We start from the raw sequence: 113,781 nt of genomic DNA on the forward strand, positions 1-113,781 counted from the left end.
GTGCGCGGTAGCGGCCGTTGCCGCGTTCGGTCAAGGGTTGCCAGGCCTTCTGGCCGGGCAGCCGCGCCTCCACACGCGCACCGGGCGTGGCGCGCACGGCCACTTCCACGCCCTCGCCGGGGGCCAGCACCACGGGCTCGGCCGGGCGCAGGCTGCTGCCGTCCAGCCACAGCGCGGCCGTGGGCCAGGCCACGGGCGTGGGCGGCGCGCTGCGCTCCACCTGCAGCGGCAGGCGCTGCCACTGGCTGCTGCCCGGCGCGCGGGCTTCGATCTCGATGGTGTTCGCGCCCGGCTGCAGCGGCACGCGGTCGCGCGCGAAGACGCCGGTGCTGAAGACCGTGACCGTTTCGCCGCCCACGCGCACCGTGCTGCCCGGCGTGGTGCGGCCGAGCACGTTGACGAACTCGCGCGTGGTGCTGGCAGGCTCGCCCGGCCGGGGCGACAGCACTTCCAGGGCCGGCGCCTGCGCCCCCGCCAGCACGGGCCACAGCAGCGCAGCGGCGCCGAACCAGAACCGCAGCGCCCTCATGCCCGCATCAGCGTGCTCTTGCCGAACAGGCTCTCGATGAGGTCTACCGCCAGCTCGGCCGTCTTGTTGCGGATGTCCAGCGCCGGGTTCAGCTCCATCACGTCCAGGCTGGCCAGGCGGCCGGTGTCGGCGATCATCTCCATGCACAGCTGCGCCTCGCGGTAGGTGGGGCCGCCGGGCACCGTGGTGCCCACGCCGGGCGCGATGTCGGGGTCGAGGAAGTCGACGTCGAAGCTCACGTGCAGGTGGGTCTTCTCGTCCAGCGTGGCCAGCGCCAGTTCCATGGTGTGGCGCATGCCCATCTCGTCGATGTAGCGCATGTCGAAGACCTCCAGGCCCATCTCGTGCACGAAGCGCTTCTCGCCGGGGTCGACGCTGCGGATGCCGATCTGGCGCACCACCTTCGGGCTGATGGCGGGCACCGTGCCGCCGATCTCGATGAGCTCCTGCGGCCCGTGCCCGCACAGGCAGGCCACCGGCATGCCGTGGATGTTGCCGCTGGGGGTGAGCACGCTGGTGTTGAAGTCGGCGTGGGCGTCGAGCCAGAGCACGCGCAGCTTCTTGCCCGCTTCGCGGCAATGGCGCGCCACGGCGCTGATGCTGCCCAGGCCCAGGCAGTGGTCGCCGCCCAGCAGGATGGGCAGGCGGCCCAAGGCCAGCTCGGCGTACATGGCTTCGTGCACGGCGCGGTTCCAGGCCACCACTTCCTTGAGATGGCGGTAGCCGTCCACCGGCGGCAGCCAGGGGTTGGCCGGGCCGCTGAGGTTGCCACGGTCGGCCACTTCCAGGCCGTGCGCTTCCAGCATGCTTTGGATGTTGGCCACGCGCAGCGCCTCGGGGCCCATGCTCGCGCCGCGCGCGCCGGCGCCGATGTCGGTGGGGGCGCCGATGAGGCTGACTTTTCGGTTCATCGCGGTTCCTTCAGATGTCTTCGGCGAAGCGGCCGGTTTCAGTCTCGGGCAGGTCGAAGCCGTAGTGCTCGGCCAGCACGGCCCAGGCCTCTTCGGCGGTCTCGACGAAGTTGAAGAGGCCGATGTCGCCCGGGCTGATCATCCCGGTGTCGACCAGGTGCTCGAGGTTCAGCAGCTTTTCCCAGAACGCGCGCCCGAACAGCAGGATGGGCCGGCGGCGGCTCTTGCCGGTCTGCACCAGCGTGACGGTCTCGAAGAGCTCGTCCAGCGTGCCGAAGCCGCCCGGGAAGCACACCAGCGCGATGCTGCGCATCAGGAAGTGCATCTTGCGCAGCGCGAAGTAGTGGAACTGGAAACACAGCTCCGGCGTGATGTAGGCGTTGGGCGCCTGCTCGTGCGGCAGCACGATGTTCAGGCCGATGCTCTTGCCGCCCACGTCATGGGCGCCGCGGTTGCCGGCTTCCATGATGCCGGGGCCGCCGCCAGTGACGACGTAGATCGGTGTCTCCAGCGCCTTGGAGCGCTCGGTGACGATCGCGGCGAAGCGCCGGGCCTCTTCGTAGAAGTGGCTCATGCCCAGCGCGGTTTCGGCGCGCTTGAGCGCCTGGCGGTCGTCGCCAGCCTGAGCCTGTTCGAGCAGCTGCTGCGCCACCTCGGGCGGCTTGATGCGGGCGCTGCCGAAGATGACGATGGTGGCGGTGATGCCCTGTTCCTGCTGCACCAGTTCGGGCTTGAGCAGTTCCAGCTGCATGCGCACCGGGCGCAGCTCTTCGCGCAGCAGGAAGTCGGTGTCGGTGAAGGCCAGGCGGTAGGCGCTCTCGGGCCCGGCGTAGCGTTCGATGCGGGCCAGCGTGCTGGCTTCTTCTTCGGCGCTGGGAAAGTTGCGGCCGCTGAACGCGGCGTGGGGGGCGTGCTTGTCGGTCATCTGCCGAGCTTAGCCTGCCTGCGCGGCACTGCCGTGGCGGCTGCTGTCCTGCAACCGACGCCGTCGCGCGGTTTCAGACAGGGCCGTGGCCGTGCCCGGGCTGGCCGCACACGCGGCAGTGCGCCTGGCGCTGCAGCGTGATGCTGTCGAAGGCCATGCGGCGCGCGTCCAGCATCAGCAGCCTGCCAGCCAAGGGCTCGCCGCCGTGCGCCAGCAGCTTGATCGCCTCGGCGGCCTGCAGGCTGCCGATCAGGCCCACCAGCGGCGCCAGCACGCCCATGGTGTTGCAGGCCACGTCTTCGTGCGCCGCCTCGGGCGGGAAGAGGCAGGCGTAGCAGGGCCCGGCCGGCGTGCCGTCGGCGCGCGGGCGGGTGTCGTAGACGCTGACCTGCGCGTCCCAGCCCACGGCGGCACCCGAAACCAGTGGCCGGCCCGCGGCCACGCAGGCCGCGTTCACGGCCTGGCGGGTGCGGAAGTTGTCGCTGCAATCGAGCACCACGTCGGCCAGCGGCACCCGTTCGGCCAGCAGCGCGGCATCCGCGCGCTGCGTGATCGCGTGGATCTGCACGCCGGGGTTCAGCGCCCGCGCGCTGTGGCGCAGCGAATCGGCCTTGGGCTGGCCCAGGCGTGCGGTACCGTGGCCGATCTGACGCTGCAGGTTGCTGAGTTCCACCGTGTCGTGGTCGACCACGGTGATGCGGCCCACGCCCGAGGCCGCCAGGTACAGCACCGCCGGGCAACCCAGGCCGCCCGCGCCGATGACGAGGGCATGGGCGTCCAGCAGGCGCTGCTGGCCTTCGATGCCCAGGCCGTCGAGCAGGATGTGGCGTGCGTAGCGCAGCAGTTGGGCGTCGTCCATGGCGGCGTCGGGAAACGGGGCGGCGGTGGAAATGAAGAAGCCCGCCGGCGGCGGGCTTCTCGCGGTGCGCGTCGGCTTACTTCTTCTCGGCCGGCGCTTCGGCGCGCTGCTCGGCCGGGGCCGTCTTGCTGGCCAGCACCGGCAGGCCGCGCAACTGGTTCAGCGCCTGCTGCAGCGGGAAGTCTTCCGGCGTGCCGAACTCGGGCAGCGGCTTGGGCGGCTCCTTCGTCTTGGCCTGCTGTTCCTCGAGCTTCTTGCGGGCTTCTTCGCGGGCCTTCTCGCGTTCGGCGTCCTTCTTCTCGTCGGCGCCCGTCAGGTGGCGTTCGAGATCGGCTTCGCGCATGCGCAACGCGGCGTAGACATTGCCCTCGGCGGTTTCGTCGAGCCAGATGTCGGGCACGATGCCCTTGGCCTGGATGCTCTTGCCGGCCGGCGTGTAGTAGCGCGCGGTGGTGATCTTCAGCGCCGTGTCCGACGGCAGCGGGCGGATGGTCTGCACCGAACCCTTGCCGAAGGTCTGCGCGCCCATGATGGTGGCGCGCTTGTGGTCTTGCAGCGCGCCGGCCACGATTTCGCTGGCCGAGGCCGAGCCTTCGTTCACCAGCACCACCAGCGGCACGCTCTTCATGGCTGCCGGCAGCTTGCGCAGCGGGTCGGCGGCGCCGCGGCGGACGTAGTACTCGGGGCTGGCGCGGAAGGTGGCGCGGCTTTCAGGCAGCTGGCCGTTGGTGGTGACGACCACCACGTCATCCGGCAGGAAGGCGGCCGAGAGCGCCACCGCGCCGTCGAGCAGGCCGCCCGGGTCGTTGCGCAGGTCGAGCACCAGACCCTTGAGCTTGGGGTCTTGCTTGTAGAGCTCTTCGGCCTTGCGCACGAAGTCCTCCACCGTGCGCTCCTGGAACTGGCTCACGCGGATCCATCCGTAGCCGGGCTCGACCATCTTCGCGCGCACGCTCTGCATGCGGATCTCTTCGCGGATGATGGTGACCGGGAAGCTGCGGCTCTCGGCCTTGCGGAAGACCGTGAGCACGACCTTGGTGTTGGGCTCGCCGCGCATCTTCTTCACGGCCTGGTCGACCGTGAGGCCCTTGACCGGGCTGTCGTCGATGCGGGTGATCAGGTCACCGGGCTTCAGACCGACGCGGAAGGCCGGGCTGCCTTCGATGGGCGAGACCACCTTCACGAGGCCTTCTTCCATCGCCATCTCGATGCCGATGCCGACGAACTTGCCGCCGGTGTTCTCGCGGAAATCCTTGAAGCTTTTCTTGTCGAAGTACTGGCTGTGCGGGTCGAGGCCGGCCACCATGCCGGCGATGGCGTCGGAGATGAGCTTCTTCTCGTCCACCGGCTCGACGTACTCGGCCTTGACGCGGTCGAAGACGGCGGCGAGCTGCTGCACCTCTTCCAGCGGCAGCGGCGCCAGCGCGTTGCGGGCCACGGCCTGCAACTGCATGGTGGTGAGAGCCCCTGCCACCGCGCCAACGGCCAGGATGCCTACCAGCTTCATCTTCGAACCCATGGAACGCACCTTTCATGGAGCGCACGCGAGGCGTGCGGTCACCAACCCAGTATAGGACCGGCCCCTGTTCTGAGCATGCCACCCCCGGGAAAGTTGCACCCCGCGTGGGCCCGGGTGTGTGCAGCTGTGCGCGCTGCTTCGGCCCGCCGCGGGCTCAGCGCACCGCGGCCACGCGCGGGAAGGTGACCACGTGGTCCACCTCGGCGCGGATGCCGATCCACTCGCCCACGTGGTGGTCGTGGTGCGAGGGCACGTGGGCCAGCACCTGCTCGCCGCTCTCCAGGCGCAGCGTGTAAAGAAACTCGCTGCCGCGGAAAGCCTTGCGCTCGATGCGCGCCCGCACGGTGCTGGCGTCGTCGTGGACGATGTCGTCGGCGCGCAGCAACACGTCGCATTCGCCCAGCGGGAAGGCCTCGGGCAGCGGGCAGTTCTCCATGTCGTGCAGCTCGCCCAGCGGCGTCTGCACGCAGGGGCCGGCGGCGCAGGCCACGATCTGTGCGGGGGCGAACACGCCGTGCCCGATGAAGCCGGCCACGAAGCGGCTGGCCGGGCGGTGGTAGAGCGTGTAGGCGTCGTCCCACTGTTCCAGGTGACCCTGGTTCATCACGCCGATGACGTCGCCCACGGCGAAGGCTTCCAGCTGGTCGTGCGTGACCAGCAGCGCCGTGGTGCCGCTTTCCTTGAGGATGCTGCGCACCTCCTGCGCCAGGCGCTCGCGCAGGTCGACGTCCAGGCTGCTGAAGGGCTCGTCCAGCAGCAGCAGGCGCGGCTGGGGCGCCAGCGCACGGGCCAGCGCCACGCGCTGCTGCTGCCCGCCCGAGAGCTGGTGCGGCGCGCGCTTGGCGGCGTGGCCCAGGCCCACCAGGTCGAGCATCTGCTGCACGCGCGCCTGGCGCTCGGCGCGTGGCAGGGCGCCGATGCCGAAGGCGATGTTGTCGGCCACGCTCAGGTGCGGGAACAGCGCATAGTCTTGGAAGACCATGCCGATGCGGCGCTGCTCGGGCGCCAGGTGCACGCCGCTGGCGGCGTCTGACAGCACGTCGCCATCGATCAGCACCCGCCCGGCGGCGCAGCGCTCCAGCCCGGCCACGGCGCGCAGCAGCGAGGTCTTGCCGCAGCCCGAAGGGCCGATCAGCACCCCCACCTGGCCCGCGGCCAGGCCCAGCGTGATGCCGTCCACCGCGGCGCGGCCACCGCTGGCGCGCGTGTAGCGCACCCCCACCGATTCCAGGCTCAGGAACATGGCCGGATGATAATCGCGGCCCCTGAATGAGCATTGTTCGCATTCCAATCGCCCCATGCGCGGTGCCCTGAACCTCCTGTTGACACCGCTGTGCCTGTTGCTCGCGCTGCCTGTGCTGGGCGTGCTGGGCGCCTGGGCGACGCTGGACGAAGCCGCGCTGGCGGTGCTGGCGCACCAGTGGCAGACCGTGCTGCCCGAGTACGCGCTGCAGTCCGCGGGCCTGGCGCTGTGCGTGGGCGTGGGGGTGATGGCGCTGGGCTCGGCGACGGCGGCGCTGGTGACGCTGTTCGAGTTCCGCGGCCGGCGTGTCTTCGAATGGGCGCTGCTGCTGCCGCTGGCCATGCCGGCCTACGTGCTGGCCTACGCCTGGACCGACGCGCTGCAGTTCAGCGGCCCGCTGCAGACGGTGCTGCGCGAGGCCTTCGGCTGGCGCGGCGCGCTGTGGCCCGACGTGCGCAGCTTCTGGGGCGCGGTGCTGCTCTTCGTGCTGTGCCTCTACCCCTACGTCTACCTGCTGGTGCGCGCGGCCCTGGGCGAACGCGCCGTGCGCTTGATGGAGGCCGCGCGGCTGCTGGGCGCGCCGATGCGCCGCCGCGTGCTGCAGGTGGCACTGCCGATGGCACGCCCGGCGCTGGCCGCCGGCGTGGCGCTGGCGCTGATGGAGACGCTGGCCGACTACGGCGTGGGGGCCTACTTCGGCCTGTCCACCTTCAGCACCGGCATCTACAAGGCCTGGCTGGTGATGAACGACCGCATCGCGGCGGCGCAGCTCGCAGCCGTGCTGCTGCTGGTGGTGGGCGGATTGCTGCTGGCTGAACGCGCGGCGCAGCGCCAGCTGCGTTTTGCCACCAGCCGTGCCGGCATCACCAGCGCCGAGGCGCGGCCCACGGTGCTGCGCGGCGGCGGTGCGGTGGCGGCCTGGGCGGTGTGCGGCCTGCCGGTGCTGCTGGGCTTCGTGCTGCCGGTGCTGTGGCTGGGCCGCATGCTCTGGCAAGAAGCGCACTACAGCGACTTCGGCCTGCCGCTGGCGCGTTTTGCCGAGTGGGCCTGGGCCAGCTTTCGCCTGGCCGGCACGGCGGCGCTGGCCGCCACGCTGCTGGCGCTGGCGCTGGGTTTTGCGCTGCGCCAGCGCGGCGGCGTGGGCGCGGCCGTGCTGCAGCCGGCGGCGCGTGTGCTCTCGCTGGGCTACGCGGTGCCCGGCGCCGTCATCGCCGTGGGCATCCTCATCCCTGCCGGCTGGGTGCAGGCGCGCTGGCCCGAGGCGGGCGTGGCGGCGCTGGTCACCGGCACGGCCTTCGGCCTGCTCTACGCCTATCTCGTGCGTTTCTCGGCGGTGGCGCTGCAGTCGGTGGAAGCCGGCTACGCGCGGGTGCCGGCAGCGATCGACGAGACCGCGCGCATGCTCGGCAGCGGGCCGCTGCGCCTCTTTACGCGCCTGCACCTGCCGCTGCTGCAGCGCTCGGCGCTGGCGGCAGCACTTCTGGTGTTCGTCGACGTGATGAAGGAGCTGCCGGCCACGCTGGTGTTGCGCCCCTTTGGCAGCGATACGCTGGCCGTGGTGGCCTACAACTTCGCGCGTGACGAGCGCTTGGCCGAAGCCGCGCTGCCCTCGCTGGCCATCGTGGCGGTGGGGCTGATTCCGGTGGTGATGCTGAGCCGGGCGTTGCGGGCGCCGGCAGAGGGCTAGAGGCCACGGCGGGGCCCGCGCTTGCAGCTCCGTGCTGGCCTGCATCCGCTTCGCGCTTGCAGGCCGCAAGGCGTCTAGGGCCCACGGCTGGGTTCGCGCTTGCAAGCGCGAACCTCCATTCGCCGCCCCAAGGTCCGCAGGGACCTTGGGGGCCCTCGGCGAATGGTCCCTCCGACAGGAATCGAACCTGTATCTGGCGCTTAGGAGGCGCCCGTTCTATCCATTGAACTACGGCGGGGTGACCGTCGATTTTCTCATGCCGGCATCGGCCGGCGTTTCCTGCATGCGCCAGGTCCAGATGATGTCCAGCGCGCTCTCTTCGCCGCTCTGCGCGCGCAGGGTGAAGCGCTGCGCGATGCGGTAGATCAGCTGCCAGGTGCCGGTGGTGGCGTTCACGCCGCGTTCGTAGCCGAGGTACCAGCGCCGGCTGAGCTGCTTGCCCACGGTGATGACGGTCTCGCGCACGTCGCCGTCGCTCTGGCGCAGGCTCACCTCGTCGATGCCCAGGCTGCGCATCAGCGCATCGGTGGGCGCCTCGCCCTCGCCCGACAGCAGCGCCACCGCCGCGCGCTGCAGCAGCGCGGTGTCGTTGCGGGCCAGGCCGTCGGGCGCACGGCCCAGCACCAGCCACGAGAGCTTCTCCGAATCGCTCAGCTCCGGCTCTGCGTAGAGGCGAACGCGGGGCGTGAGCACGTTGCCGGTGATGGCCACGCCCACGCGCTGGTCGATGTTCGGGCGCAAGGCCAGCACGTCCAGGCGTGGGTTGTCGTAGCCGCCACTGAAGGCCAGGATGCCGCGCTCGATGTCGAGTTTCTGGCCGTAGGCGGCGTAGGTGCCGCCTTCGGTGGTGATGGTGCCGTTGACGGCCAGGCGCCCGCCCGGCGTGGTCAGGCGCAGCTGGCCGCGCAGGCCGGCGTCCAGGCCGCGGCCGCGCACCCGCAGCTTCTCGCCCAGGTCGACATCGACGCCCAGCGCGAAGTTGCGGCGCACCTTGGTTTCTTCTGTGGCGGTGCGCGTCTCTTCGGGCGCGTCGGCGCGGCGGACGGTGACGTCCTCGTCGAGCGAGGGCGCGTCGCTGCGGCTCAGGTCGAACAGGCCCTCGTCGATGCGGAACTTGCCGTCGAGCTGGAGGCGCTCGCCTTCCATGGTGGCCGCGGCCTCGCCACTGGCGATGAGCTGGCGGTCCACCCGGCCCAGCACGCGCAGGCGCTCGGCCTTGAGCTTCAGCCCCGCGCGCAGCACCTTGAAGCTGCTGCCCAGCGTGGCGCCGCCCGTGATCGTGGCGGTGCCGTCACCCGCCTTGAGTGTGAAGCGCTCGATGGTGGCAGCGTCGCCCGCCAGCTTCACGCGCACCTGGCCTTCGCTGACGTTCACGCCCGCCAGCAGGTTGCGCACCGCCAGGCCCTGGGCCGTGAGTTCGCCGTCATAGCTGGGCTGGCCCACGGTGCCGCCCAGCTTCGCGGTGGTCTCGATCTGACCGGCCAGGCGCCAACCCGGCGGCACCCACGCGCCCCAGATGCCGACATCGGCCACGCGCGCACGCAACTCGCCGCCCAACTGGGCCTGCGGCCCCGGCCAGCGCGCCTGGGGCGTGGTCTGCGCCGTGACGCGGCCCGAGAGTTCGCCCAGGCTGCGGCCCTTGAACACCGGCACCAGCTGCCACTGCCCCTCGTGCGCGGTGAGCGAGACGCGGAAGTCGGTGAGCCCGAGCAGTTGCGTGCCTTCGCTGCCGGCCAGGTGCAGATCGCCCTCGCTGCGCTCGAACACGAGGTCGGCGTCCATCTTCTCGGCGGCACGGATGTTCACGCGGGCGCCGAGCTTGAGGTCGCCCTGCCACCCCATCGCCGGTTGCAACCGCGCCAGCAAGGGTGCCAGCGTGAAGGGCTCGATGTCGGCGCTGAGCTGCACTTGCGGCAGGTCGCCGCGCAGGTCGGCACGCACCTCGTCCCAGCGCAGCGCCACGCTGTCGCCCAGGCGCACGCGGCCCGGGCTCAGCTTCACCGCCACCAGGCTGCCGCCCGGTGCAAAGCCGAGTTCGGCGCGCAGGTTGCTGGTGTCGAGCCACGCCGCCGCGGGCGCGGCCGGTGCGGCTTCGTTCGCCTGGCCGTCCCAGGCGCCCAGCGTCAAGCGGTCGAGCCGGCCGCGCCAGGTGCCGCCGCCTTCGGCCGCCGGTGCCCACTGGCCGCTGCCTTGAAGCTGCGCCTGGGTGCCCTGGCGCTGGGGCAGGGCCAGCATCTGCTCGGCCCAGCGCGGCGGCATCAGCGGCACGGCGCCCAGCACCTGCAACTTGTGGTCGGCCAGCGTGCCGCTGAGCTTGGCGCGCAGCAGGTCGGCGCGCTGCGTGCCGCGTCGGATGTCGGCCAGCTCGGCCTGCAGCGACAAGGCCTGAGAGCCCTCCGAGGCCAGCTGCCAGGTGGCCGCGCCCCGGGCCACCGAAAGTGCGCCCAGCTGCAGGCGCTGCAGGCTCGCCTGCCCCTCGGTGCGCATGGCCGGCCAGCGCCCGTCGGCCGAGGCCTTGGCCGCGATGCTGCCGCCCGTGGGCGCCCAGGCGGCCAGCGCCGGCACCAGGCGCGCCAGGGGCCCCAGCGTGCCCAGCGACGCGGCATCGATCTCGGCGCTCCAGCGGTCGCTGGCGCCTTCGCCCAGCGGGTCGCCGCGGGCTTCCAGGCGCAGGGCGTTGCCGCCCAGCTGCAGCTCGGCACGCAAAACCGCGGGCACGGGCGCCGCAGCCTGGGTGTAGCCCAGGCTCACGTCGGCCGACATCGCCACGCCGGCAATCATCGATTCACGCACGCGCAGCGCGCCGTTGCCGGCCAGGCGCTGCGCCAGCACCAGTGGCTTGAGCGTCTCCGCCTTGCGCGGCAGGCGCACGTCGAACTGCCAGCCGCCCGAGAGGCGGTGCGGCCCTTGCCGCCAGGCGCTGCCGGCCTCGCCGGGCCACCAGGGCACGGGGTCGAAGTCGGTGACGCTGCCGCTGGTGGCGAGCTGCCAGTCGCCCGCCGGCAGGCGCTGCAGCGTGGCGGTGAGCGAGGCTTCGGCGCGGCCGGCTTGCGCTGTGGCGCGCCGCAGCACCAGGCGCTGGTCGTCGGCACTGCCTTCCAGCTGCACTTGCACCGGCAGCGGCGAGGCCTCCAGCCGGCCCTGCAGGTCGAGCTTCCAGGTGATGCCGGGGCCGGCAGTCTTGTCGCCCGCGGCTGGGGGTGCTGCGCGCGGATCGGGCGAGGGCAGCCCGCGCAGCGTCAGCGCCAGCGGGCCGGTGAGTGTCATGGCCGCGGCGCGGCTGTCGATGCGCTGCGGCGCCAGGTCCTGCAGCTGCGATTCAAGCGTCAGCGTGGTGCCTTGCCACACGGCACTGCCGCTGTACCGGCCGGCGCTGGCCGTGGCGTCGGCCAGCAGCAGCTCGAAGCGGGGCAGTGCCACGCGCCCGGGCTGCTGCAACGAACCGGCGGCTTCCAACTGCACACGCCGCAGTGGCAGGCGGCCTTCATTCCAGCGGCCGGGCAGGCCGTTGTCGAGGTTCACGCGCGCCAGCAGCGGCTGGCCTGCGGCGCCGCCCTGCAGCGTGGCGCTGCCGCTCAGGCGCGTGGCCGGGGCCTGCGGGGTGATGGCGGCGAGGTCCAGGGCTTCGGTGCGCAGGTCCAGCCCGGCCAGCAGCCAGGCCTGCAGCGGCTTCAGCTGCGCCTGCAGGTCCAGGGCCGGAGCCTCGCCGCGCGGCGGCGCACGGCCGCGCAGCGTGGCGCGCATGGCCAGGGTCTCCAGCGGGCCCTCGGCCTGCGCCACGGCGGCCCAGGCCGGGCTGTCTTCACCGAACACCGGCCGGGCGGTGGCGCGCGCCTTCAGCGTGTAAGGCTGCGCGTTGGCCAGGCTGGCGCTGCCCTGCAGTGCCACGCCGTGGCTTTGCAACTGAAGCTGCTCGATGGCATGCAGCGCGCCCGGTTCGGGGCGGAAGTGCAGGCCGCTGGCCAGCAGGTCTTGCAGCAGCGGCGGCATCTCGGCGTTGGCGGCCGCCGCTGCTGGGGTGGTGGGGCCGAGCACGAAACGTTGCAGCGCGAGCCGGTCCACCTGCAGGCGCAGGGGCTGCTGCAGTGCGGCGGGCAGCTTCGGCGGTGGGCTGTCAGCTTTCTTGGGGCCGGTGTCCAGCGTCACGCTGCGCGCAGCCAACGAACCCACGCGCAGGCCCACCCAGGCCTGCGGCTGTGGCCGCCATTGCCACTGCAGCCCCTCGGCCTTCAGGTCTTCGATCAGCACCGATTGACGGCCACCGTCCCACTGCACCCGCAGCCGCTCGGCCTGCCAGCCACTGCCCAGCAGCGCGCCGCGCCAGCCCTGCGCCTGCACGGTGCCGCCCAGTTGCTGCAGCAGCCAGGTGGTGCCGGTTTCGGTGGCCAGCATCCAGCGCAGGCCGCCGGCCACGGCCCCCACCAGCAGCAGCAGCAGGAGCGCTACCGCGAAGACCGGCACGCACAGCGAGAGGCCCGTGCGCACCGGCCGGGCCGGTGCGTGCGGCTCTGCCCCAGTCAGGGCCGCAGCAGGGCTGCGCGGGGCTTCGTCGGCGGCCATCAGAACGCGATGCCCACGCTGAAGTGCAGGCGCGCCTGGCGCACCTCGCGGCCATAGGCCCAGTCGATGCGCAAGGGCCCCACCGGACTGCGCCAACGCACACCCACGCCCAGCCCCAATGCGGGCTTGAGCGCACTGAAGCTGTCGGCAGCATTGCCGGCATCGACGAAGACCGCGCCCCACAGCGCCGGCATGCTGGCCAGGAAGGGCCGCGCCAGCTCCACGCTGGCCGTGTACATCACATTGCCGCTGCCCACGGCGCCGTTGACCTGCGGCCCCAGGCTGCGGAAGCTGTAGCCGCGCACGGAGTCGTCGCCACCGGCGCGGAACTTCAGCGAATCGGGCACCACGGCGTTGTCACCCAGGAAGACCTGCCCGGCCTCGACGCGGGCCTGCCCGTACCAGGCCCGCCCCAGCGGCAGATAGCCCGTCAAGCGCAGGTAGGCGCGGCCGAAGTTGCCGTCTTCCGCATTGGTGCCGCGCGAGCGCCCCACGCCGCCCTGGCCGGCAAAGGTGAAGCCCTGCGTGGGCAGCACCACGCTGTCGAGGTCGCGCCAGACGCCGTGGTAGTTCAGCGAAAGCGCCAGCGCGCTGCTGCGCACGCCCAGGTTGGTGGTGCGGCGCGAGCGTTCCCCTTCGACGAAGTACAGGCGCTCGATGCGCTGCGTGTCTTGCGTGCGGCCCAGGCGCAGGCGCTGCGAGAGCACGGTGTCGGAGTCGGACTCGAGGTTCTCCACCGTGCCGCCGATGAGGTTGCGGTACTGCTTCTCGGCCGGGTGGGTGCTGATCTCGCCTTCCCAGAACTGGCGCTTCTGGCCCCACTCGACCTTGTTGCGCGACGATGCGGCGAAGCCGAACACGCGCCGCCAGGTGTGTTCCACCGAAGCGCGCGGGCCGGTGTTGGCACTGACACCCAGGCCGGTGGTGTAGACCTGCAGCGGCGCTTCGCGCAGGCGCACCAGCACGCGGGCGCGCTCGGCCTGCGTGGCGTCGGGGTCGAGCGTGACGCTGACGTTCTCGAAGAGGCCGGCCTTCTGGATGCGCTCCTGGTAGTCGAGCAGGAAGGCTTCGGACACCGGGGTGCCGCGCGGCACCCCCGAGAGGTTCAGCAGCGTTTCGCTGTCGTGCCGCACCAGGCCTTCGATCTCCACCGAGCCCAGCCTGAAGAGCGGCCCGCTGTCGGCCACCAGGAACAGGCGCACGGTGTTGGTCTCGGGGTCGACCTGCGCGCCCGTGCCCACCCAGGTGGCGGTGGCGTAGCCGGCGGCGCGCAGGCGCGCCAGCGCGCTGGCCTTGGCATCGCTCCACGCCGCGTTGCGGAACTCGCTGCCCTGGGCCAGCGGCCAGGCCGCCAGCCAGGCGGCCAGGGTCTCGCGCGCGTAGGCCTCGCCGGCGGCATGGCCGCGTTCCAGTGCGCCCTCGGCTTCCAGCGTGACGCGGCCGATGCGCGCGCGTTCGCCGGGCTCGACCTTCAGGCGCACGCGGTCGGGCTGCCCCTGCGCGCGGCCGGCGCTGCGTTCGATGCTGACCTGCGGCGCGAAGTAGCCCTCGGTCTGCAGCAGCTCGCGCACCTGCGCGGGCGAGGCGTCGATCAGGCGCGCCCACTCGCTGTCTTCCACCTCGTCGCGGTTGATGCGGCCCAGGCGCACCAAGTCGAGGTGCTTCTCCAGCAGCGCCTTCAGCGCGCTGGGGGCGTCGATCTCGATCACCACGCCCAGGGTCGGCGACTGCTGTTCGTACTCTTGCGGGGTGACGAGCAGGAATCCTTCTGCCGCACCCGAGGCCGCCGCGGCCGGCGGCGTGGCGGCCTCACCGCCGCGACCGGCGCCCAGGCTGGCGCAGCCCGCACCCAGCCCGCCCAACGCGGCCAGGGCCAGCGCGGTGGCGGCGCGGCGCCAGGTCATCGGCTCAGCAGGCGCATCGCACCTTCCAGCCCCGCCAGGCTCAGCGGGAACATGCGCTGGTTCATCAGCTGCTGGACGATGGAGATGCTCTGCCGGTACTGCCACACGCCCTGCGGTTCGGGGTTGATCCACGCGAACTTCGGGAAGGCGTTCGTCAGCCGCTGCAGCCACACGGCGCCGGGTTCTTCGTTGTTGTATTCGACGCTGCCGCCGGGCTGCAGGATCTCGTAGGGGCTCATGGTGGCGTCGCCCACGAAGATCAGCTTGTAGTCCTGGTTGTACTTGCGGATGAGGTCGAAAGTGGCGTGCTTCTCGCTGAAGCGGCGCCGGTTGTTCTTCCACATGAAGTCGTAGACGCAGTTGTGGAAGTAATAGAACTCGAGGTGCTTGAATTCGGTCTTCGCCGCCGAAAAGAGTTCCTCGACGCGGTGGATGTGCTCGTCCATCGTGCCGCCCACGTCCATCAGCAGCAGCACCTTCACCTTGTTGTGGCGCTCGGGGACCATCTTGATGTCCAGCATGCCGGCGTTGGCCGCGGTGCTGTGGATGGTGTCGTCCAGGTCGAGTTCGTCGGCCGCGCCCTCGCGCGCGAAGCGCCGCAGCCGGCGCAGCGCGACCTTGATGTTGCGCGTGCCGAGTTCCTTGGTGTCGTCGTAGTCTTTGTAGGCGCGCTGGTCCCACACCTTCACGGCGCTCTTGTTGCGGCCCTTGTCCTGCCCGATGCGGATGCCCTGCGGGTTGTAGCCGTAGGCGCCGAAGGGGCTGGTGCCGCCGGTGCCGATCATGCGGTTGCCGCCCTCGTGGCGCTCTTTCTGCTCTTCGAAACGCTTCTTCAGCGTCTCCATCAGTTCGTCCCAGCCCATCTTCTCGATGGCGGCCTTCTGCTCGGGCGTGAGCTCCAGCTCCAGCGTCTTGCGCAGCCAGTCCAGCGGCACGTCCTGCGTGAAGTCGGTGAGCAGTTCCACGCCCTTGAAGTAGGCGGCGAAGGCGCGGTCGAACTTGTCGTACTGCGCCTCGTCCTTCACCAGCGCGGTGCGGGCGAGGTAGTAGAACTTGTCGACCGTGGGGCCGCCTTCGTCGTCGATCACGCCGGCCTGCAGGGCTTCCAGCAGCGTCAGGTACTCCTTGACGCTGACCTTCAGCTTGGCGGCGCGCAGCGTGTAGAAGAAGTCGATCAGCATGGGCGGCCCGACGGCGGCTTGGGGGACAGGAGCGAGGGTTGCCCCGTATTGTCGCCTTGGCTCAGCCGCCCGACCCGCGGCGGGGTGAGCCTGCCTTGCCCTGGGTTTGGGACTGGGCCTTGCCTGCACCCTTCTTCACGGCCGGGTCGTGCCGCTGCAGCCAAGCGAAGAACTCGCTGAACCACAGCCGGCTGTTGCGAGGCTTGAGGATCCAGTGGTTCTCGTCGGGGTACCACAGCAGCCGCGCATCCACGCCGCGCGCCTTCAGCGTGTTGTAGTAAGCCAGGCCTTGCGCATCGGGCACGCGGTAGTCGAGCGCGCCATGCACCACCAGCGTGGGTGTGCTCATGGTGCCGGCGTAGGCGTGCGGGCTCTGGCTGTGCACGCGGGCCATGTCGTCCCAGTACCAGCTGCCCAGTTCCTTGGCATGCCAGGTGTAGGCGTCGTCGGCGAACATGCCCACCCAGTCGTAGCAGCCGGCATGGCACACATAGGCCTGGTAGCGCCCGGCTTCCACGTGCGCGTTCATCCAGGCCACCATGTAGCCGCCATAGCTGCCGCCCGTGGCGAAGACGCGTTTCGGGTCGGCCCACTTGTGCTTCAGGAGCCAGTCGGTGCCGGCTTCCACGTCCTGCAGTTCCAGTTCGCCCCAGCGGTGCGTGATGCTGTCGAGGAAGGCGTAGCCGAAGCCGCTGCTGCCGTGGTAGTTCACGCTGGCCACCACATAGCCCTGCGCCGCGAAGACCTGCAGGTTCCAGCGGTAGTGCCAGTTGTCGCCCGGGCCGGTGTGCGGGCCGCCGTGGATGCTGTGCATCACCGGGTACTTCTTCTTCGCGTCGAAGCCCGGCGGGTAGACCACCCACATCTGCACCGGGTCGCCGTTCGGGGACGCCGCATCGGACTTGGCGCCTTCGATCCAGACCTCTTCCACCTTGCCGAACTGCAGCGTGTCCATCAGCGCGTCGTTGAAACGCTCGATGCGCCGCGCCGGCTGGCCCGGCAGGTGGGCCAGGGCGCGCGCCGGGTGCAGTGCGCAGTCGGCCACGGTCACCAGCGTGCCGGCGGCCTTGTCGTAGCCGTTCAGCCAGCCGCCCTCGAACACGATCTCGGCGCGGCGGTCTGGCAAGTCAAAGCGCCACAGGTGCGTGCGGCCCTTCTGCTCGGCCAGGAAAAGCACGGCCTGGCCGTCTTCTTCCCACAGCAGCGGGGCGTGCACGTCGTGGTCCCACTCGTGGCTGACCACGTCCCAGCTGTTCTCGTGCCGTTCCCACACCGCCAGCTGCGAAGGCATGGTGTGCTTGATGGCCTGGTGGCTGGCCGTGAAGGCGATGCGGTTGCCGTCGGGGCTGTAGCGCGGCGTGCCGAGGTCGAACTCGGCGTCCTGCACGATGACCTTGATCTGGCCGCTCTTGAGGTCCATCTCGGCCAGCGCGCAGCGGCCGTCGGGGCGTTTCTCAGCCGCGGGGTCGAAGGCGAAGACCAGGCGCTTGCCGTCGGGCGAGATGTCGAAGTGCTCGGCGCTGGGGTCGGCGCGGCTCAGCTCGTAGGGCGTGCCTTCGAAGAGGTCTTGCACCTTGCCGGGCGCACCGTCCTTGCCCAGCGTCAGCAGGTGCAGGTGGGCCACGCGGCCCATGGGCAGGTTGCGGTCCCAGTAGCGGTACTGCGCCTCGCTGGTGACGTAGCCGCTTTCCTTGCGGTCCTTGAACTCCTTGAGCTTCGCGGCCTGCGCCTTGGGGCCCTTCAATTCGGGCCACACCCAGCTGATGAAGACCAGGCGCTTGCCGTCCGGGCTCCAGCGGAAGCCTTCCACACCGGTGGCCACCTCGGCCGCGCGGCGCGCTTCGCCGCCATCGGGCGCGATGACGTAGAGCTGGGCCTCGGCGTCTTTGCTGCCTTCCTGTTCACGCTTGGCGGTGAAGGCGATGAGATCACCGCGCGGGCTCCAGCGCGGCGTGCCGTCCTTGTCGCCGGCGCTCGTCAGGCGCCGCGGCTCGCCGCCCAGCGTGGACAGCAGCCACAGCGAGCTGCTGCCCTTGTTCTCTTCCATCGAGTAGCGTGTGAGCGAGGCCACGGCCTGCGCGCCGTCGGGGGCGAGGCTGGGCGCGCCCAGCCGTTCGATCTGCCACAGTGCTTCGACGCTGATGTTCTGTTTGCGTGCCACGGGCTTGCCTCCTTGGTGTGTGCCGTGCGCCTCAGGCGCTGCGCGGCTTGTTCAGTTGCCAGTCGAGATGGTTGCGCACCGCCGGCCATTCGGCGGCGGTGATGCTGTAAACGGCGGTGTCGCGCAGGCTGCCATCGGCCAGGCGCTGGTGCGCGCGCAGCACGCCATCGAGCTGCGCGCCCAGGCGTTCGATGGCGCGGCGGCTCTGCGTGTTCAGCCGGTGGGTGCGGAACTCCACTGCGATGCACTGCAGCTGCTCGAAGGCATGGCCCAGCAGCAGGCGCTTGGCGTTGGTGTTCAGCGGCGTGCGCTGCGCCGAGCGCGCGTACCAGGTGCTGCCGATTTCCACCCGGCGGTGCACGGCGTCGAGGTGCATGTAGGTCGTCATGCCGGCGATGCGGCCTTCGGCATCGAGCACCGTGAAGGGCAGCATGCTGCCTGAGGCTTGCAGCGCCAGCCGGCGCTGGATCTCTGCGGCCATGCCCTCGGGCGAGGGCACGGCGGTGTACCAGAGCTTCCACAACTCGCCATCGCGCGCCGCCTCGCACAGGCCGTCTTGGTGGCTTTCGTGCAGCGGCAGCAGCCGCACGTGCGGGCCAGCCAGTTCAACAGGCTCAGGCCATCGCTGCACGATCAGAGGCCAAGACCAAGTTTCCCGCCGCGGAACCGGCTCTGCCGGGCCGCTGGCGGACGGCCCCCTCGGGGGGTAGCGAGCGTGAGCGAGCTTGGGGGCACCATCTCTAGCGGTTGTGGCGCTGCATGAAGACGAGCTTTTCGAACAGCGTGACGTCCTGCTCGTTCTTCAGCAAGGCGCCCACCAGCGGCGGCACGGCCACCTTGTCGTCCTGGCTCTGCAGGGCTTCGAGCGGGATGTCTTCGGCCACCAGCAGTTTCAGCCAGTCGAGCAGTTCGCTGGTGGAGGGCTTCTTCTTGATGCCCGGCAGGTTGCGCACGTCGTAGAAGGTCTTCAGCGCGGCGGCCAGCAGTTCCTTCTTGAGCTGCGGGAAGTGCACGTCCACGATCTGCCGCATGGTGTCGGCATCGGGGAACTTGATGTAGTGGAAGAAACAGCGGCGCAGGAAGGCGTCGGGCAGCTCCTTCTCGTTGTTGCTGGTGATGAAGACCAGCGGCCGGTGCTTGGCCTTGACGAGTTCACGCGTCTCGTAGACGTAGAACTCCATGCGGTCGATCTCGCGCAGCAGGTCGTTCGGGAACTCGATGTCGGCCTTGTCGATCTCGTCGATCAGCAGCGCCACCGGCTGCTCGGCCGTGAAGGCCTGCCACAGCACACCCTTGACGATGTAGTTGTGGATGTCCTTGACCTTCTCGTCACCCAGCTGGCTGTCGCGCAGGCGGCTCACAGCGTCGTATTCGTACAGGCCCTGCTGCGCCTTGGTGGTGCTCTTGATGTGCCACTGCAGCAGCGGCAGGCCCAGGGCGCTGGCCACTTCCTCGGCCAGCATGGTCTTGCCGGTGCCGGGTTCGCCCTTGACGAGCAGCGGGCGCTTGAGCGTGGCGGCGGCGTTCACCGCCAGCATCAGGTCTTGCGTGGCGACGTACTGGCGGGAGCCTTGGAATTTCATCGTCGGGGGTGGCTCCGGTGTTCGACGCGGGGCGCTGCAGAGGGGGCGGTTTCAGTATAAGGGGCCCCCTATAATCAGCGGCTGCTGCGCGGCGGGGCTTTGCCTCGAGCCGATGCTGTTCCGATGTACTCACCCCTCCAGACGATGAGCAAAGCGATCACCTTCCTCGCGGCCCTGGCCGGCGCCCTGTCCTTCATGACCGCAGCCCAGGCCCAAGACGCCGCCGCTGGCGAGAAGAAGGCTGCGATGTGCATCGGCTGCCACGGCATCAAGGGCTACCAGGCCAGTTTCCCCGAGGTGCACAAGGTGCCGATGATCTCGGGCCAGAACGCCAAGTACATCGTCGCTTCGCTGCAGGCCTACAAGAAGGGCGAGCGCAAGCACCCCACCATGCGTGGCATCGCGATCACCCTGACCGACGCCGACATGGCCGATCTGGGCGCCTTCTACGAGAAGCACGGCGCCTCGATGATCAAGCCGGTGGCCGACACCCCGGCGGTGGCACCCTCCGCCGAAGTGGCGGCCCTGCTGGCCAAGGGCGCCTGCGCCTCCTGCCATGGCGCGAACTTCAGCAAGCCCATCGACCCGGGCTACCCCAAGATCGCCGGCCAGCACGCCGACTACCTGAACGTGGCGCTGCGCGCCTACACCGTCACCGGCAACCCTCAGGTGGGCCGCAGCAACGCCATCATGGCCGGCCAGGTCAAGCAGTTCAAGCCGGCCGAGCTGAAGGCCATGGCGCAGTACATCGGCTCGCTGCCGGGCGAACTGCGCACCGTGCCGCAGCCCAAGTTCCGCTGAAGCACAGCGTCCCGAACGAAGCCGCCCGGCCCGCGCCCGGCGGCTTTTTTCATGGCGCTGCCGCGGGCGCGCGGGCCGGCAGCTTCAGCAGCCCAGTGGCCAGGGCCGTGCCCAGCAGGATGACGCCGCAGCCCAGCAGCATCGCGGGCGTGGGCCGCTCGCCCATGAAGAGCCAGCCCCAGAGCATGGCGAAACCCGGCACGAGGAAGGTCACCGAGATCGCATTCGTCGCCCCGGCATTGGCGATGAGCCGGAAGTACAGCACGTAGGCCAGCCCGGTGCACAGCAGCGAGAGCAGGGCCGCCGCACCCCAGGCCGTGGCCGAAGGCGACACCGCGGGCCAGGCCCACAGTGCCGGCAGCAGCAGCACGGCCGCCGCGCTCAGCTGGCTGCCGGCGGCCAGGGCCATCGGTGCCACGCCAGCCAGGCGCCGACGCGTGTAGTTCGCCGCCAGGCCATACAGCACCGCGGCCGCCACGCAGGCCGCCATGCCCAGCGCCGGGCTCATGCCGCTGGCGCCCACCTGCAGCCCCGCCTTGCCCCAGGCCAGGCCCACCACGCCCGCCACGCCGATGGCCAGGCCCAGCAGGCGTGCGCGGTCGAGCTTCTCGCCCAGCCACACCCACGCGAAAAACGCGCCCCAGAGCGGCGCCGTGGCGTTGAACACCGCCATCAGGCCCGCGCCCAGCACCAGCGCCGCCAGGCTGAACATCACGAAGGGCAAGGCCGAATTGATCAGCCCCACCACCGCAATCGCACGCCAGTGCCGGCGCAGCGCCGGCAGTTCACCGCGCCAAGCCAGCAGCGGCAGCAGCAGCAGGCCGGCCCCCGCCACGCGCAGCAGCGACAGCGCCAGCGCGCCGAAGTCGGCCGCGCCCAGGCGCATGAAGAGGAAGGAGCCGCCCCAGATGGCCCCCAGCAGCAGCAGTTCCAGCCGGTCGCGGCCCTTCATCGGGCGCCTTTCATGCGAGCAGCGCCCCTTCCAGCACCAGCAGCGCCTGCTTGCGGTGCAGCCCGCCGGCATAACCCGTCAAGCCGCCATCGGCGCCCACCACGCGGTGGCAGGGCACCACGATGCCCAGCGGGTTGCGCCCGATGGCCGCGCCCACCGCCCGCACCGCGGTCGGCTTGCCGAGGGCCTGCGCGACCGCCCCGTAGCTCAGCAGCGCGCCGGGCTTGATGCCGCGCAGCACCTGCCACACGGCCTGCTGGAAGGGCGTGCCGGCCGGGTCCAGCGGCACGGTGAAGGGCTGGCGGGGCGCCTGCCAGTAGGCCTTCAGTTCGCGCGCGGCCTGCTGCAGGTGCGGGTGCCGCGGGTCTTCGGGCGCGTCCACCGCGTCGGAGCGGTGGGCCTGGCCGTCGAACCACACCAGCGCCAGGCCGCGCGCGGTGGCGGCCAGGGTCAGTGGGCCCAGGGGGCTGGGCAGGCGCATCTGCGCCTCGAGCGGGTGTTTCATCGGGGGGCTTCCAGGGTTTCGACGTGGTGCCACAGGCGCATCACGGCGTAGGCGCGCCAGGGCCGCCAGGGCTCGGCCAGCGCGGTGATGTGTTTCGGGTCGCGCGAGCCCAGCGCGTTCATCAGGCCGATGTCGCTGGCCGGCCAGGCGTCGGGCCAGGCCAGCGCGCGCAGCGCGATGAGCTGCGCGGTCCAGTCGCCGATGCCGGGCAGGGCACGCAGGGCGTCCAGCGTGGCCTGCAGCGGCGCGCCGCGGTGCAGTTCGATGGCGCCGCTGGCCACCGCCGTGGCCAGGGCCTGCAGGGCCTTCACGCGCTGGCGCACGATGCCGAGCTGGCCCAGCACCTCGGGGTCGGCAGCGGCCAGCGTGGGGGCGTCGGGGAAGAGGCGGTGCAGCGCCGGAAACGGTGTTTCCAGCGGCGTGCCCAGGCGGTCGACGAGGCGCTGCGTCAGCGTCCGCGCGGCCTTCACGGTGACCTGCTGGCCCAGCACGATGCGCACGGCGGCCTCGAAGCCGTCCATCGCCCCGGGCAGGCGCGCGCCGGGGCGCAGCGGCAGCGGCAGCAGCGCCATCACGGGGTCGATGCGCGCGGGGTCGGCGTCGAGGTCGAAGGTCTGGCGCACGCGCTGCATCAGCGCGCCCAGCACCGGCACCAGGCTGGGCGAGGTGCTGAGCACCAACTCGTGCCGCTCGGGCACGAAGCGCACGCTCAGCCAGCCCTGCAGGCGCCGGCCCTGGTGCGGCCAGCTCAGCGTGCGCCGCAGCACCAGGCCGTCGACCTCTTCCACGCCCTGCAGCTGGCGCCGCGCGAAGTGGCCGAGCAGGGCCTCCACGTCGCAGGGCGGCCGCCACGCCAGGCGCAGGCCTTCGCTGCGCGTGGCGGGCGCGTGGTTGCTGCCTTCATGGCGCAGCCGGCTCGGGCTGAAGCGGTAGTGCTCGGCAAAGGCGGCGTTGAAGCGACGCAGGCTGGCAAAACCGCTGGCCAGCGCCACCTGCGTGACGGGCAGCTCGGTGTCGGTGAGCAGTTGCTTGGCCAGCAGCAGGCGCTGCGTGCCCAGGTAGGCCAGCGGGCCCACGCCGTGCGCGGCCTGGAAGATGCGCCGCAGGTGGCGGTCGGTCACGCCCAGGCGCGCGGCCAGCCGCGGCAGCGGCAGGGCCTGGCCGCTGTGCACGGCGTCTTCGATGAGGCGGGCCGCGCTGTCGGCCAGGCTGCGCGACGAGTCCATCAGCGACAGCCCGGGCGCGATCTCGGGCCGGCACTTCATGCAGGGCCGAAAGGCCGCGGCCTCGGCCTGCGCGCGGCTGCCGAAGAAGCGGCAGTTCTCGCGCCGCGGCGTGCGCACGCGGCAGACCGGGCGGCAGTAGATGCCCGTGCTGGTGACGCCGACGAACAGACGCCCGTCGAAACGGGCGTCGCGCGCTTTCAGGGCGAGGTAGGCGGCGTCGGTGTCCAGGACCATGCGGCCATCATAGGCAGCGCATGGGCCCTGGCTGGCCGTTTTCGGACCTGTCGATCAGAACCTGCCTGAGGCCTTCGCCGGCCTCAGCGCAGGGCGCGGGCCCGCGCGATGGCGCCGGCGGCGGCCTGCTCGGCGGCCAGTGCGGTGTCCAGCGGGTGCAGGCACAGGCCGGCGAGCTCGTAGCGCAGGTTCTCGTAGACCTCGGCCGTGTGCGGCGCGGCCTGCAGCAGGCGATGCAGGTGTTCGTCGGGGCTCACGTCCACCAGCAGCTCACGCACGCGCTGCGCCACGCTGCGGTACTGCTCGGCGCTGGCCGAGCTGGGCGCGGCTTCCAGGCGTTCCAGCAGGCCGGCCATCGCGGCCAGGGTGTGCAGGCGGGCGGGCAGGGGGTGGCGGGTGTCGGTGCTCATGCCTGGATACATCGGGATGCGGCGGGCGGATTCAAGGGCTGGCCCCGTGAAGTCCAGCCGGCTTGGCACGGCCGGCGGCTATGCTGCCCGGATGACCGAGACCTCCAGCACCACCCCCGCGCCTGCCACTGCCGGCTTTGCCGCCCTGGGCCTGCCCGCCCCGCTGGTGCGCGCCGCCGCCGCGGCGGGCTGGCGCCAGCCCAGCCGTGTCCAGGCCGCGGCCCTGCCCGCCGTGCTGGCCGGGCGCGACCTGCAGGTGCAGGCCCCCACGGGCGCCGGCAAGACCGGCGCCTTCCTGTTGCCGCTGCTGGCCCAGCTGATGGCCGACCCCGCCACCGCCGAGGCCCGCCCGCGCCGCCTGCACGCGCTGGTGCTGGCGCCCACGCGCGACCTCGCGGTGCAGACCGCCGCCGCGGCGATGGCGCTGGCGCCGGCCTTCAAGACCGTGGCCGCGGTGGGCGGCCTGTCGATCAACCCGCAGATGATGGCGCTGCGCGGCGGCGCCCACCTGCTCGTGGCCACGCCGGGCCGCCTGCTGGACCTGAGCCGCCAGAACGCCGTGCGCCTGAACGAGCTGGCTGTGCTGGTGCTGGACGAGGCCGACCGCCTGCTGGAGCCCGCCTTCGCCGACGAAACGCGGCGCGTGCTGCAGCTGCTGCCGCGCCAGCGCCAGACCCTGCTGTTCAGCGCCACGATGCCCGAGGCCGTGCAGACACTGGCCGCGGCGGTGCAGCGCGATGCGCTGGTGCTGCAGCTGGCCGATGAAGCGGCTGATGACGCACCTGACGAAGCGGCCGTAGCAGCAGCCGATGCCCCCGACGACACCGGCCCAGTGGCCCTGCCGGCCAAGCTGCGCCAGCGCGCTTTGGTCGTCGACACGCCCCAGCGCACGCCCTTGCTGCGCCACCTGCTGCACACCGAAGGCTGGGCGCGCACGCTGGTCTTCGTGGCCACGCAGCACGCCTGCGAGCACGTGGCCGGCAAGCTGGCGCGCGCCGGCGTGGCGGCCACCGCCTTCCACGCCCAGCTCAGCCCGGGGCGGCGCAGCGAGGCGCTGCAGGGCCTGCAGAGCGGGCGCTTTCGCGTGGTCGTGGCTACCGACGTGGCCGCGCGCGGGCTCGACCTGCCGGGCCTGCAGGCGGTGGTGAACTACGACCTGCCGCGCTCGCCGGCCGACCACGTGCACCGTGTCGGGCGCGCCGCCCGCGCCGGCGCCGAGGGCCTGGCGCTGAGCTTCGTGCTGGCCGATGCGCCGGGCAGCGAGCGCCACTTCCGCCTGATCGAGAAACGCCAGGGGCAGCGCGTGCCGCGCGAGGTGGTGCCCGGCTTCGAGCCGGTCTTGCCGGCCGCGGATCGGGCCGCTGCCGTCGCGCAGCTGCCGCCTGCGAACGAGGGCAACGGTGGCCAGGGTGGCGTGAAGGGCCTGCGCCCCAGCCGCAAGGACAAGCTGCGTGCCGCCGCGGCGCGTTCGGCCGCCGCGCGCGGGCCTACATCGCCTTGAACAGGTGCACGTAGGCCCGGCTCACGGGCAGCTCGTGCGCGTGGCCCTTGATGCGCAGGAAGAGCCGGCTCGTCTCGTCGCGCCGCGTGCCGGCCAGGAAGGCCAGGTTGACGATGGTGCTGCGGTGAACCTGCACGAACTGTTCGGGGTCGAGCTGCTGTGCGAGCTCGGTGATGGGCGTACGGATCAGGTGCTCGGCCGTGGCCGTGTGCACGCAGGTGTACTTGTCGTCGGCGCGGAAGAACAGCACCTCTTCCACCGCCACCTGGTGCGTCAGGTCGCCGGCACTGGCGCGCACCCAGCGCAGGCGCTGGTGGGGCGGCGTGCCCTGGGCGGCCGGCATCAGCCGCTGCAGTGCGGCCAGCAGGCGCTGGCTCTCGTCGATGCCTACAGCCTCGGCGGGCGCGGCCAGCGCGCGCTGCACGCGCTCCACCGTGCGCTGCAGGCGTTCGGTGCCCACGGGCTTGAGCACGTAGTCCAGTGCCTCGTTCTCGAAGGCCTGCACGGCGTATTCGTCGTAGGCGGTGACGAAGACCACGCGCGTGCGGCCCTCGATGCCCTGGGCCACTTCCAGCCCCGTGAGGCCGGGCATCTGGATGTCGAGGAAGGCCACGTCGGGCTGCAGCGCGGCGATGCGCTCGGCCGCCTCCACGCCGTTGCGCGCGGTGTGCACGATCTGCAGCGCCGGCCACAGCCGCTGCAGCTCGGTGGCCAAGGCGCGGGCCAGGTGCGGTTCGTCGTCGGCGATCAGGCAGGTGTTCATGGGGCGGCAAGCTCCGGGTGCAGCGGGATGGTGATGCGGGCCAGCGTGCCCTGCGGTGCAGCGGCCTGCAGTTCCAGCCGCGCCTCGGGGCCGAAACGCGCCTGCAGGCGTTCGCGGATGTTGCTGAGGGCCACGCCGTTGCCGCGGCGCGCGCCCGGGCGGGCTGGCGCGTTCAGGCCCAGGCCGTCGTCCTGCACCTCCAGCCGCAGCGTGCCGCCCTGCAGCTGGGCGCGCACCTGCACGGTGCCGCCTTCGATGCTGGGCTCCAGGCCGTGCATCACGGCGTTCTCCACCAGCGGCTGCAGCAGCAGCGGCGGCAGCCGCTGCGCGCGCGCGGCCTCGTCGGCGCTGATCTCGAAGCGCAGCCGGTCTTCCATGCGACCCTGCAGCAGCTGCAGGTAGCGCTGCGCCAGCTCCAGTTCCTGCCCCACGGTGCTGTGCTCGCTGCGCATCTGGCCCAGGCTGGCGCGAAGGTAGTCGGTGAAGCTGCCCAGCATCTGCTTGGCCTTGGGCAGGTCGTGGTCCATCAGGCTCTGCACGTTGGCCAAGGTGTTGAAGAGGAAGTGCGGTTCGATCTGCGCCTGCAGCAGCCGCAGCTGTGCCTCTTGCGCCTGGCGCTTGAGCTGTTCTTCGTGCCACTGCTGCCAGGCCCACAGGCCCCACACCACGCTGGCGAAGACGGCGAAGATCGAGACCGAGATCCAGCTGCTGCGCGGCGCCCAGTCCACGCGGCCCATGCCCGGCACCTGCCCCAGCAGCAGGTAGGCCAGCAGGAAACCCAGCCCGACGCAGGCCATCGAGGTGACGCCGTAGAACAGGCCCACCAGCACGCCGGGCTCGCCATTGACCCAGACCAGGAACCGGTCGGAAGCCAGCCGCTCGATGGCCGTGTAGACGATGTGGAAGACCACGCCGATGATCAGCGAGGTCAGCATCAGTGGCAGCGCCACCTCGTAAACCTGAGTGAGCGTGGGCACCCGCCGGCTGGCCACCAGCGCCACCAGCGAGAGCGCGCCGCCCCAGCACAGCGCCACCAGGCCCGTCATCACCCACAGCGCCCACTCGGGCGCGGCATGGCGGCGCTTGAGCTTGAAGAAGTCCTGGCGGGCCAGGCGCAGGGTGGCGATGAAGTTCTGCATGGCCCCGCAGTCTAGGCAGGCCGTGCCGCGGCGCCGCGCCGGCGCGACGGATCGACAGCCGGGCCGCCAGACCGCCGGCCACGCCGGCCTTCCTACAATCGCGCGACCTCCCAAGCTCCAAGATCCTCAGCCATGCACATCGATCCCACCGTCTTCAAGGCCTACGACATCCGCGGCATCGTCGGCAAGAACATCGACGAGACCTTCGCCGAGCACCTGGGCCGCGCCTTCGGCAGCGAGGCCCTGGCCGCGGGCGAGAAGGCCGTGGCGGTGGGCCGCGACGGGCGCCTGTCGGGCCCCGGTCTGGCGGCAGCGCTGATCCGCGGCCTGAAGAGCACGGGCCTGGACGTGGTGGACATCGGCATGGTGACCACGCCCATGCTGTACTACGTGGCCGCCACGCGGGCCGCGCACGGCTGCACCAGCGGCATCCAGGTCACGGGCAGCCACAACCCGAAGGACTACAACGGCTTCAAGATGGTGATGGGCGGCCGGGCCATCTACGGCGACGACATCCAGAAGCTGAAGCAGCGCATCGAGACCGAGATCTACACCACGAAGCGCGGCCGCAGCGCCAAGATGGACGTACTGGCCGAGTACACGCAGCGCATCGTCGGCGACGTGAAGCTGGCGCGCTCCATGAAGGTGGTGGTGGACAGCGGCAACGGCATTCCCGGCGCCAGCGCGCCCGGCATCCTGCGCGCCCTGGGTTGCGAGGTCATCGACCTCTACAGCACCGTGGACGGCGACTTCCCCAACCACCACCCCGACCCCAGCAAGCCCGAGAACCTGGAGGTCTTGAAGACGGTCGTGCGCGCCACCGGCGCCGAGATCGGCCTGGCCTTCGACGGCGACGGCGACCGCCTGGGCGTGGTCACGGCCACCGGCAACATCATCTACCCCGACCGCCAGATCATGCTGTTCGCGCGCGACATCCTCTCGCGCAACAAGGGCGGCACCATCATCTACGACGTGAAGTGCAGCCAGCGCCTGCCCGTGGCCATCAAGAAGGCGGGCGGCAAGCCGCTGATGTGGAAGACCGGCCACTCGCTGATCAAGGCCAAGCTCAAGGAGATCGGCGCGCCCTTCGCCGGCGAGATGAGCGGCCACCTCTTCTTCGGTGAGCGCTGGTATGGCTTCGACGACGCGATGTACACCGCGGCGCGCCTGCTGGAGATCCTGGCCAAGCAGAAGAACCCCAGCGCCTTCCTCGATGCGCTGCCCACCAGCTTCAGCACGCCCGAGCTGAACGTGCCGTGCGCCGAGGGCGAGCACCACAGCGTGGTGGCCGAGCTGCTGGCGCGCGTGGCCGATGGCCGCATGAAGTTCGAAGGAGGCGAGGTCGGCACCATCGACGGCCTGCGGGTGGACTTTGCCGACGGCTTCGGCCTCATCCGCGCCAGCAACACCACGCCGGTGCTGGTGCTGCGGTTCGAAGGCCACACCGACGAGGCCCTGCACCGCATCGAGGCCCAGTTCATGGCCGCGCTGCGCGAGGTGAAGCCCGACGCGCAGGTGGCTGCCGCCGCGCACTGACACCCACCGACGGCCGCCACGCGCGCCCACCGATGAGCGAGCCGCTGGCGCGCGCGCTCTACGCGCTGCTGTTGCGCCTGGCCACGCCGCTGTACCTGGCGCGCCTGTGGTGGCGCGGCCGGCGCGAGCCGGCCTACCGCAGCCACTGGCGCGAGCGCCTGGGCTGGCCCGCAGCCGGCACGCCGCCGGTGCCTGGGCGGCTGTGGCTGCACGCGGTGTCCTTGGGGGAAACGCTGGCCGCGGCCCCGCTCGTGCAGGCGCTGCGCGAGCAGCGGCCCGGCTTGCAGTTCCTGCTGACGCACAGCACCGCCACCGGGCGTGAAGCCGGCGCGAAGCTGCTGCAGCCCGGCGACGCCCAGGCCTGGCTGCCCTACGACACGCCCGGCGCGGTGCGGCGCTTCCTGCGCGCGCACCGGCCCAGCGGGGGCGTGCTGATGGAAACCGAGATCTGGCCCGTGCTGCTGCACGCGGCGCAGGCCGAGGGCGTGCCCGTGGTGCTGGCCAACGCCCGGCTTTCGGCGCGCAGCGCGCGCAAGGGCCGGCGCCTGGCCACGCTGCTGCACGGCGCTGCCGCGCGCTTGAGCACCGCACTGGCGCAGACCGACGCCGATGCCCAACGCCTGGCCGAGGCCGGCGCGCGCAAGGTGCAGGTGATGGGCAACCTGAAGTTCGACATCACGCCCCGGCCCGAACTGCTGGCGCGCGGCCAGGCCTGGCGCCAGCTGCTGGGCCGGCCGGTGGTGCTGGCCGCCGTCACGCGTGAAGGCGAAGAGGCGCTGCTGCTGGCGGCGTGGGCGGCGCTCCCCGCGGCAGGGCGGCCGCTGCTGCTGATCGTGCCGCGCCATCCGCAGCGTTTCGACGAAGTGGCCGCGCTCGTCGCGGAGGCCGGCTTCAGCCTGCAGCGGCGCAGCGCGTGGGGCACATCACCAGCGCCGGAGGCCGTTCGTGCCGAGGTCTGGCTGGGCGACAGCCTGGGCGAGATGGCGCAGTACTACGCCTGCGCCGACGTGGCATTGCTGGGCGGCAGCTTCGCGCCACTGGGCGGGCAGAACCTCATCGAGGCCGCGGCCTGTGGCTGCCCGCTGCTGATGGGCCCGCACACCTTCAACTTCGCGCAGGCGGCTGAAGACGCGCTGGCTGCCGGCGCGGCCGAGCGTCTGCCCGACCTGCCCTCGGCGGTGGCCCGGGGCTGTGCGCTGCTGGCCGCCGCGGGTGCAGCCGATCGCGAGGTCATGGTCGTCCGCGCCCGCCGCTTTGCCGCGGCACACCGCGGCGCCGCGGCACGCATGGCCGCCGCCGTGCTGGCGGTGCAGAAGCCGGCGCCGCGCTGAGCGCTCAGCGCTCCTTGGGCAACTCGGCCGGGATGCTCTTGGCCCACTCCTGGTCGAGCTCGCGGCGCTTGTCGACCTCGGCGCTGTCACGGCACTTGGTGACGGCCACTCGCAAGCCGGTAGGGACCTCGCGTGTGCAGATGACGCCGGGCGTGTTGCCCGTCTCGGCGCTGGCCACCTGCTTGCCGGCGTAGGAAGGCGCCTGGATCTTGGTGGGTGGTGTGTGTTCGCAAGCCGCCAGCAGCATGAGCGCCGCGGCCAGTGTGAGTGCTGGGATGGCCTTCATGGGGACCCCGAGGTCGTGGTGAATGCGCCGAGCATACGGGCTGCGGGCCGGGCTGTGTCACTGTGCGGGCCTTCAGGCGCGGGGCCGTTGCCCTCCAGGTCAGCGTGATGTGGCGCGGCGCCTCAGTTCTTCGCGGGCCGGGGATCAAGCCATCCTGCCGTGGGCCTGCAACTTGAAGACCGAGACGGCGTTCACCAACTGCGACGCCTGCTGGCGCAGGCTCTCGGCGGCCGCGGCGCCTTCTTCCACCAGCGCCGCGTTCTGCTGCGTGGCCTGGTCCATCTCGGTGACGGCAGCGCTGATCTGCGCCACGCCCTGGCTCTGCTCGACGCTGGCCGCGCTGATCTCGCCCATCACGTCGGTGGCGCGTCGGATCGCGCTGACGACTTCTTCCATGGTGTCGCGGGCGCGGCCCACCAGCGCCGTGCCGTGGTCGACCTGCTCCACGCTGGCCTGGATGAGCTGCTTGATCTCCTTGGCGGCCGTGGCCGAGCGGCCAGCCAGCGTGCGCACCTCGGCCGCCACCACGGCAAAGCCGCGGCCCTGCTCGCCGGCGCGGGCGGCTTCCACGGCGGCGTTCAGCGCCAGGATGTTGGTCTGGAAGGCGATGCCGTCGACCACGCCGATGATGTCGGCGATCTTCTGGCTGCTGCCGTGGATGCCGCTCATGGTCTGCACCACCTGGGCCACCACCTCGCCGCCTTGCGTGGCCACGGTGGAGGCGGCCTGCGCCAGCTGGCTGGCCTGGCGGGCGTTGTCGGCGGTGTGCTTCACGGTGGTGCCGAGTTGCTCCATCGAGGCGGCGGTCTGCTGCAGCGCCGAAGCCTGGCGTTCCGTGCGCTGGCTGAGGTCTTGATTGCCCTGGGCGATTTCGCTGCTGGCCGTGGCTACCGATTCGGAGCCCTGGCGCACGCCGTGCACCAGGCCGGCGAGGCCGTCGCGCATGGTGCGCAGCGCGTACAGCATGCTTTGTGTGTCGCCCGGGCGAACCTGCACGTCGGTGCTCAGATCGCCCGCCGCGATGCGTGCCGCCACGGCGCTGGCGTAGACGGGCTCGCCGCCGATCTGCTGCAGCAGGCTGCGCGACACCGCCACGCCCAGCGCCAGCAGCACGCCCATCAGCACCAGCGTCTGCAGGCCCGTGCCCAGCGCCGCGGCGGCGATGGTGGCATCCACGCTGTCGATGTAGACGCCCGAGCCGAGCACCCAGCCCCAGGGCTCGAAGCCCTTGACGTAGGACAGCTTCTCCACCGGTTCGTCATGCCCCGGCTTGGGCCACATGTACGAGACGAAACCGCTGCCCGTGGGGCTGGCGCGCACCGTCTTGACGAACTCCACGAACAGCGCCTTGCCGGTGGGGTCCTTGTTTTCGGTGAGGTCCTTGCCATCCAGCGCCGGCTTGATGGCGTGCATCACCATGCGCGGGTGCATGTCGTTGATCCAGAAGTACTCGTCGCCGCTGTAGCGCAGCGACTTCACGGCCGCCTTGGCGCGCGCCTGTGCTTCGGCCACGGGGTAGGTGCCGCGCACGGCTTCCTCGTGGTAGTGGGCGATGAGCTTGTGCGCGATCTCCACCGTCTGGCGCACGGCCGACTTGCGCTCTTCCAGCACGGTGCGCCGCTCGGCGGCCAGTGCCAGCACGGCGATCAGGGCCACCCCGAGCAAGGCGCTGCCCACGATGAGGGCGAGCCGGCGCGCCAGGCTGAGGCTGTGAAGGAACTTCATGGACGGGAACTCCGGGTCGGGGCATCGGGATGTCCGATGCCGTGTCAGGCTTCGCAGGGTTTTCGTCCTGGACGGACCGACCTTGAGTGATTTCTGACCGCCTCGCCGGCCGGGCCGCAGGCCCCGGCCCGGACCCCGGCTCTGCGGCTCAGGCGCGCAGCAGGGCCAGCGCCGGCAGCCCGGCGCTGCCCGGCAGCACCTCGCCGTCCAGCCTGCGGCGCGCCACCTGCAGGTGGTCGGCCAGCAGGCTGCGCATCACGGCGCGCAGGTCGGTGGTGATGCGCAGGTCGCGGCCCTCGAAACGCTGCGCCTTGGCCACGCCCGGCCAGTCGGCCAGCACGCGCCCGCCGCGCACCGCGCCGCCCAGCAGGAAGGCGGCACCGCCGCTGCCGTGGTCGGTGCCCATCGTGCCGTTGGGCGCGATCTCGCGGCCGAACTCGGTGGCCACCAGCACCGCGGTGCGGGCCCAGGCGCCGCCGGGCTGCAGGCCTTCGCGCAGCGCGGCCAGCAGGGCGTCGAGCACGCGCAGGTTGTTCGACAAGGCCCCCTGCGGCTGCGCCTGGTTGATGTGCGAATCCCAGCCGCCCAGTTCGAGCACGGCCACCTGCGAGCCGCGCTGCAGGAACTCGGCCGCCTTGCGCGCCAGCGCCACGCTGCCGGCGCGCGCGGCATTGAAGCCCGGTGCGGGGGTGCCGGCCATCGCCGCCGGGTTGGCGGCCATGCCCGGCATCTCGCGCAGGCCCTTGGCACGGGCCAGGGCCTGGGCCAGGGCAGGGTCGCCGCGGTACAGGCTCTCCAGCCGCGTCACGAGGTCGGCCGAGGGCTCGGGCAGCGCGCTCGGCGCCCAGGTGTCGACATCGGCCGGCCCGCGCAGCACCAGCGGCACGGCGGTTTCCAGCGCCACCGCGCGCAGCGGCGTGCCGGGCAGGGCGCGGCCGATCCAGCCGGTGTTCAGCTCGTAGGGGCGGCTGCCGCCGCTCTCCAGCACCTGCTGGGCGTCGAAGTGGCTGCGCTCGCGGTAGGGCAGGCCCACACCGTGCAGCACCAGCGCCTCGCCCTGGCCGTACATCGTGTGCAACTGCGGCAGCAGCGGGTTGAGCGCGAAGGTGTCGTCCAGGCGCAGCGGCTCGCCGGCGAACTGCGCCAGCGCGCCGCGGGCCTCGGCAAAGGCCGGGTCGCCGATGGCAGGCACGGCGGTCAGGCCGTCCATGCCGCCGCGCAGGATGACGAAGACAAAACGGTTCGCGTCGGCAGCCGCCACGGCCGGCGCGGCCACGCTCAGGCGCGTGAAGGGCGCCAGCGAGGCGGCGAGGGCGGCGCCCAGCAGGTGGCGGCGGTGGAGGGGGTGGTTCATGGGGTGCTCCTGGGAAGGGTGGCGCTCAGCGACGCTGGAATTCGGGCGCCAGCAGCAGCAGCGCCAGGGCCTGCGGGCCGTCGGCCGCGCGTTCGATCTGGCGCGCGGTGCCCTCCTGCAGCCGCGGGCCCAGGCTGGCCTGCGCCAGCGCGCGTGCGTCGACCTGGCGGCCCATCCGCGCCGCAGCGCGCGTGGCCCATTCCACGCGTTTCCACACGGCGTCGGGACCCAGCCACTCGTCGGCGCGGTCGGGCCAGCCGGCCGGCGAGGGCGCAGACTGCACCCGCTGGCCCAGGGCGGCGATGCCGCCATCGGCGTTGCGTTCGAAGGGCGTTTCGCCCAGGCCGAGCAGGCGCACGCTGCTGATGACGAACTCTTCGGGGGTCTTGAGCTTCACCGGTTGCGGTGCCCAGGCTTCGGGCGATTCGATCAGCGTGCGCATCACCTGGGCCAGGTGGCCGTCGCTGCGGCGCCAGGTGCTTTCCATGCGCGCCACCAGGGCGGGCGGTGGGTCGTCGGCGACGAAGTGCCGCGCGAGCTTGGTGCAGACGAAGCGCGCGGTGGAGGGGTGCTGCGCCAGGTGGTCCAGCAGCTCGCGCAGGGCGAGCTGGCCCTCTTCATAGCGCCGGCCGAGCACGGTTTTCACGCCCGGCTGGTGGAAGGCCGGCTCGAAGCGCGTGGGCGGGATGTCGGCGCCCTGCGCCAGCTCGCGCACGGGCACGCGCCAGCCCGTCAGCACCTTGGCGAACTCGGTCACGTCGGCCTGCGTGTAGCCGCCCCAGCCGCCGTAGGCCGCGCCGCCACCCGCCACGCCCAGGGTGTGCAGCTCCAGCACCTCGCGCGCCAGGTTCTCGTTCAGGCCGGTGATGCGCGGGCCGCGTTCGGCCTCGTCGCGCGGCCGGCGCTGCTGGCGCTTGACCACCGCCGAATCGGGGCCGGCCGACTGTTCGTTGTCGAGGTAGCGCAGCATGGCCGGGTGGCGCACCGCGGCCTGCAGCATCTCGGCGAAGGGGCCGGCGATGTGCGGCCGGATGGCCTCGCGCTCGAAGGCGCCCACCAGGCCACGCGTGCTGTTCTTGGCCAGCGAGACCGTGAAGTGGTTGGCCCAGAACAGCACCAGGCGTTCGGTCAGCGGCTGCGCGCTCGCCGCGGCCGTGGCCAGGCGGGCGCGGGTGTCGGCCTGCACCGCCAGGCGCAGCGGTTCGAAAGGCACCACGTTGGCCGGTGCCCCCGGGCGGGGCGGCGTGGTCGCGGCGCCCGCCATCGGGCCTTCGGCCATGCCGCTGGCGGCCATCACGTTGCCGGCCATGTCCTGCCCGTTGGCCGCCACCGCCATGGCGGCAGCCCGGCGCGGCTCACGCTGCTGCTGGAGGAACAGCGCGTAACGGCGCACGCCCTCGGCCGCGTTCACCAGGCCGCTGCCGCGCTGCGGCTCGGCGGCGTGCAACTGGGCGAGCAACCAGCCCCGGGCATCGCTGCCGATGGGGGCCAGCTGGGCCTCGCCGAGGCCGAAGCGGTGGGCCGCGATGGCGGCGGCCTGCAGCGGGGTGGAGAGGGTGTCGGGCGTCATGCAGCGCACTCCGGGGTCGTCATGCCGGGGAGTTTGGCGCAGACCCCGCTACGCCGCGTGTGCGGGAGGTGAAGAAACGTGAGGCACGGCAGCCGGCAAGGCCGCCGTGCCGCGCCCGGGCTACTTCGCCAGCAGGCGGTTGATGGCGTCCACGTCGGTGGGCGCGAGCTGGCCCGAGGCCTGGCGCAGGCGCAGGCTGCCCACCAGCACGTCGTAGCGGGCCTTGGCCAGGTCGCGCTGGGTCTGGAAGAGCTGGGTCTGGGCGTTGAGCACGTCCAGGTTCACGCGCACGCCGACCTTGTAGCCCAGCTGCGTGGCCTCCAGCGCCAGCTTCGACGAGCTTTCGGCGGCTTCCAGCGCCTTCACCTGCGACAGGCCCGACTGCACGCCGAAGTAGGCCGAGCGCGTGCCCTGGGCGACGCCGCGGCGCGCGGCCTCGAGGTCGTTGCGCGACTTCTCTTCCAGCGACAGCGTTTCCTTGATGCGGTTCTGTGTGGCGCCGCCGGTGTACAGCGGCCAGGTCATCTGCACGCCCACGCTGGCGTTGCTGGCGGTGCCGGCGCTGCGGCTGAGGTTGGGCGCGCTGCCGCGGCTGTCCGCCGTGCCAATGCTGGCCACGGCGTCCACCGTGGGCAGTTCACCCGCGCGGGCCTTGCCGGTTTCAAGCTGTGCCACTTCCAGGCCGATGCGCGCGCGGCGCACGCTGGGGTGGCCCTGGTCGGCCAACGTCACCCACTCCTCGGCGTTGGCCGGCACGGGATTGGGCAGCACCACGGGCGCCAGCAGCGGCTTGGGCGCCACGCCGGTGCGGCCCACCAGGGTGTCGAGCGCCAGGCGCTTGATGCGCAGGTCGTTCTCGGCCGCGATCTCCTGCGCGGTGGCGAGGTCGAAGCGCGCCTGCGCCTCGCGCGTGTCGGTGATGGTGGCGGTGCCGACCTCGAAGTTGCGCTTGGCCGAGGCCAGCACCTCGGTGATGGCGGTCTTGTTGGCGCGCGTGGTGGCCAGCGTGTCCTGCGCGCCCAGCACGTCGAAGTAGGCCTGGGCCACGCGGATGATGAGGTCCTGCTCGGCGGTTTCCAGGTCGGCCTGGGCCACCAGCAGCGACTTGCGCGCCTGCTCGATGGTGAGGCCGTTGGCGCGGTTGAACAGCGGGTAGCGGCCGTTCACCGCGGCCGACAGCGTGTTGGTGCCGACGCGGCCGCCGTTGGCCGGGTCGTCCTGGCGCGCGGTGGCGCCGGCGGTGGCGTTCACGGCGGGGCGCGCCAGCGCGTCGGCCTGCGCGGCGCGGAACTCCACCGAGGCCACGCTGGCCTTGGCCGCCAGGTAGGTGGCGTCGAAGGCGCGTGCAGCGTCGTACAGCTCTTGCAGGCTCTGCGCCGAGGCCAGGGCGGGCAGGGCCAGCGTGAAGGCTGCGGCCAGGCGCGTGAAGCCTGCCTTGCTGCGGGCCGTGAGGCGGCCAGGGGCGCGGCGGGAGGGGGTCGGGCGCATGCGTTTTCCTTGTGGGTTTCAGCCGCCGGCGTGGCGGCCGGCCCCGGCGGCGTGGAGGCAGCCGGGGTTATAGGGGTGGGTGGGGGCCACCGGCAGCCCCGATGCGACGACCTGCACGCGGCGGGCGCCGTGCGGCCCGAAAGCCGCGACGGATGGCAGGCGGCGTGACAAGGGCAGGGCCGGTGGTGTGCTTCAGAAGTGGAAGCGCGTGGGCTCGGCAAAGCCCTCCAGGCGCGGCGCCACGGTGTCGAACAGATCGGTCTCGGTGTAGGCCGCCTCGCCGGCGCGGGTGAACAGGCGGGCCCGCATGATGGGCTCTTCACCCACCACGGCCACCAGGCGACCCCCCACCTTCAACTGAGCCAGCAGCGCGCGCGGCAGCGCCGCCACCGAGCCCGAGAGCACTATCACGTCGAACGGGGCCTCGCCCGGCAGGCCCTGCGCGCCGGCGGCGGCGCTCACGTCCACCACCTGCACGTTGCCGATGCCGTTGCGGGCCAGGCTGGCGCGTGCGGCGGTGGCCAGCGCCGGGCGGCATTCGAGGCTGTAGACCTGCATCGCGCGGTGGGCCAGCAGCGCGGCCATGAAGCCGCTGCCGGTGCCGATCTCCAGCACACGCTCGTGGCGCTGCACCTGCAGTTCCTGCAGCAGGCGCGCCTCGACCTTGGGCTCCAGCATGGCCTGGCCTTCACCCAGCGGCACCTGCGTGTCGACGAAGGCCAGCGCCTTCATCGCGGGCGGCACGAAGTCTTCGCGACGCACTGTCGCCAGCAGCGACAGCACGGCCTGGTCGAGCACCTCCCAGGGGCGGATCTGTTGCTCGATCATGTTGAAGCGGGCGAGTTCGGTATTCATGGCGATGCTCTGCAAGGAACGGTGGGGCGGTACAGGAAAACCCGAAATTCTAGGCGGCGGTGTGTTCGTTCAAGGGCTGCGCCAGGGCCTGGCGGCGGAAGCCGCGGCGGGCCCAGGCGGCCAGGTCGTCGAGCCAGCAGTAGATGACCGGCACGACGACCAAGGTCAGCAGCGAACTGGTGATGACGCCGCCGATCACGGCCTGGCCCATGGGCGCACGCTGCTCGCTGCCCTCGGTGAGCGCGAAGGCCAGCGGCACCATGCCGAAGACCATGGCCAGCGTCGTCATCAGGATGGGGCGCAGCCGCACCTTGGCGGCTTCCAGCAGCGCGGCGGTGCGCTCCATGCCGCCCTCTCGTGCGCGGATCGCGAAGTCCACCAGCAGGATGGCGTTTTTCGTCACCAGCCCCATCAGCATCACGATGCCGATGATGCTGAACATGTTCAGCGTGCTGCGGAAGGCCAGCAGCGCCAGCACCACGCCGATCAGCGTGAGCGGCAGGCTGCTCATCAGCGCCAGCGGCTGCAGGAAGCTCTTGAACTGGCTGGCCAGGATCATGTAGATGAACACGATGGCCAGCGCCAGCGCGCCCACGGCGTAGGTGAAGGACTCCTGCATGTTCTTCGTGCTGCCGCCGAAGCTGTAGCGGTAGCCCGGCGGCCAGGCGATGCTGTCGAGCACGGCGCGGATGTCGGTCGTCACCTCGCCGGTGCTGCGGCCCAGCGGGTTGGCGTCGACGTTGATCTCGCGCGTCATGTCGCGGCGGTTGATCTGGTTCGGGCCGGTGCCGGCGCGCACCTCGGCCACCTGCGACAGGCGCACCACGCGCGCCGTGCCGTCGGCGTTGCTGCCGATGACCAGCGGCAGGTTCTGCAGGTCGGCCAGGCTGTCGCGGCTGCCGGGCGCCAGGCGCAGGCGCACGTCGTAGTTCTCGCCGTCGGCGGCGCGCCAGTTGCCCACCGAAACGCCCGCCACCATCGTGCGCAGCGTGTTCGCCAGCGTGTTGACGTTCAGCCCCAGGTCGGCCGCCGCTTCGCGCTTCACGTCCACGGCGATGGTGGGCTTGTCGGGCTTGAGCGTGCTGTCCAGGTCCACCAGGCCCGGTATCTGCGCCAGCCGCGGCAGGATCTGGCCCGACAGGCGCTCCAGCTCACCCAGGTCGGGCCCCTGGATGCTGAAGACGATGCTCTTGCTGCCGCCCAGATCGACCGCGCCGATGTTGGTGACGGTGATGCCGGGCACGCGGTTCATCAGCTCGCGCATGGGCGTGGCGAGCTCGGCCACGCTGCGGTTGCGCTGCTTGCGGTCGACCAGGCGCACGTAGACGCTGCCGTAGATCTTGCCCTGCGCGAAACCGCTGTTGACGGTGGTGACGGTGTGGCGCACCTCGGGCAGCGTGCGCAACAGTTCGTCGATCTGCTTGGCGCGCATCTCCGTCACCTCCAGGCTGCTGCCCACGGGGGTGTAGAAGTTGATCTGCGTCTCGCTGAAATCGGCTTTGGGCACGAACTCCTTGCCCACCGCGCCCAGCAGCACGAGGGCCAGCACAAAGGTGCCCATCGCGGCCAGCACCGTCTTCACGCGGTGCACCAGGGCCCAGGCCAGCAGCGCCTGGTAGCCGCCGGAGAGGCTCTCGGTGAAGCGGTCGAACCAGCCCGTCACGCGCCCCAGGGTCTTGTCGTACAGCGTCACCGGCGGCCCGGCGCGGCGGCCGTGGGCGGCCGGGTCGTGCCACACGCTGCTGAGCATGGGGTCGAGCGTGAAGCTCACGAACATGCTGATGAGCACAGCCACCACGATGGTGAGGCCGAACTCGTGGAAGAACTTGCCGACGATGCCGCCCATGAAGCCGATGGGCAGGAACACCGCCACGATGCTGAGCGTGGTGGCCAGCACCGCCAGGCCGATCTCCTGCGTGCCGTCCAGCGCCGCCTGGCGCGGGCTCTTGCCCATCTGCACGTGGCGCACGATGTTCTCGCGCACGACGATGGCGTCGTCGATCAGCAGGCCCACGCACAGGCTCAGCGCCATCAGCGTGATGGTGTTGATCGTGAAGCCGAAGGCGTACATGAACAGGAAGGTGCCGATCAGCGCGATCGGCAGCGTCAGGCCGGTGATGACGGTGCTGCGCCAGCTGTTGAGGAACAGGAAGACGATCAGCACCGTGAGCACCGCGCCTTCGATCAGCGTGCGCTGCACGTTGGCCACGCTCACGCGGATGGCGCGCGAGTTGTCGCGGTTGACCTCGGTGCGGATGTTGGCCGGCGTCACATCGGCCGCGCCCTTGAGCGCCGCCACCAGGCCGTCGACAACGGCGATGGTGTTCTCGCCCTGGCTCTTCTGCACGCTCAGAAGCACCGTGCGCTGGCCGTTGTAGAGCGCCAGGCTCTCCAGCTCCTGCGGGCCGTCCACCACGTCGGCCACCTGCCAGAGCTTGACGACGCTGCCGCCGGCCTTGCGCGCGACGACGATGTCGCGGAACTCGCGCGGCGTCTTCAGCCGCGCGTTGATCTGCACCACCCGGTCGAGCTCGGCCGAGCGCAGGTTGCCCAGCGGCAGCTCCTGGTTCTCGCTGCGCAGCGCGGCGGCCACCTGCTCGGTGCTGATGCCCAGGGCTTCCATGGCCTCGGGCTTGAGCTGGATGTTGACCTGCCGGTCGACCCCGCCCACCAGCGTGACGGCGCCCACGCCGCGCACGTTCTCCAGCCGCTTCTGCAGCACCTGCCTGGCCCAGGTGGTGAGCTCCTGCGGCGTGGTGGTGGCGTCGTTGGCCAGCACGGCCACGTTGAAGATGGGCTGCGAGGCGGGGTCGAAGCGGTAGACGCGCGCGTCCTTCACCTCGTCGCGCAGCAGCGGCTTGACCAGCGCCACCTTCTCGCGCACGTCTTCGGCGGCCTTGCGGCCGTCGACGTCGAGGTTGAACTCGATGATGACCAGCGCCGTGCCTTCGTAGCTGCGCGAGCTCAAGGCGCTGATGCCGGCCACCGTGTTGACGGCCTCCTCGATGCGCTTGGTGACCTCGCTCTCGACGATCTCGGGGCTGGCGCCGGGGTAGTCCATGCTCACCACGACGGTGGGCACATCGATGTTCGGGAACTGGTCCAGGCTCAGGCGCTGGTAGCTGAAGAGGCCCAGCACCACGAAGGCGAGCATCACCATCACCGCCATCACGGGGTTCTGGATGGAGACGCGCGTGAACCACATGGCGCGGTGCGTTCAGCGGGTTGCGTTGGCCGATGCGGCAGGGGCCGGCAACTGCACGCGCGTGCCGGCGCGCAAGGCGCCCACGGTGCCGCGCAGCACCACGGTGCCCGGGGCCAGGCCCTCCAGCACCTCCACCGCGTTTTCGCGCTGGCCGGCCAGCAGCACCTCGCCGCGCGCGCCCAGCTTCACGGTGCGGGCCACGGCCAGGCCCCCCTCCACCGCCAGCACGTAGGGCCGGGCCTGGTCGTCGCGCACGGCCGAGGCCGGCACCACCAGCGCCGTGCGGCTCTGCATCTGCACGGTGGCGCGCGCGAACAGGCCCTGGCGCAGCCCCTCGGTTGGGGCCAGGGCCAGGTAGGCCAGCACCGAACGCGTGCCGGTCACCGCGCTGGGGTTGATGCGGGCCACGCGCGCGGCCACGGGCTCGGGCAGGCCGTCGATGAACACACGCGCCGCCTGGCCCACGCGCAGGTGCAGCACGTCTTCGGGCGCGACGGCGGCTTCCAGTTCGATGCGGCCGAGGTCGACGATCTCCACCAGGCGCCCGTCGATGGCGATGCGTTCGCCCGGCTGCACGAGGCGCTGCGCCACCAGCCCGCCGATGGGTGCGCGGATCTCGGTGTCGGCCACGGCCTTCTTCGCCAGGTCGGCCGCGGCGCGCGCGGCTTGCAACGAGGCCTGCGCGCCGGCCAGGGTGTTGGCCGAGGTGTCGAGCGCGTTGCGCGAGATGAAGCCCTGCCCCACCAGCGCGCGGTTGTTCTCGAAGCTGCGCTGCGCGGTGTCCACCTGTGCCTGCGCGGCGGCCACGTTGTCCTGCGCCTGGCGCAGGCGCAGTTGCACCTCGGTGGCGTCCAGCCGGCCCAGCAACTGGCCGGCCTGCACGCGGTCGCCTTCGCGCACGTTCAGCTGTCTCACCTCGGCGGCCACCTTGGCCTTGACCATCGCGCTGTCCACCGCCCGCAGGCCGCCGGAGAGTTGCAGCAAGGTGCCCAGTTCTGCGCGGTCTGCGCGGGCCACGTCACCAGCAGCCAGCAGCATGGCCGGGGCTGAGGCCGCCTTGGCGGCAGCGCTTGCTGCAGCCGGCGCCGTGCCTGCAGGCCGCTTCACCCCAATCACGGCTGCGGCGGCGGCCAGCAGGGCCACCGCAGCCCCCAGCACCCAGGCGCGGCGGCTCATGCGGGCGCCCCGCGCACTTCCAGGCCCTGCAGCACCAGGTTCAAGTGCGTTTTCAGCACCGCGGCCGGGTCGATGTCGACGCCGCCGTTGACCGGGCAGCAGCCGAAGGAATGGCGGTGCACGGCCATGAAGATCATCGGTGCGATCAAGGCCTGGGCCACCTCGTGCACCGGCATGGGCCGGAACTCGCCGCGGGCGATGCCGCGCTGCACGCAGCCGCTGAACAGCGCATCGGCGGGCAGGATGACCTCGTCGGTGTAGAACTGCGCCAGTTCCGGGAAATTGCGAACCTCGGCGAGCACGATCTTGTGGATGCCGGCCGCCGGCGTGCTGCCGAAGCGGTCCCACCAGGTCTGCAAGAGGCAGCCCAGCAACTCGGAACTGCTGCCCTCGAACTGGCCCGCCATCTCCTGGCCCTCGGCGATCAGGTTCGACAGGTTCTGCCGCACCACCGCCTTGAAGAGCTCTTCCTTGCTGGGGTAGTAGAGGTAGAGCGTGCCCTTGCTGACGCCGGCACGCTGCGCCACTTCTTCCGAGCGCGTGGCGGCGAACCCCTTCTCCACGAAGAGCTCCAGCGCCGCCTGCAGCAGTTCCTGCGGGCGCGCCTCCTTGCGGCGCTGGCGGGTGGCGGGCTCGGCCGGGGCTTTGGTTTTCATTTAATGACTGATCGGTCAGTAATGCTACGCGCCGCTCCCGGCCCGGTCAAGGCGGAGCGCCCCGGGCCGGTGCGCCCCGTGTCGCGGGCTGCGCGGGGTGCCCACCTAAACTCCGTGCCATGAACCGTCGTTTCTTGCTGGTCACCGCAGGCGCTGCTGTCCTGGGGCTGGGTGCAGGGCTGGGTGCCTGCGCGCTGCTGCCCGCGCCCCGCAGCTTGAGTTTCAGCCAGGCCGAGGTGCAAGCCTTGGTCGCGCGCCAGTTCCCGCAGCAACGCACGCTGCTGGAGGTGTTCGACGTCACGGCCGAGGTGCCGCGCCTGCAGCTGCTGGCCGAGCGCAACCGCGTGGCCGCCGAAGTGCCGTTGCGCGTGCGTGAGCGCCTGCTTTCGGGCCGTTGGCAGGGCCGCCTGCGTTTCGAGGCAGCGCTGCGCTGGGAGCCGGCCGACCAGACCGTGCGCCTGGCCCAGGTGCAGGTGCAGGAACTGCGCGCCGACGAGCCCTCGGCCCTGAGCGCCGCCGCCGTGGAGCGGCTGGGCGCTGCCCTGGCCCGGCGCATGCTGGAAGACAGCACGCTGTACCGGCTGGAAGGCGAGCAGGCCGCCCGGCTGCAGCGCCTGGGGGTGGTGCCGGATGCGGTGGCCGTCACGGCCGAGGGCCTGGAAGTGCGGCTCAAGCCCCTGCCAGCGCGCTGAAACGCCGATTCCCGCCGGGGCGCTGGCTATCATCGCGCCCCTCGCGCTTACCCGCCCTCCGGAGCCCACCCCTTGGATCTTCTGCTGCTCATCAAGGCCGCCATCATGGGCGTGGTGGAGGGGCTCACCGAGTTCCTGCCGATCTCGTCGACCGGGCACCTGATCCTCACCGGCTCGCTGCTGAACTTCACCGGCGAGACCGTCAAGGTCTTCGACGTGGCCATCCAGACCGGCGCCATGTTCGCGGTGATCTGGGAGTACCGCGTGCGCCTGCTGGGCACCGTGCGTGGCATCACCCACGACCCCGTGGCTCAGCGCTTCGCGCGCAACGTGGTCGTCGCCTTCATCCCCGCTGCGGTTTTCGGGCTGCTGCTGGGCTCCATGGTCAAGGCCCACCTGTTCAAGCCCGTGCCGGTGGCCATGGCCTTCATCGTCGGCGGGCTGATCATCCTTTGGGTGGAACGCTGGCACCGGCAGAAGTACGGTGACCGCGATCTCGAAGGCGCGCGCCGCGCCCGCGTCGAGACGGTGGACGACATGAGCACGATGGACGCCCTGAAGATCGGCCTCATCCAGTGCCTGGCGCTGATCCCGGGCACCAGCCGTTCGGGCGCCACCATCATCGGCGGCATGGTGCTGGGCTTCTCGCGCAAGTGCGCCACCGAGTTCAGCTTCTATCTCGGCATCCCCACGCTGATGGCCGCCGGCGCCTACTCGGTGCTGAAGCAGCGCCACCTGCTGAGCATGGCCGACCTGCCCATGTTCGCGGTGGGCCTGGTGATGGCCTTCTTCAGCGCGCTGCTGTGCATCCGCTGGCTGATCCGCTATGTCTCCACGCACGACTTCACCATCTTCGCGTGGTACCGCATCGTCTTCGGCCTCATCGTGCTGGCCACGGCCTACACCGGCGTGGTGACCTGGGCCGCCTGAGGCCCCGGCGTTCTCAGAACGCCAGTGCGGTGTCCTGCCGCCGGAAGTCGCGCGGGGCCAGGCCGACGGTGCGCTTGAACACCTTCGAGAAGCTGAAGGCGTCCTGGTAGCCCACCTCGGCGGCCACCGCCTCCAGCGGGCGGTTGCTGTCGCTGAGCAGGCGCATGGCCTGCTGCATGCGCAGGCCGCGCAGGTAGTTCAGCGGCGTGTCGCCCATCGCGCTGCGGAACTTCTCGGCCAGCGCCGTGCGCGAGAGGCCCACCGCGCGCGCCAGGCTGTCCAGCGTCCACGGCCGGCGCGTGTCGGTGTGCAGCAGTTCCACCGCCTGGCGCACGCGCGGGTCGGCCAGCGCGTGGCTGAAGCCCTGCCCGCTGCGGCCGAGTTCGGCCACCACCTCGCGCAGCAGCAAGGCGAAGGCGGCGTCGAAGAGGCCGTGGATGACCGATTGCGAGCCCAGCCCGCGCTCGCGCACCTCGGCCGTCAACAGGGCCACGGTCAAGGCCAGCGGGCTCAGCCGCGGCAGCACCTCGGCGCGCAGCACGTGCCAGGCCGGCAGTTCGGCGAACAGCGGGTGCAGCGGGTCGTTCCACAACTGCCAGGCACCGCTGACGACCGCCGGCCCCGTGGCCACCACCGGCGGGCCGGCCAGCACCGGCGGCACGGCCACCACCTGCGGGGCGGCTGAGGCCGGCAGCGTCTCGGTGCAGGCCAGCAGGTGGCGGCAGCCGCGGGCCATCAGCGCGATGTCGCCGCTGTCCAGCCGCAGCGGGGTGTCGCCCGGCATGGTGTGGATGAAGACCGGCCCTTGCGTCACGACATGGAAGCCGATGCTGCGCTCGCAAGGGAACTGCAGCGCGCCGGTGGCCGGCAGCGCGTGGGCATCCAGCAGGCGGCGGCGCAGGCCGGCCTGCTGGAGGATGTCGCTGAGCAAGTCCATGAAGATTTCAGGTTCTTGGGTTCAATGAATTGTACTTCTGAACATGAAAGCTGAATCAGCAGGCATTCTGGTTCAGATGGGCGCTGCCTAAGCTGGCGCCCTGTCCAATCTTCTCCACGGGAACCCCCACCATGAACCACCAGAACCTCGTCATCGGCGCCAGCGGCACGGTCGGCAGCGCGCTCGTGCAGAACCTGCAGGCGCGCGGCCAGACCGTGCGCCAGGCCACCAGCCGCGCGCCCGCCCACGCCGACCAGGTGCAGATCGACGTGCTGAAAGGCCAGGGCCTGGCCGCCGCCTTCGAAGGCGTGCAGCGCGCTTTCCTGATGGCGCCGCCGGGCTACGTGCCGCAAGACCACCTGCTGCTGCCGCTGATCGCGCAGGCCAAGGCCGCCGGCGTGCAGAAGGTGGTGCTGATGACGGCCATGGGCGCCGACGCCGCGCCCGACACGCCGCTGCGCAAGGCCGAGCTGGCGCTGGAAGCCTCCGGGATCGCCTGGAACACGGTGCGGCCGAACTGGTTCATGCAGAACTTCCACACCTTCTGGCTGCACGGCCTGCGCGAGCAGGGCCGCATCCTGCTGCCCACCGGCACGGCGCGCGGCAGCTTCATCGACGCGCGCGACATCGCCGACGTGGCGGCCGAGTTGCTGCTGGGTGATGCCCACGCCAACCAGGCTTTCGACCTGACCGGCGGCGAAACCCTGAACCACGACGAAGTGGCCGCGGTGCTGGCGCGCGAGACCGGCCGCGACATCCGCTACCAGGAGATCCCGCCCGAGGCCATGCTGCAGGGCCTGCTGGGCGCCGGCCTTCCCGGGCCCTATGCCGAGTTCCTGGTGATGATCCTGGGCTTCTTCGCTGCGGGCTACTCAGAGCGCCAGACCGACGCGGTGCAGCGCATCACCGGCCGCGCCCCGCGCAGCTTCGCCGCCTACGCGCGCGAGTTCCGCGCGCACTGGATCGTCTGAGGCTGCCGCCGCGTCAGCCGCGGCGTGTGTAGACCAGGTCCCACACGCCGTGGCCGAGCTTGAGGCCGCGGTTCTCGAACTTGGTCAGCGGCCGCCAGTCGGGCCGCGGCGCGTAGCCCGGGCCGCCAGCGTCTGCGGTGTTCTGCAGCGCCGGTTCGGCGCCCAGCACGGCCAGCATCCGCTCGGCATAGTCTTGCCAGTCGGTGGCGCAGTGCAGGTAGCCGCCCGGGGCGATGCGCGTGACGAGCTGCTGGATGAACGCCGGCTGGATGAGCCGGCGCTTGTTGTGGCGCTTCTTGTGCCACGGGTCCGGGAACCAGATGTGCACGCCTGCCAGGCTGGCCGGCGGCAGCATGTGGGTCATCACCTCCACCGCATCGTGCTGCAGCAGGCGCAGGTTCTGCAGATTTCTCTCGCCGATGTGCTTGAGCAGCGCGCCCACGCCGGGCGCGTGCACTTCCACGCCGATGAAGTCGGTGCCCGGCATCGCCGCGGCCACCTGCGCGGTGGCGTCGCCCATGCCGAAGCCGATCTCCAGCACGCGCGGCGCACGGCGGCCGAAGGTGGCGTCGAGGTCCAGCAACTCGGCGCGGTAGGGCAGCAGGAAACGCGGGCCCAGGGTCTCCAGCGCGCGCAGCTGCCCTGTGCCCATGCGCCCGGCGCGCAGCACGAAGCTGCGCAGCGGGCGGTGCTTCGGGCTGGGGGTGTCTTCCGCGTCCGGCGGGGTCGAGTCTTGAGGGGCGTCTGGGGGCAGCATGGGGGCGCGAGTTTAGTGGCGCGGCCCGTGCGGCGCGTGCGGCCGTGTCACCTTGGGGACTGCGGGTTGTGCCGCATCACGCACCGGCGGCGGCTGCATAGCATGGGCCGCGCCGCTGCGGTGTTCCCCGCAGGGCTCACGCGGCCGTGTGCCACCTGCACATGCCACCGCGCGCTGTACCCACAACAAGCTGGAGACAAGACATGCACACCCCCACCCCCGGGCGCCATCGTGGTTGGCCGGTTCTTTCCTGCGTGGCCGCGGCGGCTGCGCTCACGCTGGCCGGTTGCAACAGCGACTACGAAGCCGACCCGGTCGAGATCCGCGCCACCAGCAACCGCGCCGACATGGTCAGCGGCGGCGACGTCACCCTGCAGATCGTGCTGCCGGCCGGCGGCCGCACCGACGGCCTGCGCGTGGACGTGGGTGGGCGTGATGTCACCAGCGCCTTCCAACTGCAGGCCGACGGCACCTACCGCGGCGTGGTCACGGGCCTGGCCGATGGCGCCAACGTCATCACCGCCGCCACGTTGAACACGCGCCCCGCTGCGCTGACGGTGACCAACGCACCGCGCCACGGCCCCGTGTTCTCTGGCGCGCAGATCAAGCCCTTCTACTGCGCCACGCCTGTGCAGCAGGTGGTCAATGGCATCGTGCCGGCCAGCAACGCCAGCGGCCTGAGCGGTGCGCCCGACGCCAACTGCAACATCGCCACGGAATTCAAGCTCTATTACCGCAGCACCACCGCCGGCTGCAGCCTGGGCCTGCCCGATGCCACCGCGGCCATGGCGCCCACGGCCACCACCGTGCCGGCCAACCCCACACCGCCGGCCAATCTGTGCTTCAAGCCCTACACGGCAGGCACCACGCCGGCCGACATGGCCACTACCACCACCGACGCCGGTGTCACCGTGCCCTACATCGTGCGCGTGGAGCGCGGCACCATGAACCGCGGCATCTACGACATCGCCGTGCTGCACAACCCGGCCCAGGGCTGGAACGCGCTGGCCCCGCAGGCCGGCTGGAACGGCAAGGTCGTCTTCAACTTCGGCGCCAGCACCGGCCAACCGCGCCGCCAGGCCCGCCCTGCCACCGCCTGGACAGGCAGCGACCTGCAGCTGCGCCGTGGCGTGATGGTGGTGGCCAACAGCATGACCGACTCGGCACGCAATTCCAATCGCGTGATGATGAGCGAGACGGTGATGATGATGAAGGAGCACATCACCGACACCTACGGCCCGGTGAAGTTCACCATCGGCAGCGGCTGCTCTGGCGGCTCGATCAACTCCAACATGGCCGCTTCCATCATGCCGGGCCTGCTGGACGGCGTGACCACCACCTGCACCTACCCCGACTCCGAGACCACCTCGATGGAAGTGGGCGATTGCGTGGTGCTGGTCGAGGCCTACCAGAAGCCGGGCTGGCTGGCGCTGCAGGCCGGCCTGACGCAGGCGCAGATAAACGCGCGCAAGGCGGCCATCAACGGCCACCCCGACCAGAGCGCGTGCCACGCCTGGTACAACGCCTTCGGCAGCAACGGCCGCGCCGGGCTCTACAACCAGCGCCTGGTGGCCAACAACGTCACCGGGGCCATCTTCCAGCAGCCCACGGCCACCAACAACTGCGAGCTGCCCAACAGCGCGGTCTACGACCCGGCCCGCCCGACCGAAACCGCCAACCTGCCGCGCTGCAACGCGTGGAGCTGGGGCGAGTCGATCTGGGGCAAGGTCACGGGTTCGCCGGCCGCGAAGGACACGCGCGACAACGTCGGCGTGCAGTACGGCCTGAAGGCGCTGCAGACCGGCGCCATCAGCGCCGAGGAGTTCGTCACCATCAACGAACTCGTCGGCGGCATCGACCGCGACAGCACCCCGCGCGCCGAGCGCAGCGTGGCCGATGCGGATGCGCTGCCCATCGCCTACCGCTCGGGCATCGTGGCCAGCGGCCGCCAACTGGCCAAGACCGCCATCATCGACATGCGTGGCTGGGATGACAGCAACATCGCCGAGAACCTGCCGCCGGGCTACACGCCGAACCAGATCCCCATCCACCACCAGTGGTTCAGCTTCGGCATCCGCGACCGCATCGTGGCCGAGGCCGGCAACGCGAACAACCAGGCGCTCTGGCGCTTCGCACGCACGGGCCTCACGCCCCCGGGCACGATGGCCTTCGACGCCTTCCTCACGATGGACCAGTGGCTCACCACGCTGAAGGCCGACACCAGCGCGGCCTCCATCGAGGCCAAGGTGCGCAGCGCCAAGCCGGCCGGCGCGGCCGACTTCTGCATCCTGCCGAGCGACGCCACGCAGACGGTGAAGGTGACCAACGCCGCTACCTGCGATGCCGACCCCTACCTGAAGCCGACCTTCTCGCCGCGCCAGATCGCAGGCGGGCCGCGTGCTGAAGACGTGCTCAAGTGCCAGCTCAAGCCGCTGGTGCGCACCGACTACGCCGCCGGCACCTTCAGCGACGCGCAGTGGGCGCGCCTGCAGGCCGTGTTCAGCACCGGCGTGTGCGACTGGAGCAAGCCGGGCGTGGGCCAGCAGGCGGCCGTGAGCCCGCTCACCTTCAGCGCCGGCCCGGGCGGTGCGGTGCTGCCGGCCGCGCCGGTGTCGGTGCCGAAGTGAGGCGGGTGGGCGCTTGAAGCGCCCGCGGGGCCGCCCCAAGGGCGGCCCCGCCTTCGCGTTAAACTGCGCGGCGCTGCGGGTGTAGTTCAATGGTAGAACGGCAGCTTCCCAAGCTTCATACGAGGGTTCGATTCCCTTCACCCGCTCCACCGACCCCCGATCGGGTCGTGTCACGCCGGCGCAGGCCGCCCACCAGGGACCTCTTCAGGTCCCATTTGTTTTTCTGGGGCCGGCGCCACGGAGCGCGCGCCTTGGCTGCGCTGGAAGCGCGGCGCTGTCGGACGCGTTTACATCCGGCGCCTTGATTCGTGGCGCGCACCTATAAGCGATTGTTTTTAAAGCGGTTTGCCGCTTGGGCACGGGCATTGCTGAGCAGCCTGCGTGGTTGCACGTTGGGTGCAGCCGGTCAGGAACAAGACAATGACACCGGTTCAGAAGATCGTGCGTGCGGCGGCCCAAGCGGCATTGGTGGTGGCGGGCCTCGCGGCCAGCGGCGCGCAAGCCGCGCCCATTTTCAACCCCGCCAACGGCCACTACTACGACATCAACACCACGCTGTTGAACTGGGCTGACGCCAAGGCCGCGGCCGAGGCCATGACATACAACGGCAAGCGAGGTCACCTGGTGACCATCACTTCGCAGGCCGAGCAGAGCTTTCTGGAGCAGAACCTGTCGAACCTGGCCTTCGGTTCGGGCTCGCAGTTCGGCTTCTGGTTGGGTGCTTCGAAGTCGTCGCCGAACTCCAATTTCGAGTGGGTGACTGGCGAAGCCTTCAGCTACACCAACTGGAACCCAGGCGAGCCCAATTTCGACCCGACGCCGTCGGCCCTGCACTTCTTCCAGTTCTCCCAGAAGGGCAAGTGGAACGATGCCACGGCGAGCGCTTGGCGCTGGGGTTCCGTGATCGAGTACGAAGGCAATGCGGTGCCGGAACCGGGCTCGCTGGCCCTGGTGGGCTTGGCTCTGGCGGGCATCGGACTCGCCGGCCGCCGCCGCCGCGCCTGACGCCGGGTCTCCGAGCCGGTGCCCGCCCGGGCCCCGGCGCAACATCAACGCCACATCGGCAGGGCTGAACGCCTGCCCTCGTGGCGTGTTTGATGGGCGAGGCTTCAGTCTGGAGGCGCCAGCGGGCGCAGCGGCTCAGCTTTTTTCTGGTGAGCGCGGTAGTTGATGCCGTCCAGGTGCTGCGCTGCCGGCTCGCGATGCGCCTGCGGTCGGCCTCGTGCACACGCCGGCCACGTGCAGGGGCGTGTGCCAACTGCCTTGGATGCGACCAGGACGTCGAAAGCAGGCTGTGCCGTGCCATGGACCTGGCGCACCGTGCGGTAAAGTCCATCTGAAAGCGGGTGTCGTGCGGCGCCAGAACGGCAACTCGCCACATTCCCCACCAGGTTTTGATTCCCTTCACCCGCTCCATGTCCCTCGCCCCGCTCAGCGTGCTGGTGCTCGGCCCTTCGGCGCCGGGCTGCGTGAGCGCACTGCAGGCCGCGGGCTTCGACGTCTCGCAGCGCCCCGAGGGCAGCCCGGCCCACGGCGCCGATGCCGTGCTGCTGTGGGCCCCCGATGCCGCTGCGCTGGCTGCGCTGCTGCGTCGCAGCGACCTGCCCCCCTTGGCCTTCGACCACGCCCTGGTCGTGCTCGGCCCCGCAGGCACCCCGGTCGACACCGCGGCCGAAGACACCCTGCTCAGCCTGGGCGTTGAAGCGCTGTTGCCGGCCGATGAAGCCGCCTTGCCGCGCGCCGTGCGCCAGGCCGTGCTGCGCAAGCGCCACGAGCGCCAGGCCCGCAACGCCTATGCCACCGATCTGGCCACCGGCCTGCCGCATCAGGCGCAACTGCTCGAACACATGACGCAGCTGCTCGCGCTGCGTGAGCGTGTGCCCGCGCCCATGGTGCTGCTTGTGCTGCGTGTGGAGGGTTATGCCGCCGCCGCCACGCGCCTGGGCGCCGAGGCCGCCAACGTGCTGCGCCGCAAGGTGGCCGTGCGCCTGCGCACCGGCCTGCGTGCGGGCGACGTGGTGGCCGCGGTGGGCCCCGATGCCTTCGGCGTGCTGCTGGGCCACCTGGAAGCGCAGGCCGATGGGGAGCGCGTGGCCGCCAAGCTGCTGCGCACGCTGCAGCAGCCGCTGGTGGTGGCAGGGCAGCCCTGCCCGGTGCAGGCCAGCGTGGGCATCGCGCTCTTCCCGGCCCATGGCAAGGACGCGCAGAGCCTGCTGCAGCGCGCCATCGCGCAGGCGAACTCGGTGGGCACCGTGGGCCGCGAAGGCTATGCGGTGCGCACCGAGCGTGGCCCGGCCGCCGCGGCCAACGACGAAGACGCCTGAGGCCCGGGCCTGAGGCAGCGCCGCCTCACTTCAGGATGTCGCCCAGGCAGAGGTATTTCAGCTCGACGTAATCGTCGATGCCCTGGCGAGCGCCTTCGCGCCCCAGGCCGCTCTGCTTCACGCCGCCGAAGGGCACCTCGGCCGTGCTGATGAGCCCGGTGTTGATGCCCACCATGCCGTACTCCAGCGCCTCGGCCACGCGGAAGATGCGGCCGATGTCGCGGCTGTAGAAGTAGCTGGCCAGGCCGAATTCGGTGGCATTGGCCGCGGCAATCACCTCGGCCTCGGTCTCGAAGCGGAACACCGGCGCCACGGGGCCGAAGGTCTCTTCGCGGGCGCAGAGCATCTCGTCCGTCACGCCGGCAATCACCGTGGGCGTGAAGAAGCGCCCGCCGAGCGTGGCGTCGCGTTCACCGCCCAGCACCAGCCGGCCGCCCTTGGCCAGCGCGTCGGCCACGTGGGCTTCCACCTTGGCAATGGCCGCGTCGTCGATCAGCGGGCCCTGCATCACGCCGGCCGTGAAGCCGTTGCCGACGGTGATGGCCGCGGCCCTGGCTGCGAGCTTCTCGACGAAGGCGTCGTGGATGCCCGCCTGCGCATAGATGCGGTTGGCACACACGCAGGTCTGGCCTGCGTTGCGGTACTTGCTGGCCAGCGCGCCGTCCACGGCGCTGTCGAGATCGGCGTCGTCGAAGACGATGAAGGGCGCGTTGCCGCCCAGCTCCAGGCTCAGCTTCTTGACGGTGCCGGCGCTCTGCCGCGCGAGGATGCGGCCCACCTCGGTGCTGCCGGTGAAGGACAGGTGGCGCACCACGTCCGAGCTGCACAGCACCTTGCCGATCTCGATGCTGTTCTCGGCATCGGCGGTGATGACGTTCAGCACGCCCGCCGGCATGCCCGCGCGCTGCGCGAGTTCGGCCACGGCCAAGGCACTCAGCGGCGTCTGTTCGGCCGGCTTGATGATCACCGGGCAGCCCGCGGCCAAAGCCGGTGCCACCTTGCGCGTGATCATCGCGATGGGGAAGTTCCACGGGGTGATGGCCGCGCACACGCCCACGGGCTGCTTCAGCACCAGGTAGCGCTTGTTGTTGTCGGTGGTGGGGATGGTCTCGCCGTAGACGCGGCGCGCTTCTTCGGCAAACCACTCGATGAAGCTGGCGCCGTAGATCACCTCGCTGCGCGCCTCGGCCAGGGGCTTGCCCTGCTCGGCCGTCATGATGCGGGCCAGGTCGTCGGCGTGGCGGTGCAGCAGCTGGAACCACTTCATCATCACCGCGGCGCGTTCCTTCGCGGTGCGCGCGCGCCAGGCCGGCCAGGCCTTCTCGGCGGCCGAGATGGCGGCGGCGCAGTCCACCGGCCCCAGCTTGGCCACCTGGGCCAGTTCGGCGCCGGTGGCGGGGTCGGTGACGGCAAAACGCGCCTGCACGTCCTGGCCGGTGACCCAGGCGCCGCCGATGAGGGCTTCGGTCTTGAGCAGGCCCGGGTCTTCGAGCAGGGCCAGCGGGGAGGTGGGGGTGTCCATGGGGCCCATTCTGGCGCTTGGCGGCGCGCAGGGCTGTGACGGGCGGCAACCCTAGAATTCGCCTCTTTCCTTCAGACGGCACCGCGCGCCATGAAAGCCTCCGAGATCCGCTCCACCTTCCTGAAGTTCTTCGAGAGCAAGGGCCACACCATCGTGGCCAGCAGCCCCGTGGTGCCGGGCGACGACCCGACGCTGCTGTTCACCAACGCGGGCATGAACCAGTTCAAGGACGTGTTCCTGGGCTTCGACAAGCGCAGCTACACGCGCGCCACCACCAGCCAGAAGTGCATCCGCGCCGGCGGCAAGCACAACGACCTGGACAACGTCGGCTACACCGCGCGCCACCACACCTTCTTCGAGATGCTGGGCAATTTCAGCTTCGGCGACTACTTCAAGAAGGACGCGATCGCCTACGCCTGGGAACTGCTGACGGTGCACTTCAAGCTGCCGAAAGAGAAGCTCTGGGCCACGGTCTACGCCGAAGACGACGAGGCCTACGACATCTGGTTGAAGGACATCGGCCTGCCCGCCGAGCGCATCGTGCGCATCGGCGACAACAAGGGCGGCCGCTACATGAGTGACAACTTCTGGATGATGGGCGACACCGGCCCGTGCGGCCCGTGCAGCGAGATCTTCTACGACCACGGGCCCGAGGTCGCTGGCGGCCCGCCCGGCAGCGCCGAACAAGACGGCGACCGCTACATCGAGATCTGGAACAACGTCTTCATGCAGTTCAACCGCACCGAAGACGGTGTGATGCACAAGCTGCCCAAGCCCAGCGTGGACACCGGCATGGGCCTGGAGCGCCTGGCAGCGGTGCTGCAGCACGTGCACAGCAACTACGAGATCGACCTCTTCCAGGCCATGCTGGCTGCGGCCAAGCAGGCCGTGGACCGCAGTGGCGCCGCCGGCAACGACTGCGACGCCAGCAGCCCCAGCCTGAAGGTGATTGCCGACCACATCCGCGCCTGCAGCTTCACGGTGGTGGACGGCGTGATCCCCGGCAACGAAGGCCGCGGCTACGTGCTGCGCCGCATCGCGCGCCGCGCCATCCGCCACGGCTACAAGCTGGGCGCGCGCAAGCCCTTTTTCCACACCCTGGTGGCCCCGCTGGCCGCCGAGATGGGCGAGGCCTACCCCGAACTGAAGCGCGACGCGCTGCGCGTGACCGAGGTGCTGAAGGTCGAGGAAGAGCGCTTCTTCCAGACCATCGCCAACGGCATGCAGATGCTGGAAGATGCCCTCGCCAAGGCGCCGGTGATCGACGGCGACACGGCCTTCAAGCTGCACGACACCTTCGGCTTCCCGCTCGACCTGACGGCCGACGTGTGCCGCGAGCGCGGTGTGAAGGTCGACGAAGCCGGCTTCAACGCCGCCATGAACCGCCAGCGCGAAAACGCACGCGCCGCCGCCAAGTTCAAGGTGGCCGCGGGCCTGGCCTACGACGGTGCGGCCACGGCTTTCCACGGCTACGAGCACCTGGTGTGCGAGCACAGCAAGGTGGTGGCGATCTACGTCGAAGGCACGCAGGTGCTGAAGGCGCGCGCCGGTGACGACGTGGTCATCGTGCTCGACCACACGCCTTTCTATGCCGAAAGCGGCGGCCAGGTGGGCGACACCGGCGAGCTGCGCAACACGCGCAGCCGCGTGGCTGTGGAAGACACCGTGAAGGTGACGGCCAGCGTGCACGGCCACCAGGGCCGCGTGCTGGAAGGTGAGCTGGAAGTGGGTGACACCTTCGTGGCCCGCGTGGACGCCGCGCAGCGCGCCAAGACCATGCGCAACCACAGCGTCACGCACCTGATGCACAAGGCGCTGCGCGAGGTGCTGGGCGCGCACGTGCAGCAGAAGGGCAGCTTGGTGAACGCCGAGCGCACGCGCTTCGACTTCGCGCACAACGCGCCGGTGTCTGACGAGCAGGTGGCGCAGATCGAGAAGATCGTCAACGACGAGATCCTCGCCAACGCCGCCACGCAGGCGCGTGTGCTGCCGCTGGAAGAAGCGCAGAAGACCGGCGCGATGATGCTCTTCGGCGAGAAATACGGTGACGAGGTGCGTGTGCTCGACATCGGCAGCAGCCGCGAGCTCTGCGGCGGCACGCATGTGCAGCGCACGGGCGACATCGGCGTGTTCAAGATCGTCGCCGAAGGCGGCGTGGCCGCCGGCATCCGCCGCGTGGAAGCGGTGACGGGCGACAACGCGCTGGCCTACATCGGCGAGACCGAGAAGAACCTGGCCCAGGTGGCCACGCTGCTGAAGGCCACGCCGGCCGAGGTGCCGGGCCGCGTGGCCACGGTGCTGGAGCAGCTGCGCGCGCTGGAGAAGGAAGTCACCGCGCTGAAGAGCAAGCTGGCTTCTTCGCAGGGCGACGAGCTCATGGCGCAGGCCGTCGAGATCCGGGGCCTGAAGGTGCTGGCCGCCGTGCTGGAAGGCGCCGACGCCAAGACCCTGCGCGAGACGCTGGACAAGCTCAAGGACAAGCTCAAGACCGCCGCCATCGTGCTGGCCGTGGTGGACGGCGGCAAGGTGCAGCTGGCTGCTGGCGTGACGGCCGACAGCACGGCCAAGGTGAAGGCCGGCGAACTGGTGAACTTCGTCGCCCAGCAGGTGGGCGGCAAGGGCGGCGGCAAGCCCGACCTGGCCATGGCCGGTGGCACCGACGCCGCGGCGCTGCCGGCGGCGCTGGCCAGCGTGGCGGGCTGGGTGGCCGGCAAGCTCTGATCGCAGGCGGCACGCCGCACCCATGACAACGGGCGCCACGGCGCCCGTTGTGCTTTGGGCGATCAGCGCGGCCCGCTCAGACCGGCATCACGTCGAAGGCGATGGTGAGCCGCTCGGCCGCGTCCTCGAAGGGCCGGGTGCCGTGCCAGGTCATCGACGGGAACAGCACCAGCCGGCCGGGCTGCGGCTGCAGCTCGCGCTGCACGAGGCTGTCGCTGTTCACCCCGGGCAGCGGCAGATCGGGCCGGCCGAAACGCAGCCAGCCTTCGCGTGTGCTGCTGTTGCGGCACGCCGGGGGCACGCTCACGTAGTAGGCCGAACTCACCCAGCCGTGCGGGTGCACGTGGTCGGTGTGGAAGCCCTGGCTGCGCAGCTTCGATGACCACGAATCGGTGTAGCGCCAGTGGCTCGCCGCCGACGGCCGGCGCGAGAGGAAAGGGTGTTGTGCATCGGACGGCAGGCCTTCGATGTAGCGCTGCACGGCCTCGCTGATGCGGGCCTTCAGCGCCTCCACCAGCGGATGTTGCTGGTCGAAGAGGTTGCCCACGGTCTGCGTGCCGCCGCGCAGCGTCTGGTCGATGGGCGCCTGGCGGTCTGCATGCAGGCGCTGCAGCTCGGCCGCCAGCGCGGCATTGAAGCTCGCCATGTCGGCAAATCCCGGCGGCGCTTCGAGGTCGAAGGCCTGCACCAGGCGCTGCGGGTCGTCGGCCCAGTCGGCGCGGGCCGCGTGCAGGCCGCCCAGGAGCCGCCAGGCCAGCACACGCAGGGCCTGGGCATGCTGGTGGGCGGGGTTGTGGGTGCAGGCGGCCTCGGCCGCGGCCAGCGCGGCGTCGGGCCGACCGGCCACCAGCAGGCTGGCGGCGTGGTTGGTGTGCAGCTCGGCGTCTTGCGGCGCCAGGGCGACCGCGCGGGCGTGCGCGGCCAGGCCGGCCTCCACCTCGCCCAGGCGCACCAGGCAGCGCGCCAGGCCGTCCTGCAGGCCGGCGGCCTGGGGCAGGGCGGTGGCGGCGCGGGCGTAGGCCTCGGCGGCCTCGGCGTGGCGTTCGGCGCGCCAGAGCAGGTGGCCGTGCACGCCGGCCAGCGCGGGCGGGGCGGCGGGCGCGGTCTGCGCCGCGCGCAGCTCGGCATCGAAGTCGGTTTCGCCCAGGCGCCAGCGCAGGCGGGCCAAGTCGTAAAGCGCCAGCGCGTGTGCAGGCTCGCGCGAGAGCGCCTGCCGGTAGGCCGCCAAGGCCTCGCCATGCCGGCCCAGGCTCTGCAGCGAGTTGCCGCGGTTGTAGTGCGCGTCGGCGGCGTCCAGGCCCAGCGTGGCGGCACGGTCGTGCGTGGCCAGGGCCTCGGCATGGCGGTGCTGGCGCTGCAAGAGCACGGCGCGGTTGTGCAGCAGGCCCAGGTGCTCGGGCGCGGCGGCCAGGGCTTTGTCCAGTGTGCGCAGGGCCGAATCGAGATGCCCGGCATCTCCTTCGATCTGTGCGTGCAGCTGCAGCATCGCCAGCGTGGGCTGCGACGCGGCGGCCAGCGCGGCGTTCAGGCTCTCGGCGGCCTCGGGCAGGCGCGCCAGGCTGTGCAGGGCGCGGGCGCGGTTGTAGTGCGCGTCGGCATAAACCGGCTGCAGTGCCAGGGCCTGGGCATAGGCGGCCAGGGCTTCCTCGGGGCGTTGGGTGGCCAGCAGCAGGTTGCCGAGGTTGTTCCACACATGCGGCTGGCGGGCGTCGGCCTGCAGCGAGCGGCGCAGCAGGGCTTCGGCCTGAACGACATCGCCCTGCCGGCGCCGCAAGCCGCCCAGCAGTTGCAGCGCCGCGGGGTGCTCGGGCTGCAGCTGCAGTGCCTGCTGGTAAGCCGCCTCGGCCTGTTCGAGGAAGCCCTGCTGCTGGGCCTGGAAACCGGCCTGCACCCAGGCGGCTGCGGTGGTGGGGGTCGCGTTCATCGGCGCGGAGGATACGCGCCAGCCGTGCGCGCGCGGCGGCCATGAAAAAGGGGCCCGAAGGCCCCTTGTGTCATCCCGAGACCCGGATCTCAGAATTCGTAGCGCAGCGTGGCTTGCACGGCCCACTGCGATTCGCCGGCCTGCTGGCGCGTGACGAAGTCTTCCAGCGTGCCCAGGCTGTAGACGTAGCGGCCGTTGTCCAGACCGTTGAAGTTCACGAAGCTCCGGTTCGACGGGAAGCCGATCTCGTCGATGCGACCCCACCTCTTGTTCAGCAGGTTGCCGAAGTTCAGGATGTCGAGCGTGAAGGTCGTCTTGTGGCCCTTCATGAAGCCCGGCATCTCCTGGCTGAAGCGCACGTCGAAGTTGTTCACCCAGGGCGCGAAGCTGTTGTTGCGGCCCACCACGCCACCCTTGGCTGCAGCCAGGGCGCTGTTGGCGTTCACGATCTCCCAGAAACGCGCTTCTTCGGTGGCACCACCGCGGAACACCACTTCACCCGAACCCGGGGCCGACGGGATGTACATCAGGTCGTTGCCGTTGATGCCGTCGCCGTTCAGGTCGTTGATGTAGGTCCAGCTGTAGGGCTTGCCGCGGCGGCCCTCGTAGAACACGCCCACCGAGGTGCGGTAGTTGCCGACGAAGGCCTTGGCCCAGGTCAAGCTGGCGCTCACGCGGTCCTTGACGAGGTAGTTGCTGTTCTGCAGCACCTCTTCGTTGGGGTCGAAGCTGTTCTTGCCGTTCCAGTTCGAATTCGAGGTCGAGGAGGTGAGCGGGCTCACTTCCTTGGCCGTCGTCTTCGTGTAGGCCAGGTTCCAGCCGAAGCCCAGGTTCGTCGGTTGGCCGACCGACAGCGTCACGGCTTCGCTGTAACCCTGGTCGGTCTTGCGGGCGATGATGACGTTGTTGAAGGCAGCGTTGCTGAGGGCGCGATTGCGCGAGCCCGCGCAGGCGCCCGTGGTGCTGAAGTTGCTGCCGCTCCAGCAGGCCGAGCTGTAGGTCTGCGGCGTGTAGAACAGCTTGCGGCCGTCAGAGCCCGTGGCGGTCTGGCCGCCCAGGTTCAGGTGCTGGTAGTAGATGCCGGCCTTGTTCTGGATGCGCAGCACTTCGGCGCCCACCGTCAAGCGGCCCACCACCGGCAGCGGGGGCAGTTCGGCGTCAAACGCGAAGTTGACCTTCACCACAGACGGCTGCTCGAGGTCGCTGGAGATCAGGTCGACGTTGGGCGCCGGCGGCTGACCCGTCAGCGCCGGCTGGGCGGCCGGGTTCGGGTTGAAGCGGGCGTTGGCGGTGGCGCAGTTCGTGAACGAGGTGCAGCTGTAGGTGCCCACGGCCATGCCGGTGTTGCTGAACGGGTTGCTCAGCCACACGTTGGCAGCGGCACCCTGGAACAGGCCGAAACCGCCGCGCAGCTGCATGCGGGTTTCGGCGGTGCCCAGATTCCAGTTGAAGCCGAAGCGCGGCTGCACGAGGTTGGTACCGTCCAGCGTGCGGTCGTTGCGCTCGCCGAAGCCGCCGGTGTTGCGCGTCACGGTGTTTGCGCCCGTCACGCTGCCGGCCACCAGAGGCTGGGCGACGGTGCTGTTGAACAGCGGGGTCTCCGGCACGCTGCTCTGGTCGACACGGATGCCGAACATGATGTTCAGCTTGTCGGTGACCTTGAAGGTGTCCTGCACGAACAGGCCGGTGTTGGCGTAGCTCCAGGTGGCCACGCCGTCGGCAAGGGTGCGGCCGGCCAGCGGCAGTTGCACGCTGTAGGCCGATGGCGTGCCACGCTGGAAGTTCTCCAGCACGGTCAGTTCACGCTGCGCCGCCGTCATGTCGATCGGCGTGCTGGTGGGCAGTGCGCCCGTGGGGCGATAGCTGCCGGCGGCGGTGCCGCTGCCGCAGGCCGTCACGGTGCCGAAACTGTAGGCACCGGGTTCGCAGGCGAAGGTGTAGTTGCCGTTGACGTTCTGCAGGAAGGCGTTGTAGACCTCGTTGTTGGCGTAGTCCAGGCCGAACTTCAGCTCGTGCTTGCCCAGGTTCCACACGGCACCGGCGTAGATGTCTGTGGTCTCGGTGCCCAGCACGTTGAAGTGGCGGCTCAGCTCCGTGCCCATGTTCAGGAAACGGTTGCCGGTGTTGAAGGTCTCGCCAGCGCCCGCGGGGCCGTTGAAACGCAGGCCGATGGCCGGCAGGCGCACGCCGTTGACGGGCGTGGGCGCGCTGTCGTAGTTGCGCTGCGAGATCTTCAGCTCGGTGCTGAGGTCGGGCGTCCAGTCGGCGAACCACTGGCCCACCACGCTCTCGATCGTCTTCGCCTGGTTGTACCACCAGCTGCTCAGCGACAGACCCGTGCCGCTGAAGCCCACGAGGTTGGGCTCGAGCTGCTCGGTCTTCGTGTAGCGGATGTTGGCGCGGTGGTTGTCGTTGATGTTCCAGTCCAGCTTCAGCAGCGTGTCCTTCACCGAGACTTCGAGGCCGTCGGGCACGGTGGAGGTGCCGGCGTCGAAGTTCCAGGTGTTGCGCGCGATGGCGATGGCTTGGTCGATGGCCGACTGCGTGATGCCGACGTTGGTGCTGGCGCTGCCAATGGGGCCGTTGGTGGGCCGCGAGCGCGAGCTCTTCAGCTCTTCGTAGCTGGCGAAGAAGAAGAGCTTGTCCTTGATGATCGGGCCGCCGAGCGTGAAGCCGATGGTGCTTTCTTCGAAGGCCGGGGCGTCGAAGTAGGTGTCGGTGCTGCGGTTGTACCGCTTGCCCACCAGGCCGTCGTCACGCCACACGTAGTAGACGCTGCCCTTGAAGTCGTTCGTACCGCTCTTGGTGACGGCGTTGATGTTTGCGCCGGTGTAGCCCTTCTGCGTGACGTCGTAGTTGCTCAGGTTCACCTGCACCGACTGGATGGCATCGATGGAGATGGGCTGCTTGATCGTCGGCAGGTTGTTGGCTTCCAGGCCGAAGGTGTCGTTGGTGGTGACGCCGTCGATCGTGATGCTGTTGAAGCGCGTGTTCTGGCCGGCGGCGCTGATCTCGCCGCGTTCCTTGTCGGTTTGGGCCAGGCGCGGGTCGGTGCGGGCGTAGTCCTGCAGGTTGCGCTGGATGGAGGCCAGGGCCGCCAGTTCGCGGCTGCCCAGGTTGGTGCCCGAGCCCATCGCGCTGCTGTTGAAGCGCTCGTTCACGCCGCGGCCCGTGACCACGATGGTCTGCGTGCCGCCCAGCGTGGCGTTCAGCGAGCCGGTTTCCGCCAGGTTCAGGAAGACGTTTTCGCGTTTCTCGGTCTGGCTGCCCTTGGTGATGGTCACGGTGTAGGGGCCGCCTGCACGCAGACCGCGGGCGCCGTAGCGGCCGGCGGCATCGGTGGTGACCGTGTTGGTCGAACCCGACTCCACGTGCACGATGACGACGGTGGCACCGGCCACCGGTTTGCCGTCGCCACCGACGATCAGGCCGCCCAGGCTGGCCGTCGTGTTCTGTGCAAAGGCGGGTGCCGCGGCAACGATGGCCACGGCGGCGGCCAAGGCGGTGCGTGAAAAGCCCATCCAGTCCCGGTTGTTCATGTGTAGTCAGCCCTCTGAAATGAAAGGAGACCCGCTGCAGGCGGGTCGCGATCGTGTGAAACAACTATGCGACGAACTCGCCGCTTCCGGCGCGGTGGCCGGTGCGCTCGCTCGTCCGAAGAAATCCGCCTTGACGTTGCCGCCCGGCTGTGCTGCGCCGGTTCGCAAGAAGCGTGCCCCGGCATGGTCCTCGCAAGACGTTCCATTTTCGTGACAAGACGTGGCGTGGGACACTCCGGGTGGCGTTTTCGCCACGCATTGCCCGCGCTTCATGCCAGAAATCCCCCCCATCCATGTGCGCCGCGCCCGGCCCGACGACGCCGCGGATTTCGCCCGCATGATGGGTGAGCCGGGTGTCTACGCCAACCTGATGCAGCTGCCACTGCCCAGCGAGGCGCTGTGGCGCAAGCGCCTGGAAGCGGCAGCCGACCCCGACCGGCCCGACCTGCAGCTGGTGGCGGAGCAGGCCGGCGTGGTGGTGGGCAGCGCCGGCCTGCACCCCATGCCGCAACTGCGCCGGCGCCACGCTGCCATGCTGGGTATCAGCGTGGTGCCCGCGGCCCAGGGCTGCGGCGTCGGCAGTGCCCTGATGCAAGCGCTGTGCGATTACGCCGATGGCTGGGCGCAGATCCTGCGCATCGAACTGACCGTCTTCACCGACAACGCGCGTGCCATCCGGCTGTACGAACGTTTCGGCTTCCGCCACGAAGGCACGCACCGTGCCTACGCGCTGCGCGACGGCGTCTACGCCGACGTCCACGCGATGGCGCGGCTGCACCCGCGCCCGCCCGCGCTGTCACTCCCTTCCCAAGAACCCTCGCCCGCACCATGAACCCCAGGCCCCCCCGCCAGAGCAGCCCTGCCGAACTTGAGGCCTTCGACAAGACCGTCGAGGCCCTGGCCGGCTTCAACCCCGAGATCAGCTTCGAGTGGGTGGACGGCTTCCTTGCCGCCATCGCCGCCGCGCCGCGCCTGCCTGCGGTGGAAGCGTGGCTGCCCGCGATGTGCGGTGATGCTTTCGAGCGCGCTTTCGCCGACCCCGCATCGGCCGAACCGGCGCAGGCCGCGCTCGCAGCGCGTCTGAAGGTGCTGTGCGACCAGCTCGACCCCGAGGCGCTGCTCGACGACCCCGACCAGCTGCGCCTGGACCCGCTGATCGGCGAGGTGAGCGACGAAGACCGCCAGCGCCTGGTCGACGAAGGCGCGCTTTCGGCCGAAGAAGCCCAGGCGGTGCAGACCGGCGGGCTGTGGGCCGAAGGCTTCTTCGACGGCGTGGCGGCTTTCCCGGCGCTGTGGGAAGAGCCGCCGCACGAAGACGCCTCGGTGCTCTTCAAGCAGGCCTTCGACCAGATCGCGGCGCTGCTGATGCCGCCGGGCAGCGAGGAGTGGAAGGCCCACGTGGCCGAGCACTATCCCAAGGCCGGCGAAGGCGAGCCCACGCGTGACGACCTGCTCGCCGAGGCCTGCATGTCGGTGCAGGACCTGCGCCTGTTCTGGGTGGATTTCGCACCCAAGACCGAGACGCGGCGCGTGGAGGCCACGCCCGGCCGCAACGACCCTTGCCACTGCGGCAGCGGCAAGAAATTCAAGAAGTGCCACGGCGCGGCGGCGTGAGCCGCCGCAACCGGAAACGCGCTCAGGCGTAGGAAAGCTCGCGCGCCTTGCCCCAGAAGACCCGGTAGCTGAAGATCGTGTAGCCCACGATCGCCGGCACCGTGATGGCACAGCCGATGGCGATGACGGCCAGGCTCTCGGTGGCGCTGGCGGCTTGCCAGATGGTCAGGCGGTCGATCACCACGTAGGGGAAGAGGCTGTAGGCCAGCCCGATGGCCCCGAGCAGGAAGACCGACACCACGGCCACGAAGGGCGCCCAGCACAGCCGGCCCAGCACCTGCTTGCTGTTGAGCACCGCGCGCGCGGCCACCAGCGCGGCCAGCGTCATCAGCGGGATGGGCAGCAGTGCGATGAACTCGGGCATCGTGAACCAGCGCGAGCGCACGGTCTCGCTCACCACGGGCGTGGCCAGGCTGATCAGGCCCATGCCCGCCACCACGGGTGCCCAGGCCAGCTTGGCCCACTTCACCGCGTGCTGCTGCAGTTCACCTTCGGTCTTCATGATCAGCCAGCCCGCGCCCAGCAGCACATAGGCCGCCGGCAGCAGCAGGGCGATCACGCCCGCGAACAACATGAACGGCCAGCCCTCCTGCAGCCCGGTGATGTAGCGCCCGAGCATCCAGCCCTGCGACACCGCCGCCAGGCCCGAGCCGGCGAAGAAGGCGAAGTTCCACAGCGGCTTGTGAACCGCCTGCGCCTTGACACGGAAATCGAAGGCCACGCCGCGCAGGATCAGCCCCACCAGCATCAGCGCCACCGGCAGGTACAGCGCCGTCAGCACCATGCCGTGCGCCTTCGGGAAGGCGATGAGCAGGATGCCCACGCCCAGCACCAGCCAGGTTTCGTTGGCGTCCCAGAAGGGGCCGATGCTGGAGATCATGGTGTCCTTCTGGTCGTCGGTGGCGCGGTGCAGCAGCAGGCCCACACCGAGGTCGTAGCCGTCGAGGACCACGTAGGCCAGCATCGACAGGCCCATCAGGGCCAGAAAGACGACCGGCAGGGCTTCGCCCCAGCTCATGCGGCCCCCAAAGTCGCCGCGGGCTGGGCGGCGGGGCTGCCGGGCATCTCCACCGGCTTCTCGGCCATGTACTTGACCACGCCCACGTAGGCCACGATGAGGCCGAGGTAGACGGTGACGTAGAGCGCCAGCGTCAGCGCGATCATCGGGCTGGGCACGCTGGCCACCACCTCGTCCACACGCAGCAGGCCGTAGACCATGTAGGGCTGGCGGCCGATCTCGGTGACGTACCAGCCGGCCACCGTGGCCACCCAGCCGGAAAAGGTCATGCCCGCCAGGCCCCACAGCAGCGGCCGCGGCAGCTTTTCAGCCACCCAGGCGCGGCGGCGGTAGAGCCACAGGCCCACCCAGCTGAAGGCCAGCATCAGCAGGCCGGCGCCCACCATCACGCGGAAGCCGTAGAACACCGGCGCCACGGGCGGGTGGTTGTAGCCCTTGGCGGTGTCGGTCGACTTGAAGTCGTTCAAGCCCTTGATCTCGCCATCGAGCTCGTGCGTGAGGATCAGCGAGGCCAGCTTCGGGATGCCGATCTCCAAGTGGTTGCTGCGCGTGGTTTCATCGGGCACGGCGAAGAGCAGCAGCGGGGCGCCTTTCTCGGTTTCCCACACGCCTTCCATGGCCGCCACCTTCTGCGGCTGGTGCTTCAGCGTGTTCAGGCCGTGGAAGTCGCCGGCCAGGATCTGCAGCGGGATCAGCACCGCGCCCAGCGTGAGCCCGGCGCGCAGCACCTTGGGGGTGCTGGCGTTGGCCTTGCCCTTGAGCAGTTGCCAGGCGCTCACCCCGGCCAGCACGAAGGCCACCGTCAGGCCCGAGGCCAGCAGCACGTGCACCAGGCGGTAGGGGAAGCTGGGGTTGAAGATCACCTCCAGCCAGGAGGTGACGAAGAACTCGCCGCCGCGGATCTCGTAGCCCGCAGGCGTGTGCATCCACGAGTTCAGCGCCAGGATCCAGAAGGCGCTCATCGTCGTGCCGAAAGCCACCAGGAAGGTGGCGATGAGGTGCACGCGCTCGCTCACCTTGCCGTGGCCGAACAACATCACACCCAGGAAGGTGGCTTCCAGGAAGAATGCCGTCAGCACCTCGTAGCCCAGCAGCGGCCCGGCCACGTTGCCCACGCGCTCCATGAAGCCCGGCCAGTTGGTGCCGAACTGGAAGCTCATGGTGATGCCGCTGACCACGCCCAGCGCAAAGCTGAGCGCGAACACCTTGGTCCAGAAGCGGTAGGCCATCAGCCAGGCGTCGTCGCGGGTCCTCAGCCAGCGCAGGCGGAAGAAGAGCAGCGTCCACCCCAGTGCGATCGTGATCGTCGGGAAGAGGATGTGGAAGGTGATGTTGGCCGCGAACTGCATGCGGGCCAGGATCAGGGCGTCCATCAGGCGATGTCCTTGGTGGGGGTGGGCTTGAGCTTGCCGGTGAACTCGAGCAGGCGCTGCACCTTCGAGCCCATCTTCATCAGTTGCGAGAGGGTCTGCTGGTCCAGGCGCTGCACATCGTCGAACCAGGTGGTCATGAGTTCGATCAGGTCGTGCATGCCCTTCATGCGCTCCTGGGCGATGCGGTCGGCCTCGGTGGCGGGGTGCTCCAGCAGCGCGTTGCGCAGCATCGACAGCGTGGGTTCGATCTCGCGACGGCGGCGCTCGGCGGCCAGGGTCTGGAAGATCTCCCAGGCGTCGCTGGGCGCTTCGAAGTACTCGCGCCGGTCACCTGGAAAGTGGCGCAGCTTCACCAGCCGCCAGGCCTGCAGTTCCTTCAGGCCCATGCTCACGTTGCTGCGGCTGAACTCCAGCTTCTCGGCGATCTCGTCGGCGTGCACCGGCTCGGGCGCGACGAAGATCAGCGCATAGATCTGACCGACGGTGCGGTTGATGCCCCAGCGGCTGCCCATTTCGCCGAAATGGCCGACGAAGGCGCTGACGAGGGGCGAGAGTTGCGACATGAGAGCTTATCGGCCGATTTCGGAGGAGCCTGAGTCTAGTGAAAGTTCAGTAATTCCTGAAAATTCAGGCGGCGATGCACTCCCCGCCAACGTGGCCTTTGTCGCGGGTTGGCTCGTGTCGTGCGGCTGCTAGAGTCGCGCCCCATGCTGGAAGCCGCCGCCCTGCAGGGCAAACACATCGTGCTGGGGCTGTCGGGCGGCGTGGCCTGCTACAAGGCCGCCGAGCTGACACGCGAGCTCACCAAGGCCGGCGCCACCGTGCAGGTGGTGATGACCGAGGCCGCGCTGCAGTTCATCACCGTGGCCACGATGCAGGCCCTGAGCGGGCGCCCGGTCTACACGAACCAGTGGGACGGCCGCGAGCCCAACCACATGCCGCACATCAACCTCACCCGCCAGGCCGATGCCGTGCTGGTGGCGCCGGCCAGTGCCGACTTCATCGCCCAACTGGCGCAGGGTCGAGCGGGAGAACTGCTGGCCTTGCTGTGCCTGGCCCGCCCCATCGAGCGCTGCCCGCTGCTGCTGGCCCCGGCCATGAACCGCGAGATGTGGGCCCACCCCGCCACGCAGCGCAACGTGGCCCAGGTGCGCGCCGACGGCGCCACCGTGCTCGGCCCGGCCCCGGGCGACCAGGCCTGCGGCGAGGTGGGCGACGGCCGCATGCTCGAAGCTGCAGAGCTGCGCGACGAACTCATCGCCTTCTTCCAGCCCAAGCTCCTGGCCGGCCGGCGCGTGCTGGTGACGGCCGGCCCCACCTTCGAGGCGCTGGACCCCGTGCGCGGCCTCACCAACCTGAGCAGCGGCAAGATGGGTTTTGCCATCGCCCACGCCGCGGCCGAGGCCGGCGCGCAGGTGACGCTGGTGGCCGGCCCCGTGCACCTGCCCACACCGCGCGGCGTGCAGCGCCTGAACGTGCGCAGCGCGCAGCAGATGTTCGACGCCGTGCTGCCGCTGGCGCCCGCGCACGAGCTCTTCATCGCCACTGCCGCCGTGGCCGATTGGCGCCCGGCGGCCGTGGCCGAGCAGAAGCTCAAGAAGGACGGCAGCGGACGCGTGCCGGCCTTCGAGATGACCGAGAACCCCGACATCCTGGCGGCCGTGGCGCGCCTGCCCGAGGCCCAGCGCCCTTGGTGCGTGGGCTTCGCTGCCGAGAGCGAGAAGGTGCTCGAGCACGCGCGTGCCAAACGCCTGCGCAAGGGCATCCCGCTCATCGTGGCCAACCACGGGCCGTCGACCTTCGGCCAGGACCACAACGCCCTCGTGCTGGTGCACGAAGGCGGCGAGACCGAACTGCCCGCCGCCGACAAGCTGACGCTGGCGCGCCAGCTGGTGGCCGAAGTGGCGCGCCTGGCGCCGCGGCGTGCCTGAGTTCCCCTTTGCCTGCGATTGCCGAGATGACCACTGTCGAAGTCAAGCTGCTCGACCCCCGCATGGCCGAAGCCCTGCCGGCCTACGCCACCCCCGGCAGCGCCGGCCTGGATCTGCGCGCCTGTCTCGATGCCCCGCTGGAACTGCAGCCGGGTGCGGCTGCGCTCATCCCCACCGGCCTGGCCGTGCACATCGGCGACCCGAACCTGGCCGCGATGCTGCTGCCGCGCTCGGGCCTGGGCCACAAGCACGGCATCGTGCTGGGCAACCTGGTGGGGCTGATCGACAGCGACTACCAGGGCCCGCTGATGGTGAGCTGCTGGAACCGCGGCAGCGTGGCCTACACGGTGCAGCCGATGGAGCGCATCGCGCAGATGGTCATCGTGCCGGTGGTGCAGGCGGCCTTCCGCGTGGTGGACAGCTTCGAGAGCAGCGCGCGTGGCGCCGGCGGTTTCGGCAGCACCGGGCGCGCCTGAGCCGGCCGATCAGCGATTCAGTGCAGGTGCCCGTCGGGCTTGGCGGCGCCGCCGGCCAGCACCGTGACGGGTTCGCCGCCCACGGTGCGTGATTCGATCTCTTCCGGCGTGGCCTCGCGCACATCGCGCACCTGGATGTGCATGCGCAGTGACATGCCCGCCAGCGGGTGGTTGCCGTCCAGCACCACGTGCGACGGGTAGATCTCGGTGACCAGGTAGATCACATCGGCGGGCATGTCGGCCGTGGCGTGGCCCTCGGGCAGGCCTTCGAAGGCCATGCCGGTTTCCAGCTTCTCGGGGAAAAGCGCGCGGTCTTCAAAGCACACCAGCTCGGGCTTGTAGTCGCCGAAGGCGTGCTCGGGTTCGAGGTGCAACTGCAACTCGGCACCGATGCCGTGGCCGGCCAGGGCTTCTTCCACCTTGGCCAGCAGGTCGTCGCCGCCGAAAAAGAACTCGACCGGCTGGTTCAACTCGTCGATGGGGCGGTTCTGCCCGTCGGTGAGCTGCCAGGTCAGGCTCACGACGCAAGGGTCTGAAATCTGCATGCGCAGGATGATGTCACAGCCCCTGCGCGGGGCCGACCGGCGCGGGCCATCGGCCAGAATGCCCCGATGGACGTGAACCTGAAGACCCCGCTGCTGGGCGGCCTGAGCCCCGCCACCTTCATGCGCCGGCATTGGCAGAAGAAGCCGCTGCTCGTGCGGCAGGCGCTCGCGGGCGTGCAGCCGCCGCTGCCCCGGCCCGCGCTGTTCAGCCTGGCGGAACAGGAAGGGGTGGAGTCGCGCCTCGTGCAGCGCACCGGCCCGGGTGCCACCGACTGGCGCGTGCGCCAAGGCCCGCTGCCGCGCCGCGCCTTGCCGCCGGTGGCGCGTCCGGGCTGGACGCTGCTGGTGCAGGGCCTCGATCTGCACGTGCCGGCCGCGCGTGCGCTGCTCGAGCGCTTCCGCTTCGTGCCCGATGTGCGACTCGACGACCTCATGGTCTCGTGGGCCAGCCCCGGCGGCGGCGTGGGTGCGCACGTCGACAGCTACGACGTCTTCCTGCTGCAGGTGCAAGGCCGGCGCGAGTGGCGCATCGCGCCCCCGGCGGGCCGGGGCGAGCCGGCCTGGGTGGAGGGGGCGCCGCTGAAGCAACTGCGCGACTTCTCACCCACCGAAACCTGGGTGCTGGAGCCCGGCGACATGCTCTACCTGCCCCCCGGCTGGGGCCACGACGGCACCGCGGTGGGGGGCGACTGCATGACCTGCTCCATCGGCTTCCGCTCGCCGTCGGCGGGCGAACTCGCGCGTGAACTGCTGCTGCGCCTGTCGGACGACGAAGGCGCACCGGGCCTTTACCGCGATCCGCGGCAGGCCGCCACCGCGCAGCCCGGCGAACTGCCGCCTGCGCTGCTGCAGTTCGCGCAGCGCGCGCTGCTGCGCCACCTGGCCGACCCGCAGGCGCTGCCGCGCGCGCTGGGCGAGATCCTCACCGAGCCCAAGCCACAGGTGTGGTTCGAAGGCCGAGATGCGGCAGGCCGTGGCAGCGTGGTGCTCGATGCACGCACGCGCATGGCCTACGACGCGCGCCACGTCTTCATCAACGGCGAGTCTTTCGTGGCGGGTGGGCGCGACGCGCGCCTGATGCGGCAGTTTGCCGACACCCGCACGCTCAGCGCCCGCGACCGGGCCCTGCTCAGCGAGGGCGCTGCAGAACTGCTGGGCGACTGGCTGGGCGCCGGCTGGGCCCACGAGCAAGCGGCATGAGCACACCCACGCCCGGCGACGCTGAGCCCGCGCCGCCCGTCATCGACAGCCGCGCTTCGGCGCAGGCGGCGCTGCGCTGGGGTTTCGATGCGGCGATGGCCGAGGGCGCGCGGCGCATCGTTTGTGTCGACCGCGATTGGGCTGCGTGGCCGATGCTGGACGACGCCGGCTTGCACCAGGCCCTGGCCGGCTGGCTGAAGCGGCCGCAGCGCCGGCTGGTGCTGGTGGGGCGGGGCTTCGACCGCCTCTCGGTGCGTTGCCCGCGCCTGGAGCGTTGGCGCGCCGACTGGATGCACGCCATCGAAGCCTGGGCCCTGCCCGACGAGGCCGCCTGGGCCGAGCCGCCCAGCCTGCTGGTGAGCGACGGCTCGGTCAGCGTGCACCTGCTCGATGCGGAAACGGGCCGCGGACGGGCCGAACGCGAGGTCCGCCGCGCACGGCAGTGGTGCGAAGAGATCGATGCGGCGATACAACGCTCGGAACGCACTTGGGCGGTGCGTCCACTCGGGCTCTAGGGATAGCCCCTATTCAGGCTATACTTGTGGGCTAGACGCGGGGCGGAGAGCTCCCGGGTCTGAGTGATCTCTGTGTTTCCTTCCCGAAATCGCTTCCCGAAAGCGGGCCGGTGCCACAGCGTCATGCTCGCTTTAGTAGCTCTGTTTCCAACCTCGACAACATCCCTTTAGGTCCACACATGAACAAGTCGCTCGTCCTCGCTTCCCTGGTTGCTGCCGTTGCCCTGGCCGCTTGCGGCAAGAAGGAAGAGGCTCCGGCTCCTGCCCCGGCCCCCGTGGCTGCCCCGGCTCCGGCTCCCGCTCCCGCCGCTTCGGACGCCGCCAGCGCCCCGGCCGCCGCCGCTGCCAGCGCCCCCGCTGCTGCCGCCAGCAAGTAATCTGGCTGCGCCGCAAGGCGCTGCAGATGGACAAGCCGCCCACGGGCGGCTTTTCTTTTTCCAGGCCGCCCATGGGCGGCTTTTCTCTTTCAGGCCGCCGCTTGCAACCCGCTGGCGAAGTGCTCGCGCATCAGGCGCGCTGCCGCCGCGGCGTCGTGCGCATCGATGGCCTGCATCAGCGCGCGGTGCTCGGCCAGCGATTCGGCCAGCCGCCCCTGCTTGAACAGCGAGTGGTGGCGATTGAGCTTCATCACCTTGCGCAGGTCCAGCGCGGTCTGCAGCGCCCAGCGGTTGCCGGCGATCTGCAGCAGTGCCAGGTGGAAGGCCTCGTTGGTGGCGAAGAAGGCGTCGCGCTGGCGCACCTGCTTTTCCAGCCGCGCGTGCAGCGCGGCCAGTTCGCTGCGCTGCGCCGGCGTGGCTTGCGCCGCCACGGTGGCCGCGGCATCGCTCTCCAGCAGGCCGAGCAGGTGGTAGACCTGCGCCACATCGTCGCGCGAGACCTCGGTGACGTAGGCGCCGCGCCGCACCTTCATCGTCACCAGGCCCTCGGTGGCCAGGACCTTCAGCGCCTCGCGCAGCGGTGTGCGGCTGATGCCGAACTCGGTGGCGAGCTTCATCTCGTCGATCCAGCTGCCCGGCTCCAGCGTGCGCGCGAAGATCTGCTGGCGCAGGCGTTCGGCCACGTCCAGGTAGAGGGCGCGGGGGGCCAGCGGCGGGGCTGGCGCAGCAGGTGGGGCCAAGGTGCTCACAAAGCTCGGGCAGGGTGCGGGGCGGGCTGGGGTGCAGGGCTTTGTCAGCCGCACGCAGGTTTTGAATTCATAATTATGACTTCGGCGGCCGGTGTTGACCACGCCGCCCAAGATCCCGAGGATGCCTTGATGAACCCAGCCCAGCCGTCCAGCCCCGAGTTCAAGCCCGCCACGCTGGCCCAGTGGCAGCAGGCCGCGGCGAAGTCGGCGCCTGGGGGCGACCTCCAGGCGCTGTACTGGCACACGCCCGAGGGCATCGCCGTCAAGCCGCTGTACACCGCCGATGACCTGGCGGCCTTGCCGCAGCCCGAACTCGCGCACACGTTGCCCGGCTTCGAGCCCTACATCCGCGGGCCGCAGGCCACGATGTACGCGGTGCGGCCGTGGACCATCCGCCAATACGCGGGTTTTTCCACCGCCGAAGAAAGCAACGCTTTCTACCGCCAGGCCCTGGCGGCCGGTGGGCAGGGCGTGAGCGTGGCCTTCGACCTGGCCACGCACCGCGGCTACGACAGCGACCACCCGCGCGTGACGGGCGACGTCGGCAAGGCCGGCGTGGCCATCGACAGCGTGGAGGACATGAAGATCCTCTTCGACGGCATCCCGCTCGACCAGGTGAGCGTGAGCATGACGATGAACGGCGCCGTGCTGCCGGTGCTGGCGGGCTACGTGGTGGCGGCGGAGGAGCAGGGGGTCACGCAAGAGCAACTGAGCGGCACCATCCAGAACGACATCCTCAAGGAGTTCATGGTCCGCAACACCTACATCTACCCGCCCAAGCCCTCGATGCGCATCATTGCCGACATCATCGAGTACACGGCGCGGCAGATGCCGAAGTTCAACTCGATCAGCATCAGCGGCTACCACATGCAGGAGGCCGGGGCCAACCAGGCTTTGGAACTCGCCTTCACCTTGGCCGATGGCCAGGAGTACGTGAAGACGGCCATCGCCAAAGGCCTCGATGTCGACGAGTTCGCCGGGCGCCTGAGCTTCTTCTGGGCCATCGGGATGAACTTCTATCTCGAGATCGCGAAGATGCGCGCGGCCCGCCTGCTGTGGACACGCATCATGAAGGGCTTCGGCGCGAAGAAGCCCAAGAGCCTGATGCTGCGCACACACTGCCAGACCAGCGGCTGGAGCCTGACCGAGCAAGACCCGTACAACAACGTGGTGCGCACCACCATCGAGGCCATGGCCGCGGTGTTCGGCGGCACGCAGAGCCTGCACACCAACAGCTTCGACGAAGCCATCGCGCTGCCCACCGAAACCAGCAGCCGCATCGCGCGCAACACGCAGCTGATCATCCAGGAGGAGACGCACATCACCAGCGTCGTCGACCCCTGGGCCGGCAGCTACATGATGGAGAGCCTGACCCAGGAGATGGCGGCCAAGGCCTGGGCCATCATCGAAGAGGTCGAGGCCCAGGGCGGCATGACGCAGGCCGTGGACAGCGGCTGGGCCAAGCTGAAGATCGAGGCCAGTGCGGCCGAGAAGCAGGCGCGCATCGACAGCGGCAAGGACGTGATCGTCGGCGTCAACAAGTACAAGCTGGCGAAAGAGGATCCGATCGAGATCCGCGAGGTCGACAACGTGAAGGTGCGCGAAGGCCAGATCGCGCGTCTGCAGCAGATCCGCGCCACGCGCGACGGTGCCAAGGTGCAGGCGGCGCTGGATGCGCTGACGGCCGCGGCCGAAAGCGGCCAGGGCAACCTGCTGGCGCTCAGCATCGAGGCCATGCGCCTGCGCGCCACGGTGGGCGAGGTGAGCGAGGCGCTGGAGAAGGTTTACGGGCGCCACCGCGCCGACATCCAGAAGGTGACCGGTGTGTACGCAGCCGCTTATGACTCGGCCGAAGGCTGGGAGAAGCTCAAGGCCGAGATCGCCGCTTTCGGTGAGGAACAAGGCCGCCGCCCGCGCGTGATGATCGCCAAGCTGGGGCAGGACGGCCACGACCGCGGCGCCAAGGTGGTGGCCACGGCCTTCGCCGACCTGGGCTTCGACGTCGACATGGGCCCGCTCTTCCAGACACCCGAAGAGTGCGCGCGCCAGGCCATCGAGAACGACGTGCACGCGGTGGGCGTCAGCACGCTGGCGGCGGGCCACAAGACGCTGGTGCCGGCCATCATCCAGGCGCTGAAGGACCAGGGCGCCGATGACATCATCGTCTTCGTCGGCGGCGTGATCCCGCAGCAGGACTACGACTTCCTTTACGACGCGGGCGTCAAGGGCATCTACGGCCCGGGCACGCCCATCCCCGTGAGCGCGAAGGACGTGCTGGAGCAGATCCGCAAGGCGGTGGCGGCGTGACTGAGCCCCGCCCGGCGGGCTTCGCCGTGGCCTACACACTGGAGGAGGCCCGCGCGGAAGACTTCGAAGCGCTGCATATGCTGCGCCTGCGCGCGATGCGGCCGAGCCTGGAGCACCTGGGCCGCTACGACGAGCAGCGCTCGCGCGAGCGGCTGGCCGAAGGTTTCGTGCCCGCGCACACGCAGCACATCGTGGTGGACGGCCAGCGCGTGGGTTTCATGGTGCTGCGCAAGCTGAGCCACGCGCTGCGCCTGAACCACTTCTACATCGACCCGCCGTTTTCGCGCCGCGGCATCGGCAGCACCGTGCTGCGCGGCGTGCTGGCGCAGGCCGATGAACTGCAGCTGCCGCTGGAGCTGGTGGCGCTCAAGGGCAGCCCGGCCAACCGCTTCTACCAACGCCACGGTTTCGTCGCTACCGGCGAAGGGCCCTGGGACATCGACTACCTGCGCCCGCCGCAGACGCCCACGCTGCAGCTGGTGCGCCGCTTCTGGCAGGCCTTGCAGGCGCGTGATTTCGCCGGCGCGCGGGCGCTGCTGAGCGACGACTTCAGCAGCACCTGGTGGAGCAGCGGCGAGCGCTACACCAACGCCGACGGCTACATCGCGATGCAGGCCGCGTACCCGGAAGGCTGGACGATCCAATTGAAAGAACTGGTGCGCCTGGCCGACGGCCGCGTGCTGGCGCTGGTGCGGGTGGACCACCCGCCCGGCGTGTTCTTCGCCACCACGCTCTGCCGCGTGGACGAGGGCCGCATCACCGCGGTGGACGAGTACTGGGCCACGGTGGAAGCCCCGCCAGCCTGGCGCACGCCCGCGGCCTTTGCCGGGCTGCAGCCTTGCAACCCGCAAGACGACCCGAGGGCGCAGCGGCCTTGAACACGCTGGCGAGCCTTCCCCCGGCCGAGCAGGCGCTGGCCGAGGCCGTGCTGGGCGCCCCTGGCGCGGCGCAGCGGCGCGCACTGGCCAAGAGCATCACGTTGCTGGAGAGCACGCGCGCCGACCACCGCCAGCGCGCCGATGCGCTGCTGAACGCGCTGCTGCCGCACAGCGGCGGGGCCTTGCGCCTGGGCATCAGCGGCGTGCCGGGCGTGGGCAAGAGCACCTTCATCGAAGGCCTGGGCCTCTTCCTCATCGAACGCGGCCACCGCGTGGCCGTGTTGGCCGTGGACCCGAGCAGCAGCGTGGGCGGCGGCAGCATCCTGGGCGACAAGACGCGCATGGAGCGCCTCTCCGTGCACGAGCGCGCCTACATCCGCCCCAGCCCCAGCAGTGGCACCCTGGGCGGCGTGGCCGAGAAAACGCGCGAGGCCATGCTGGTCTGCGAGGCGGCGGGCCACGACATCGTGATCGTCGAGACCGTGGGCGTGGGCCAGTCTGAGACCGCCGTGGCCGGCATGACCGACCTCTTCGTGCTGATGCAGTTGCCCAACGCCGGCGACGACCTGCAGGCCATCAAGAAGGGCGTGATGGAGCTGGCCGACCTGGTGCTCATCAACAAGGCCGATCTGGACGAGAACGCCGCCACGCGGGCACGGGCGCAGATCACGAGCGCCTTGCGCTTCTTTGGCCCGCACGCGCAGCACGGCGCGCAGGTGCTGCAGCTCAGCGCGCTGCAGGGCCTGGGCCTGCCCGAGTTCTGGGCCGCCGTGACGGCCTTCCGCGATGAACGCCGGGCCAGCGGCGCGCTCGCCGAGCGCCGCCGCGCGCAGGACGAAGCCTGGATGTGGGAACGCATCGAGGCCGGCCTGCGCCAACGCTTCAAACAACACCCGGGCGTGCGCGCGCAACTGCCGGCGCTGGCCGACGAGGTGCGCGCCGGGCGCCTGGCCGCCAGCGTGGCCGCGCGCCGCCTGCTCGACCTGTTGAACTGAATCTTTGAATTGACCGAGGAGACATTCCCCATGCACGACATCATCGAACAGCTGGAGAAGAAGCGCGCCGCCGCGCGCCTGGGCGGCGGCGAGAAACGCATCGCCGCGCAGCACGCCAAGGGCAAGCTCACGGCGCGCGAGCGGCTGGAGCTGCTGCTGGACGAGGGCAGCTTCGAAGAGTGGGACATGTTCGTCGAGCACCGCTGCGTCGAATTCGGCATGGCCGACAACCGGCCGCCGGGCGACGGTGTCGTCACCGGCTACGGCATGATCAACGGCCGCCTGGTCTTCGTGTTCAGCCAGGACTTCACCGTCTTCGGCGGCGCCTTGAGCGAAGCCCACGCCGAGAAGATCTGCAAGGTGATGGACCAGGCGATGAAGGTGGGCGCCCCCGTCATCGGCCTGAACGACAGCGGCGGTGCACGCATCCAGGAGGGCGTGGCCTCGCTGGGCGGTTATGCCGAGGTCTTCCAGCGCAACGTGCTGGCCAGCGGCGTGGTGCCGCAGATCAGCCTGATCATGGGCCCTTGTGCCGGCGGCGCGGTGTACTCGCCCGCGATGACCGACTTCATCTTCATGGTGAAGGACAGCAGCTACATGTTCGTCACCGGCCCCGAGGTGGTGAAGACGGTGACGCACGAGGAAGTGACGGCCGAAGAGCTGGGCGGCGCGCTCACGCACACCAGCAAGAGCGGCGTGGCCGACCTGGCCTTCGAGAACGACGTGGAAGCGATTGCGATGCTGCGCCGCTTCTTCAACTACCTGCCGCTGAACAACCGCGAGAAGCCGCCGGTGCGGCCGAGCGTTGACGCCGCCGACCGCACCGACCTCAGCCTGGACACCCTGGTGCCCGACAACCCGAACCAGCCCTATGACATCAAGGAGCTGATCTTCAAGGTGGTGGACGATGGCGACTTCTTCGAGCTGCAGCCCGAGCACGCGAAGAACATCGTCATCGGCTTCGGCCGCATGGACGGGCGCCCCGTGGGCATCGTCGCCAACAACCCCATGGTGCTGGCCGGCTGCCTGGACATCAAGAGCAGCATCAAGGCCGCGCGCTTCGTGCGCTTCTGCGACGCCTTCAACATCCCCGTGGTGACCTTCGTCGACGTGCCCGGCTTCATGCCCGGCACTTCGCAGGAGTACGGCGGCATCATCAAACACGGTGCGAAGTTGCTGTACGCGTACGCCGAATGCACGGTGCCCAAGGTCACAGTCATCACCCGCAAGGCTTACGGCGGCGCGTACGACGTGATGAGCTCCAAGCACCTGCGCGGTGACGTGAACTTCTCCTGGCCGAACGCCGAGATCGCGGTCATGGGCGCCAAGGGCGCGGTGGAGATCATCTTCCGCGAAGACAAGGGCGACCCGGCCAAGCTCGCGGCCAAGGAAGCGGAATACAAGGCCCGCTTCGCGAACCCGTTCGTGGCCGGCGCACGCGGCTACATCGACGACGTGATCCAGCCGCACGAGACGCGCAAGCGCATCTGCCGTTCGCTGGCAATGTTGAAAGACAAGAAGCTGGACAACCCGTGGCGCAAGCACGGCAACATCCCGCTATGAGGCCCCCAAGCTCCCTCCGGTCGCTACCCCCCGAGGGGGCTCATGCAGCGGCCCGGCAGAGCCGGTTCCGCGCATGGGACTTGGTCCAACCTCAGAGCTTCGAAAGCCAGCGCCATGTTTAAAAAGATCCTCATTGCCAACCGCGGCGAGATCGCCTGCCGCGTCATCAAGACCGCGAAGCGGATGGGCATCGCCACCGTGGCGGTGTACTCCGATGCCGACCGCGACGCGCGCCACGTCGAACTGGCCGACGAAGCCGTGCGTCTGGGCCCCGCCCCCAGCCGCGAGAGCTACCTCGTCGCCGACAAGATCATCGCCGCCGCCAAAGCCACGGGCGCGCAGGCCATCCACCCGGGTTACGGCTTCCTCAGCGAGAACGAAGACTTCGCGCGCCGCGTGGAGGAAGAAGGCCTGGTCTTCATCGGCCCCAAGCACGCCAGCATCGCGGCCATGGGCGACAAGATCGCCTCGAAGAAGCTGGCCGGCGAGGCGAAGGTCAACACCATCCCCGGCTGGAACGCGCCCATCGAGACGCCCGAGCAGGCGGTGAAGATCGCGCAGGACATCGGCTACCCGGTGATGATCAAGGCCAGCGCCGGCGGCGGTGGCAAGGGCCTGCGCGTGGCCTTCAACGACAAGGAAGCTTTCGAAGGCTTCAGCAGCTGCCGCAACGAAGCCCGCAACAGCTTCGGCGACGACCGCGTCTTCATCGAGAAGTTCGTCGAGAGCCCGCGCCACATCGAGATCCAGGTGCTGGGCGATGCGCACGGCCACGTCGTCTTCCTGCACGAGCGCGAGTGCTCCATCCAGCGCCGCCACCAGAAGGTGATCGAAGAAGCGCCGTCGCCCTTCATCAGCGAAGCCACCCGCGCGGCCATGGGCGCGCAGGCCGTGGCCCTGGCCAAGGCCGTGAACTACCAGAGCGCGGGCACGGTGGAGTTCGTGGTCGGTAAGGACCAGAGCTTCTATTTCCTGGAGATGAACACGCGGCTGCAGGTGGAGCACCCGGTCACCGAGAGCATCACCGGCATCGACCTCGTCGAGATGATGATCCGCGTGGCCGCGGGCGAGAAGCTGCCTTTCACACAGGAGCAGATTCCGCGCCGCGGCTGGGCCATCGAGTGCCGCATCAACGCGGAAGACCCCTTCCGCGGCTTCCTGCCTTCCACCGGCCGGCTGGTGCGCTACCAGCCGCCACCGACCACGATGGAAGCGGCGCTGCCGATGCCGGAAGCTGGCGGCGTGCGTGTGGACACCGGCGTCTATGAAGGCGGCGAGATCCCGATGCACTACGACTCGATGATCGCCAAGCTCATCGTGCACGGGGCCACGCGGGGCGAGGCCATCGCGAAGATGCGCGAGGCGCTCAACGGCTTCGTCATCCGCGGCGTCAACAGCAACATCCCCTTCCAGGCGGCGCTGCTGGCGCACCCGAAGTTCGTCAGCGGCGACTTCAACACCGGTTTCATCGCCGAGCACTACGCGCAGGGCTTCAAGGCCGAAGACGTGCCGCACGCCGACCCCGGCTTCCTGCATGCGCTGGCGGCGGCGGCCTGGCGCCTGTACCGCGAGCGTGCGGTCGGCATCAGCGGCCAGCTGGATGGGCATGGCGTGAGCGTGGGCGAAGACGCGGTGGTGGTCGTCAAAGGCGCTGCCGGCCAGCACCTGCACGTGCCGGCGCGCGTGGCCTTGGCCGAGGCTGGCGTGCAGGTGGTGCTGGGCGGCCAGACCTACGCGCTGCAACTGCAATGGCGCTTCGGCGGCATCCGCGCACAGGGGCTGTGCAACGGCCAGCCCTTCACCGCGCAGATGGAACGCCAGGGCCTGTGGCTGCGCGTGGAACACAATGGCACCCGCATCGAAGCGCAGGTGATGAGCCCGCGCGCGGCCGAGCTGATGCGGCTGATGCCCTTCAAGGCACCGGCCGACATGAGCAAGTTCCTCCTCTCGCCCATGCCCGGCCCGCTGGTGGACGTGGCCGTTCAGCCCGGCCAGAAGGTGCTGGCCGGTGAAAGGCTGGCCGTCATCGAAGCGATGAAAATGGAGAACATCCTCACCGCCACGCAAGACGGCGTGGTGGCCGAGTTGCTGGCGAAGAAGGGCGAGAGCCTCGCCGTCGACCAGCCCATCCTCAGCTTCCGCTGAAGAACTCTTGCCCTGATTGAAAGCCTGCCTGCCATGAACGCAGCCGTCACCGAATCTCCCATCCAACTGCACCGCCCGGCCAAGCCCGTCGCACCCGCGGCCGGGCCGTGGACCCGCGAAGCCGTGCTGGCGCTGATGGAGAAGCCCTTCATGGAACTGGTGCAGCAGGCCCACGCCGTGCACCGCGAGCACTGGCCCGATGGCGACATCGAACTGGCCAGCCTGCTGAGCGTGAAGACCGGCGGCTGCCCCGAAGATTGCGGCTACTGCCCGCAGAGCGTGCACTACGACACCGGCGTCGACGCGAGCAAGCTGATGGCGCCCGACGCGGTGCTGGAAGCCGCGCGCGCCGCGCAGGAAGCCGGTGCCACGCGCTTCTGCATGGGCGCGGCCTGGCGCAGCCCCAACGACCGCGACGTGGAGAAGGTGGCCGAGCTCGTGCGCGGCGTGCGCGGCCTGGGCCTGCAGACCTGCGCCACGCTCGGCATGCTGTCGCCTTCGCAGGCCGGCACGCTGGCCGAGGCGGGCCTGGACTACTACAACCACAACCTCGACAGCGCGCCCGACTTCTACCCCACCATCATCGGCACACGGCAGTACCAGGACCGGCTCGACACGCTGAAGAACGTGCGCGACGCCGGCATCCACGTGTGCTGCGGCGGCATCGTCGGCATGGGCGAAACGCGCGAGCAGCGCGCCGGCCTCGTGGCCGAACTCGCCAACCTGAACCCGCCGCCGGAATCGGTGCCCGTCAACGACCTGGTGCGCGTGGAAGGCACGCCGCTCGCTGGGGAACTGAAGGAGACGCCGCCGCTCGATCCGTTCGAAGTGGTGCGCGTGATCGCCGCCGCCCGCATCACCATGCCGGGCTCGCGCGTGCGCCTGTCGGCCGGCCGGCGCGAGCTGGGCGATGGCATCCAGGCCCTGTGTTTCATGGCCGGCGCCAACAGCATCTTCTACGGCGACAAACTGCTCGTCACCGGCAACCCCGATGCCGAAGGCGACCGCGCGCTGCTGCAACGCCTGGACCTGAAGACCACCGGGCAGGTGGTCGCCGCCAAGGGCTGAGCCTCCTCATGAGCACGCCCAAGCCCTTCCGCATCCTCGGGGTGCAGCAGATCGCCATCGGCGGCCCTGACAAGCAGCGCCTGCAGAAGCTGTGGGTCGAGATCTTCGGCCTGCAGGTGAAAAGCACCTTCGTCAGCGAACGCGAGAACGTCGACGAGGACATCTGCGCCTTGGGGCAGGGCCCGCACGCGGTGGAGGTCGACCTGATGCAGCCGCTGGACCCCGAGAGAAAGCCAGCCGTGCACACCACGCCACTGAACCACGTGGGCCTGTGGGTGGACGACCTGCCCAAGGCCGTCGAATGGATGACGGCCAACGGCGTGCGCTTCGCCCCGGGCGGCATCCGCAAGGGCGCCGCGGGCCATGACATCTGCTTCATCCACCCGAAAGCCAGCGACGATTTCCCCATCGGCGGCGAAGGCGTGCTCATCGAGCTGGTACAGGCGCCGGCCGAGGTCATCGCTGCCCTGGGCTGACCTTGTCAGCCGCGGGCCCATCTAGGCACCGCACTCCAACCGCAGCCGCACGGGGTGTCACCGTGCCGGCTTATGCTTCGCGCCCCCGCGGCCCCGGCCGCAGCACCTTGGCGATCATGAGCGACCGCAAACCCCTCACGCTGCACCGCCTGCGCGCGATGCACGCCGCCGGCGAGAAGCTGGCCATGCTGACCTGCTACGACGCGGCCTTCGCCGGCGTGCTGGATGCAGCCGGCGTGGACATCCTGCTGGTGGGCGATTCGCTGGGCATGGTGCTGCAGGGCCGCGACAGCACGCTGCCCGTCACCGTGCCCGAGATGGCCTACCACACGGCCTGCGTGGCGCGTGGCCGCCGCAGCGCCTGGCTGGTGGCCGATCTGCCCTTCGGCAGCTACCAGCAGAGCACGGCGCAGGCCATCGAGAGCGCCGTGGCGCTGATGCAGGCCGGCGCGCAGATGGTCAAGCTGGAGGGCGGCGGCTGGACGGTGCCGGTGGTGGCCGCGCTGGTGGAGCGCGGCATCCCGGTGTGCGCGCACCTGGGCCTGACGCCGCAGTCGGTGCACGCCCTGGGCGGCTGGCGCGTGCAGGGCCGCGACGAAGCGGCGGCCGCGCAGCTGCTGGCCGATGCGCAGGCCCTGGCCGAAGCCGGCGCCGCGATGATGGTGCTGGAACTGGTGCCCAGCGCACTGGCCGCGCGGGTGCAGCAGGCCGTGAACATCCCGATGATCGGCATCGGCGCCGGGCCCGGCACGGCGGGGCAGGTGCTGGTGCTGCACGACATGCTGGGCCTCAACGGCCAGAACGTGCCGCGCTTCGTGCGCAACTTCATCGCCGACGTCGGGCCCACCGACAACCCGGTGCAGGAGGCCGTTCGCCGCTACGTGGCGGCCGTGAAGGACGGCAGCTTCCCCGACGCCGTTTTGCACGGGTACCAGTGATGCAGGTGGTCAAGAGCATCGCGGCGCTGCGCGAAGCGCTGCAGCCCGGGCCGGCGCCGGCCTTCGTGCCCACGATGGGCAACCTGCACGACGGCCACCTGGCCCTGGTGCGCCAGGCGCGTGCGGCCGTGGGCCCACAGGTGCCGGTGGTGGCCAGCATCTTCGTCAACCGCCTGCAGTTCGCGCCGCACGAGGACTTCGACAGCTACCCGCGCACCTTCGAACGCGACTGCGCGCTGCTGCAACAAGAAGGCTGCGATCTCGTCTTCGCGCCCGACGAGGCCGAGCTCTACCCCGAACCGCAGACCGTGAAGGTGCACCCGCCCGCGGCGCTGGCCGACGTGCTGGAAGGCGCCTTCCGCCCCGGCTTCTTCGTCGGTGTGTGCACGGTGGTGCTGAAGCTCTTCAACGCCGTGCAGCCGGGCGTGGCCGTCTTCGGCAAGAAGGACATGCAGCAGTTGATGGTCATCCGCCACATGGTGCGCCAGCTGGCTTTGCCGGTGCAGGTGCTGGCTGGCGAGACGGCGCGGGCCGACGACGGCCTGGCGCTCAGCTCGCGCAACGGCTACCTCTCGCCCGCAGAGCGCGCCGAGGCGCCCGCACTGGCGCAGGCGCTGCGCACGCTGGCCGCCGCGGTGCAGGCCGGCCGGCGCGACGTGCACGCGCTGGAGACCGAGGCCATGGACCGCCTGAGTGAGCGCGGCTGGGCGCCCGACTACGTGGCGCTGCGCCGCCAGGCCGACCTGGGCGAGCCGCAGCCCGGCGCCGGCGAGGCGCTGGTGGTGCTGGCCGCGGCGCGCTTGGGCCGCACGCGGCTGATCGACAACCTCGAGCTCACGACCCTGTCCTGAGGCCCGACCCCGGGTGCGGTCTCAGCGCCTGGGGTTTTCCCTTCGCTAGAGTGCTGGTTCCTTGGTTTTCTTGATGAACAGGACCTGCCCATGAGCGCCTTCTCTCTGCTCGAACAACTGCTGAAGTCCGGCATGCCCGCCGCGGGCAGCCCGCAGCGCAGCGATCTCGGCAAGTACGCCGGCGGTGCCGCCGTGGGCGGCGTTCTGGGCCTGCTGATGGGCAGCAAGCGCGGCCGCAGCATGGGCGGCACGGCGCTGAAGTACGGCAGCGTCGCGGCCCTGGGCGCGCTGGCCTGGAAGGTCTATCAGGACCACCAGGCCAAGCAGGCAGCCGCCACCGCGCCAGCGCCGGCCCGCGCGCCGGTCGATATCACGCCACCGGCCTATGCCGCGCCCGCCAGCTTTGCCGCGCTGCCCGCGCCGCAACTGGAAGCGCACAGCCAGGCCATGCTCAAGGCGCTGATCGCAGCAGCCAAGGCCGATGGCCACATGGACCAGCGCGAGCGCGGCCTGGTGCACGCCGAGCTGCAGCGCATCGAGGCCGACGCAGCCACGCGCGCCTGGGTGGACGCCGAACTCGCGCGCCCGGTGGAGCCCGCCGAAGTGGCCGCTGCCGCCACCGGGCCCGAGATGGCGGCCGAGATGTACCTGGCCAGCGTGCTGATGGTCGACCAGACCACCACCATGGAGCGCGCCTACCTCGACGCGCTGGCGCGCGAGCTGCGCCTGGCCCCCACGCTGAAAGCCGACCTGGAAGCGCGCGCCGCGGCGGTGTGAAGGGCCGCCGGCCCACCACTGCTCAGGCCGCGCTGCGCAGCGGCACCGCCGCCGGGCTGGCCGGCCGCACGGTGCTGAGGCAACTCACCAGCGCCTCCACCAGCTCGTCGCCGTTCATGCCGCGGTCCACGGCCATCACGTGGGCCGCGGGCAGCGGCTGGCCGGGCTGGGTGCCCAGCGTGCCGTGCACGGCGGCGTGGTCGGTCTGGCCGTCCACCAGGAAGACGGTGCGCGACAGGGCGCCGGTGTCGCGCAGTTGCGCCAGCTCCCAGGCGGTACCGCGTCGTTCGGTGTTGAAGCCGCGCAGGTCCACCACCACGGCATCGCAGCCCTGCAGCAGGCCTTTCACGGCCTCTTGCCACATGTCGGCGAAACAGAAGTACTCGTTGACGCGGTAGCGGCCGTCGGGGTCGGGCTGATCGTCCAAGGTGGAGATGCGGCGGCGCAGCGTGGCGCTGTCGGCGATGAAGCTGTCGCGCAGGCGCCCGCGCAGGAAGGCGGCGGCCTTGGCCGGGTCGATGGTGTGCGCGGCCATGTCGGTGCCGCCGATCAGCACGATGGGGCCGATGAAGCGCCAGCGGTACTCCAGCTCGTCCATCAGGCGCTCGCCACGGCTGTCTTGCGCGAACACGCGCAGCACCAGCAGGCGGCGGTTGCTGGCCAGCGGCTGCAGGCCGTAGCGCGTGACCAGCCAGTACACCAGCAGCGCCAGTGCGCTGGCGCCGGCCAGCTGCAGGTTGCTGGGGTCGATGAGCGAGGCGCCCTGGAACATGGTCTCGATGGCCATGGCCACGCCCGAGACCGCCAGCATCCAGCTGAAGACCTGGAACTGCGCGTCGCTGAAGAGCTTCTGCGCGTAGGCCAGGCCGATCCAGCTCAGCATGAAAAACGCCGCCAATGCACCCAGGCCCAGCGCACAGCCGAGGATGAGGCTGCGCGTGAACGTGTCCTCGGGCTGCAGCAGGTCCCAGGCCAGCGCCCCGGCGCCCAGCGCCACCACGAAGATGGTGAGCAGCGCCGCACCCAGCAGCGGCACCAGCGTGCGCTTGATGCGGTCGACCATGGTCAGGAAACACAGGCCGATGGCCACCAGCGCGATGAAGCAGGAAGACAGCAGCTTCAGCAGCACCGGGTGCTGCACCACGTTCAGCGCCACCAGCAGTGTGCCCAGCACCACCAGCACGGCCGGCAGCTTGAACTTCCAGCCCCACAGCACCGCCATCGCCTGCAGGCGGCGCCCCCAGGCCGTGGGCGCCCAGGCGCGCAGCAGCACCGCGGCGGCCGTGAGCAGCACCACGCCGCCCAGCGCCAGCAGCGAGGCCTGCCGGCCGCCGCTGCCGCCCAGCGAGGTGACGATGGCCTGCATCGCGAAGGCTGCAAAGGTGGCCGGCGCGAAGTACACCCAGAACAGCCGCCCGAAGCGCGCCGCCGACACGCCCAGCAGCACCACCGGCCCGCAGAAGGCCGCGAACATGAAGAAGGAGATGCCCCAGGACAGCAGGCCGTCGCTGCCGCTGTCGAAGCGGTAGAAGAAGGCCGTGGCGGCCATCGCCGAGTACAGCGTCAGCACCCCCAGCAGCACGCCCAGCACCCGCCGGCGCTGGCGCTCGATGGCATGCAGCAGCGCGCGACCCTGCAGCGGCGCCGTGGCCGAGGCCGGCGGGGCGGCGGCCGGCGCCATCATGAAGTTGCGCAAGCGGCGCCGGTACAGGCGCAGCACCCAGGGCGCGCTCAGCTGGGCCAGGACCATCACCACGATGCCCAGCCAGGTGAAGGCGATGCTGAGATCCACCGCCTCGGCCGGCAAGGGGGCGGAGGCTGCCAGGGTGGCGGCGGTGGGGGTGTCCATGGGGCGCGGACAATGTAGGCCATGACGCGCTCTGGCACACCCCCTACCGTCGCCCCTGCCGTCGTTGCACCCGCGCCGGCCGATCTGCCCTTCAGCCCTGCCGCCGAGCGCAACGCGCCGCACATCCTGCACGTGCTGCAGGCCTGGCTGCCACCGGCGGCCGAGGTGCTGGAGATCGCCAGCGGCACGGGCCAGCATGCGCAGCACTTCGCGCAGGCGCAGCCGCAGTGGCGCTGGTGGCCCACCGAAGCGCAGGCCGCGGCCTTGCCCGTGCTGCAGGCGCGCTGCGCCGGCATGCCCAACGTGCAGGCCCCGCAGGTGCTGGACGTGATGGCGCCGTCCTGGCCTGTGCCCGCCGCCGCCTTCGACGCGGTGATGGTGGCCAACCTGCTGCACATCTCGCCCTGGCCGGCCACGGCGGCCTTCTTCCGCGGTGCGGCGCGGGCCTTGCGCCCCGGCGGCTGCGTGGCCGTCTACGGTCCCTTCGTGGTGCCGGGCGAGCCGCTGGCGCCCAGCAACGCCGCCTTCGACGCCGACCTGCGCTCGCGCGACGCCCGCTGGGGGCTGCGTTCGCTGCCCGACGTGCAGGCCGAGGCGCTGGCCGCCGGCCTGCGCTTGGCCGAACGCCGCGACATGCCGGCCAACAACCTGCTGCTGCGCTGGGTGACGGCTTGAGGCTTCACTTCAGGCGAAGCCTCGGTTGATAATCGCCGGAACATGACGCCAGCCACGAAGGCTAAGCTCTGCACTGCAGGGTGCCTTCGGTGTCTGGCTCACCGGCCGGCGCCGAGCCCGCGGCCCCCACGCCCACCGGTGTGAGGGGCAGCCCCGGCGGCGGCACCCTGCAACCCCGCCCTTTGGCGCACTGCGCCCCATGCGCTTCGACCTCACCACGCTCAACCTCGTGCTCGCCATCGCCGACACCCGCAGCATCACGCGCGGCGCCGAGCGTGAGCATCTGGCGCTGGCCGCGGCCAGCAAGCGCCTGAGCGATCTCGAAGCCCGCTTCGGCGTGCCGCTGTTCGAGCGCCACGCGCGCGGCGTGCTGCCGACCGAAGCCGGCCGTGCGCTGGTGCGCCACGTGCGCAGCCTGCATGCCAGCCTGCACGCGCTGGAAAGCGAGGTGGTGGAGTTCTCACGTGGCATCCAGGGCCACCTGCGCATCGCGGCCAATGCCGGCGCCATCAGCGAATGCCTGCCGCCTGATCTGGCGGCGTTTTCACAGGCCCACCCCAAGATCCGCATCAGCCTGGAAGACCTCACCAGCGCCGACATCCAGGCCGCCGTGGCCGAAGGCCGGGCCGACGTGGGTATCTTCGTGGCGCCGGTGCTCGACAACCGCCTCGACACGCGCACCTACCGCCACGGCGCCTTGGCCGCGATGGTGCCGGCCGGCCACGTGCTGGCCACGCGCAGCGAGGTGGCCTTCGACGACCTGCTCGACCACGACATCGTCGGCCTGCACCAGGGTGCCGCCGTGCACGAGCTGATGCGCGCCGAGGCCGAGGGCCAGGGCCGTGCGCTGAAGGCGCGGCTGCAGGTGCGCGGCTTCGACGCCATCGCGCAGCTGGTGGAAGCCGGCCTGGGCGTGGCCGTGATGCCCGCTGCCGTGGCGCAGCGTTTTGCGCAGCTTTTCCGCGTGCAGGTGCTGCCCATGCGCGACGCCTGGGCGCAGCGCAGCTACCTGCTGGGCGTGCGCCGGCAGGAGGTGCTGCCCACGGTGGTACAGCGTTTTGTCGACGCGCTGTGCCCCGCCCCACTTTCTTCTTCAGGAGACCCCCAGCCATGACCGCCAGGACGCTCTACGACAAGCTGTGGGACGAACACGTCGTCCACACCGAAGAAGACGGCACCGCCGTGCTCTACATCGACCGCCACCTCGTGCACGAGGTGACGAGCCCGCAAGCCTTCGAGGGCCTGCGCCTGGCCGGGCGCAAGGTGTGGCGCGTGAGCAGCATCGTGGCCACGGCCGACCACAACACGCCCACCACGGGCTGGGAGCTGGGCCTGGCCGGCATCACCGACACGGTGAGCAAGCTGCAGATCACCACGCTGGACGCGAACATCCGCGCCACGGGGGCGGCGGCTTACTTCCCGTTCATGGACAAGCGCCAAGGCATCGTGCACGTGATCGGCCCCGAGAACGGCGCCACGCTGCCGGGCATGACGGTGGTGTGCGGCGACAGCCACACCAGCACGCACGGCGCCTTCGGTGCGCTGGCGCACGGCATCGGCACCAGCGAGGTCGAGCACGTGATGGCGACGCAAACGCTGCTGGCGAAGAAGGCCAAGAACATGCTCGTGAAGGTGGAAGGCACGCTGGGCCGTGGCGTCACCGCCAAGGACGTGGTGCTGGCCATCATCGGCAAGATCGGCACCGCCGGTGGCACCGGCTACACCATCGAGTTCGGCGGCAGCGCCATCCGCAGCCTGAGCATGGAAGGCCGCATGACGGTGTGCAACATGGCCATCGAGGCCGGCGCGCGGGCGGGCCTGGTGGCGGTGGACGACAAGACGATTGCCTACTGCCAGGGCCGGCCGTTTTCGCCCAAGGGCGTGGAATGGGAGCAGGCCGTGGCGCATTGGCGCACGCTGCACAGCGACCCGGGTGCGCACTTCGATGCCGTGGTGGAACTCGACGCCGCACAGATCCAGCCGCAGGTGACCTGGGGTACCAGCCCCGAGATGGTGCTTCCCGTGGACGGCCGCGTGCCCGACCCCGACAAGGAAAAAGACGCCACCAAGCGCAGCGCCATCGAACGTGCGCTGGTCTACATGGGCCTGCAGCCCAACAAGGCCATCACCGACATCCGCATCGACAAGGTCTTCATCGGCAGCTGCACCAACAGCCGCATCGAAGACCTGCGCGAGGCCGCGGCCGTGGTCAAGCGTGTGGGCCAGAAGGTGGCTGGCAACGTGAAGCTGGCGCTGGTGGTGCCCGGCTCGGGCCAGGTGAAGGCGCAGGCCGAAGCCGAGGGCCTGCACGAGATCTTCAAGGCCGCCGGCTTTGAATGGCGCGAGCCTGGCTGCAGCATGTGCCTGGCGATGAACGCCGACCGCCTGGAGCCCGGCGAACGCTGCGCCAGCACCAGCAACCGCAATTTCGAAGGCCGCCAGGGCGCAGGGGGGCGCACCCACCTCGTCAGCCCCGCGATGGCCGCCGCGGCCGCGCTGAACGGCCACTTCGTCGATGTCCGGAGGATTGCTTGATGGATGCCTTCACCCTGCACACGGGCCTGGTGGCCCCGATGGACCGCGCCAACGTCGACACCGACGCCATCATCCCCAAGCAGTTCCTGAAGAGCATCGCGCGCAGTGGCTTCGGGCCTAACTTGTTCGATGAGTGGCGTTACCTCGACCCGGGTGAACCGGGCCAAGACCCGGCCAGCCGCAAGCCGAACCCTGATTTCGTGCTGAACCAGCCGCGGTACCAGGGCGCCAGCGTGCTGCTGGCGCGCCAGAACTTCGGCTGCGGCAGCAGCCGCGAGCACGCGCCCTGGGCGCTGCAGCAGTACGGCTTCCGCACCATCCTGGCGCCGAGCTTTGCCGACATCTTCTTCAACAACTGCTTCAAGAACGGCTTGCTGCCCATCGTGCTGAGCGAGGCACAGATGGACCGGCTCTTCGACGAAGTGGCGGCCTTCCCCGGCTACCAGCTCACCATCGACCTGCCGCGCCAGGTGGTGGTGAAGCCCGATGGCAGCGAGCTGCCTTTCGAGGTGGCGCCCTTCCGCAAGTACTGCCTGATCAACGGCTTCGACGACATCGGTCTGACGCTGCGGCATCAAGACAAGATCAAAGCGTTTGAAGCCGAGCGCCTGGCCAAGATGCCCTGGCTGGCTCACACCGGCCTCTGAACGAGAGCAATCACCATGAGCATGAAGATCGCCATCCTGCCGGGCGACGGCATCGGCACCGAGATCGTGGCCGAGGCCGTGAAGGTGATGCAGGTGCTGGACCTGCGCTTCGAGACCGAAACCGCGCTCGTCGGTGGTGCCGCCTACGAGGCCCACGGCCACCCGCTGCCCGAGAGCACGCTGCAGCTGGCCAAGGACGCCGACGCCATCCTCTTCGGCGCCGTGGGCGACTGGAAGTACGACAAGCTGGAGCGCGCGCTGCGCCCCGAGCAGGCCATCCTGGGCCTGCGCAAGCACCTCGGGCTGTTCGCCAACTTCCGGCCGGCGCTGTGCTACCCGCAGCTCACACACGCATCGAGCCTGAAGCCCGAACTCGTGGCGGGCCTGGACATCCTGATCATTCGCGAGCTGACCGGCGACATCTACTTCGGCCAGCCGCGTGGCCGCCGCACCGCGGTGGACGGGCAATTCCCCGGCGCCGAAGAAGCTTTCGACACCATGCGCTACAGCCGGCCGGAGATCGAGCGCATCGCGCACGTCGCTTTCCAGGCCGCGCGCAAACGCAGCAACAAGGTGACCAGTGTCGACAAGGCCAACGTGCTGGAGACCTTCCAGTTCTGGAAAGACGTGGTCACCGAGGTGCACGCTGCGCACTACCCCGATGTCGAGTTGCAGCACATGTACGTGGACAACGCTGCCATGCAGCTCGTGAAGGCGCCCAAGGCCTTCGACGTGGTCTTCACCGGCAACATGTTCGGCGACATCCTCAGCGACGAGGCCGCCATGCTCACCGGCAGCATCGGCATGCTGCCGAGCGCATCGCTGGACAAGAACAACAAGGGCCTCTACGAACCCAGCCACGGCAGCGCACCCGACATCGCGGGCAAGGGCGTGGCCAACCCGCTGGCTACAATCCTGAGCCTTGCCATGATGCTGCGCTACACCCTCCAGCAACCCGCCGCCGCCGAGCGCGTGGAAGCCGCCGTGCAGGCCGTGCTGAGCGCCGGCCTGCGCACCGGCGACATCTGGAGCGAAGGCACCACGAAAGTGGGCACGCAGGCCATGGGCGACGCGGTCATCGCGGCCCTCACTGGCAAAACCATCACCACCATTACCAAGAGCTGAAGCTCTCGGATCGTCTCGCCCCCACTCTGGACCCCGGCGATACGGCCGGGGCAGCAGCAGGGGTCCGGACAACCTGGTTAGTGGAAAGGCAAGACTGAGATGGCACTCGTAGGATTGGTTGGCTGGCGCGGCATGGTCGGCAGCGTGCTGATGGACCGCATGCAGGCCGAGGGCGACTTCGCGCTTATCGAACCGGTGTTCTTCAGCACCAGCAACGCAGGCGGCGCAGCCCCCGCGCAGGCGAAGAACGAGACGAAGCTGCAAGATGCACACGACATCGAAGCGCTCAAGCGCTGCGACATCGTGCTCACCTGCCAGGGCGGCGACTACACCAGCGCGGTCTACCCGAAGCTGCGCGCCGCAGGCTGGAACGGCCACTGGATCGACGCCGCCAGCACGCTGCGCATGAACAGCGACGCCGTCATCGTGCTCGACCCGGTGAACCTGCCTGTCATCAAGAACGCGTTGGCTGCGGGCGGCCGCAACTGGATCGGTGGCAACTGCACCGTCAGCTGCATGCTGATGGGTGTGGGCGCGCTCTACAAGGCGGGCCTCGTGGAGTGGATGAGCACGCAGACCTACCAGGCCGCCAGCGGCGGTGGCGCGCAGCACATGCGCGAGTTGCTCACGCAGTACGGCACGCTCAACGCAGCGGTCAAGCCGCTGCTGGACGACCCCAAGAGCGCCATCCTGGAGATCGACCGCCAGGTCATCGCCAAGCAACGTTCGCTCTCTGCTGACGAAACCGCCAACTTCGGCGTGCCCTTGGGCGGCTCGCTCATTCCCTGGATCGACAAGGATCTGGGCAACGGGATGAGCAAGGAAGAGTGGAAGGGCATGGCCGAGACGAACAAGATCCTCGGCCAGGGCGAAGGCTTCAGCGCGCCGGCAGTGCCGGTGGACGGCTTCTGCGTGCGCGTGGGCGCCATGCGCTGCCACAGCCAGGCGCTGACGCTGAAGCTGAAGAAGGACGTGCCCGTGGCCGACATCGAGGCCCTGATCGCCGCCGACAACGCCTGGGTGCAGGTGGTGCCGAACACGCGCGAGGCCACGCTGCAGCACCTCACGCCCGTGGCCGTGACGGGCACCATGACCATCCCCGTCGGCCGCATCCGCAAGCTGGCGATGGGCCCCGAGTACGTGGGCGCCTTCACCATCGGCGACCAGCTGCTCTGGGGCGCGGCCGAGCCGCTGCGCCGCATGCTGCGCATCCTGCTCGACGCCTGATCCTGGGCCCGACGTCCGCCGCGCCGCCCCTGCGCGGCGGGCCGTTGCCCCTTGGCAACAAGGTGCAACGGCCGCCGAAACAAAGCATTTCGCCCGCAGTTCATCAGCCTCTGCGTGAGCTTGCGCGCGTATATGCTTGATACTGTTGCGATTTCTGTCACACGGCGGGCCCATCCGGGGCCCGGATCCGTCTGACCTGAAGGGACAGCGGTCGGCTTCCGCGTGAGCCGTGACCGTCCTGCGTGGGGGAATGCCTTGAATCAAAGTCCGACGAAAGCCGCGCGGTTTGCGCTCCGTGGGGTGGCGCTGGCCGCTGCCTGCCTGTGGGCCACGCAGGCCTCTGCCCTGGGGCTGGGGCGGCTGAGCGTCACGTCCGCGTTGGGTGAAACGCTGCGGGCGGAGATCGAAGTCACGAGCATCACGCCCGAGGAGGCGGCCTCGCTGCAGCTGCGCGTGGCGCCGGCCGAGGCCTTCCGTGCCGCCGGTGTCGACTACAACGCCGTGCTGCCCTCGGCCTCGGTGCAGCTTGTGCGCCGGCCCGACGGCCGCTCGGTGGTGCGCATCACCAGCGACCGAGCGGTGCTCGAACCCTTCGTCGACGTGATCATCGAAGCCTCATGGAGCAGCGGCCGCCTGGTGCGCGAGTACACGATGCTCTTCGACCCGCCCAGCGCGCGGGTTGCGCAGCAGGCGCCGGCCGCCCCCACCACCGCCCCGGTGATGACCCCGGCGCCGCAGCCCGCCCCCGCTCCTCAAGCGGCGGCGGCCCCTGCGCCGCAGACCACCGGCACCCCGCCCGTGCGCATCACGCCTCGCGCTCCCGCCCCGGCCACCGCCGCCGCGCCGGTGGAGCCGCCACGGCCTCCCGTGGCCGGTGCCGCACCTGCCGTCGCGGGGCCCAACGAAGTGAAGGTGCGTGCAGGCGATTCGCTTTCCCGCATCGCTTCGCGCACGCAGCGGCCGGGGGTCTCGCTCGACCAGATGCTGGTCTCGCTGTTCCGCGGCAATCCCCAGGCCTTCGCCGGCGACAACATGAACCGGCTGAAGTCGGGTGCGGTGCTCTCGGTGCCGTCCACCGATCAAGCCAAGGCCATCACCGCCGCCGAAGCGCGCGAGGTCATCCAGGCGCAGAGTGCTGATTTCGCGGCCTACCGCCAGCGCCTGGCCAGCGGCACCACCACGGAGGCCGACGCCGCCGCCGGCCGCCAGGCCCGCGGTCAGGTGCAGGCGCAGGTGGACGACCGCAAGACCGCCGCCGCCCCCACGCCCGACCGCCTGAAGCTCAGCCAGGGCGGCGTGAAGGCCTCGGCCCCCGAGGTGCGTGCGTCCACCGAGACGCAGAAGCGCGATGAAGCCGCGCGCCTGGCCGAACTGGCGCGCAACGTCGAGGAACTCAAGCGCCTGCAGCAAGGCACGGCCGCCACCACCGGCCCCAAGCCAGCGGCTCCTGCGGCTGCGCCAGTACCCGCACCCGCTGCCGTGCCTGCGCCAACCGTCACGGCGGCCACGCCGCCGGCCCCCGCGCCCGCCGCGGCCCCGACGCCGGCACCGGCCCCCAAGCCCGCGGCCGCGCCTGCGCCGGCTCCTGCCCCTACGCCAGCGCCTGAAGAGGGCGGCGGCTTCCTCGACAGCCTGCTCGACAACTCGCTGCTGCTGCCGGGTGCTGGCGTGCTGGTGGTGTTGCTGGCAGGCCTGGGCCTGTACCGCCTGCGTTCGCGCCGCAAGCCGGCCGGCGAAACCTCCTTCCTGGAGAGCCGCCTGCAGCCCGACTCGTTCTTCGGTGCCAGCGGCGGCCAGCGCATCGACACGCGCGATGCGGCGGCCACTTCGAACTCGTCGATGAGCTACTCGCTCAGCCAACTCGACGCGATTGGCGACGTGGACCCGGTGGCCGAGGCAGACGTGTACCTCGCCTACGGCCGCGACCTGCAGGCCGAGGAGATCCTCAAGGAAGCCATGCGCGCCACGCCGGAGCGCATGGCCATCCGCAGCAAGCTGCTGGAGGTCTACGCCAAGCGCCGCGACATCAAGGCTTTCGAGTTGCTCGCCACGCAGCTCTTCAACCTGACGCACGGCGAGGGTGAAGACTGGCAGAAGGCCCAGGAACTGGGCCGCGGCATCGACCCGGAGAACCCGCTCTACGCTCCCGGCGGCGTGCCCGAAGAGGTGCGCGCGTCTGGCGGCGTCATGATGCCCGACGCCCTCGGCGCCTCCACGCAGCCCTACACCGCGCCGCCCACGCCACCGGCCTTCGAGCCGGCGGTGGACGCCACGCTCGATTCGCGGCTCGATTCGCGCCTGGACACCAGTGCCGGTCTCGACCTCGACCTCGGCTTCGACCTGCCCGACACGCCGGCGCCGGCCCCGACGCCCATCACCGAAACCACGCAGCCCTTCACCACGGCGGCACAGATGGTGGGTGACGACGCGCTCGACTTCAACCTCGAGCCCGCCGACGAGCCCAAGACCGTGCCGGTGCCGCGCAACGTGCCGCCGCCCCCGCCGGCCGACGAGGGCCTCGATTTCGACCTCGGCGCCTTGAGCAACGAACCCGTCACCATCGCCGTCAAGCCGCCGGCCGCGGCGCCGGCCGATGGCGGCCTGGACTTCGGCGAGTTCTCCATCGGCGGCGAAGCTCTCACGGCGCCTGATGCGTCGGCAGCCGGCGCAGACGACCCCAACGACCCGCTGGCCCGCAAGCTGGAACTGGCCGAAGAGTTCCGCCAGATCGGCGACCTGGAAGGCGCGCGCGACCTGCTCGAAGAGGTGGTCGCCAAGGGCGCTGGGCCTCTGCAGGCCAAGGCCCAGGGCATGCTCGACAAGCTGATGTGAGCAGGCGCCTCCGCGCACGCGGGGGCGCGGGCTGATGCGCGTCGCACTCGGCATCGGCTACCGCGGCCAGGGCTACCACGGCTGGCAGTCGCAGCCCGACGGCCGCACCGTGCAAGACGAGCTGGAGCTGGCGCTTTCGGCCTTCGTCACGCGCCCCATCAGCACCGTGTGCGCCGGCCGCACCGACGCCGGCGTGCACGGCCTGAACCAGGTGGTGCACCTCGACACCGACATCGAGCGCCCGGCGTTCTCGTGGGTGCGCGGCACCAACCGCTACCTGCCGGCCGACATCGCCGTGCAGTGGGCGCAGCGGGTGCCCGACAGCTTCCACGCCCGCAACAGCGCGCGCGGCCGGCGCTACCGCTTCGTGCTGCTGGAATCGCCCGTGCGCCCGGCGCTGGAGCAAGGCCTGGTGGGCTGGGTCTTCCGGCCGTTGGACGGTGAGGCCATGCGGCAGGCCGCCGCCGCCCTGATTGGCGAACACGACTTCACCAGTTTCCGCGCCGCCAACTGCCAGAGCCCGACGCCGGTGAAGACCTTGCGCGCCATCGAGATCCGCCGGCGTGGCGCCTACTGGTCCTTCGAGTTCGACGCGAACGCTTTCCTGTACCACATGGTGCGCAACATCATGGGGTGCCTGGTGGCGGTGGGGCAGGGCCGCCAGAGCCCGGGCTGGATGGCCGAGGTGCTGGCCGCGCGCAGCCGTCACGCCGCCGCGCCCACCTTCCCCCCGGACGGGCTGTACTTCGTGGGGCCGTACTACGATGAGGCGCTGCGCATCCCCGCGCACACGCCGGCAGCCGATTGGCTGCCCTGAAGGAAGCCGTGCCCCGCACCCGCATCAAGATCTGTGGCCTCACGCGCGAGGCCGATGTCGACGAGGCCCTGGAGGCCGGCGCGGACGCGCTGGGCTTCGTGCTGTACCCGAAAAGCGCCCGCCATGTGACGCTGGCGCGCGCTGCGGAACTGGCGGCCCGCATGCCCCCTTTCGTCACGCCCGTGCTGCTGCTGGTGAACGCCTCGCCGCACGACGTGCGCCTGGCCACCGAGGCGCTGCCGCAGGCGCTGCTGCAGTTCCACGGCGACGAAACGCCCGCGCAGTGCGAGGCCGCGGGCGTGCCCTACCTGCGTGCCGCGCGCATGGGCCCCGACGGCCTGGTGGCCCACCCCCACGAGGGCAGGGCGCAGACCGCTTTGCTAGACTTCGCGCAGCTGTTTTCCAGCGCACAGGCCCTGCTGCTCGACGCCCACGTCGAGGGTTTCGGTGGGGGCGGGAAGGTCTTCGATTGGTCACAGATTCCACCAAGCGTGCCCCTTCCGGTCGTTTTGTCTGGTGGGTTGAATCCTGCCAACGTGACCGATGGGGTGTTGAGCGTCCGGCCTTGGGCCGTTGACGTGAGCACCGGCGTGGAGATCAGCAAGGGCGTCAAGAGCGGCCCGCTGATGCGCCGGTTCTGCAAGGCGGTGCGCGAAGCCGACGACCGGCTCGGCACCTGACCCGCCGCAGCGCGACGCGCGCTGCGGCCACTGCCAAGGAATCACCCCATGTTGAACTACCAGCAGCCCGATGCCCGCGGGCGTTTCGGCCCCGTCGCGGGCCCGGCCACCAGCAACTACTACGGCGGCACCTTCGTCTCCGAGACGCTCATCCACGCGCTGCGTGAACTGGAGCAGGCCTACGCGAAGTACCGCGAAGACCCCGAGTTCGTCGCCGAGTTTCGCCACGAGCTGAAGCACTTCGTCGGCCGGCCGAGCCCGATCTACCACGCGGCCCGTTTGAGCCGCGAGATCGGCGGCGCGCAGATCCACCTCAAGCGCGAAGACCTCAACCACACCGGCGCGCACAAGGTGAACAACACCATCGGCCAGGCGCTGCTGGCACGCCGCATGGGCAAGCCGCGCGTGATCGCCGAAACCGGTGCCGGGCAGCACGGCGTGGCCACGGCCACCATCTGCGCGCGCTACGGCATGGAATGCGTGGTCTACATGGGCAGCGAAGACGTCAAGCGCCAGAGCCCCAACGTCTACCGCATGCACCTGCTGGGTGCCAAGGTGGTGCCCGTTGAATCGGGCAGCAAGACGCTGAAGGACGCGCTGAACGAAGCGCTGCGCGACTGGGTGACGAACGTGGAGAACACGTTCTACATCATCGGCACCGTGGCCGGCCCGCATCCCTACCCGATGATGGTGCGCGATTTCCAGAGCGTGATTGGCGACGAGTGCCTGACGCAGATGCCCGAGCAGATCGGCCGGCAGCCCGATGCCGTCATCGCCTGCGTGGGTGGCGGCAGCAACGCCATGGGCATGTTCTACCCCTACATCCCGCACGAAGGCACGCGCCTGATCGGCGTGGAAGCGGCGGGCGAGGGCATCGCCAGCGGCAAACACGCCGCCAGCCTCTCGGCCGGCACGCCGGGTGTGCTGCACGGCAACCGCACCTATTTGCTGCAAGACGCCAACGGCCAGATCACCGAAACGCACAGCATCAGCGCTGGCCTGGATTACCCCGGCGTCGGCCCCGAACACGCCTACCTGAAGGACATCGGCCGCGCCGAGTACGTGGGAGTGACGGACACCGAGGCGCTCTCGGCCTTCCACCGCCTGTGCCGCAGCGAAGGCATCATCCCCGCGCTGGAAAGCAGCCATGCCGTGGCCCACGCGATGAAGCTGGCCGCCACGATGCGCCCCGACCAGCACCTGCTCGTGAACCTGAGCGGCCGTGGCGACAAGGACATCGGCACCGTGGCCGACCTCACCGGCGCCGAGTTCTACTGCCGCCCCAGTTGCCGCGGCCAGAGCGTGAAGGGCGGTGTCGCATGAGCCGCATCCCGGAAGTCATGGCCGCTTTGAAGGCCCAGGGCCGCCCGGCGCTCATCCCCTACGTCACCGCCGGCGACCCCTACGTCGACCTCACGCCCGAGATCATGCTGGCGCTGGCCGAAGGCGGCGCCGACATCATCGAGCTGGGTGTGCCCTTCAGCGACCCGATGGCCGACGGCCCCGTCATCCAGAAGGCCAGCGAGCGCGCGCTCGCCCGCGGCATCGGTGCCACGCAGGTGCTGGACATGGTGCGCACCTTCCGCCGCAGCAACAGCACCACGCCCGTGGTGCTGATGGGCTACGCCAACCCGGTGGAGGCCTACGACCACCGCCATGGGCCCGGCCGCTTCATCACCGATGCACGCGAGGCCGGCGTCGACGGCCTGCTGGTGGTGGACTACCCGCCCGAGGAGTGCGAGGGCTTCGCCGCGCAGCTGAAGGCCGCCGGCCTGGACCTGATCTTCCTGCTGGCGCCCACCAGCACCGAAGACCGCATGGCCCAGGTGGGCCGCATCGCCAGCGGCTACGTGTACTACGTGTCGCTCAAGGGCGTGACGGGCGCCGGCCACCTGGACACCGACGCCGTGGCAGAGATGCTGCCGCGCATCCGCCGCCACGTCAGCGTGCCCGTGGGCGTGGGTTTCGGCATCCGCGACGCCGCCACCGCGAAGGCCGTGGGCGCGGTGGCCGACGCGGTGGTGATCGGCTCGCGGCTGATCCAGATTCTGGAAACCCAGACGCGCGACAATGCGCCCCTGGCAGCGCGCGCCTTCATGGCGGAGATCCGCGCCGCCCTGGACGTTTAAGGAGCTGCCCGCATGAGTTGGCTTGAGAAACTGCTGCCCCCGAAGATCCAGCCCACCGACCCGGCCGAGCGCCGTGTCGTGCCCGAGGGGCTGTGGATCAAGTGCCCCTCGTGCGAGACGGTGCTCTACAAGACCGACCTGGAGCAGAACCTCAACGTCTGCCCCAAGTGCGACCACCACCACCGCATCGGCGCGCGCGCACGGCTGGACGCCTTCCTCGACCCCGAGGGCCGCTGGGAGATCGGGCAGGAGGTGATGCCCGTCGACGCGCTGAAGTTCAAGGACAGCAAGAAGTACCCGCAGCGCCTGAAGGCCGCGCTGGAAGCCACCGGCGAGACCGACGCGCTGGTGGTGGTGGGCGGCGCGGTGATGAGCGTGCCGGTGGTGGCTGCGTGCTTCGAGTTCGAGTTCATGGGCGGCAGCATGGGCAGCGTGGTGGGCGAGCGGTTCGCCCGCGGCGTGGAAGCCGCGCTCGAGCAGAAGGTGCCTTTCGTGAGTTTCACGGCCACGGGCGGTGCACGCATGCAGGAGGGCCTGCTGAGCCTGCTGCAGATGGCCAAGACCAACGCCGCGCTCACGCGCCTGGCCAAGGCGAAACTGCCCTACATCAGCGTGCTGACCGACCCCACCATGGGCGGCGTTTCGGCCAGCTTCGCCTTCGTGGGTGACGTGGTCATCGCCGAGCCCAAGGCCCTGATCGGCTTTGCCGGCCCGCGCGTGATCGAGAACACCGTGCGCGAGAAGCTGCCCGAGGGCTTCCAGCGCGCCGAGTTCCTGCGCGACAAGGGGGCGCTGGACATGATCATCGACCGCCGCCAGATGCGGGCCACCGTGGCGCGGCTGCTGGCCCTGTTGCAGCGCCAGAGCGCTGACGCCGTCGCTTGAGTTCCCCGGTGACGCTGGGGGACTGGCTCGCGCATTGCGCGGCCATGCACCCCAAGACCATGGACCTGTCGCTGGAGCGCACCGCCGAGGTGGCGCGCCGGCTCGACATCCGCTTCTCCGTGCCCGTCATCACCGTGGCCGGTACCAACGGCAAGGGCAGCACCTGCGCGATGCTGGAGAGCATCGCGCGCCACGCCGGCTACCGCACCGGGCTGTACCAGAAGCCCGAGCTCGTCCATTTCGAAGAGCGCTGCCGCCTGAACGGCGCGCCGGTGGCGGCCGACGGTCTGGTGCCGCACTTCGCGGCGGTGGAGGCGGCACGCGGCGACATCACGCTCACGCAGTTCGAGTTCAGCACGCTGGCCATCGTGCGCCTGCTCTCGATGGCCGAGGTGGACGTGATCATTCTCGAGGTGGGCCTGGGCGGGCGCTACGACAGCGTCAACGCCTTCGACACCGACTGCGCCGTCATCACCAGCATCGACCTCGACCACATGGAGTGGCTGGGCCCCGACCGCGAGAGCATCGGCCTGGAGAAGGCGCAGATCATGCGGCCCGGCAAGCCCTGCGTGGTGAGCGACCCGCTGCCCCCGGCCAGCGTGGTGAAACACGGCGAAAGCATCGGCGCCGACCTGTGGCTGGTGGGCCGCGACTTCAACCACAGCGGCGACCGCCAGCAGTGGGGCTGGGCTGGCCGCGGCCGCCGTTACCACGGCATGAGCTACCCCGCGCTGCGCGGCGCCAACCAGTTGTTGAACGCGGCCGGTGCCATCGCCGCTTTCGAGGCCCTGCGCGAGCGGCTGCCGGTCAACGCCCAGGCCATCCGCACCGGGCTGGCGCTGGTGGAATTGCCCGGCCGTTTCCAGGTGGTGCCCGGCCAGCCGGCGCTGGTGCTGGACGTGGCCCACAACCCGCAGGCCGTGGCTGCGCTGGCGCTCAACCTCGACGCGATGGGTTTCTTCCCGCGCACCCACGCCGTGTTCGGCGCCATGCGCGACAAGGACATCCCCGGCCTGCTGGCCAAGCTGGCGCCGCTGGTGGACGTGTGGCACTGCTGCACCTTGCCCACGGCCCGCGCTGCCACGGCTGAAGAGCTGGCTGCCAGCGTGCGCGAGGCCAGCGCAGGCCGCGCCGGTGCGGCGGTGGAGGTGCACACCCACGCCAGCCCGTCCGAAGGCCTGCGCGCTGCGGCTGCGGCGGCCGACCCCGCCGACAGGATCGTGGTCTTCGGTTCCTTCTACACCGTGGGCGGTGTGCTGAAGGACGGCCTGCCCCGACTGGGCGCGGCCCATGTGGCCTGAACGGGACTGACGCCGCATGCGCCTGCCCTTCCTTCGCGCCAAACCTGAGGCCGACGCTGCCAGCCCGGCCCGGGCGCGCAGCGATCGCGCCCGCAGCGCGCCCCCTGCCGAGGCCGCCTCGGCCGACGTGGCCCAGGCCCGCACGCGCGCCCGCCAGCGGCTGGTGGGCGCGCTGGTGCTGCTGGCGGTGGGCGTGGTGGGTTTTCCCTTGCTCTTCGAGACCCAGCCGCGGCCGCTGCCGGTGGACATCCCCATCCGCATGCCGGCCGGCGAGATGGCGCCGGCGCCCGTTGGCGCTGCGGCCCCCGGGCTGCGACCCCTGCCGGTGACGGCGCTGCCGCCCGATGCCGGCAGCGAGATCGCCGTGGTCGACCCGGCGGCCAGTGCCGCTGCGGCGCGTGCGGTGGTGACGGCGGCGGCTTCATCGCCAGTGGTGGCAGCAGCGCCGCTGCCGGTGCCGCCGGCCGCCAACCCGCCTGCGGTGCTGCCGCGCGCTTCGGCGCCGGCCGTGGCGGCGTCTGCGAGGGCCACGACCACCGCGGCCGTCCCTGCGCGGCCCGCCGCCTCCGCTCCCAGCCCGACGGCCGCCCGGCCCGTGGCCACCACGGCCGACGGCGCCCGCGCCGCCGCCTTGCTGGCGGGCGCGGCCAGCGCACCGGCGGCGTCTGGGCGTTTCGTGGTGCAGGTGGGGGCCTACACCGACGCGCGCATGCTGAAGGAAACCCGCAGCAAGGTCGAGAAGCTCGGCCTGCAGACCTACACGCAGGTGGTGGAGAACGTCGCCGGCAAGCGCACGCGCGTGCGCCTGGGCCCCTACGCCACGCGTGACGAGGCCGAGGCGGCGGCGGCCAAGCTCAAGCGCGCGGGGCTGCCGGCCAACATTCTGGCCTTGTGATGGCCGCGCTGGACGCCCTGGCCTGGGTCGACTGGGTGCTGCTGGCCGTGCTGGCCGTGTCCATCGTCATCGGGCTCGTGCGCGGCTTCGTCTTCGAATGCCTCTCGCTGGCCGGCTGGGTGGTGGCCTGGTTCGCGGCCCAGTGGGGCGCGCCGCACCTGGCGGTGCAGTTGCCCGTGGGCACACCGGGCTCGGCGCTCAACCTGGGGGCGGCTTTCCTGCTGGCCTTCGTGGGCGCGCTCGTCGTCTGGGCGCTGCTGGCGCGGCTGCTGCGCATGCTGATCCATGCCACGCCCCTTTCGGTGCCCGACCGCCTGCTCGGCGCCGGCTTCGGCGCACTGCGCGGTGGCGTGCTTTTGCTGGCGCTGGCGACGGTGGTGATGCTGACGCCGGCCGCACAATCGCAAGCTTGGCGTGCATCGCACGGCGGGCCCTGGCTGTCGCAGGGCTTGCTGTGGCTCAAGCCGCTGCTGCCGGAAGCGGCGGCGCGCTTGCTGCCAGCCTGAACGCCCCCAACTCCGCTACCCCTGCTACCCCGCTAGCCCAGGACACCCAACACCATGTGCGGCATCGTCGGCGTCATCTCGCGCAACCCCGTCAACCAGCTGATCTACGACGCGCTGCTGCTGCTGCAGCACCGCGGGCAGGACGCAGCCGGCATCGTCACCATGCTCGGCACCAAGTGCTTCATGCACAAGGCGCGCGGCATGGTGCGCGACGTCTTCCGCACCCGCAACATGCGAGCACTGCCCGGCAGCGTGGGCCTGGGCCAGGTGCGCTACCCCACGGCCGGCAACGCCTACAGCGAAGAAGAGGCCCAGCCCTTCTACGTGAACGCGCCCTACGGCATCGTGCTGGTGCACAACGGCAACCTCACCAACGCGCAGGCGCTGAAGGCCGAGCTTTTCGACGTCGACCGCCGTCACATCAACACCGAGAGCGACACCGAGGTGCTGATCAACGTGCTGGCGCACGAACTCGAGCAGGTGGCGCTGCGCTCCAGCGGCGGCTCGCTGCCGCTCACGCCCGATCTGGTCTTCAAGGCCGTGGGCGCGGTGCACAAGCGCATCAAGGGCAGCTACGCCGTCATCGCGCTGATTGCCGGCCATGGGCTGCTGGCTTTCCGTGACCCGTATGGCATCCGCCCGCTGTGTTTCGGCGAGGGCCTGAACAACGAAGGCCAGCGTGACGTGATGGTGGCGAGTGAATCGGTGGCGCTGGACGGCACCGGCCACACGCTCACGCGTGATGTCGCGCCTGGCGAGGCCATCTTCATCGACCTGGAAGGCCACATCCACGCCCGCCAGTGCGCCGAGCACCCGACGTTGAACCCCTGCATCTTCGAGTACGTCTACCTCGCGCGGCCCGATTCGGTGATGGACGGTGTCTCGGTCTACCACGCGCGCCTGAACCTGGGCGAGACGTTGGCGCAGCGCGTGATCAACGCGATGCCGCCCACCGACATCGACGTCGTCATCCCCATCCCCGAGAGCAGCCGCCCCAGCGCCATGCAGCTGGCGCACCGCATCGGCAAGCCCTACCGCGAGGGCTTCGTGAAGAACCGCTACGTGGGCCGCACCTTCATCATGCCGGGGCAGGGCGTGCGCAAGAAGAGCGTGCGCCAGAAACTCAACGCCATCGGCATGGAGTTCAAGGGCCGCAACGTGATGCTGGTGGACGACAGCATCGTGCGCGGCACCACCAGCAAGGAGATCGTGCAGATGGCCCGCGAGGCCGGCGCCCGCAAGGTCTACATGGCCAGTGCCGCGCCGCCGGTGCGCTTCCCGAACGTCTACGGCATCGACATGCCGACGAAGGAAGAACTCATCGCGCACGGCCGCAGCGTGGAAGAGATCCGCCAGTACATCGGCGCCGACGCGCTGATCTACCAGGACGTGGATGCGATGAAGCGCGTGGTGGCGGCGCTCAACCCGAAGATCAAGACCTTCGAGGCCAGCTGCTTCGACGGCACCTACATCACCGGCGATGTGACTGCCGAAGACTTCGCCACCATGCAGGCGCAGCGCAAGCTGCAGTTCGACGAAGAAGACAGCAGCCGCTCGCGCCTGGCGCTGCAGGGCGAAGAGGCCCCGCGATGAGCATCCCGCGCGTGAACCTGCCGGCCGACGCCCGGCTCGACACCCTGGCGGTGCGCGAGGGCCTGCCGCCCACGCCCTGGGGCGAAAACAGCGAGGCGCTCTTCCTCACCAGCTCTTTCGTGCACCCCGACGCGGCCACCGCCGCGCGGCGCTTCGCCAACGAAGAAGAGGCCTTCGTCTACAGCCGTTTCAGCAACCCCACCGTCACGATGATGGAGCGCCGGCTGGCGGCGCTGGAAGGCACCGAGGCCTGCATCGGCACGGCCAGCGGCATGGCGGCCATCACGATGATCATCCTCGGCCTGCTCAAGGCCGGCGACCACGTGGTGTGCTCGCAGAGCACCTTCGGCTCCACGATCAAGCTCTTCCAGGACTTTGCGAAGTACGGCGTGACGACCAGCTTCGTCTCGCAGACCGACGTCGCGGCCTGGAAGGCCGCCGTGCGGCCTGAAACCAAACTGCTCTTCGCCGAGAGTCCCACCAACCCGCTGACCGAGGTGTGCGACATCCGCGCGCTGGCCGACATCGCGCACGAGGCCGGCGCGCTGCTGGCGGTGGACAACTGCTTCTGCAGTCCCGCGCTGCAGCGCCCGGCCGAGATGGGCGCCGATCTGGTGATGCACAGCGGCACCAAATACCTCGACGGACAAGGTCGCGTGATCGCTGGCGCCTTGTGCGGCAGCGAGGCACTCATCAACGGCAAGTTCGTGCCGGTGATGCGCAGCGCCGGGCTGAGCCTCTCGCCCTTCAACGCCTGGGTGGTGCTCAAGGGGATGGAGACGCTGTCCATCCGCATGGAAGCGCAAAGCGCCCGCGCCCTGAAGCTGGCGCAGTGGCTCGAACAGCAGCCCGCGGTGGAACGTGTCTACTACCCCGGCCTGGCCTCGCACCCGCAGCACGAACTCGCCATGCGCCAGCAGCGGGGCCTGGGCGGTGCGGTGCTGTCCTTCACCGTGAAGGGCGGCCGCGAAGGCGCCTGGGCGGTGTCGGACGCCACGCGCATCTGCTCGGTCACCTCCAACCTGGGCGACACCAAGACCACCCTCACGCACCCTTCCACCACCTCGCACGGCCGGCTGTCGGAAGAACAGCGCCAGGCCGCCGGCATCACGCAGGGCCTGCTGCGTGTGGCCGTGGGGCTGGAAGACGTGCAAGACCTCCAGAACGACCTGCTCGCAGGTCTGTCCCAGCTCGCATGACCCACGCCCCTACCTCCACTGTCCGCACCCGCATCGCGCCTTCGCCCACCGGCTTCCTGCATCTGGGCACGGCGCGTACCGCGCTGTATTCGTGGGCCTATGCGCGCCACCACGGCGGCGAGTTCGTGCTGCGCATCGAAGACACCGACGTCGCGCGCTCCACGGAAGACAGCGTGCAGCAGATCCTTGCCAGCATGGCCTGGCTGGGCCTGCAGTACGACGAAGGCCCGATCTACCAGATGCAGCGCTTGGAGCGCTACCACGCGGTGGTCGAGCAGATGATCGCAGCCGGCACCGCCTACCGCTGTTATGCCTCGCCCGAGGAACTCGACGCCATGCGCGAGGCCCAGCGTGCGCGCGGCGAGAAGACGCGCTACGACGGCCGCTGGCGCCCCGCGCCCGGCAAGGTGCTGCCGGCCGTGCCCGAGGGCGTGAAACCCGTCGTGCGCTTCGCCAACCCGGCCTACGGCCACGTGCAGTGGGACGACCTGGTGAAGGGCCCCATCAGCATCAGCAACGAAGAGATCGACGATCTCATCATCCTGCGCCCCGATGGGGTACCCACCTACAACTTCGCGGTGGTGGTCGACGACTTCGACATGCGCATCAGCCACGTCTTCCGCGGCGACGAGCACATCAACAACACGCCCTGGCAGATCAACATCTGGCGCGCCATCGCGGGCGAGGCGCCGCTGCCGCGCTACGGCCATTGCCCCATCATCCTGGGCGACGATGGCTTGAAGCTCAGCAAGCGCCGCGGTGCCGTCAGCGTCACGGCTTACGAAGAAGCCGGCTACCTGCCCGAGGCCATGCTGAACTACCTGGCCCGCCTGGGCTGGAGCCACGGCGACGACGAGCTCTTCAGCCGCGAACAGATGGTGCAGTGGTTCGACGGCAGCCACCTCGCCAAGAGCCCCGCGCAATGGGACCCTGCCAAGCTCGCCTGGGTCAACGCGCACTACCTGAAGACCGCGGCCGACGAACGCCTGGCCGGCCTGCTGCAAGGCCAGCTGGCGCGCCGCGGCATCGCCACCGACGACCTGCCGCTACTGGCCCGTGCGTCTGCCTTGTTCAAGGACCGCTGCAGCACCGTGGTTGAACTGGCCGACTGGGCGGCGATGCTCTTCGGGCCGGTGTCACCCACAGCCGAGGATCTGGCCACCCACCTCACCGACGCCGTGAAGCCGGCACTGGCCACGTTTGCAGACAAGCTGGCCACCGCGGCCTGGGACAAGGCGGGCATCGCCGCCGCGATGAAGGAAGCCCTGGCCGCGCACCAGCTGAAGATGCCGCAGTTCGCGCCGGCCGTGCGCGTGCTGGTGTGCGGTCGCGCACAGACGCCGTCGGTGGACGCCGTGCTGGCGCTCTTCCCCAGAGAAGTTGTGCGAGAGCGCTTGCAGAGTCTTTGAAAAGTGTTCTAGAATCTAAGACTCGCTTGAACAGCACTGAAGACTGAGCAGCGCAGCAGCAAAAACTGCAGCAAAGCAGAGGTTACGGGGGTATAGCTCAGCTGGGAGAGCGCTTGCATGGCATGCAAGAGGTCAGCGGTTCGATCCCGCTTACCTCCACCAATCAAGCGCTGTTCAAGAGGGAAGGTGGCAACACCAAGGTTCACGTCCCCTTCGTCTAGAGGCCTAGGACACGACCCTTTCACGGTTGTAACAGGGGTTCGAATCCCCTAGGGGACGCCAACTTCGGTTGGCCCCGAACGCAAGTTCGGCAAGCCTGGCAGGGCTTGGGTCGCAAGACCGCAACGCTGCTTACCGCGTGGAGTGGTAGTTCAGTTGGTTAGAATACCGGCCTGTCACGCCGGGGGTCGCGGGTTCGAGTCCCGTCCACTCCGCCAAGTCTTTGAAAGCCGCCTGGGGTTAGCGCCTCGGCGGCTTTTTCTTTGCTTGAGGCGCGCCAGGGGCGGGCGCGTTGCAGAGCCCGCTCAAGCGGGCCGGGTTTGCGTCGATATCCAGCACTTGACGGTCGGCAATCGCCGGTCGTCCACCCACCGCGCCGCCGCCACCCAGCCCATGCTCAAGAAGATTGCTGTCGACCAGCTGCGCCTGGGCATGCACCTGCACAAGCTGGAAGGCCGGTGGATGGATCACCCCTTCTGGAAGACGCGCTTCGTGCTGACGAGCGCCGACGACCTGGCGCTGCTTCGCTCGAGCCCGGTGCGTGAGTGCTGGATCGACACGGCACAAGGCCTGGACGTGGCCGTGCCTGTCGACGACGACACCCCGCCGACGCCCACGCCCGGCTTGAGCTCGGCGCCTGGGCCGGTGCCGGTCATCGCCCGCGCGCCGGCACCGGTCGATACGGGCCCGCGCGCGATGAAGGACGAGATCCGCCAGGCGGCCGCGATCTGCGACAAAGGCCGCGAGGCCGTGGTGGCGATGTTCAACGAAGCGCGCATGGGCCGGGCGGTGGACGCCGAGGGCTGCCTGCCCCTGGTGGACGAGATCTCGGGGTCGGTGCTGCGCAACCCGGGTGCCCTGGTGAGCCTGGCCCGCCTGAAGTCGAGGGACGACTACAGCTACATGCACTCGGTGGCGGTGTGCGCACTGATGGTTGCGCTGGGCCGCCAGATCGGCATGTCCGACGACGAGTGCCGCATCATCGGGCTGGCCGGGCTGATGCACGACATCGGCAAGGCCCTCATGCCACTGGAAGTGCTGAACAAGCCGGCGCGCCTGACCGACGAAGAATTCACCATCATGCGTTCGCACCCCGTGCGCGGGCACGAGATGCTGCTGGAAGGCCGAGGCGCCACGCCGGAGATGCTGGACGTGGTGCTGCACCACCACGAGCGCCCGGATGGCAGAGGCTACCCGCACCGGCTGAGCGGCGACCAGCTCAGCAGCGTGGCGCGCATGGGCGCGATCTGCGACGTCTACGACGCCATCACCTCGAACCGCCCCTACAAGTCAGGCTGGGACCCGGCCGAGTCGATCGCTCAGATGGCTTCCTGGAAGGGCCAGTTCGACGAGGTCCTGTTTGCCGCCTTCGTGCAGAGCCTGGGCATCTATCCGACCGGCTCGCTGGTGCGCCTGCACTCTGGCAAGCTGGCCGTGGTGGTGGAGCAGAACGCGGGCAAGCTGGTGGCGCCGGTGGTCAAGACCTTCTACTCGACGAAGTCGCAGATGCGCATCACGCCCGAGCGCATCGATCTGGCGCGGCCGGGTTGCGCCGATCGCATCGTCGGCCGCGAGCCTCAGGAAGCTGGCAACTTCCCGGGCCTGGACGAGCTCTGGGCCGACCCCGAGACGCTGCGCCGCCGCGGTCGCTGAAGCCTCGCAGGCGCAGCCCAGCCCTGCAGCGGCCTCGGCGCAGGCCCTTCTCTACACTCGCCACCGAAGGCGCTCGGCGCCCAACCGTTGACGAGGACGAGAGATGAGATCCCTACGAACGCTGGCCTTGCTGCTGCCCCTGCTGGCAGCGCTGCCCGCCTCGGCCCAGACCCTGCGCTGGGCCAGCCAGGGCGATGCGATGACGATGGACCCGCATTCGCAGAACGAGACCCTGACCAACAGCATGAACGGGCAGGTCTACGAGACGCTGGTGGTGCGCGACCGCCAGCTCAACCTCGTGCCCGGCCTGGCCACGGCCTGGCAGCAGACCGGCCCGCTGACGTGGCGCTTCACGCTGCGCAGCGGCGTGAAGTTCCACGACGGCGCACCCTTCACGGCCGAAGACGTGGTCTTCTCGATCCAGCGTGCGCAGTTGCCCACCTCCAACGTGGCGGTGTATGCCAACGCCCTGGGCGAGCCCAAGGCCGTGGGCCCGCTGACGGTGGAGTTCCGCACGCCGCGCGTGAACCCGGTCTTCTTGCAGCAGCTGGGCACCATCTTCATCATGAACAAGGCCTGGTGCGAGAAGCACCGCGTGGCCAAGCCGCTGGACTTCAAGAACCGGGAGGAGAGCCACGCTTCCTTCAACGCCAACGGCACCGGGCCCTTCATGCTCGACAAGCGCCAGCCCGGCACGCGCACCACCTACAAGCGCTTTGCGGGCTGGTGGGGCGAGCGCGAAGGCCGTCGCACGGGCAACGTGCAGGAGATCGTCTTCAACAGCATCGCCAACGACGCCACGCGGCTGGCGGCGCTGGTTTCGGGCGAGATCGACTTCGTCATCGACCCGGCGCCGCGCGACGTGCCGCGCCTGCGCCGCACCGCCGGCGTGAAGGTGATCGAGGGCCCGGAGAACCGCGCACTGTTCATCGGCATGGACCAGTCGCGCGACGAACTGCTCTACAGCAGCGTGAAGGGCAAGAACCCCTTCAAGGACATCCGTGTGCGCCAGGCGCTGTACCACGCCATCGACATCGAGACCTTGCGCACCAAGCTGATGAACGGCCTGGCCGTGCCCACGGGCAGCCCGCTGCCGAGCCCGCTGGGCCATTACAACGACCCTGAGTTCGAGAAGCGGCTGCCCTTCGATGTCGCGCGCGCCCGCGCGCTGATGGCCGAGGCCGGCTACGCCGAGGGCTTCGAGGTCACGATGGACTGCCCGAACAACCGTTACGTCAACGACGAGGAGATCTGCATCTCGCTGGCCTCGATGTGGGCGCAGATCAAGGTCAAGCTGCGCGTCAACGCCCAGCCGCGCGCGCTGTGGTTCCCGAAGATGGAGCGTGGCGAGACCAGCCTGTTCATCCTGGGCTGGGGTGGTGCCGTGACCGATGCCGAAACCACGATCACGCCGGTGATGCGCGTGCCAGGCCCGCAGGGCCAGGGCTATTACAACTGGGGCCGCGTGAAAAACGAGAAGTTCGAGCAACTGGCCGCGGCCTCGAGCATCGAGCCCGACCCGAAGAAGCGTGAAGGCCTGATCAAGGCGGCGTTGCGCGAGTACCGTGACCAGGTGCACCTGATCCCGTTGCACCGCCAGGTCATCCCCTGGGCGGCACGCAGCAACGTGGAGGTGGTGCACCGCGCCGACAACTGGCTGGAAGTGGCCTGGGTCACGGTGAAGTGAAGCCAGCGCTGCGCTGAATCAGGGTCAGCGCGTCGCGCGGCGGCGCACGGCCTCGATGTAGGCCGGCCCGTCGGGCGGCAAGCCGCTGCGCTGGCTGGCCCAGATCATCTCGCCCAGGCACTCCATCACCTCGTGGTGGGCCTCGTGCAGCGAGTTCCGCCGGGCCGCGAGCAACTGCACCGCCTGGCGGATGCCGGTGGGCTGGTCGATGGCCGCCTGCTCGTGGATGCTGAGGTGCATGCTCAGGTGCAGGAAGGGGTTGCTGCGGCCGTCTTCCACGGTGTACTGCGCGGCCAGCGCTGCGGCCTCGTCGGAAAGGTCGGCGTGGTATTCGGGGTGCTCGGCGATCCAGCGCGCGGCGATGTCTTCCATGGGGTCGAGCGGGCGGCCGTCGCGCTGCTTGGCGTAGGCGGCGCAGAAGAAGCGCCGCACGTCGGACTGGGAGGGCTGGAACATCGCGGAATTGTCGCCCCTGGCCCGCGTACCCCGCCCAGGCCCCGAGACCGCAGCGGTCATCGCAGGCCGCTTCAGTCGTCGCCTTCGTCGTGTTGCGCTGAAAAGCCGGCATTGCGCCGCTGCCGCGAGGTTTCGCGCTCGGCACGCTCCTGGGCCCAGAGCTCTTCCAGCTGCTGGCGGCCCTGCTTGGCCAGCGCGATGAGTTCCTTCTCGTTGCCCTGGTGGGGGGCCATGGCCTGCATCAGCTCCAGCGTGTGGCGCTTGAAGCGCAGCGCCTGCTGGCGAGCCGTGTGGGGCTGCCAGCCCATCAGTTCCAGCACGGTGCGGCCGCTGAGGAGTGCCGCGTCGAAGGTCTCGCGTTCGATGTGCTGCACGCCGCGCTCGTGCAGGCCGTACCAGTGCGTGGCGTTGCGCGCGCGCGCCACCAGCGTGGCCTGCGGGAAATGCTCGCGCAGCAGGTCCACCACCGCCAGGCTTTGCGCGGTGTCGTCGATGGCCACCACGATGACGCGGGCCGTGGCGGCGCCGGCGATGCGCAGCAGGTCCAGCCGCGTGGCGTCGCCGTAGAAGGCCGGCCAGCCGAAACGGCGCACCGTGGCCACCTGCTCGGCGTCGTGGTCCAGCACCGTGGCGCTCAGGCCGTTGGCGTTGATCAGCCGGCCCACCACCTGGCCGTAGCGGCCGAAGCCGAGGATGAGGATGGGCGCGGCCTGGTCTTCGGCAATCTCGTCCAGCGCCGGCCCGCTGCCGCGCGCGGCCAGGCGCGGCGCGATCACGCGGTCCACCAGCAGCATCAGCAGCGGCGTCACCAGCATCGACAGGGCGATGGCCGCGAGCAGGAAGGACGACGGCCCCGCCGCCACCAGCCCCGCGCTGCCCGCCGTCTGCAGCACCACGAAACCGAACTCGCCGCCCTGGGCCAGCATCACCACGAACACCGGGCGTTCGGCGAGCGGCATGTCCATCAGGCGTGCCATCGCCACCAGCAGCAGGCCCTTGAGCAGCACGAAGCCGGTCACCACCGCCGCCATCAGCAGCGGCTGCGTCAGCACCACGGCGAAGTCGATGCTCATGCCCACGGCGATGAAGAACAGGCCCAGCAGCAGGCCCTTGAAGGGCTCGAGGTCGGTTTCCAGCTGGCGGCGGTATTCGCTCTCGGCCAGCAGCACGCCGGCGAGGAAGGCGCCCAGCGCCATGCTCAGCCCCACCGCATGCATCAGCGCCGCGGTGCTCACCACCAGCAGCAGGCTGGCGGCGGTGAAGATCTCGGGCGAGCCGCTGCGCGCAATCCAGCGCAGCGCCGGCCGCACCAGCAACCGCCCGCCGAGGACGATGGCCAGCACCATGCCCACGCCCTGCGCGAGGCCGAGCCAGGGCCCACCGGTGCCCGCCGGGCGCATGGCCAGCATGGGCAGCAGCGTGAGGATGGCGATGCCGCCGATGTCCTGGAACAGCGAGACGCTCAAGATGCTGCGCCCGCCGCTGGTGGGCATGAGGTTGCGTTCGGCCACCGTGCCCAAGGCGATGGCGGTGGACGACTGCGCCAGAGCCAGCCCCGCCACCAGCGCCAGCAGCGGCGTCAGGCCGGCAGCCAGCGCCACCGCGCCTACCAGCGCCGTGCTGCCGAAGAGCTGCACGCTGCCCCAGCCGAAGATGGGCCGGCGCAGCGACCACAGCCGCTTGGGTTCCAGTTCCAGCCCCACCAGGAAGAGCATCAGCACCACGCCGAACTCGGCGAACTGCAGGATGGTCGCGGTGTCGGTCACGGCCTTCAGGCCCCAGGGCCCGATGACGACGCCCGCTGCCAGGTAGCCGATGATCGAACCCAGCCCCAGCAGGCGGGCCAGCGGCACCGCCAGCACGGCGGCCCCCAGGTAGACGACGGTGGCGTGCAGCCAGCTCGGCAGGTCCATGCGGTGTCAGCCTTCAGCCGGCCGCGCGTCGGCGGGCACGGCGCATTCGGGGGCGGGCTCGAGATCGTCGAGCTCGGGCCAGCGCGGGTGGCTCAGCAGCCGCTCGATGAACAGCGCGGCGTGGGCGTCGAGTGTGGCTTCGTCGGCGCGGTGCGCGCCGTGCAGCACCAGTGGCGGCAGCCAGCGCATGCCGCAGAGCGCGGCGGTCTGCTCGTGCGGGTGCAGGAAAGCGTCGAAGAAGTAGCGGTTGTGGCCGTCGGGCCGGTAGCTGCTGCTGGGGCCGCCGGTGCTGGCGGCCAGCCAGAGGTCCTTGCCGCGCAGCGCTTCACCGCCCGGGCCGTAGGCCCAGCCGAAGGCGAAGACCTCGTCCAGCCACAGCTTCATCAGCGCCGGCATCGAATACCACTGCACCGGGTGCAGCCACACCACCAGTTTCGCGGCCTGCAGCGCGGCCTGCTCGGCGGCCACGTCGATGAAGTAATCGGGGTAGCGGCGGTAGAGGTCGTGCACGGCCAGGCGTTCGGGCTCGGCCCGGGCGGCGCGCTCGGCCGCGTCGAGCAGGCGCCGCGTGACGCGCGAGTGCTCCAGCTGCGGGTGGGCGGCGATGATCAGGATGTCGGGCATGGTGGGCGGCGCGGGCAGTCCCCGCTGGGGGCGCCGCTACCATACCCCAGGCCCGGAGCTGCCCACCCCCCGACACCGCCACTGCCGCAGGAGACCGCCCATGCCCGTGATCGTGATCGCCAACCCCAAGGGAGGCGTTGGCAAGAGCACGCTGGCCACCAACGTGGCCGGGTGCCTGGCGGCGGCCGGGCATGCCGTGATGCTGGGCGATGTCGACCGCCAGCAGAGCAGCCGCCAGTGGCTGGCGCAGCGCCGGCGCAGTGCGCCCGGCCTGCCGGCCATCAGCGGTTGGGACGTGGCGCACGACAACGTGGTGCGCCCGCCCAAGGGCAGCACGCACGTGGTGCTGGACACCCCGGCCGGCCTGCACGGCAAGCGCCTGGACGCGGTGATGAAGATCGCCGACCGGCTGCTGATCCCGCTGCAGCCCAGTCTCTTCGACATCCAGGCCACGCATGCCTTCGTGCAGGAGCTGCGCGCCCACAAGCGCGGGCACGAGGTGAAGATGGGCCTGGTGGGCATGCGCGTGCGCGAGCACACCCGCGCCAACGAGCAGCTGCACCACTACCTGAGCACCTTGCCGCTGCCCGTGGTGGCCTGGCTGCGCGACACGCAGAACTACGTGCAGCTGGCCGCCCGCGGCCTGACGCTGTGGGACGTGGCGCCCAGCCGCGTCGAACGCGATCTGGCGCAGTGGGGTCCGCTGTCGGCCTGGATCGCCTGAACCTGGAAAGCAAGCGCTTGAAGCACTACGACACCCTCGCCAGCCTGCAGCCCCTGGTGGGCCAGGACATCGGCACCAGCGACTGGGTCACCATCGACCAGGCCCGCATCGACCAGTTCGCGCAGGCCACCGGCGACCACCAGTGGATCCACGTCGACCCGGTGCGCGCCGCCGCCGGCCCCTTCGGCACGACGGTGGCCCACGGCTTCCTCACGCTGAGCCTGGTGCCGCTGCTCTTCGACAGCGGCTTTGCCATCGCCGACGTGAAGATGGGCGTCAACTACGGCCTGAACCGCGTGCGCTTCACCGCGCCGGTGCCGGCCGGCGGGCGGGTGCGCGGGCAGTTCAAGCTGCTGGCCTACGAGCCGCTGCCTGGCGGCGCCCAGCTGACGGTGCAGGTCACCATCGAGCTCGAAGGCTCGTCCAAACCGGCCTGCGTGGCCGAGACCGTCTCGCGCCGGTACACCTAGCGCGGGCGGGCCAGCTTCCCCCATCGTGGGGAGGCAGGGGGCTGCAAACGCGGGGCCAAAATGCCCCGGTCCTGGTTCCCGGAGCTGCCATGAAAGTGCTGTTGGTCGACGATCACCCCCTCGTGCTGTCGGCGCTGCAGCAGGTCATCCAGCGTGTGGGCAGCGGCACCACGGTGATGGGCGTGGACAGCGCCGCCGCCGCCCGCGCCGCGCTGGCGCAGGACAGCGACTACGACCTCGTGCTGCTCGACCTGGCCCTGGGCGATGCCGACGGCTTCGACGTGCTGGTGGAGTTCCGCGCCGCCTACCCCGCGGTGCCGGTGGTGGTGGTCTCGGCCTCCGACCGCGCCAGCGACGTCATCCGCGCCATCGACAGCGGCGCCATGGGGTTCGTGCCCAAGCGCAGCTCGCACGGTGAACTGCACGAGGCGCTGCGCATGGTGATGACGGGCGCGATGTACGTGCCGCCCTCGATGCTGGGCCTCGACTTCAGCCGCGCCGTGCACATGGGCGACACCGTGCCCGGCGTGATGCGCAGCGGCCCCGACAGCGGCTTCATGGCCGCCGACACCGCCCCGCTGGGCCCCGCCGCCCGCCCCGAGCCGCACCAGAAGGTGCCCACGTTGGCCGACGTGGGCCTCACGCCGCGCCAGAGCGAGGTGCTCTCGCTGCTGCTGCAGGGCCTGCCCAACAAGCTGATCGCGCGGCAGCTGAACCTCTCGGTCGAAACCGTGAAGGATCACGTGGCCGCCGTGCTGCGCGCCTTGGGCGTGAGCTCGCGCACCCAGGCCGTGCTGGCCGTGAGCCAGATGACGCAAGGGCAGGGCGGCTCCTTCGCCTGGCGGCTGCCGCCGCGCTGAACCCCGAGCTGCTGCGACATGCCCGCTGACGCCGCCGGGTTGCCGGCCATCGCTGGCGCTGTACCGCCGGCTGCACCCGCGCCGGCCGTCGCGGGCGGACCGGGCGGGCGCGTCGATCACATCCGCGCGCTGTATGTGCAGACGCCGGCCACGCTGACCGGCAACCTCATCGGCATGGCCCTGATGGCCTCGATGTTCTGGAGCCTGGCGCCACCCGGGCGGCTCTTCGGCTGGCTGGCGGTGGGCGCCACGCTGTGGTTGCTGCGCCTGGCGCATTACGTGCGTTTCCGCCGGCAGCAAGACGCCGACGGCGAGCAACTGCGCCTGTGGCGGCGCAGCTGGATGGCCCTGGTGCT

Annotated in this window: 94 protein-coding genes and 5 tRNA genes (2 of these 99 cut by a window edge); 57 read left to right on the plus strand and 42 right to left on the minus strand. The window is 70.3% G+C overall.

The window, feature by feature from the left end; genetic code table 11:
- From EOE66_RS17985 to EOE66_RS18010, 6 genes are all read right to left on the minus strand, one after another.
- A protein-coding gene (locus EOE66_RS17985; protein ID WP_128230098.1) for an N-acetylmuramoyl-L-alanine amidase crosses the window boundary here: on the minus strand, window positions 1-529 show its start. Its footprint begins 1,316 nt before the window's first position; 529 of the gene's 1,845 nt are visible here — the first part of the coding sequence; the start codon lies at window positions 527-529; the stop codon falls past the left edge of the window.
- Window positions 526-1,440, minus strand: coding sequence for an arginase (gene rocF / locus EOE66_RS17990; RefSeq protein WP_128230099.1), 915 nt, complete (start codon window positions 1,438-1,440; stop codon window positions 526-528). Before rocF ends, EOE66_RS17985 begins: the two co-directional genes overlap by 4 nt.
- A 10-nt stretch (window positions 1,441-1,450) precedes the next feature.
- Window positions 1,451-2,365, minus strand: a complete 915-nt coding sequence (locus EOE66_RS17995; protein WP_128230100.1) for an LOG family protein — start codon at window positions 2,363-2,365, stop codon at window positions 1,451-1,453.
- Window positions 2,366-2,438: 73 nt separating this feature from the next.
- Entirely contained in the window at window positions 2,439-3,224 is a 786-nt protein-coding gene (locus EOE66_RS18000; protein WP_128230101.1) for a HesA/MoeB/ThiF family protein, read from the minus strand.
- Between the two features lie 76 nt (window positions 3,225-3,300).
- On the minus strand, window positions 3,301-4,743 hold the full coding sequence (locus EOE66_RS18005; RefSeq protein WP_128230102.1) for a S41 family peptidase: 1,443 nt from the start codon (window positions 4,741-4,743) through the stop codon (window positions 3,301-3,303).
- Between the two features lie 154 nt (window positions 4,744-4,897).
- Window positions 4,898-5,986, minus strand: coding sequence for an ABC transporter ATP-binding protein (locus EOE66_RS18010; RefSeq protein WP_128230103.1), 1,089 nt, complete (start codon window positions 5,984-5,986; stop codon window positions 4,898-4,900).
- A gap of 55 nt (window positions 5,987-6,041) precedes the next feature.
- Here EOE66_RS18010 and EOE66_RS18015 point away from each other — a divergent pair, with 55 nt between their 5' ends.
- The gene (locus EOE66_RS18015; RefSeq protein WP_128230104.1) at window positions 6,042-7,673 is read left to right on the plus strand and encodes an ABC transporter permease; all 1,632 of its coding nucleotides are present in this window, start codon (window positions 6,042-6,044) and stop codon (window positions 7,671-7,673) included.
- 163 nt (window positions 7,674-7,836) lie between these two features.
- Here EOE66_RS18015 and EOE66_RS18020 read toward each other — a convergent pair.
- From EOE66_RS18020 to EOE66_RS18050, 7 genes are all read right to left on the minus strand, one after another.
- Window positions 7,837-7,911, minus strand: a tRNA-Arg gene (locus EOE66_RS18020).
- Complete coding sequence (locus tag EOE66_RS18025) at window positions 7,902-12,233, minus strand: translocation/assembly module TamB domain-containing protein (protein WP_128230105.1); 4,332 nt, start codon at window positions 12,231-12,233, stop codon at window positions 7,902-7,904. Before EOE66_RS18025 ends, EOE66_RS18020 begins: the two co-directional genes overlap by 10 nt.
- Window positions 12,233-14,137, minus strand: coding sequence for an autotransporter assembly complex protein TamA (locus tag EOE66_RS18030; RefSeq protein ID WP_128230106.1), 1,905 nt, complete (start codon window positions 14,135-14,137; stop codon window positions 12,233-12,235). The genes EOE66_RS18025 and EOE66_RS18030 overlap by 1 nt, the downstream gene beginning before the upstream one ends.
- A complete protein-coding gene (locus EOE66_RS18035; RefSeq protein ID WP_128230107.1) occupies window positions 14,134-15,318 on the minus strand; it encodes a vWA domain-containing protein in 1,185 nt (394 codons plus the stop codon). Before EOE66_RS18035 ends, EOE66_RS18030 begins: the two co-directional genes overlap by 4 nt.
- A gap of 61 nt (window positions 15,319-15,379) precedes the next feature.
- Window positions 15,380-17,479 (minus strand): S9 family peptidase, encoded by a 2,100-nt coding sequence (locus tag EOE66_RS18040; protein WP_128230108.1) that lies wholly within the window; start codon window positions 17,477-17,479, stop codon window positions 15,380-15,382.
- 31 nt (window positions 17,480-17,510) lie between these two features.
- Window positions 17,511-18,110, minus strand: a complete 600-nt coding sequence (locus tag EOE66_RS18045; RefSeq protein ID WP_128230109.1) for a GNAT family N-acetyltransferase — start codon at window positions 18,108-18,110, stop codon at window positions 17,511-17,513.
- Window positions 18,111-18,219: 109 nt separating this feature from the next.
- Window positions 18,220-19,062 carry an AAA family ATPase gene (locus tag EOE66_RS18050; RefSeq protein WP_128230110.1) on the minus strand — a complete coding sequence of 281 codons (843 nt, stop codon included), beginning with the start codon at window positions 19,060-19,062 and terminating at the stop codon, window positions 18,220-18,222.
- Window positions 19,063-19,206: 144 nt separating this feature from the next.
- Here EOE66_RS18050 and EOE66_RS18055 point away from each other — a divergent pair, with 144 nt between their 5' ends.
- Window positions 19,207-19,863 carry a c-type cytochrome gene (locus EOE66_RS18055; RefSeq protein WP_128230111.1) on the plus strand — a complete coding sequence of 219 codons (657 nt, stop codon included), beginning with the start codon at window positions 19,207-19,209 and terminating at the stop codon, window positions 19,861-19,863.
- Window positions 19,864-19,912: 49 nt separating this feature from the next.
- On the opposite strand, the gene EOE66_RS18060 is transcribed toward EOE66_RS18055, so the two are convergent.
- The 4 genes from EOE66_RS18060 to EOE66_RS18075 form a co-directional block, all read right to left on the minus strand.
- Window positions 19,913-20,815 carry a DMT family transporter gene (locus EOE66_RS18060; RefSeq protein ID WP_128230112.1) on the minus strand — a complete coding sequence of 301 codons (903 nt, stop codon included), beginning with the start codon at window positions 20,813-20,815 and terminating at the stop codon, window positions 19,913-19,915.
- 10 nt (window positions 20,816-20,825) lie between these two features.
- The gene (locus EOE66_RS18065) at window positions 20,826-21,320 is read right to left on the minus strand and encodes a methylated-DNA--[protein]-cysteine S-methyltransferase (RefSeq protein WP_128230113.1); all 495 of its coding nucleotides are present in this window, start codon (window positions 21,318-21,320) and stop codon (window positions 20,826-20,828) included.
- Complete coding sequence (locus EOE66_RS18070; RefSeq protein WP_128230114.1) at window positions 21,317-22,780, minus strand: DNA-3-methyladenine glycosylase 2 family protein; 1,464 nt, start codon at window positions 22,778-22,780, stop codon at window positions 21,317-21,319. The genes EOE66_RS18065 and EOE66_RS18070 overlap by 4 nt, the downstream gene beginning before the upstream one ends.
- An 83-nt stretch (window positions 22,781-22,863) precedes the next feature.
- Window positions 22,864-23,190, minus strand: coding sequence for a hypothetical protein (locus tag EOE66_RS18075; RefSeq protein ID WP_128230115.1), 327 nt, complete (start codon window positions 23,188-23,190; stop codon window positions 22,864-22,866).
- 91 nt (window positions 23,191-23,281) lie between these two features.
- Here EOE66_RS18075 and EOE66_RS18080 point away from each other — a divergent pair, with 91 nt between their 5' ends.
- Complete coding sequence (locus EOE66_RS18080) at window positions 23,282-24,691, plus strand: DEAD/DEAH box helicase (protein WP_128230116.1); 1,410 nt, start codon at window positions 23,282-23,284, stop codon at window positions 24,689-24,691.
- On the opposite strand, the gene EOE66_RS18085 is transcribed toward EOE66_RS18080, so the two are convergent.
- Both EOE66_RS18085 and EOE66_RS18090 read right to left on the minus strand, forming a co-directional pair.
- On the minus strand, window positions 24,678-25,454 hold the full coding sequence (locus EOE66_RS18085; RefSeq protein WP_128230117.1) for a LytR/AlgR family response regulator transcription factor: 777 nt from the start codon (window positions 25,452-25,454) through the stop codon (window positions 24,678-24,680). The two genes, EOE66_RS18080 and EOE66_RS18085, sit on opposite strands and share 14 nt — an antisense overlap.
- Window positions 25,451-26,593: a sensor histidine kinase gene (locus EOE66_RS18090; RefSeq protein WP_128230118.1), complete on the minus strand. Its 1,143-nt coding sequence runs from the start codon at window positions 26,591-26,593 to the stop codon at window positions 25,451-25,453. The genes EOE66_RS18085 and EOE66_RS18090 overlap by 4 nt, the downstream gene beginning before the upstream one ends.
- A gap of 132 nt (window positions 26,594-26,725) precedes the next feature.
- Between EOE66_RS18090 and EOE66_RS18095 the strand changes: the two genes are divergently transcribed.
- A complete protein-coding gene (locus EOE66_RS18095) occupies window positions 26,726-28,129 on the plus strand; it encodes a phosphomannomutase/phosphoglucomutase (RefSeq protein WP_128230119.1) in 1,404 nt (467 codons plus the stop codon).
- Between the two features lie 32 nt (window positions 28,130-28,161).
- Window positions 28,162-29,460 carry a 3-deoxy-D-manno-octulosonic acid transferase gene (locus tag EOE66_RS18100; protein ID WP_128230120.1) on the plus strand — a complete coding sequence of 433 codons (1,299 nt, stop codon included), beginning with the start codon at window positions 28,162-28,164 and terminating at the stop codon, window positions 29,458-29,460.
- A gap of 4 nt (window positions 29,461-29,464) precedes the next feature.
- Here EOE66_RS18100 and EOE66_RS18105 read toward each other — a convergent pair whose 3' ends face one another.
- From EOE66_RS18105 to EOE66_RS18145, 9 genes are all read right to left on the minus strand, one after another.
- The gene (locus EOE66_RS18105; RefSeq protein ID WP_128230121.1) at window positions 29,465-29,746 is read right to left on the minus strand and encodes a hypothetical protein; all 282 of its coding nucleotides are present in this window, start codon (window positions 29,744-29,746) and stop codon (window positions 29,465-29,467) included.
- A gap of 144 nt (window positions 29,747-29,890) precedes the next feature.
- Window positions 29,891-31,471, minus strand: coding sequence for a methyl-accepting chemotaxis protein (locus EOE66_RS18110; protein WP_128230122.1), 1,581 nt, complete (start codon window positions 31,469-31,471; stop codon window positions 29,891-29,893).
- 148 nt (window positions 31,472-31,619) lie between these two features.
- Complete coding sequence (locus EOE66_RS18115) at window positions 31,620-32,825, minus strand: DUF1501 domain-containing protein (RefSeq protein WP_128230123.1); 1,206 nt, start codon at window positions 32,823-32,825, stop codon at window positions 31,620-31,622.
- Window positions 32,826-32,850: 25 nt separating this feature from the next.
- Window positions 32,851-34,395, minus strand: a complete 1,545-nt coding sequence (locus EOE66_RS18120; RefSeq protein WP_128230124.1) for a DUF1800 domain-containing protein — start codon at window positions 34,393-34,395, stop codon at window positions 32,851-32,853.
- 120 nt (window positions 34,396-34,515) lie between these two features.
- A complete protein-coding gene (locus EOE66_RS18125; protein WP_128230125.1) occupies window positions 34,516-35,883 on the minus strand; it encodes a TolC family outer membrane protein in 1,368 nt (455 codons plus the stop codon).
- A 192-nt stretch (window positions 35,884-36,075) separates the two neighbouring features.
- Complete coding sequence (locus tag EOE66_RS18130; protein ID WP_128230126.1) at window positions 36,076-36,738, minus strand: protein-L-isoaspartate O-methyltransferase family protein; 663 nt, start codon at window positions 36,736-36,738, stop codon at window positions 36,076-36,078.
- A gap of 49 nt (window positions 36,739-36,787) precedes the next feature.
- Window positions 36,788-39,943: an efflux RND transporter permease subunit gene (locus EOE66_RS18135; protein ID WP_128230127.1), complete on the minus strand. Its 3,156-nt coding sequence runs from the start codon at window positions 39,941-39,943 to the stop codon at window positions 36,788-36,790.
- 12 nt (window positions 39,944-39,955) lie between these two features.
- Complete coding sequence (locus tag EOE66_RS18140; protein WP_128230128.1) at window positions 39,956-41,119, minus strand: efflux RND transporter periplasmic adaptor subunit; 1,164 nt, start codon at window positions 41,117-41,119, stop codon at window positions 39,956-39,958.
- Window positions 41,116-41,775 carry a TetR/AcrR family transcriptional regulator gene (locus tag EOE66_RS18145; protein ID WP_128230129.1) on the minus strand — a complete coding sequence of 220 codons (660 nt, stop codon included), beginning with the start codon at window positions 41,773-41,775 and terminating at the stop codon, window positions 41,116-41,118. Before EOE66_RS18145 ends, EOE66_RS18140 begins: the two co-directional genes overlap by 4 nt.
- A 119-nt stretch (window positions 41,776-41,894) precedes the next feature.
- On the opposite strand from EOE66_RS18145, the gene EOE66_RS18150 reads away from it, so the two are divergent.
- Together EOE66_RS18150 and EOE66_RS18155 are read left to right on the plus strand one after the other, a co-directional pair.
- Entirely contained in the window at window positions 41,895-42,467 is a 573-nt protein-coding gene (locus tag EOE66_RS18150) for a DUF1439 domain-containing protein (RefSeq protein WP_128230130.1), read from the plus strand.
- Between the two features lie 72 nt (window positions 42,468-42,539).
- On the plus strand, window positions 42,540-43,397 hold the full coding sequence (locus EOE66_RS18155; RefSeq protein WP_128230131.1) for an undecaprenyl-diphosphate phosphatase: 858 nt from the start codon (window positions 42,540-42,542) through the stop codon (window positions 43,395-43,397).
- Between the two features lie 13 nt (window positions 43,398-43,410).
- On the opposite strand, the gene EOE66_RS18160 is transcribed toward EOE66_RS18155, so the two are convergent.
- Window positions 43,411-44,334 (minus strand): AraC family transcriptional regulator, encoded by a 924-nt coding sequence (locus EOE66_RS18160; protein ID WP_128230132.1) that lies wholly within the window; start codon window positions 44,332-44,334, stop codon window positions 43,411-43,413.
- A gap of 131 nt (window positions 44,335-44,465) precedes the next feature.
- Between EOE66_RS18160 and EOE66_RS18165 the strand changes: the two genes are divergently transcribed.
- Complete coding sequence (locus EOE66_RS18165) at window positions 44,466-45,305, plus strand: NmrA family NAD(P)-binding protein (RefSeq protein WP_128230133.1); 840 nt, start codon at window positions 44,466-44,468, stop codon at window positions 45,303-45,305.
- Window positions 45,306-45,318: 13 nt separating this feature from the next.
- On the opposite strand, the gene trmB is transcribed toward EOE66_RS18165, so the two are convergent.
- Entirely contained in the window at window positions 45,319-46,062 is a 744-nt protein-coding gene (gene trmB / locus EOE66_RS18170; RefSeq protein ID WP_128230134.1) for a tRNA (guanosine(46)-N7)-methyltransferase TrmB, read from the minus strand.
- A gap of 203 nt (window positions 46,063-46,265) precedes the next feature.
- On the opposite strand from trmB, the gene EOE66_RS18175 reads away from it, so the two are divergent.
- From EOE66_RS18175 to EOE66_RS18190, 4 genes are all read left to right on the plus strand, one after another.
- Entirely contained in the window at window positions 46,266-48,689 is a 2,424-nt protein-coding gene (locus EOE66_RS18175) for a DUF6351 family protein (RefSeq protein WP_128230135.1), read from the plus strand.
- Between the two features lie 75 nt (window positions 48,690-48,764).
- Window positions 48,765-48,838 (plus strand) — tRNA-Gly (locus tag EOE66_RS18180).
- 232 nt (window positions 48,839-49,070) lie between these two features.
- The gene (locus EOE66_RS18185; RefSeq protein WP_128230136.1) at window positions 49,071-49,694 is read left to right on the plus strand and encodes a lectin-like protein; all 624 of its coding nucleotides are present in this window, start codon (window positions 49,071-49,073) and stop codon (window positions 49,692-49,694) included.
- 410 nt (window positions 49,695-50,104) lie between these two features.
- Complete coding sequence (locus EOE66_RS18190; RefSeq protein ID WP_128230137.1) at window positions 50,105-51,013, plus strand: GGDEF domain-containing protein; 909 nt, start codon at window positions 50,105-50,107, stop codon at window positions 51,011-51,013.
- Window positions 51,014-51,038: 25 nt separating this feature from the next.
- Here EOE66_RS18190 and EOE66_RS18195 read toward each other — a convergent pair whose 3' ends face one another.
- The gene (locus EOE66_RS18195; RefSeq protein ID WP_128230138.1) at window positions 51,039-52,535 is read right to left on the minus strand and encodes an NAD-dependent succinate-semialdehyde dehydrogenase; all 1,497 of its coding nucleotides are present in this window, start codon (window positions 52,533-52,535) and stop codon (window positions 51,039-51,041) included.
- A gap of 90 nt (window positions 52,536-52,625) precedes the next feature.
- On the opposite strand from EOE66_RS18195, the gene alaS reads away from it, so the two are divergent.
- Entirely contained in the window at window positions 52,626-55,256 is a 2,631-nt protein-coding gene (gene alaS, locus EOE66_RS18200) for an alanine--tRNA ligase (protein ID WP_128230139.1), read from the plus strand.
- A 76-nt stretch (window positions 55,257-55,332) separates the two neighbouring features.
- Here the strand turns inward: alaS and EOE66_RS18205 are convergent, their stop codons facing one another.
- Together EOE66_RS18205 and EOE66_RS18210 are read right to left on the minus strand one after the other, a co-directional pair.
- Window positions 55,333-57,180 carry a tetratricopeptide repeat protein gene (locus EOE66_RS18205; protein WP_128230140.1) on the minus strand — a complete coding sequence of 616 codons (1,848 nt, stop codon included), beginning with the start codon at window positions 57,178-57,180 and terminating at the stop codon, window positions 55,333-55,335.
- Window positions 57,181-57,269: 89 nt separating this feature from the next.
- Window positions 57,270-60,719 (minus strand): TonB-dependent receptor, encoded by a 3,450-nt coding sequence (locus EOE66_RS18210; RefSeq protein WP_128230141.1) that lies wholly within the window; start codon window positions 60,717-60,719, stop codon window positions 57,270-57,272.
- Window positions 60,720-60,990: 271 nt separating this feature from the next.
- On the opposite strand from EOE66_RS18210, the gene EOE66_RS18215 reads away from it, so the two are divergent.
- Window positions 60,991-61,551 carry a GNAT family N-acetyltransferase gene (locus EOE66_RS18215; RefSeq protein WP_205702732.1) on the plus strand — a complete coding sequence of 187 codons (561 nt, stop codon included), beginning with the start codon at window positions 60,991-60,993 and terminating at the stop codon, window positions 61,549-61,551.
- A complete protein-coding gene (locus EOE66_RS18220) occupies window positions 61,548-62,333 on the plus strand; it encodes a UPF0149 family protein (protein ID WP_128230142.1) in 786 nt (261 codons plus the stop codon). The genes EOE66_RS18215 and EOE66_RS18220 overlap by 4 nt, the downstream gene beginning before the upstream one ends.
- Window positions 62,334-62,355: 22 nt before the next feature.
- Here the strand turns inward: EOE66_RS18220 and EOE66_RS18225 are convergent, their stop codons facing one another.
- Genes EOE66_RS18225 through EOE66_RS18235 form a run of 3 tightly spaced genes read right to left on the minus strand, consistent with a single transcriptional unit; the run spans window position 62,356 to window position 65,287 of the window.
- A complete protein-coding gene (locus EOE66_RS18225) occupies window positions 62,356-63,351 on the minus strand; it encodes a cytochrome d ubiquinol oxidase subunit II (protein ID WP_128230143.1) in 996 nt (331 codons plus the stop codon).
- The gene (locus tag EOE66_RS18230; protein WP_128230144.1) at window positions 63,348-64,724 is read right to left on the minus strand and encodes a cytochrome ubiquinol oxidase subunit I; all 1,377 of its coding nucleotides are present in this window, start codon (window positions 64,722-64,724) and stop codon (window positions 63,348-63,350) included. Before EOE66_RS18230 ends, EOE66_RS18225 begins: the two co-directional genes overlap by 4 nt.
- Complete coding sequence (locus EOE66_RS18235; protein ID WP_128230145.1) at window positions 64,724-65,287, minus strand: GbsR/MarR family transcriptional regulator; 564 nt, start codon at window positions 65,285-65,287, stop codon at window positions 64,724-64,726. Before EOE66_RS18235 ends, EOE66_RS18230 begins: the two co-directional genes overlap by 1 nt.
- 144 nt (window positions 65,288-65,431) lie before the next feature.
- Here EOE66_RS18235 and coaBC point away from each other — a divergent pair, with 144 nt between their 5' ends.
- Window positions 65,432-66,655: a bifunctional phosphopantothenoylcysteine decarboxylase/phosphopantothenate--cysteine ligase CoaBC gene (gene coaBC / locus EOE66_RS18240; protein WP_128230146.1), complete on the plus strand. Its 1,224-nt coding sequence runs from the start codon at window positions 65,432-65,434 to the stop codon at window positions 66,653-66,655.
- A 26-nt stretch (window positions 66,656-66,681) separates the two neighbouring features.
- Window positions 66,682-67,131: a dUTP diphosphatase gene (gene dut, locus EOE66_RS18245; RefSeq protein WP_128230147.1), complete on the plus strand. Its 450-nt coding sequence runs from the start codon at window positions 66,682-66,684 to the stop codon at window positions 67,129-67,131.
- 17 nt (window positions 67,132-67,148) lie between these two features.
- Here the strand turns inward: dut and EOE66_RS18250 are convergent, their stop codons facing one another.
- Window positions 67,149-67,676, minus strand: a complete 528-nt coding sequence (locus EOE66_RS18250; protein ID WP_128230148.1) for an FKBP-type peptidyl-prolyl cis-trans isomerase — start codon at window positions 67,674-67,676, stop codon at window positions 67,149-67,151.
- A 66-nt stretch (window positions 67,677-67,742) separates the two neighbouring features.
- On the opposite strand from EOE66_RS18250, the gene EOE66_RS18255 reads away from it, so the two are divergent.
- The 3 genes from EOE66_RS18255 (at window position 67,743) to EOE66_RS22530 (ending at window position 69,768) form a co-directional block, all read left to right on the plus strand.
- Window positions 67,743-68,876, plus strand: coding sequence for a JmjC domain-containing protein (locus tag EOE66_RS18255; RefSeq protein ID WP_128230149.1), 1,134 nt, complete (start codon window positions 67,743-67,745; stop codon window positions 68,874-68,876).
- Complete coding sequence (locus EOE66_RS18260; protein WP_245479094.1) at window positions 68,873-69,391, plus strand: hypothetical protein; 519 nt, start codon at window positions 68,873-68,875, stop codon at window positions 69,389-69,391. Before EOE66_RS18255 ends, EOE66_RS18260 begins: the two co-directional genes overlap by 4 nt.
- 179 nt (window positions 69,392-69,570) lie before the next feature.
- On the plus strand, window positions 69,571-69,768 hold the full coding sequence (locus tag EOE66_RS22530) for a hypothetical protein (RefSeq protein WP_128230150.1): 198 nt from the start codon (window positions 69,571-69,573) through the stop codon (window positions 69,766-69,768).
- An 89-nt stretch (window positions 69,769-69,857) separates the two neighbouring features.
- Here EOE66_RS22530 and EOE66_RS18270 read toward each other — a convergent pair whose 3' ends face one another.
- Complete coding sequence (locus EOE66_RS18270; RefSeq protein WP_128230151.1) at window positions 69,858-70,508, minus strand: GntR family transcriptional regulator; 651 nt, start codon at window positions 70,506-70,508, stop codon at window positions 69,858-69,860.
- Between the two features lie 138 nt (window positions 70,509-70,646).
- Between EOE66_RS18270 and scpA the strand changes: the two genes are divergently transcribed.
- From scpA to EOE66_RS18320, 10 genes are all read left to right on the plus strand, one after another.
- Entirely contained in the window at window positions 70,647-72,824 is a 2,178-nt protein-coding gene (gene scpA / locus EOE66_RS18275; protein ID WP_128230152.1) for a methylmalonyl-CoA mutase, read from the plus strand.
- Entirely contained in the window at window positions 72,821-73,702 is an 882-nt protein-coding gene (locus EOE66_RS21855) for a GNAT family N-acetyltransferase (protein WP_164885159.1), read from the plus strand. Before scpA ends, EOE66_RS21855 begins: the two co-directional genes overlap by 4 nt.
- Entirely contained in the window at window positions 73,699-74,697 is a 999-nt protein-coding gene (meaB, locus tag EOE66_RS18285) for a methylmalonyl Co-A mutase-associated GTPase MeaB (protein WP_245479095.1), read from the plus strand. Before EOE66_RS21855 ends, meaB begins: the two co-directional genes overlap by 4 nt.
- Before the next feature lie 30 nt (window positions 74,698-74,727).
- On the plus strand, window positions 74,728-76,260 hold the full coding sequence (locus tag EOE66_RS18290; RefSeq protein ID WP_128230153.1) for an acyl-CoA carboxylase subunit beta: 1,533 nt from the start codon (window positions 74,728-74,730) through the stop codon (window positions 76,258-76,260).
- Between the two features lie 114 nt (window positions 76,261-76,374).
- Window positions 76,375-78,405, plus strand: coding sequence for an acetyl-CoA carboxylase biotin carboxylase subunit (locus EOE66_RS18295; RefSeq protein ID WP_128230154.1), 2,031 nt, complete (start codon window positions 76,375-76,377; stop codon window positions 78,403-78,405).
- 33 nt (window positions 78,406-78,438) lie between these two features.
- Window positions 78,439-79,473 carry a biotin synthase BioB gene (bioB, locus tag EOE66_RS18300; protein WP_128230155.1) on the plus strand — a complete coding sequence of 345 codons (1,035 nt, stop codon included), beginning with the start codon at window positions 78,439-78,441 and terminating at the stop codon, window positions 79,471-79,473.
- A gap of 8 nt (window positions 79,474-79,481) precedes the next feature.
- Window positions 79,482-79,949, plus strand: a complete 468-nt coding sequence (locus EOE66_RS18305) for a VOC family protein (RefSeq protein ID WP_128230156.1) — start codon at window positions 79,482-79,484, stop codon at window positions 79,947-79,949.
- A 116-nt stretch (window positions 79,950-80,065) separates the two neighbouring features.
- On the plus strand, window positions 80,066-80,887 hold the full coding sequence (panB, locus tag EOE66_RS18310) for a 3-methyl-2-oxobutanoate hydroxymethyltransferase (RefSeq protein WP_128230157.1): 822 nt from the start codon (window positions 80,066-80,068) through the stop codon (window positions 80,885-80,887).
- Window positions 80,887-81,738: a pantoate--beta-alanine ligase gene (gene panC / locus EOE66_RS18315; protein ID WP_128230158.1), complete on the plus strand. Its 852-nt coding sequence runs from the start codon at window positions 80,887-80,889 to the stop codon at window positions 81,736-81,738. Before panB ends, panC begins: the two co-directional genes overlap by 1 nt.
- Window positions 81,739-81,828: 90 nt before the next feature.
- Entirely contained in the window at window positions 81,829-82,515 is a 687-nt protein-coding gene (locus tag EOE66_RS18320) for a tellurite resistance TerB family protein (RefSeq protein WP_128230159.1), read from the plus strand.
- Window positions 82,516-82,537: 22 nt separating this feature from the next.
- Here EOE66_RS18320 and EOE66_RS18325 read toward each other — a convergent pair whose 3' ends face one another.
- A complete protein-coding gene (locus EOE66_RS18325) occupies window positions 82,538-84,364 on the minus strand; it encodes a hypothetical protein (RefSeq protein ID WP_128230160.1) in 1,827 nt (608 codons plus the stop codon).
- Window positions 84,365-84,385: 21 nt separating this feature from the next.
- On the opposite strand from EOE66_RS18325, the gene EOE66_RS18330 reads away from it, so the two are divergent.
- The 23 genes from EOE66_RS18330 to EOE66_RS18440 all read left to right on the plus strand — a co-directional run bounded on the left by EOE66_RS18330 (window position 84,386) and on the right by EOE66_RS18440 (window position 108,378).
- On the plus strand, window positions 84,386-85,039 hold the full coding sequence (locus EOE66_RS18330; protein ID WP_128230161.1) for a DUF938 domain-containing protein: 654 nt from the start codon (window positions 84,386-84,388) through the stop codon (window positions 85,037-85,039).
- Between the two features lie 199 nt (window positions 85,040-85,238).
- A complete protein-coding gene (locus EOE66_RS18335; RefSeq protein ID WP_128230162.1) occupies window positions 85,239-86,153 on the plus strand; it encodes a LysR family transcriptional regulator in 915 nt (304 codons plus the stop codon).
- Window positions 86,150-87,574 carry a 3-isopropylmalate dehydratase large subunit gene (leuC, locus tag EOE66_RS18340; RefSeq protein WP_128230163.1) on the plus strand — a complete coding sequence of 475 codons (1,425 nt, stop codon included), beginning with the start codon at window positions 86,150-86,152 and terminating at the stop codon, window positions 87,572-87,574. The genes EOE66_RS18335 and leuC overlap by 4 nt, the downstream gene beginning before the upstream one ends.
- Window positions 87,574-88,221, plus strand: a complete 648-nt coding sequence (leuD, locus tag EOE66_RS18345; RefSeq protein ID WP_128230164.1) for a 3-isopropylmalate dehydratase small subunit — start codon at window positions 87,574-87,576, stop codon at window positions 88,219-88,221. The genes leuC and leuD overlap by 1 nt, the downstream gene beginning before the upstream one ends.
- 21 nt (window positions 88,222-88,242) lie before the next feature.
- Entirely contained in the window at window positions 88,243-89,346 is a 1,104-nt protein-coding gene (leuB, locus tag EOE66_RS18350) for a 3-isopropylmalate dehydrogenase (protein ID WP_128230245.1), read from the plus strand.
- Window positions 89,347-89,445: 99 nt separating this feature from the next.
- Entirely contained in the window at window positions 89,446-90,573 is a 1,128-nt protein-coding gene (gene asd / locus EOE66_RS18355) for an aspartate-semialdehyde dehydrogenase (RefSeq protein ID WP_128230165.1), read from the plus strand.
- A gap of 255 nt (window positions 90,574-90,828) precedes the next feature.
- Window positions 90,829-93,405, plus strand: coding sequence for a motility hub landmark protein FimV (locus tag EOE66_RS18360; RefSeq protein ID WP_128230166.1), 2,577 nt, complete (start codon window positions 90,829-90,831; stop codon window positions 93,403-93,405).
- A gap of 34 nt (window positions 93,406-93,439) precedes the next feature.
- Entirely contained in the window at window positions 93,440-94,222 is a 783-nt protein-coding gene (gene truA, locus EOE66_RS18365; RefSeq protein ID WP_128230167.1) for a tRNA pseudouridine(38-40) synthase TruA, read from the plus strand.
- An 8-nt stretch (window positions 94,223-94,230) separates the two neighbouring features.
- Complete coding sequence (locus EOE66_RS18370; RefSeq protein ID WP_128230168.1) at window positions 94,231-94,902, plus strand: phosphoribosylanthranilate isomerase; 672 nt, start codon at window positions 94,231-94,233, stop codon at window positions 94,900-94,902.
- 48 nt (window positions 94,903-94,950) lie between these two features.
- Entirely contained in the window at window positions 94,951-96,225 is a 1,275-nt protein-coding gene (trpB, locus tag EOE66_RS18375) for a tryptophan synthase subunit beta (RefSeq protein ID WP_128230169.1), read from the plus strand.
- Entirely contained in the window at window positions 96,222-97,031 is an 810-nt protein-coding gene (gene trpA / locus EOE66_RS18380) for a tryptophan synthase subunit alpha (RefSeq protein WP_128230170.1), read from the plus strand. Before trpB ends, trpA begins: the two co-directional genes overlap by 4 nt.
- 12 nt (window positions 97,032-97,043) lie before the next feature.
- Entirely contained in the window at window positions 97,044-97,916 is an 873-nt protein-coding gene (accD, locus tag EOE66_RS18385) for an acetyl-CoA carboxylase, carboxyltransferase subunit beta (RefSeq protein ID WP_128230171.1), read from the plus strand.
- A gap of 44 nt (window positions 97,917-97,960) precedes the next feature.
- Window positions 97,961-99,217, plus strand: a complete 1,257-nt coding sequence (gene folC, locus EOE66_RS18390; RefSeq protein WP_245479103.1) for a bifunctional tetrahydrofolate synthase/dihydrofolate synthase — start codon at window positions 97,961-97,963, stop codon at window positions 99,215-99,217.
- Between the two features lie 16 nt (window positions 99,218-99,233).
- Window positions 99,234-100,112, plus strand: a complete 879-nt coding sequence (locus tag EOE66_RS18395; RefSeq protein ID WP_128230173.1) for an SPOR domain-containing protein — start codon at window positions 99,234-99,236, stop codon at window positions 100,110-100,112.
- Entirely contained in the window at window positions 100,112-100,618 is a 507-nt protein-coding gene (locus tag EOE66_RS18400; RefSeq protein WP_245479096.1) for a CvpA family protein, read from the plus strand. The genes EOE66_RS18395 and EOE66_RS18400 overlap by 1 nt, the downstream gene beginning before the upstream one ends.
- 54 nt (window positions 100,619-100,672) lie before the next feature.
- A complete protein-coding gene (purF, locus tag EOE66_RS18405) occupies window positions 100,673-102,211 on the plus strand; it encodes an amidophosphoribosyltransferase (protein ID WP_128230174.1) in 1,539 nt (512 codons plus the stop codon).
- On the plus strand, window positions 102,208-103,410 hold the full coding sequence (locus EOE66_RS18410; RefSeq protein ID WP_128230175.1) for an O-succinylhomoserine sulfhydrylase: 1,203 nt from the start codon (window positions 102,208-102,210) through the stop codon (window positions 103,408-103,410). Before purF ends, EOE66_RS18410 begins: the two co-directional genes overlap by 4 nt.
- Entirely contained in the window at window positions 103,407-104,819 is a 1,413-nt protein-coding gene (gene gltX, locus EOE66_RS18415) for a glutamate--tRNA ligase (protein ID WP_128230176.1), read from the plus strand. Before EOE66_RS18410 ends, gltX begins: the two co-directional genes overlap by 4 nt.
- An 86-nt stretch (window positions 104,820-104,905) precedes the next feature.
- Window positions 104,906-104,981: transfer RNA gene (locus EOE66_RS18420), tRNA-Ala, on the plus strand.
- A 44-nt stretch (window positions 104,982-105,025) separates the two neighbouring features.
- Window positions 105,026-105,101, plus strand: a tRNA-Glu gene (locus EOE66_RS18425).
- Window positions 105,102-105,179: 78 nt separating this feature from the next.
- Window positions 105,180-105,256 (plus strand) — tRNA-Asp (locus EOE66_RS18430).
- Between the two features lie 175 nt (window positions 105,257-105,431).
- Window positions 105,432-106,691 carry a cyclic di-GMP phosphodiesterase gene (locus EOE66_RS18435; RefSeq protein ID WP_128230177.1) on the plus strand — a complete coding sequence of 420 codons (1,260 nt, stop codon included), beginning with the start codon at window positions 105,432-105,434 and terminating at the stop codon, window positions 106,689-106,691.
- Window positions 106,692-106,794: 103 nt separating this feature from the next.
- On the plus strand, window positions 106,795-108,378 hold the full coding sequence (locus EOE66_RS18440; RefSeq protein WP_128230178.1) for an ABC transporter substrate-binding protein: 1,584 nt from the start codon (window positions 106,795-106,797) through the stop codon (window positions 108,376-108,378).
- A gap of 24 nt (window positions 108,379-108,402) precedes the next feature.
- On the opposite strand, the gene EOE66_RS18445 is transcribed toward EOE66_RS18440, so the two are convergent.
- From EOE66_RS18445 to kefF, 3 genes are all read right to left on the minus strand, one after another.
- Window positions 108,403-108,834, minus strand: a complete 432-nt coding sequence (locus tag EOE66_RS18445) for a DUF1841 family protein (RefSeq protein ID WP_128230179.1) — start codon at window positions 108,832-108,834, stop codon at window positions 108,403-108,405.
- A 71-nt stretch (window positions 108,835-108,905) separates the two neighbouring features.
- Complete coding sequence (gene kefC / locus EOE66_RS18450; protein WP_128230180.1) at window positions 108,906-110,747, minus strand: glutathione-regulated potassium-efflux system protein KefC; 1,842 nt, start codon at window positions 110,745-110,747, stop codon at window positions 108,906-108,908.
- A 6-nt stretch (window positions 110,748-110,753) separates the two neighbouring features.
- Complete coding sequence (gene kefF, locus EOE66_RS18455) at window positions 110,754-111,371, minus strand: glutathione-regulated potassium-efflux system oxidoreductase KefF (protein ID WP_128230181.1); 618 nt, start codon at window positions 111,369-111,371, stop codon at window positions 110,754-110,756.
- Between the two features lie 100 nt (window positions 111,372-111,471).
- On the opposite strand from kefF, the gene EOE66_RS18460 reads away from it, so the two are divergent.
- From EOE66_RS18460 to EOE66_RS18475, 4 genes are all read left to right on the plus strand, one after another.
- Window positions 111,472-112,095 carry a ParA family protein gene (locus tag EOE66_RS18460; protein WP_128230182.1) on the plus strand — a complete coding sequence of 208 codons (624 nt, stop codon included), beginning with the start codon at window positions 111,472-111,474 and terminating at the stop codon, window positions 112,093-112,095.
- Between the two features lie 17 nt (window positions 112,096-112,112).
- The gene (locus tag EOE66_RS18465; protein WP_128230183.1) at window positions 112,113-112,565 is read left to right on the plus strand and encodes a MaoC family dehydratase; all 453 of its coding nucleotides are present in this window, start codon (window positions 112,113-112,115) and stop codon (window positions 112,563-112,565) included.
- Between the two features lie 89 nt (window positions 112,566-112,654).
- Window positions 112,655-113,425, plus strand: coding sequence for a response regulator (locus tag EOE66_RS18470; protein WP_128230184.1), 771 nt, complete (start codon window positions 112,655-112,657; stop codon window positions 113,423-113,425).
- 18 nt (window positions 113,426-113,443) lie between these two features.
- Window positions 113,444-113,781: the start of a hybrid sensor histidine kinase/response regulator gene (locus tag EOE66_RS18475; RefSeq protein ID WP_128230185.1), read on the plus strand. Its footprint extends 1,546 nt past the window's final position; the window shows 338 of its 1,884 coding nt (coding positions 1-338); it begins with the start codon at window positions 113,444-113,446; its stop codon lies beyond the right edge, outside the window.

Origin of the sequence: Rubrivivax rivuli (assembly GCF_004016505.1) — a bacterium.
In the GTDB taxonomy this organism is placed as follows: domain Bacteria; phylum Pseudomonadota; class Gammaproteobacteria; order Burkholderiales; family Burkholderiaceae_C; genus Rubrivivax; species Rubrivivax rivuli.

Bases quoted from the DNA above. Each gene is read 5' to 3' on its own strand.
- scpA (WP_128230152.1), top strand. From the start codon at position 70,647: ATGAACCCAGCCCAGCCGTCCAGCCCCGAGTTCAAGCCCGCCACGCTG.
- EOE66_RS18260 (WP_245479094.1), top strand. From the start codon at position 68,873: ATGAGCACACCCACGCCCGGCGACGCTGAGCCCGCGCCGCCCGTCATC.
- gltX (WP_128230176.1), top strand. From the start codon at position 103,407: ATGACCCACGCCCCTACCTCCACTGTCCGCACCCGCATCGCGCCTTCG.
- EOE66_RS18400 (WP_245479096.1), top strand. From the start codon at position 100,112: ATGGCCGCGCTGGACGCCCTGGCCTGGGTCGACTGGGTGCTGCTGGCC.
- EOE66_RS17995 (WP_128230100.1), bottom strand. From the start codon at position 2,365: ATGACCGACAAGCACGCCCCCCACGCCGCGTTCAGCGGCCGCAACTTT.
- EOE66_RS18135 (WP_128230127.1), bottom strand. From the start codon at position 39,943: ATGTGGTTCACGCGCGTCTCCATCCAGAACCCCGTGATGGCGGTGATG.
- leuD (WP_128230164.1), top strand. From the start codon at position 87,574: ATGGATGCCTTCACCCTGCACACGGGCCTGGTGGCCCCGATGGACCGC.
- EOE66_RS18095 (WP_128230119.1), top strand. From the start codon at position 26,726: ATGCACATCGATCCCACCGTCTTCAAGGCCTACGACATCCGCGGCATC.
- EOE66_RS18215 (WP_205702732.1), top strand. From the start codon at position 60,991: ATGCCAGAAATCCCCCCCATCCATGTGCGCCGCGCCCGGCCCGACGAC.
- EOE66_RS18065 (WP_128230113.1), bottom strand. From the start codon at position 21,320: ATGAAACACCCGCTCGAGGCGCAGATGCGCCTGCCCAGCCCCCTGGGC.
- EOE66_RS18255 (WP_128230149.1), top strand. From the start codon at position 67,743: ATGGACGTGAACCTGAAGACCCCGCTGCTGGGCGGCCTGAGCCCCGCC.
- EOE66_RS18075 (WP_128230115.1), bottom strand. From the start codon at position 23,190: ATGAGCACCGACACCCGCCACCCCCTGCCCGCCCGCCTGCACACCCTG.
- EOE66_RS18325 (WP_128230160.1), bottom strand. From the start codon at position 84,364: ATGGACACCCCCACCGCCGCCACCCTGGCAGCCTCCGCCCCCTTGCCG.
- EOE66_RS18305 (WP_128230156.1), top strand. From the start codon at position 79,482: ATGAGCACGCCCAAGCCCTTCCGCATCCTCGGGGTGCAGCAGATCGCC.
- EOE66_RS18175 (WP_128230135.1), top strand. From the start codon at position 46,266: ATGCACACCCCCACCCCCGGGCGCCATCGTGGTTGGCCGGTTCTTTCC.
- EOE66_RS18320 (WP_128230159.1), top strand. From the start codon at position 81,829: ATGAGCGCCTTCTCTCTGCTCGAACAACTGCTGAAGTCCGGCATGCCC.
- EOE66_RS18105 (WP_128230121.1), bottom strand. From the start codon at position 29,746: ATGAAGGCCATCCCAGCACTCACACTGGCCGCGGCGCTCATGCTGCTG.
- EOE66_RS18050 (WP_128230110.1), bottom strand. From the start codon at position 19,062: ATGAAATTCCAAGGCTCCCGCCAGTACGTCGCCACGCAAGACCTGATG.
- EOE66_RS18295 (WP_128230154.1), top strand. From the start codon at position 76,375: ATGTTTAAAAAGATCCTCATTGCCAACCGCGGCGAGATCGCCTGCCGC.
- EOE66_RS18195 (WP_128230138.1), bottom strand. From the start codon at position 52,535: ATGGACACCCCCACCTCCCCGCTGGCCCTGCTCGAAGACCCGGGCCTG.
- coaBC (WP_128230146.1), top strand. From the start codon at position 65,432: ATGCTGGAAGCCGCCGCCCTGCAGGGCAAACACATCGTGCTGGGGCTG.
- EOE66_RS18460 (WP_128230182.1), top strand. From the start codon at position 111,472: ATGCCCGTGATCGTGATCGCCAACCCCAAGGGAGGCGTTGGCAAGAGC.
- EOE66_RS18130 (WP_128230126.1), bottom strand. From the start codon at position 36,738: ATGAATACCGAACTCGCCCGCTTCAACATGATCGAGCAACAGATCCGC.
- EOE66_RS18145 (WP_128230129.1), bottom strand. From the start codon at position 41,775: ATGAAAACCAAAGCCCCGGCCGAGCCCGCCACCCGCCAGCGCCGCAAG.
- EOE66_RS18010 (WP_128230103.1), bottom strand. From the start codon at position 5,986: ATGTTCCTGAGCCTGGAATCGGTGGGGGTGCGCTACACGCGCGCCAGC.
- EOE66_RS18005 (WP_128230102.1), bottom strand. From the start codon at position 4,743: ATGGGTTCGAAGATGAAGCTGGTAGGCATCCTGGCCGTTGGCGCGGTG.
- EOE66_RS18230 (WP_128230144.1), bottom strand. From the start codon at position 64,724: ATGGACGCCCTGATCCTGGCCCGCATGCAGTTCGCGGCCAACATCACC.
- folC (WP_245479103.1), top strand. From the start codon at position 97,961: ATGCACCCCAAGACCATGGACCTGTCGCTGGAGCGCACCGCCGAGGTG.
- EOE66_RS18140 (WP_128230128.1), bottom strand. From the start codon at position 41,119: ATGAGCCGCCGCGCCTGGGTGCTGGGGGCTGCGGTGGCCCTGCTGGCC.
- purF (WP_128230174.1), top strand. From the start codon at position 100,673: ATGTGCGGCATCGTCGGCGTCATCTCGCGCAACCCCGTCAACCAGCTG.
- EOE66_RS18330 (WP_128230161.1), top strand. From the start codon at position 84,386: ATGACGCGCTCTGGCACACCCCCTACCGTCGCCCCTGCCGTCGTTGCA.
- trpB (WP_128230169.1), top strand. From the start codon at position 94,951: ATGTTGAACTACCAGCAGCCCGATGCCCGCGGGCGTTTCGGCCCCGTC.
- EOE66_RS18160 (WP_128230132.1), bottom strand. From the start codon at position 44,334: ATGGACTTGCTCAGCGACATCCTCCAGCAGGCCGGCCTGCGCCGCCGC.
- EOE66_RS18205 (WP_128230140.1), bottom strand. From the start codon at position 57,180: ATGAACGCGACCCCCACCACCGCAGCCGCCTGGGTGCAGGCCGGTTTC.
- EOE66_RS18035 (WP_128230107.1), bottom strand. From the start codon at position 15,318: ATGCTGATCGACTTCTTCTACACGCTGCGCGCCGCCAAGCTGAAGGTC.
- EOE66_RS18225 (WP_128230143.1), bottom strand. From the start codon at position 63,351: ATGAGCTGGGGCGAAGCCCTGCCGGTCGTCTTTCTGGCCCTGATGGGC.
- leuC (WP_128230163.1), top strand. From the start codon at position 86,150: ATGACCGCCAGGACGCTCTACGACAAGCTGTGGGACGAACACGTCGTC.
- kefF (WP_128230181.1), bottom strand. From the start codon at position 111,371: ATGCCCGACATCCTGATCATCGCCGCCCACCCGCAGCTGGAGCACTCG.
- EOE66_RS18125 (WP_128230125.1), bottom strand. From the start codon at position 35,883: ATGCGCCCGACCCCCTCCCGCCGCGCCCCTGGCCGCCTCACGGCCCGC.
- EOE66_RS18085 (WP_128230117.1), bottom strand. From the start codon at position 25,454: ATGAACACCTGCCTGATCGCCGACGACGAACCGCACCTGGCCCGCGCC.
- EOE66_RS18250 (WP_128230148.1), bottom strand. From the start codon at position 67,676: ATGCAGATTTCAGACCCTTGCGTCGTGAGCCTGACCTGGCAGCTCACC.
- accD (WP_128230171.1), top strand. From the start codon at position 97,044: ATGAGTTGGCTTGAGAAACTGCTGCCCCCGAAGATCCAGCCCACCGAC.
- panB (WP_128230157.1), top strand. From the start codon at position 80,066: ATGAGCGACCGCAAACCCCTCACGCTGCACCGCCTGCGCGCGATGCAC.
- trmB (WP_128230134.1), bottom strand. From the start codon at position 46,062: ATGCTGCCCCCAGACGCCCCTCAAGACTCGACCCCGCCGGACGCGGAA.
- EOE66_RS18100 (WP_128230120.1), top strand. From the start codon at position 28,162: ATGAGCGAGCCGCTGGCGCGCGCGCTCTACGCGCTGCTGTTGCGCCTG.
- EOE66_RS18470 (WP_128230184.1), top strand. From the start codon at position 112,655: ATGAAAGTGCTGTTGGTCGACGATCACCCCCTCGTGCTGTCGGCGCTG.
- EOE66_RS18060 (WP_128230112.1), bottom strand. From the start codon at position 20,815: ATGAAGGGCCGCGACCGGCTGGAACTGCTGCTGCTGGGGGCCATCTGG.
- trpA (WP_128230170.1), top strand. From the start codon at position 96,222: ATGAGCCGCATCCCGGAAGTCATGGCCGCTTTGAAGGCCCAGGGCCGC.
- EOE66_RS18115 (WP_128230123.1), bottom strand. From the start codon at position 32,825: ATGAACCACCCCCTCCACCGCCGCCACCTGCTGGGCGCCGCCCTCGCC.
- EOE66_RS22530 (WP_128230150.1), top strand. From the start codon at position 69,571: ATGAACAAGTCGCTCGTCCTCGCTTCCCTGGTTGCTGCCGTTGCCCTG.
- EOE66_RS18445 (WP_128230179.1), bottom strand. From the start codon at position 108,834: ATGTTCCAGCCCTCCCAGTCCGACGTGCGGCGCTTCTTCTGCGCCGCC.
- EOE66_RS18025 (WP_128230105.1), bottom strand. From the start codon at position 12,233: ATGGCCGCCGACGAAGCCCCGCGCAGCCCTGCTGCGGCCCTGACTGGG.
- EOE66_RS18435 (WP_128230177.1), top strand. From the start codon at position 105,432: ATGCTCAAGAAGATTGCTGTCGACCAGCTGCGCCTGGGCATGCACCTG.
- EOE66_RS18210 (WP_128230141.1), bottom strand. From the start codon at position 60,719: ATGAACAACCGGGACTGGATGGGCTTTTCACGCACCGCCTTGGCCGCC.
- EOE66_RS18015 (WP_128230104.1), top strand. From the start codon at position 6,042: ATGCGCGGTGCCCTGAACCTCCTGTTGACACCGCTGTGCCTGTTGCTC.
- EOE66_RS18395 (WP_128230173.1), top strand. From the start codon at position 99,234: ATGCGCCTGCCCTTCCTTCGCGCCAAACCTGAGGCCGACGCTGCCAGC.
- EOE66_RS18235 (WP_128230145.1), bottom strand. From the start codon at position 65,287: ATGTCGCAACTCTCGCCCCTCGTCAGCGCCTTCGTCGGCCATTTCGGC.
- EOE66_RS18150 (WP_128230130.1), top strand. From the start codon at position 41,895: ATGAACCGTCGTTTCTTGCTGGTCACCGCAGGCGCTGCTGTCCTGGGG.
- truA (WP_128230167.1), top strand. From the start codon at position 93,440: ATGCGCGTCGCACTCGGCATCGGCTACCGCGGCCAGGGCTACCACGGC.
- leuB (WP_128230245.1), top strand. From the start codon at position 88,243: ATGAAGATCGCCATCCTGCCGGGCGACGGCATCGGCACCGAGATCGTG.
- EOE66_RS18030 (WP_128230106.1), bottom strand. From the start codon at position 14,137: ATGACCTGGCGCCGCGCCGCCACCGCGCTGGCCCTGGCCGCGTTGGGC.
- EOE66_RS18000 (WP_128230101.1), bottom strand. From the start codon at position 3,224: ATGGACGACGCCCAACTGCTGCGCTACGCACGCCACATCCTGCTCGAC.
- bioB (WP_128230155.1), top strand. From the start codon at position 78,439: ATGAACGCAGCCGTCACCGAATCTCCCATCCAACTGCACCGCCCGGCC.
- EOE66_RS18090 (WP_128230118.1), bottom strand. From the start codon at position 26,593: ATGCAGAACTTCATCGCCACCCTGCGCCTGGCCCGCCAGGACTTCTTC.
- panC (WP_128230158.1), top strand. From the start codon at position 80,887: ATGCAGGTGGTCAAGAGCATCGCGGCGCTGCGCGAAGCGCTGCAGCCC.
- EOE66_RS18120 (WP_128230124.1), bottom strand. From the start codon at position 34,395: ATGACGCCCGACACCCTCTCCACCCCGCTGCAGGCCGCCGCCATCGCG.
- EOE66_RS18410 (WP_128230175.1), top strand. From the start codon at position 102,208: ATGAGCATCCCGCGCGTGAACCTGCCGGCCGACGCCCGGCTCGACACC.
- kefC (WP_128230180.1), bottom strand. From the start codon at position 110,747: ATGGACCTGCCGAGCTGGCTGCACGCCACCGTCGTCTACCTGGGGGCC.
- EOE66_RS18335 (WP_128230162.1), top strand. From the start codon at position 85,239: ATGCGCTTCGACCTCACCACGCTCAACCTCGTGCTCGCCATCGCCGAC.
- EOE66_RS18290 (WP_128230153.1), top strand. From the start codon at position 74,728: ATGCACGACATCATCGAACAGCTGGAGAAGAAGCGCGCCGCCGCGCGC.
- EOE66_RS18110 (WP_128230122.1), bottom strand. From the start codon at position 31,471: ATGAAGTTCCTTCACAGCCTCAGCCTGGCGCGCCGGCTCGCCCTCATC.
- asd (WP_128230165.1), top strand. From the start codon at position 89,446: ATGGCACTCGTAGGATTGGTTGGCTGGCGCGGCATGGTCGGCAGCGTG.
- EOE66_RS18440 (WP_128230178.1), top strand. From the start codon at position 106,795: ATGAGATCCCTACGAACGCTGGCCTTGCTGCTGCCCCTGCTGGCAGCG.
- EOE66_RS18055 (WP_128230111.1), top strand. From the start codon at position 19,207: ATGAGCAAAGCGATCACCTTCCTCGCGGCCCTGGCCGGCGCCCTGTCC.
- EOE66_RS18080 (WP_128230116.1), top strand. From the start codon at position 23,282: ATGACCGAGACCTCCAGCACCACCCCCGCGCCTGCCACTGCCGGCTTT.
- dut (WP_128230147.1), top strand. From the start codon at position 66,682: ATGACCACTGTCGAAGTCAAGCTGCTCGACCCCCGCATGGCCGAAGCC.
- EOE66_RS18070 (WP_128230114.1), bottom strand. From the start codon at position 22,780: ATGGTCCTGGACACCGACGCCGCCTACCTCGCCCTGAAAGCGCGCGAC.
- alaS (WP_128230139.1), top strand. From the start codon at position 52,626: ATGAAAGCCTCCGAGATCCGCTCCACCTTCCTGAAGTTCTTCGAGAGC.
- rocF (WP_128230099.1), bottom strand. From the start codon at position 1,440: ATGAACCGAAAAGTCAGCCTCATCGGCGCCCCCACCGACATCGGCGCC.
- EOE66_RS18165 (WP_128230133.1), top strand. From the start codon at position 44,466: ATGAACCACCAGAACCTCGTCATCGGCGCCAGCGGCACGGTCGGCAGC.
- EOE66_RS18220 (WP_128230142.1), top strand. From the start codon at position 61,548: ATGAACCCCAGGCCCCCCCGCCAGAGCAGCCCTGCCGAACTTGAGGCC.
- EOE66_RS18190 (WP_128230137.1), top strand. From the start codon at position 50,105: ATGTCCCTCGCCCCGCTCAGCGTGCTGGTGCTCGGCCCTTCGGCGCCG.